This window comes from Bradyrhizobium sp. BRP20 (assembly GCF_020194215.1).
Lineage (GTDB): Bacteria > Pseudomonadota > Alphaproteobacteria > Rhizobiales > Xanthobacteraceae > Bradyrhizobium > Bradyrhizobium yuanmingense.
In genome coordinates this window covers 284,122-397,952 of the sequence record NZ_JADYVY010000003.1, presented here as the reverse complement: position 1 = coordinate 397,952, position 113,831 = coordinate 284,122, and the positions used below count along the sequence as shown (strand labels likewise).

The 113,831-nt window shown below is 65.4% G+C and carries 98 protein-coding genes, 2 tRNA genes and 1 other RNA gene (1 of these 101 running past the window's edge); 41 read left to right on the top strand and 60 right to left on the bottom strand.

Annotated features, from left to right (window positions below; genetic code table 11):
• The 5 genes from fdhF to mobB form a co-directional block, all read right to left on the bottom strand.
• A protein-coding gene (gene fdhF, locus I6F33_RS10865; protein ID WP_225142399.1) for a formate dehydrogenase subunit alpha crosses the window boundary here: on the bottom strand, positions 1 to 2,719 show its 5' portion. 50 nt of this gene lie to the left of the window's left edge; 2,719 of the gene's 2,769 nt are visible here — the first part of the coding sequence; the start codon lies at positions 2,717 to 2,719; the stop codon falls past the left edge of the window.
• The gene (locus I6F33_RS10860) at positions 2,716 to 4,422 is read right to left on the bottom strand and encodes an NADH-ubiquinone oxidoreductase-F iron-sulfur binding region domain-containing protein (protein WP_225142397.1); all 1,707 of its coding nucleotides are present in this window, start codon (positions 4,420 to 4,422) and stop codon (positions 2,716 to 2,718) included. The genes fdhF and I6F33_RS10860 overlap by 4 nt, the downstream gene beginning before the upstream one ends.
• Before the next feature lie 269 nt (positions 4,423 to 4,691).
• The gene (locus I6F33_RS10855; protein ID WP_036011410.1) at positions 4,692 to 4,925 is read right to left on the bottom strand and encodes a sulfurtransferase TusA family protein; all 234 of its coding nucleotides are present in this window, start codon (positions 4,923 to 4,925) and stop codon (positions 4,692 to 4,694) included.
• 47 nt (positions 4,926 to 4,972) lie between these two features.
• Entirely contained in the window at positions 4,973 to 6,229 is a 1,257-nt protein-coding gene (gene glp, locus I6F33_RS10850; protein ID WP_225142395.1) for a gephyrin-like molybdotransferase Glp, read from the bottom strand.
• A gap of 9 nt (positions 6,230 to 6,238) precedes the next feature.
• Positions 6,239 to 6,766, bottom strand: coding sequence for a molybdopterin-guanine dinucleotide biosynthesis protein B (gene mobB, locus I6F33_RS10845; RefSeq protein WP_225135032.1), 528 nt, complete (start codon positions 6,764 to 6,766; stop codon positions 6,239 to 6,241).
• Between the two features lie 206 nt (positions 6,767 to 6,972).
• Here mobB and fdhD point away from each other — a divergent pair, with 206 nt between their 5' ends.
• Entirely contained in the window at positions 6,973 to 7,863 is an 891-nt protein-coding gene (fdhD, locus tag I6F33_RS10840) for a formate dehydrogenase accessory sulfurtransferase FdhD (RefSeq protein WP_036011418.1), read from the top strand.
• On the top strand, positions 7,844 to 8,500 hold the full coding sequence (gene mobA / locus I6F33_RS10835) for a molybdenum cofactor guanylyltransferase MobA (protein WP_225142393.1): 657 nt from the start codon (positions 7,844 to 7,846) through the stop codon (positions 8,498 to 8,500). Before fdhD ends, mobA begins: the two co-directional genes overlap by 20 nt.
• Before the next feature lie 5 nt (positions 8,501 to 8,505).
• On the opposite strand, the gene I6F33_RS10830 is transcribed toward mobA, so the two are convergent.
• Complete coding sequence (locus tag I6F33_RS10830; protein WP_036011456.1) at positions 8,506 to 8,805, bottom strand: hypothetical protein; 300 nt, start codon at positions 8,803 to 8,805, stop codon at positions 8,506 to 8,508.
• 110 nt (positions 8,806 to 8,915) lie between these two features.
• Between I6F33_RS10830 and I6F33_RS10825 the strand changes: the two genes are divergently transcribed.
• Positions 8,916 to 9,146 carry a hypothetical protein gene (locus tag I6F33_RS10825; protein ID WP_225142391.1) on the top strand — a complete coding sequence of 77 codons (231 nt, stop codon included), beginning with the start codon at positions 8,916 to 8,918 and terminating at the stop codon, positions 9,144 to 9,146.
• A gap of 44 nt (positions 9,147 to 9,190) precedes the next feature.
• On the opposite strand, the gene I6F33_RS10820 is transcribed toward I6F33_RS10825, so the two are convergent.
• The 3 genes from I6F33_RS10820 to I6F33_RS10810 are packed head-to-tail and all read right to left on the bottom strand — an operon-like array spanning position 9,191 to position 13,148.
• The gene (locus I6F33_RS10820) at positions 9,191 to 11,140 is read right to left on the bottom strand and encodes a molybdopterin biosynthesis protein (RefSeq protein WP_225142389.1); all 1,950 of its coding nucleotides are present in this window, start codon (positions 11,138 to 11,140) and stop codon (positions 9,191 to 9,193) included.
• Positions 11,141 to 11,153: 13 nt separating this feature from the next.
• Positions 11,154 to 12,260 (bottom strand): molybdopterin-binding protein, encoded by a 1,107-nt coding sequence (locus I6F33_RS10815; RefSeq protein WP_225142387.1) that lies wholly within the window; start codon positions 12,258 to 12,260, stop codon positions 11,154 to 11,156.
• A 60-nt stretch (positions 12,261 to 12,320) separates the two neighbouring features.
• Positions 12,321 to 13,148: a substrate-binding domain-containing protein gene (locus I6F33_RS10810; RefSeq protein ID WP_036026620.1), complete on the bottom strand. Its 828-nt coding sequence runs from the start codon at positions 13,146 to 13,148 to the stop codon at positions 12,321 to 12,323.
• A 281-nt stretch (positions 13,149 to 13,429) separates the two neighbouring features.
• On the opposite strand from I6F33_RS10810, the gene I6F33_RS10805 reads away from it, so the two are divergent.
• Together I6F33_RS10805 and I6F33_RS10800 are read left to right on the top strand one after the other, a co-directional pair.
• Complete coding sequence (locus I6F33_RS10805; RefSeq protein ID WP_036011436.1) at positions 13,430 to 14,323, top strand: helix-turn-helix transcriptional regulator; 894 nt, start codon at positions 13,430 to 13,432, stop codon at positions 14,321 to 14,323.
• Positions 14,324 to 14,424: 101 nt separating this feature from the next.
• On the top strand, positions 14,425 to 15,639 hold the full coding sequence (locus I6F33_RS10800; protein WP_225128265.1) for an ABC transporter substrate-binding protein: 1,215 nt from the start codon (positions 14,425 to 14,427) through the stop codon (positions 15,637 to 15,639).
• Positions 15,640 to 15,766: 127 nt separating this feature from the next.
• Here I6F33_RS10800 and I6F33_RS10795 read toward each other — a convergent pair whose 3' ends face one another.
• Positions 15,767 to 16,741: a TAXI family TRAP transporter solute-binding subunit gene (locus I6F33_RS10795; RefSeq protein WP_225142385.1), complete on the bottom strand. Its 975-nt coding sequence runs from the start codon at positions 16,739 to 16,741 to the stop codon at positions 15,767 to 15,769.
• A gap of 107 nt (positions 16,742 to 16,848) precedes the next feature.
• On the opposite strand from I6F33_RS10795, the gene I6F33_RS10790 reads away from it, so the two are divergent.
• Positions 16,849 to 17,823 (top strand): tripartite tricarboxylate transporter substrate binding protein, encoded by a 975-nt coding sequence (locus tag I6F33_RS10790; protein WP_225142383.1) that lies wholly within the window; start codon positions 16,849 to 16,851, stop codon positions 17,821 to 17,823.
• Between the two features lie 335 nt (positions 17,824 to 18,158).
• Positions 18,159 to 18,234 (top strand) — tRNA-Ile (locus tag I6F33_RS10785).
• A gap of 17 nt (positions 18,235 to 18,251) precedes the next feature.
• On the opposite strand, the gene I6F33_RS10780 is transcribed toward I6F33_RS10785, so the two are convergent.
• The gene (locus I6F33_RS10780; protein ID WP_225142382.1) at positions 18,252 to 19,502 is read right to left on the bottom strand and encodes a site-specific integrase; all 1,251 of its coding nucleotides are present in this window, start codon (positions 19,500 to 19,502) and stop codon (positions 18,252 to 18,254) included.
• 1,203 nt (positions 19,503 to 20,705) lie between these two features.
• On the opposite strand from I6F33_RS10780, the gene I6F33_RS10775 reads away from it, so the two are divergent.
• The 4 genes from I6F33_RS10775 (at position 20,706) to I6F33_RS10760 (ending at position 25,765) form a co-directional block, all read left to right on the top strand.
• Entirely contained in the window at positions 20,706 to 22,349 is a 1,644-nt protein-coding gene (locus I6F33_RS10775; RefSeq protein WP_225142381.1) for a recombinase family protein, read from the top strand.
• A 599-nt stretch (positions 22,350 to 22,948) separates the two neighbouring features.
• A complete protein-coding gene (locus I6F33_RS10770) occupies positions 22,949 to 23,299 on the top strand; it encodes a hypothetical protein (RefSeq protein ID WP_225142380.1) in 351 nt (116 codons plus the stop codon).
• A 13-nt stretch (positions 23,300 to 23,312) separates the two neighbouring features.
• Positions 23,313 to 23,858, top strand: coding sequence for a tyrosine-type recombinase/integrase (locus I6F33_RS10765; protein WP_225142379.1), 546 nt, complete (start codon positions 23,313 to 23,315; stop codon positions 23,856 to 23,858).
• Between the two features lie 650 nt (positions 23,859 to 24,508).
• Positions 24,509 to 25,765 (top strand): tyrosine-type recombinase/integrase, encoded by a 1,257-nt coding sequence (locus tag I6F33_RS10760; protein WP_225142378.1) that lies wholly within the window; start codon positions 24,509 to 24,511, stop codon positions 25,763 to 25,765.
• Here I6F33_RS10760 and I6F33_RS10755 read toward each other — a convergent pair.
• From I6F33_RS10755 to I6F33_RS10745, 3 genes are all read right to left on the bottom strand, one after another.
• On the bottom strand, positions 25,762 to 26,334 hold the full coding sequence (locus I6F33_RS10755) for a hypothetical protein (protein WP_225142377.1): 573 nt from the start codon (positions 26,332 to 26,334) through the stop codon (positions 25,762 to 25,764). The two genes, I6F33_RS10760 and I6F33_RS10755, sit on opposite strands and share 4 nt — an antisense overlap.
• Before the next feature lie 11 nt (positions 26,335 to 26,345).
• Positions 26,346 to 27,419 carry a hypothetical protein gene (locus tag I6F33_RS10750; protein WP_225142376.1) on the bottom strand — a complete coding sequence of 358 codons (1,074 nt, stop codon included), beginning with the start codon at positions 27,417 to 27,419 and terminating at the stop codon, positions 26,346 to 26,348.
• Between the two features lie 144 nt (positions 27,420 to 27,563).
• Positions 27,564 to 27,640 (bottom strand) — tRNA-Pro (locus I6F33_RS10745).
• 50 nt (positions 27,641 to 27,690) lie between these two features.
• Here I6F33_RS10745 and I6F33_RS10740 point away from each other — a divergent pair.
• From I6F33_RS10740 to I6F33_RS10715, 6 genes are all read left to right on the top strand, one after another.
• Positions 27,691 to 28,698: an L-threonylcarbamoyladenylate synthase gene (locus I6F33_RS10740; RefSeq protein ID WP_225142375.1), complete on the top strand. Its 1,008-nt coding sequence runs from the start codon at positions 27,691 to 27,693 to the stop codon at positions 28,696 to 28,698.
• A 16-nt stretch (positions 28,699 to 28,714) separates the two neighbouring features.
• Complete coding sequence (locus I6F33_RS10735; protein WP_225112601.1) at positions 28,715 to 30,142, top strand: FAD-binding oxidoreductase; 1,428 nt, start codon at positions 28,715 to 28,717, stop codon at positions 30,140 to 30,142.
• Positions 30,139 to 30,585: a GNAT family acetyltransferase gene (locus tag I6F33_RS10730; protein ID WP_225142374.1), complete on the top strand. Its 447-nt coding sequence runs from the start codon at positions 30,139 to 30,141 to the stop codon at positions 30,583 to 30,585. Before I6F33_RS10735 ends, I6F33_RS10730 begins: the two co-directional genes overlap by 4 nt.
• A gap of 9 nt (positions 30,586 to 30,594) precedes the next feature.
• The gene (locus I6F33_RS10725; protein ID WP_225112599.1) at positions 30,595 to 31,176 is read left to right on the top strand and encodes an NUDIX domain-containing protein; all 582 of its coding nucleotides are present in this window, start codon (positions 30,595 to 30,597) and stop codon (positions 31,174 to 31,176) included.
• A gap of 276 nt (positions 31,177 to 31,452) precedes the next feature.
• Entirely contained in the window at positions 31,453 to 32,382 is a 930-nt protein-coding gene (locus I6F33_RS10720; protein ID WP_225142372.1) for a glycine/sarcosine/betaine reductase selenoprotein B family protein, read from the top strand.
• Between the two features lie 35 nt (positions 32,383 to 32,417).
• Positions 32,418 to 33,611 (top strand): CoA transferase, encoded by a 1,194-nt coding sequence (locus tag I6F33_RS10715; RefSeq protein WP_225142370.1) that lies wholly within the window; start codon positions 32,418 to 32,420, stop codon positions 33,609 to 33,611.
• Between the two features lie 23 nt (positions 33,612 to 33,634).
• Here I6F33_RS10715 and I6F33_RS10710 read toward each other — a convergent pair whose 3' ends face one another.
• On the bottom strand, positions 33,635 to 34,399 hold the full coding sequence (locus I6F33_RS10710; protein WP_109144654.1) for an SOS response-associated peptidase: 765 nt from the start codon (positions 34,397 to 34,399) through the stop codon (positions 33,635 to 33,637).
• Positions 34,400 to 34,462: 63 nt separating this feature from the next.
• Here I6F33_RS10710 and I6F33_RS10705 point away from each other — a divergent pair, with 63 nt between their 5' ends.
• From I6F33_RS10705 to I6F33_RS10690, 4 genes are all read left to right on the top strand, one after another.
• Positions 34,463 to 34,972 (top strand): hypothetical protein, encoded by a 510-nt coding sequence (locus tag I6F33_RS10705; RefSeq protein ID WP_036003651.1) that lies wholly within the window; start codon positions 34,463 to 34,465, stop codon positions 34,970 to 34,972.
• 9 nt (positions 34,973 to 34,981) lie between these two features.
• Positions 34,982 to 35,416 (top strand): NUDIX hydrolase, encoded by a 435-nt coding sequence (locus tag I6F33_RS10700; protein ID WP_036003648.1) that lies wholly within the window; start codon positions 34,982 to 34,984, stop codon positions 35,414 to 35,416.
• A 45-nt stretch (positions 35,417 to 35,461) separates the two neighbouring features.
• Entirely contained in the window at positions 35,462 to 35,839 is a 378-nt protein-coding gene (locus tag I6F33_RS10695) for a TIGR02301 family protein (RefSeq protein WP_225142368.1), read from the top strand.
• Positions 35,840 to 36,104: 265 nt separating this feature from the next.
• The gene (locus tag I6F33_RS10690; RefSeq protein WP_036003643.1) at positions 36,105 to 36,371 is read left to right on the top strand and encodes a hypothetical protein; all 267 of its coding nucleotides are present in this window, start codon (positions 36,105 to 36,107) and stop codon (positions 36,369 to 36,371) included.
• A gap of 190 nt (positions 36,372 to 36,561) precedes the next feature.
• Here I6F33_RS10690 and I6F33_RS10685 read toward each other — a convergent pair whose 3' ends face one another.
• Both I6F33_RS10685 and I6F33_RS10680 read right to left on the bottom strand, forming a co-directional pair.
• Positions 36,562 to 37,431 carry a sulfurtransferase gene (locus I6F33_RS10685; RefSeq protein ID WP_225128294.1) on the bottom strand — a complete coding sequence of 290 codons (870 nt, stop codon included), beginning with the start codon at positions 37,429 to 37,431 and terminating at the stop codon, positions 36,562 to 36,564.
• Positions 37,432 to 37,584: 153 nt separating this feature from the next.
• Positions 37,585 to 38,919: a dihydroorotase gene (locus I6F33_RS10680; RefSeq protein WP_225139069.1), complete on the bottom strand. Its 1,335-nt coding sequence runs from the start codon at positions 38,917 to 38,919 to the stop codon at positions 37,585 to 37,587.
• Positions 38,920 to 39,016: 97 nt separating this feature from the next.
• Between I6F33_RS10680 and I6F33_RS10675 the strand changes: the two genes are divergently transcribed.
• The 6 genes from I6F33_RS10675 to I6F33_RS10650 all read left to right on the top strand — a co-directional run bounded on the left by I6F33_RS10675 (position 39,017) and on the right by I6F33_RS10650 (position 45,790).
• Complete coding sequence (locus I6F33_RS10675) at positions 39,017 to 39,892, top strand: folate-binding protein YgfZ (RefSeq protein WP_225142366.1); 876 nt, start codon at positions 39,017 to 39,019, stop codon at positions 39,890 to 39,892.
• Positions 39,889 to 40,515: a DNA-3-methyladenine glycosylase I gene (locus tag I6F33_RS10670; protein WP_036003631.1), complete on the top strand. Its 627-nt coding sequence runs from the start codon at positions 39,889 to 39,891 to the stop codon at positions 40,513 to 40,515. The genes I6F33_RS10675 and I6F33_RS10670 overlap by 4 nt, the downstream gene beginning before the upstream one ends.
• Positions 40,512 to 41,126, top strand: coding sequence for a YfbR-like 5'-deoxynucleotidase (locus I6F33_RS10665; RefSeq protein WP_036028303.1), 615 nt, complete (start codon positions 40,512 to 40,514; stop codon positions 41,124 to 41,126). The genes I6F33_RS10670 and I6F33_RS10665 overlap by 4 nt, the downstream gene beginning before the upstream one ends.
• Positions 41,127 to 41,271: 145 nt before the next feature.
• The gene (locus I6F33_RS10660) at positions 41,272 to 41,778 is read left to right on the top strand and encodes a tyrosine phosphatase family protein (RefSeq protein WP_036028306.1); all 507 of its coding nucleotides are present in this window, start codon (positions 41,272 to 41,274) and stop codon (positions 41,776 to 41,778) included.
• 226 nt (positions 41,779 to 42,004) lie between these two features.
• Positions 42,005 to 42,973, top strand: coding sequence for an NAD regulator (locus I6F33_RS10655; protein ID WP_225142364.1), 969 nt, complete (start codon positions 42,005 to 42,007; stop codon positions 42,971 to 42,973).
• Between the two features lie 111 nt (positions 42,974 to 43,084).
• Positions 43,085 to 45,790 (top strand): DUF2339 domain-containing protein, encoded by a 2,706-nt coding sequence (locus tag I6F33_RS10650; RefSeq protein WP_225142362.1) that lies wholly within the window; start codon positions 43,085 to 43,087, stop codon positions 45,788 to 45,790.
• Between the two features lie 3 nt (positions 45,791 to 45,793).
• Here I6F33_RS10650 and I6F33_RS10645 read toward each other — a convergent pair whose 3' ends face one another.
• The 6 genes from I6F33_RS10645 to I6F33_RS10620 form a co-directional block, all read right to left on the bottom strand.
• Positions 45,794 to 47,482 (bottom strand): methyl-accepting chemotaxis protein, encoded by a 1,689-nt coding sequence (locus tag I6F33_RS10645; RefSeq protein ID WP_036038279.1) that lies wholly within the window; start codon positions 47,480 to 47,482, stop codon positions 45,794 to 45,796.
• Between the two features lie 256 nt (positions 47,483 to 47,738).
• Positions 47,739 to 49,475: a methyl-accepting chemotaxis protein gene (locus I6F33_RS10640; RefSeq protein ID WP_225139075.1), complete on the bottom strand. Its 1,737-nt coding sequence runs from the start codon at positions 49,473 to 49,475 to the stop codon at positions 47,739 to 47,741.
• A gap of 200 nt (positions 49,476 to 49,675) precedes the next feature.
• Positions 49,676 to 49,921 (bottom strand): hypothetical protein, encoded by a 246-nt coding sequence (locus I6F33_RS10635; RefSeq protein ID WP_225142361.1) that lies wholly within the window; start codon positions 49,919 to 49,921, stop codon positions 49,676 to 49,678.
• A gap of 162 nt (positions 49,922 to 50,083) precedes the next feature.
• Positions 50,084 to 50,671, bottom strand: coding sequence for a hypothetical protein (locus I6F33_RS10630; RefSeq protein ID WP_128263696.1), 588 nt, complete (start codon positions 50,669 to 50,671; stop codon positions 50,084 to 50,086).
• Positions 50,672 to 50,785: 114 nt separating this feature from the next.
• The gene (locus I6F33_RS10625) at positions 50,786 to 51,772 is read right to left on the bottom strand and encodes an MDR family oxidoreductase (RefSeq protein ID WP_128263697.1); all 987 of its coding nucleotides are present in this window, start codon (positions 51,770 to 51,772) and stop codon (positions 50,786 to 50,788) included.
• Between the two features lie 42 nt (positions 51,773 to 51,814).
• Positions 51,815 to 53,068 (bottom strand): MFS transporter, encoded by a 1,254-nt coding sequence (locus tag I6F33_RS10620; protein WP_036028320.1) that lies wholly within the window; start codon positions 53,066 to 53,068, stop codon positions 51,815 to 51,817.
• Between the two features lie 350 nt (positions 53,069 to 53,418).
• On the opposite strand from I6F33_RS10620, the gene nadA reads away from it, so the two are divergent.
• From nadA to nadC, 3 genes are read left to right on the top strand one after another with little or no spacing between them, the layout of a single operon-like run.
• Complete coding sequence (gene nadA, locus I6F33_RS10615) at positions 53,419 to 54,525, top strand: quinolinate synthase NadA (protein ID WP_225142359.1); 1,107 nt, start codon at positions 53,419 to 53,421, stop codon at positions 54,523 to 54,525.
• An 11-nt stretch (positions 54,526 to 54,536) separates the two neighbouring features.
• Positions 54,537 to 56,141, top strand: a complete 1,605-nt coding sequence (locus I6F33_RS10610) for an L-aspartate oxidase (RefSeq protein ID WP_225142357.1) — start codon at positions 54,537 to 54,539, stop codon at positions 56,139 to 56,141.
• A gap of 10 nt (positions 56,142 to 56,151) precedes the next feature.
• The gene (gene nadC, locus I6F33_RS10605) at positions 56,152 to 57,030 is read left to right on the top strand and encodes a carboxylating nicotinate-nucleotide diphosphorylase (RefSeq protein WP_225142355.1); all 879 of its coding nucleotides are present in this window, start codon (positions 56,152 to 56,154) and stop codon (positions 57,028 to 57,030) included.
• A gap of 107 nt (positions 57,031 to 57,137) precedes the next feature.
• On the opposite strand, the gene I6F33_RS10600 is transcribed toward nadC, so the two are convergent.
• The 21 genes from I6F33_RS10600 to rsmH all read right to left on the bottom strand — a co-directional run bounded on the left by I6F33_RS10600 (position 57,138) and on the right by rsmH (position 85,076).
• The gene (locus I6F33_RS10600; protein ID WP_036028330.1) at positions 57,138 to 58,586 is read right to left on the bottom strand and encodes a cell wall hydrolase; all 1,449 of its coding nucleotides are present in this window, start codon (positions 58,584 to 58,586) and stop codon (positions 57,138 to 57,140) included.
• 310 nt (positions 58,587 to 58,896) lie between these two features.
• On the bottom strand, positions 58,897 to 61,050 hold the full coding sequence (ligA, locus tag I6F33_RS10595; protein ID WP_225142353.1) for an NAD-dependent DNA ligase LigA: 2,154 nt from the start codon (positions 61,048 to 61,050) through the stop codon (positions 58,897 to 58,899).
• A gap of 164 nt (positions 61,051 to 61,214) precedes the next feature.
• A complete protein-coding gene (gene recN / locus I6F33_RS10590) occupies positions 61,215 to 62,888 on the bottom strand; it encodes a DNA repair protein RecN (protein WP_036003579.1) in 1,674 nt (557 codons plus the stop codon).
• A 13-nt stretch (positions 62,889 to 62,901) separates the two neighbouring features.
• Positions 62,902 to 63,792, bottom strand: coding sequence for an outer membrane protein assembly factor BamD (locus I6F33_RS10585; protein ID WP_036003576.1), 891 nt, complete (start codon positions 63,790 to 63,792; stop codon positions 62,902 to 62,904).
• A gap of 242 nt (positions 63,793 to 64,034) precedes the next feature.
• Positions 64,035 to 64,997, bottom strand: a complete 963-nt coding sequence (lpxC, locus tag I6F33_RS10580; RefSeq protein ID WP_057026919.1) for a UDP-3-O-acyl-N-acetylglucosamine deacetylase — start codon at positions 64,995 to 64,997, stop codon at positions 64,035 to 64,037.
• 363 nt (positions 64,998 to 65,360) lie between these two features.
• Complete coding sequence (gene ftsZ / locus I6F33_RS10575) at positions 65,361 to 67,148, bottom strand: cell division protein FtsZ (protein WP_225142352.1); 1,788 nt, start codon at positions 67,146 to 67,148, stop codon at positions 65,361 to 65,363.
• 87 nt (positions 67,149 to 67,235) lie between these two features.
• Positions 67,236 to 68,558 carry a cell division protein FtsA gene (gene ftsA, locus I6F33_RS10570; RefSeq protein ID WP_225142350.1) on the bottom strand — a complete coding sequence of 441 codons (1,323 nt, stop codon included), beginning with the start codon at positions 68,556 to 68,558 and terminating at the stop codon, positions 67,236 to 67,238.
• Positions 68,555 to 69,583 carry a cell division protein FtsQ/DivIB gene (locus I6F33_RS10565; protein ID WP_225142347.1) on the bottom strand — a complete coding sequence of 343 codons (1,029 nt, stop codon included), beginning with the start codon at positions 69,581 to 69,583 and terminating at the stop codon, positions 68,555 to 68,557. The genes ftsA and I6F33_RS10565 overlap by 4 nt, the downstream gene beginning before the upstream one ends.
• 350 nt (positions 69,584 to 69,933) lie before the next feature.
• Positions 69,934 to 70,920 (bottom strand): D-alanine--D-alanine ligase, encoded by a 987-nt coding sequence (locus I6F33_RS10560; RefSeq protein ID WP_225142490.1) that lies wholly within the window; start codon positions 70,918 to 70,920, stop codon positions 69,934 to 69,936.
• Between the two features lie 150 nt (positions 70,921 to 71,070).
• The gene (gene murB / locus I6F33_RS10555; RefSeq protein ID WP_225142345.1) at positions 71,071 to 71,988 is read right to left on the bottom strand and encodes a UDP-N-acetylmuramate dehydrogenase; all 918 of its coding nucleotides are present in this window, start codon (positions 71,986 to 71,988) and stop codon (positions 71,071 to 71,073) included.
• 4 nt (positions 71,989 to 71,992) lie between these two features.
• A complete protein-coding gene (gene murC / locus I6F33_RS10550) occupies positions 71,993 to 73,396 on the bottom strand; it encodes a UDP-N-acetylmuramate--L-alanine ligase (RefSeq protein ID WP_225142343.1) in 1,404 nt (467 codons plus the stop codon).
• Between the two features lie 149 nt (positions 73,397 to 73,545).
• Entirely contained in the window at positions 73,546 to 74,649 is a 1,104-nt protein-coding gene (gene murG / locus I6F33_RS10545; protein ID WP_225142488.1) for an undecaprenyldiphospho-muramoylpentapeptide beta-N-acetylglucosaminyltransferase, read from the bottom strand.
• A gap of 112 nt (positions 74,650 to 74,761) precedes the next feature.
• Complete coding sequence (gene ftsW / locus I6F33_RS10540; protein ID WP_057026925.1) at positions 74,762 to 75,913, bottom strand: putative lipid II flippase FtsW; 1,152 nt, start codon at positions 75,911 to 75,913, stop codon at positions 74,762 to 74,764.
• A 101-nt stretch (positions 75,914 to 76,014) separates the two neighbouring features.
• Entirely contained in the window at positions 76,015 to 76,308 is a 294-nt protein-coding gene (locus tag I6F33_RS10535) for a hypothetical protein (protein WP_036003531.1), read from the bottom strand.
• A gap of 30 nt (positions 76,309 to 76,338) precedes the next feature.
• Entirely contained in the window at positions 76,339 to 77,739 is a 1,401-nt protein-coding gene (gene murD, locus I6F33_RS10530) for a UDP-N-acetylmuramoyl-L-alanine--D-glutamate ligase (RefSeq protein ID WP_225142341.1), read from the bottom strand.
• A 7-nt stretch (positions 77,740 to 77,746) separates the two neighbouring features.
• The gene (gene mraY, locus I6F33_RS10525; protein WP_036003524.1) at positions 77,747 to 78,850 is read right to left on the bottom strand and encodes a phospho-N-acetylmuramoyl-pentapeptide-transferase; all 1,104 of its coding nucleotides are present in this window, start codon (positions 78,848 to 78,850) and stop codon (positions 77,747 to 77,749) included.
• A 139-nt stretch (positions 78,851 to 78,989) separates the two neighbouring features.
• Positions 78,990 to 80,372 (bottom strand): UDP-N-acetylmuramoyl-tripeptide--D-alanyl-D-alanine ligase, encoded by a 1,383-nt coding sequence (murF, locus tag I6F33_RS10520; protein WP_225142339.1) that lies wholly within the window; start codon positions 80,370 to 80,372, stop codon positions 78,990 to 78,992.
• A complete protein-coding gene (locus tag I6F33_RS10515) occupies positions 80,369 to 81,841 on the bottom strand; it encodes a UDP-N-acetylmuramoyl-L-alanyl-D-glutamate--2,6-diaminopimelate ligase (protein ID WP_225142337.1) in 1,473 nt (490 codons plus the stop codon). Before I6F33_RS10515 ends, murF begins: the two co-directional genes overlap by 4 nt.
• 86 nt (positions 81,842 to 81,927) lie before the next feature.
• Positions 81,928 to 83,694 carry a penicillin-binding protein 2 gene (locus I6F33_RS10510; RefSeq protein WP_225128327.1) on the bottom strand — a complete coding sequence of 589 codons (1,767 nt, stop codon included), beginning with the start codon at positions 83,692 to 83,694 and terminating at the stop codon, positions 81,928 to 81,930.
• Positions 83,691 to 84,083, bottom strand: a complete 393-nt coding sequence (locus I6F33_RS10505; RefSeq protein WP_036028375.1) for a hypothetical protein — start codon at positions 84,081 to 84,083, stop codon at positions 83,691 to 83,693. The genes I6F33_RS10510 and I6F33_RS10505 overlap by 4 nt, the downstream gene beginning before the upstream one ends.
• Before the next feature lie 3 nt (positions 84,084 to 84,086).
• Positions 84,087 to 85,076, bottom strand: coding sequence for a 16S rRNA (cytosine(1402)-N(4))-methyltransferase RsmH (rsmH, locus tag I6F33_RS10500; RefSeq protein ID WP_225142334.1), 990 nt, complete (start codon positions 85,074 to 85,076; stop codon positions 84,087 to 84,089).
• A gap of 441 nt (positions 85,077 to 85,517) precedes the next feature.
• Here rsmH and I6F33_RS10495 point away from each other — a divergent pair, with 441 nt between their 5' ends.
• The gene (locus tag I6F33_RS10495; RefSeq protein WP_225112578.1) at positions 85,518 to 86,378 is read left to right on the top strand and encodes an N-acetylmuramoyl-L-alanine amidase; all 861 of its coding nucleotides are present in this window, start codon (positions 85,518 to 85,520) and stop codon (positions 86,376 to 86,378) included.
• A gap of 123 nt (positions 86,379 to 86,501) precedes the next feature.
• Here I6F33_RS10495 and I6F33_RS10490 read toward each other — a convergent pair whose 3' ends face one another.
• Together I6F33_RS10490 and I6F33_RS10485 are read right to left on the bottom strand one after the other, a co-directional pair.
• On the bottom strand, positions 86,502 to 87,731 hold the full coding sequence (locus tag I6F33_RS10490; RefSeq protein ID WP_057026931.1) for an RNA polymerase sigma factor: 1,230 nt from the start codon (positions 87,729 to 87,731) through the stop codon (positions 86,502 to 86,504).
• A 137-nt stretch (positions 87,732 to 87,868) separates the two neighbouring features.
• On the bottom strand, positions 87,869 to 88,222 hold the full coding sequence (locus I6F33_RS10485; protein WP_158284423.1) for a YciI family protein: 354 nt from the start codon (positions 88,220 to 88,222) through the stop codon (positions 87,869 to 87,871).
• Between the two features lie 149 nt (positions 88,223 to 88,371).
• Between I6F33_RS10485 and rnpB the strand changes: the two genes are divergently transcribed.
• Positions 88,372 to 88,802, top strand: an RNA gene (gene rnpB, locus I6F33_RS10480) — RNase P RNA component class A.
• A 181-nt stretch (positions 88,803 to 88,983) separates the two neighbouring features.
• Here rnpB and I6F33_RS10475 read toward each other — a convergent pair.
• Together I6F33_RS10475 and I6F33_RS10470 are read right to left on the bottom strand one after the other, a co-directional pair.
• Positions 88,984 to 89,697: an alpha/beta fold hydrolase gene (locus tag I6F33_RS10475; protein ID WP_192893289.1), complete on the bottom strand. Its 714-nt coding sequence runs from the start codon at positions 89,695 to 89,697 to the stop codon at positions 88,984 to 88,986.
• Positions 89,698 to 89,765: 68 nt separating this feature from the next.
• The gene (locus I6F33_RS10470; RefSeq protein WP_225112574.1) at positions 89,766 to 90,233 is read right to left on the bottom strand and encodes a DUF983 domain-containing protein; all 468 of its coding nucleotides are present in this window, start codon (positions 90,231 to 90,233) and stop codon (positions 89,766 to 89,768) included.
• A gap of 49 nt (positions 90,234 to 90,282) precedes the next feature.
• Here I6F33_RS10470 and I6F33_RS10465 point away from each other — a divergent pair, with 49 nt between their 5' ends.
• Entirely contained in the window at positions 90,283 to 91,653 is a 1,371-nt protein-coding gene (locus I6F33_RS10465; protein WP_225142331.1) for a PLP-dependent aminotransferase family protein, read from the top strand.
• Between the two features lie 367 nt (positions 91,654 to 92,020).
• Positions 92,021 to 92,764: a sulfite exporter TauE/SafE family protein gene (locus I6F33_RS10460; RefSeq protein ID WP_036038352.1), complete on the top strand. Its 744-nt coding sequence runs from the start codon at positions 92,021 to 92,023 to the stop codon at positions 92,762 to 92,764.
• 31 nt (positions 92,765 to 92,795) lie between these two features.
• Here the strand turns inward: I6F33_RS10460 and I6F33_RS10455 are convergent, their stop codons facing one another.
• The 4 genes from I6F33_RS10455 to I6F33_RS10440 form a co-directional block, all read right to left on the bottom strand.
• A complete protein-coding gene (locus I6F33_RS10455; protein ID WP_225142329.1) occupies positions 92,796 to 94,196 on the bottom strand; it encodes an MATE family efflux transporter in 1,401 nt (466 codons plus the stop codon).
• A gap of 55 nt (positions 94,197 to 94,251) precedes the next feature.
• On the bottom strand, positions 94,252 to 96,051 hold the full coding sequence (locus I6F33_RS10450) for an ABC transporter ATP-binding protein (RefSeq protein ID WP_225142326.1): 1,800 nt from the start codon (positions 96,049 to 96,051) through the stop codon (positions 94,252 to 94,254).
• 349 nt (positions 96,052 to 96,400) lie between these two features.
• Complete coding sequence (locus tag I6F33_RS10445; protein WP_225142324.1) at positions 96,401 to 97,987, bottom strand: DHA2 family efflux MFS transporter permease subunit; 1,587 nt, start codon at positions 97,985 to 97,987, stop codon at positions 96,401 to 96,403.
• A 90-nt stretch (positions 97,988 to 98,077) separates the two neighbouring features.
• A complete protein-coding gene (locus tag I6F33_RS10440) occupies positions 98,078 to 99,391 on the bottom strand; it encodes an HlyD family secretion protein (protein WP_225142322.1) in 1,314 nt (437 codons plus the stop codon).
• A 186-nt stretch (positions 99,392 to 99,577) separates the two neighbouring features.
• On the opposite strand from I6F33_RS10440, the gene I6F33_RS10435 reads away from it, so the two are divergent.
• Both I6F33_RS10435 and I6F33_RS10430 read left to right on the top strand, forming a co-directional pair.
• Complete coding sequence (locus tag I6F33_RS10435) at positions 99,578 to 100,213, top strand: TetR/AcrR family transcriptional regulator (RefSeq protein ID WP_225142321.1); 636 nt, start codon at positions 99,578 to 99,580, stop codon at positions 100,211 to 100,213.
• A 41-nt stretch (positions 100,214 to 100,254) separates the two neighbouring features.
• Complete coding sequence (locus I6F33_RS10430) at positions 100,255 to 100,596, top strand: DUF6665 family protein (protein WP_036003457.1); 342 nt, start codon at positions 100,255 to 100,257, stop codon at positions 100,594 to 100,596.
• 18 nt (positions 100,597 to 100,614) lie between these two features.
• On the opposite strand, the gene I6F33_RS10425 is transcribed toward I6F33_RS10430, so the two are convergent.
• Complete coding sequence (locus tag I6F33_RS10425; protein WP_225142320.1) at positions 100,615 to 101,196, bottom strand: histidine phosphatase family protein; 582 nt, start codon at positions 101,194 to 101,196, stop codon at positions 100,615 to 100,617.
• A gap of 100 nt (positions 101,197 to 101,296) precedes the next feature.
• Entirely contained in the window at positions 101,297 to 102,514 is a 1,218-nt protein-coding gene (locus tag I6F33_RS10420) for an extensin family protein (protein ID WP_225139093.1), read from the bottom strand.
• Positions 102,515 to 102,600: 86 nt separating this feature from the next.
• Here I6F33_RS10420 and I6F33_RS10415 point away from each other — a divergent pair, with 86 nt between their 5' ends.
• Positions 102,601 to 102,792 (top strand): hypothetical protein, encoded by a 192-nt coding sequence (locus I6F33_RS10415; protein WP_225142319.1) that lies wholly within the window; start codon positions 102,601 to 102,603, stop codon positions 102,790 to 102,792.
• 197 nt (positions 102,793 to 102,989) lie between these two features.
• Here I6F33_RS10415 and I6F33_RS10410 read toward each other — a convergent pair whose 3' ends face one another.
• Complete coding sequence (locus I6F33_RS10410; RefSeq protein ID WP_225142318.1) at positions 102,990 to 103,889, bottom strand: DUF2147 domain-containing protein; 900 nt, start codon at positions 103,887 to 103,889, stop codon at positions 102,990 to 102,992.
• Positions 103,890 to 104,084: 195 nt separating this feature from the next.
• On the opposite strand from I6F33_RS10410, the gene I6F33_RS10405 reads away from it, so the two are divergent.
• Both I6F33_RS10405 and I6F33_RS10400 read left to right on the top strand, forming a co-directional pair.
• The gene (locus I6F33_RS10405; protein ID WP_225112563.1) at positions 104,085 to 104,861 is read left to right on the top strand and encodes a DUF2147 domain-containing protein; all 777 of its coding nucleotides are present in this window, start codon (positions 104,085 to 104,087) and stop codon (positions 104,859 to 104,861) included.
• A gap of 273 nt (positions 104,862 to 105,134) precedes the next feature.
• Complete coding sequence (locus I6F33_RS10400; RefSeq protein ID WP_225142487.1) at positions 105,135 to 106,472, top strand: FecR domain-containing protein; 1,338 nt, start codon at positions 105,135 to 105,137, stop codon at positions 106,470 to 106,472.
• 186 nt (positions 106,473 to 106,658) lie between these two features.
• Here the strand turns inward: I6F33_RS10400 and I6F33_RS10395 are convergent, their stop codons facing one another.
• Entirely contained in the window at positions 106,659 to 107,240 is a 582-nt protein-coding gene (locus I6F33_RS10395) for an NUDIX hydrolase (RefSeq protein ID WP_036028428.1), read from the bottom strand.
• Positions 107,241 to 107,308: 68 nt separating this feature from the next.
• Positions 107,309 to 108,172 carry an archaetidylserine decarboxylase gene (asd, locus tag I6F33_RS10390; protein WP_225142317.1) on the bottom strand — a complete coding sequence of 288 codons (864 nt, stop codon included), beginning with the start codon at positions 108,170 to 108,172 and terminating at the stop codon, positions 107,309 to 107,311.
• 35 nt (positions 108,173 to 108,207) lie between these two features.
• Between asd and I6F33_RS10385 the strand changes: the two genes are divergently transcribed.
• The gene (locus I6F33_RS10385) at positions 108,208 to 109,872 is read left to right on the top strand and encodes an aminotransferase class III-fold pyridoxal phosphate-dependent enzyme (protein ID WP_225142316.1); all 1,665 of its coding nucleotides are present in this window, start codon (positions 108,208 to 108,210) and stop codon (positions 109,870 to 109,872) included.
• Between the two features lie 306 nt (positions 109,873 to 110,178).
• On the opposite strand, the gene I6F33_RS10380 is transcribed toward I6F33_RS10385, so the two are convergent.
• From I6F33_RS10380 to I6F33_RS10370, 3 genes are all read right to left on the bottom strand, one after another.
• Complete coding sequence (locus tag I6F33_RS10380) at positions 110,179 to 110,838, bottom strand: membrane protein (protein ID WP_025034507.1); 660 nt, start codon at positions 110,836 to 110,838, stop codon at positions 110,179 to 110,181.
• 126 nt (positions 110,839 to 110,964) lie between these two features.
• A complete protein-coding gene (locus tag I6F33_RS10375; RefSeq protein ID WP_036003432.1) occupies positions 110,965 to 111,654 on the bottom strand; it encodes a methyltransferase domain-containing protein in 690 nt (229 codons plus the stop codon).
• Positions 111,655 to 111,687: 33 nt separating this feature from the next.
• Positions 111,688 to 112,740 (bottom strand): glycosyltransferase family 1 protein, encoded by a 1,053-nt coding sequence (locus I6F33_RS10370; RefSeq protein ID WP_057026948.1) that lies wholly within the window; start codon positions 112,738 to 112,740, stop codon positions 111,688 to 111,690.
• 273 nt (positions 112,741 to 113,013) lie between these two features.
• On the opposite strand from I6F33_RS10370, the gene I6F33_RS10365 reads away from it, so the two are divergent.
• The gene (locus I6F33_RS10365) at positions 113,014 to 113,742 is read left to right on the top strand and encodes a L,D-transpeptidase (protein WP_225142315.1); all 729 of its coding nucleotides are present in this window, start codon (positions 113,014 to 113,016) and stop codon (positions 113,740 to 113,742) included.
• Positions 113,743 to 113,831: the final 89 nt, after the last annotated feature.

Genomic DNA, 113,831 nt, shown 5'->3' with positions numbered 1-113,831 from the left:
ACTTGAACTCCGGGATCTTGCCGAACGGGTCCAACGCCGGGTTGGTGAGCAGGTTCGCCGCCGCCTCGGCGTAGCAGAACGGCATGAACACCATGTTCTCCGGCACGTCGCGGTCGGAGCGGACCTTGACCTCGACGGCGCCACGGCGGGTCTCCAGGCGAATGAAATCGCCGGGCACCAGCTTCTTCTTGCGCATGTCCTTTGGCGACATGAACGCGACCGCCTCGGGCTCGATCTGGTCGAGCACCTGGGCGCGGCGCGTCATCGAGCCGGTGTGCCAGTGCTCCAGCACGCGGCCGGTCGAGAGCACCATCGGATATTCGTCGTCGGGAATCTCGTCCGGCGGGATGACCTTGGCCGGCACGATCTTGCCGCGGCCGCTCGCGGTCGGGAAGCCCGTGGTGAAGATGATCTCGTTGCCGGGCTTGTTCGGATCGTCGACCGGATAGGTCACCGCGCCTTCGCGCACCAGCCGCTCCCAGGTGATGTTCTTCAGCGACGGCATCAGCTCTGCCATCTCGGTGAAGACGTCGCCGGGTCCGGCATAGTTCCACGGCAGGCCCATGCGCTTGCCGATCTCCTGGATGATCCAGAGATCCTGGCGCGCATCGCCGGGCGGCTTGATCACCTGACGCGCCAGCTGCACGCGGCGGTCGGTGTTGGTGAAGGAGCCGTCCTTCTCGGCGAAGGCCGAGGCCGGCAGGATCACGTCGGCGTGAAACGCAGTCTCGGTGACGAAGAGGTCCTGCACCACGAGATGATCGAGCATCGCCAGCGCATGGCGCGCGTGCTGCAGATCGGGATCGGACATCGCGGGATTCTCGCCCTCGATATACATGCCCGTGATCTCGCCGGCATGGATCGCGTTCATGATCTCGACCACGGTCAGGCCGCGGACGGGATCGAGATCCTGCTGCCAGAGCTTTTCGAAACTGCCGCGCAGATCGTCGCGGCCGACCGGCTGGTAGTCCGGCAGGAACATCGGGATCAGGCCGGCATCGGAGGCGCCCTGCACGTTGTTCTGGCCGCGCAGCGGATGCAGGCCGGTGCCGGGACGGCCGACCTGGCCGGTGATCAGCGCGAGCGCGATCAGGCAGCGCGCATTGTCGGTGCCGTGGACGTGCTGGCTGATGCCCATACCCCAGAAGATGATCGACGATTTCGCGCGCGCATAGGTGCGCGCCACCTCGCGCAAGGTCTGCGCCGGGACGCCGCAGATCGGCTCCATCTTCTCCGGCGTGAACTCCTTGATCTTCTCCTTGAGGTCCTCGAAACCCTCGGTGTAGCCAGCGATGTACTGGTCGTCGGTCAGGCCCTCAGTGATGATCGTGTTGATCATCGCGTTCAGCATGGCGACGTCGGAGCCGGGCTTGAACTGCAGATGCTTGGTCGCATGCCGCGACAGCGACTGCCGGCGCGGATCCATAACGAACAGTTTTGCGCCGTTCTGCTTGACCGCGTTCTTGATGAAGGTCGCCGCAACCGGATGGTTCACAGTCGGATTGGCGCCGATCACGATGATGACCTCGGCGTCCATGGCGGCAGAGAACGGTGCCGACACCGCGCCCGAGCTGAGGCCTTCGAACAGCGCCGCGACCGACGAAGCGTGGCAGAGGCGCGTGCAGTGATCGACGTTGTTGGAGCCGAAGCCGGTGCGCACCAGCTTCTGGAACAGATAGGCCTCTTCGTTCGAGCCCTTGGCCGAGCCGAAGCCGGCCAGCGCCTTCACGCCCTTCTCGTCGCGGATCTTGACGAGGCCCTTGGCGGCGATGTCGAGCGCTTCCTCCCAGCTCGCCTCGCGGAAATGCGTGAACGGATTGGCCGGATCGACCTGATCGTTCGCATCCTTTTTCGCGTTCGGCAACCGCACCAGCGGCTTCGTCAGGCGATGCGGATGGTGGATGTAGTCGAAGCCGAAGCGGCCCTTCACGCAGAGACGATTGTGATTGGCGGGGCCGTCGCGGCCTTCCGCATAGATCACCTTCTCGTCCTTGACCTCATAGGTGACCTGGCAGCCCACGCCGCAGAACGGGCAGAGCGAATCGACCTTCTTGTCGGCATAGGCGACGCGCGTCTGCTTATCGTCGAGCATCACGGCCGGCATCAAGGCGCCGGTCGGGCAGGCCTGCACGCATTCGCCGCAGGCAACGCAAGTGGATTCGCCCATGGGATCGTCGAAGTCGAACACGATCTTGGCGCCGGCATTGCGGTAGGCCATGCCGATGACGTCGTTGACCTGGACCTCGCGGCAGGCGCGCACGCACAGGCCGCACTGGATGCAGGCATCGAGATTGACGCGCATCGCCGGATGGCTGGCATCGGTGGCCCAGCGCTCGGCGGCGGGAAAGCGGCTCTCGGTGACGCCTGTCGTCTCGGCCCAATGCCAGAACTTCGACTCCGGGTCGTGGCTGGTTTCGCGCGCCGGCTGGTCTGCGACCAGCAGCTCCATCACCATCTTCTGCGCAGCAGTCGCGCGGGCGCTCTCGGTCTTCACCTTCATGCCGACCGACGGCGTGCGCTTGCAGGACGCAGCCAGCACGCGCTCGCCCTCGATCTCGACCATGCAGGCGCGGCAATTGCCGTCGGGGCGATAGTCCGGCGCCGGCGAATAGCAGAGGTGCGGAATGTCGCGGCCCTGGCGCTTTGCGACCTGCCAGATGGTCTCGCCGGGCTTGGCCTCGACCTGCTTGCCGTCGAGTTCGAACGTGATCTTGGTCATTCGGCGGCTTCCTTGAACTCGTCAGGGAAATATTTGATCACGGAAGACAGCGGATTCGATGCCGCCTGTCCGAGCCCGCAGATCGAGGCATCGCGCATCGCCTGGCTCAATTCTTCCAGCAAGGCACGGTTCCAGACCGGCCTTTGCATCAGCAGCGCCGCCTTCTGGGTACCGACGCGGCACGGCGTGCACTGGCCGCAGCTCTCGTCCTCGAAGAACTTCATCAGGTTCAGTGCGGCCGACCGCACGCTGTCCTTGTGCGACAGGATCACGATCGCAGCCGAGCCGATGAAGCAGCCGTATTTCTCCAGCGTGCCGAAATCGAGCGGGATGTCGTCCATCGCTGCAGGCAAAATGCCGCCGGACGCACCGCCCGGCAGATAGGCGTAGAACTGGTGGCCGTCGGCCATGCCGCCGCAATATTCCTCGATCAGCTCGCGCACGGTGATGCCCGCGGGCGCGAGCTTCATGCCGGGATTCTTGACGCGGCCCGAGACCGAGAAGCTGCGCAGGCCGTGACGCTCGTGGCGGCCATGGCCCTTCCACCAATCGGCGCCCTTCTCGACGATGTCGCGCACCCACCACAGCGTCTCGATATTGTTGATCAGCGTCGGCAGGCCGAACAGGCCCACCTGGAACGGGTAAGGCGGCTTGTGCCGGGGCAGGCCGCGCTTGCCCTCGATGCTCTCCAGCAGCGAGGATTCCTCGCCGCAGATGTAGGCGCCGGCGCCGCGCCGCAGATGCAGCGTCGGGCCGCTCGACGGAAGCTTTGCGATCTCGCGCTGGAGGATCTCGCGCGAGGCCGGATATTCGTCGCGCAGATAGATGTAGACGTCGCTCGCCTGCACCACGTGAGCGCCGATCAACATGCCCTCGATGAAGCGATGCGGATCGGTTTCGAGATAATAGCGGTCCTTGAACGTGCCGGGCTCGCCCTCGTCGCCGTTGATCGCCATCAGCCGCGGCCCGGGCTCGCCGAGCACCGCGCGCCATTTGCGCCCGGTCGGGAAGCCGGCGCCGCCAAGGCCGCGCAGCGAAGCGTCGTCGAGCGCCTTCAGGAGATCGTCCTTCGACAACTCGCCGGAGCGCAGACGATTGAGCAGCTTGTAGCCGCCACCCGCGACGTAGGCATCGTACTCGGTATATTTGGGCAGATGCGTATGAGTATCGCCGGCCTTTGCCGCCGCCATCACATCGGCGACGGTCGCGTGGTCGACGAAATTGTGCCCGACCTCGGCGGCCGGCGCTGTGTCGCAGCGTCCAACGCAGGGCGCGCGCACGACGCGGATGCCGGGACCTGACGCGCTCTGCAGATCTTCGAGCAGGTTCTCGCCGCCAAGCATCGCGCAGGTGAGCGAATCGCATACCCGGATCGTCAGCGGGGGAATGTCGGGCTCGCCTTCCTTCACCACGTCGAAATGCGCGTAGAAGGTCGCAGTCTCGAACACCTCGGCGAAGGCGAGCTTCATCTCGTCGGCGAGCGCGGCCAGATGCGCCGCCGAGATCTGGTGATACTTGTCCTGGATCAGGTGCAGATATTCGATCAACAGATCGCGCCGTCGCGGCCTGTCGCCGAGCAACAGCTCGATCTCGTGCGCGGCCGTGGGATCGACCTGCCGCCCCTTGGGGGTCGCCTTGGCGCGTCGGCGTCCCTCACCGGGATGCTCGAAGGAGCGGACCTTGTGCACGTCCTCGTGGCTCATCGCTTCGTCTCGATCTCGTCCTTATCAGGACTCCACTTCTATCCTCTGGCATGCCAGATGCCAAGAAAATTATCACGCTCGCGGAAGTGGTTACGCTGCACGGCTCAACAGAGCCCAGCACCGGCCCTGCGTTCTTGAGCAAGGCCGAGCCAAGCCCGAATTGGCCGGGAGATCAATAAAGGCGTCTCATGCTGCGATAGCGAAGTCCTATCGACGTCGCTTGAGGCGCGGCGGGAGCGCAAGGGCCGCCGCCGTGAACATTTCCCTTTCTACGGGGCGTCGCTCTTTTCGACCAGGAACACGATGCGCGCCTCGTTGCGCTCGGTGATCTCGACCTTGTCGCCGGTCTCGCGGATCAGATTGGGAATATCGATCACCGAGAGCGGATCTGTGCAGTGAACTTCGAGCTGGTCCCCTGCCTTGAGCGGCTTGAGCGCCTTCCGCGTCTTGAGGGCCGGCAACGGGCATTTCAACCCGGTGAGATCAAGTGTCGTCCTGGTCATGGCCGCACCATGGCGAGGCGCAGCGGCTGCGTCAACGTTAGGCGGCATCAGATCAGGCTGGCGTAGGGCAGGAAGCCGACATCCTGCCCCGGCTCGACATTCGTGATGTCCTCGCCGAGTTCGACGAGGCCATCGGTCTCGACCAGCGAGGACAGGAGCCCGGCGCCTTCGCGCGGGAACTTGATCGCCTCGAGCCCGCCGTCCTGCGCGCGCCGCAGCGAGGCGCGCACATATTCACGCCGGCCGGACTTCTTCTTGTAGGTGAACGCCGCGCGCAGCGGGATGGGCAAGAGCGGCTCCGGCAACGCGCCCGACAGCGCCAACACCGTCGGTCGCACCACGTGGACGAATGTCACGAAGCTCGCGACGGGATTGCCGGGCAGTCCGATCAGCGGCGTGCCGTCGATGATGCCCATCGCGACAGGACGACCGGGCTTGATCGCCATCCGCCACAGCACCAGCGAGCCGATGCTCTCCACCGCCGCCTTGACGTGATCCTCCTCCCCGGTCGAGACGCCGCCGGTGGTGAGGATCAGGTCATGGTCGCCCGCAACCTGCTTCAGGCCGCTCGCCAGCGACGTTCGCTCGTCGCGCAGAATGCCGAGATCGCTGACCTCGCAGCCGAGCCGCCGCAGCATCGCCATCAGCATGAAGCGATTGGAATCGAACAATTGCGAGGCGGCGCGCGGCTCGCCGGGCGAGGCGAGCTCGTCGCCGGTCGAGAACACGGCGACACGGATGCGCCTGACGACGTCGAGCCTCGTCAGGCCGAACGCGGCGGCAAGGGCGACGTGCTGCGGCCGCAGGCGCTGGCCGGCGCGCAGCGCGACCTGACCTTGGGGAATGTCCTCGCCTGCAGGCCGCACATTTGCGCCGGGCTTCAGCCCCGGCGGCAGCACGATCCTGCCTGAAGCATCGATGCGGACGTCCTCCTGCATGAAGACCGTCTCCGCATCCGGCGGCATCGGGGCGCCGGTGAAGATGCGCGCGGTGTGGCCGGGCTTGATCGGCGCTTGCGCAAGGCCGCCGGCCTGGATGCGGCCGTCAAGCGGGAAGGCCTGCTCTGCGCTTGCCGGAAGGTCGGCGTTGCGCACGGCGTAACCGTCGACGGCGGAGTTGGTGAACGGCGGCAGCGGCAAAGGCGCGGCCAGATCGCGCGCGAGCACGCGCCCGTCGGCATCGACCAGCGCCACCGTCTCGAGATCGACGATGGCGTTGACGCGCGTCGTGATGAGGCCGACGGCTTCGTCGACCGACATCATCGGGCCGCCGAAGGCAAAGCAATCGTCCGACAGTTGCGCCATGGTGCCTCGTCAGCGTGTCGCTGCGCTTCTTGCTACCGCTTCCTCGACCGGCATCGCCGCCCGTAGCATCAATGCCGCCGCGCCTTCGATATCGTCGAGATGGACAGTCGGGAGCCTCGTGTCAATCGCGACGTCGGTCGCAATCCCGGCAATTCCGGGATCGTCCGGAAACAGCAGCGGCTTGCCGTTGGCGGCACGATGCACCTCGATCTTGCGGTGCGGCTCGCGCTTGAATCCCTCGACCACGACGAGATCGACCGCGGAGAGCTTGTCGAGCAGCTCCGGCAGCCGCGGCTCCGCCGCCCCGCGCAGCTCATGCATCAGCGCCCAGCGTTTCGACGAGGCCACCAGAACCTCCGCCGCGCCGGCCTCGCGATGGCGCCAGGAATCCTTGCCGGGCACGTCGACGTCGAACTGGTGATGCGCATGCTTGATCACGGAGACGCGCAGGCCCTGCGCGTCGAAATGCGGGATCAGCCGCGTCAACAGCGTGGTCTTGCCCGCACCGCTCCAGCCTGCAAGGCCGATGACTTTCATTCCAGCTCCGTGTCCGTGACGATCAGGTCCCTTGTGGAACCGCGGCCCCTCCGCGTCATTGCGAGCGCAGCGAAGCAATCCAGACTGCCGCCGCGGAAAGACTCTGGATTGCTTCGCTGCGCTCGCAATGACGAGCCGAGGCATTTCGCTCTCTCCCCGCCATGCTTATATCGGCTTGACCCGAATGTCATGCTAACCTCGCCGCCATGATGAAGATCGACAAAGCCCCGGTGCCCCTGATCGTCCCCAATCCGGACGACCCGCGCCTGACCCAGAGCGTGACCGGCACCGACCAGACCGGCGCCAGGGTCGAAATCAAGGTGCCGATGGAGCGGCCGCTGACGCTCTATTTGAACGCGCAGGAGATCGTCACCATGATGACGATCGGCGACTACCCGGAATATCTGGCGCTCGGCTATCTGCTGAACCAGAACATGCTGAAATATAACGACGTGGTCACCGAGGTCGAGTACGACGATGACCTCCAGGTGGTCGTCGTGCGCACCTCACACCACACCAATTTCGAAGCCAAGCTGAAGAAGCGCACGCAGACCTCCGGCTGCGCGCAGGGCACCGCCTTCGGCGACCTCTTGGAGGCGGTCGAGAGCGTCGCGCTGCCTAAGGCAGAGCTGCGCACCTCCTGGCTCTACCAGATGACGCAGACCATCAACACCATGCCCTCGCTTTATCTGGAGGCCGGCGCGATCCACGGCTGTGTGCTGTGCAAGGAAGGGACCCCGCTCTGCTACACCGAGGATGTCGGCCGCCACAACGCCGTCGACAAGATCGCGGGCTGGATGTACCGCCACGGCGTCGACGCGTCCGACAAGATCCTCTACACCACGGGGCGCCTCACCTCCGAGATGGTGATCAAGACGGTGCGCATGGGCATTCCGATCCTGGTGTCGCGCTCCGGCTTCACCGCCTGGGGTGTCGATCTGGCAAGGCAGGTCGGCCTGACGCTGGTCGGGCGCACCCGCGGCAAACGCTTCATCGCGCTCGCAGGCGAAGAGCGTATCGTCTACGACCAGAACCTCGCTTATGTCGAAGAGGAATCGGCCAAGCACAAGCGCAAGGGTGAAGGCGGTGACGACTGACATTTCCGCGGCGCGTGTTCCGCCGACTCTCGGCGTGCTGCTCGCCGGTGGGCTCGCGCGGCGCATGGGCGGCGGCGACAAGCCGATGCGCACCATCGGCGGCCGCACCATTCTGGAACGCGTGATCGCGCGCCTTGCGTCCCAGTGCAGCGGACTGATTCTCAATGCCAACGGCGATCCCGCCCGCTTTGCCGCGTACGGCTTGCAGGTCGTCGCCGACGACGTGCCCGGCTTCCCGGGTCCCCTCGCCGGCATCCTCGCGGCGCTCGACTGGACCGCGGCGAACCGGCCGGAAATCGAATGGGTGCTCAGCGCCGCCGGCGATTGCCCGTTCCTGCCGCGCGACCTCGTCGCGCAGCTGCATGAGGCGCGCGCGCGTGAGAATGCGCAGCTTGCGGTCGCAGCCTCAGGCGAGCAGTCGCATCCGGTGATCGGCCTGTGGCGCGTCGCCTTGCGCGAGGAGCTGCGCCACGCGCTCGTGGTCGAAGACCTCCGCAAGATCGACCGCTGGACCGCGCGCTATCCGCTTGCGACGGTGACGTGGCCGATCGAGCCGCTCGATCCGTTCTTCAATGCCAACACGGTCGAGGACATCGCCGAGGCCGAGCGGCTGGCGGCGCTGGATGACGCGTCTTAGCGACTCTATGATTTCGGAAACTCGTTGAGGAGCTGCGCCCAGATGATCGCGAAGGCGATCAGGCCGCAAATGCCGACGGCAGTGGTGAAGCGCGGCAAACGGCCGATCGCAACCAGCAGCCAAGCCGGCAGGAAGAACGCCCCGAAAACCATGCCCAGCGGAAACACCGCGAGCCATTGAAAGCCGCTGCCGTCCCCGGGCGGAACATTCGCGATGTAATGGAAGGTGTAGAGCCAGAACAGCGTGCCGGCCGCCGCGACGAGAGCAGCGATCTTGCGGAAATTGAGGGGCGTCGATGCGGTCATGACCTGGCTCATGTTCGTTGGTCGCTGCGGCGCCCCGCCAAGTTCATGGCGTCTTGAACCGGACCTGGAACGGGAGCGACCACAGGTCTGGACATTCCCCGGACGAAGCCATGGCCGCCCCTCTCTTGAATACGATCTTCGAATTCGTCGATTTCGTCTTCGATCTCTCCGAGACGATCGATCGCACGAGGCAGCTGAGCAAGCCTGACATCGTCGAGGTGCCGCCGGATCCAAAGCTGCTGCCGCCCGCCGCGCGGCGCGCGCTTGCCGAGGCCGAGGATCGTGAGCGCAAGCGAGAGCAGGCCGCTCAGGCCGCCAGCCGTACCGACCAGGCATCATAGCAGTAGGCCTCTCATGGCCCGAACGCCGCGTCGTGGTCCCTCGTCTATGCGGGCCGGAAGCCCGCTCGCGCGAGCGACGCGCGTACCTCGTTCGAGCCGAGTGCGTCGAGAAACGCCTGCACTGCCGGCCGTTGCTTTCGCGCACTCACCACCGCGAAGTCATAATGCTCTTCGGCGAGCGGAATGAAATCGAGGCCGGCCGCATGGGCGACCGGCGCAATGGTCATGCCCCAGTCGGCGCGGTGCTGCGCCACGGCCGCCGCTACCGCATTGTGCGAACGCGGCTGGTTCCAGTAGCCTTCCGGACGCGCGCCGCCGAGCAGCCGGTCGATCAGGATGCGCGTGCCGGCGCCCTGGTTGCGGTTGACCATGATGCAGGCGGGATCAGCGAGCGCCGCCGCAACGGCGTCCTTTGCACCAAGACCTTGGAAACGTTTGTCGTCCTTTCGGAAGACGATGCCCTGCATCCGCCCCCAGCCTGGCACGAGCTCGAGACCTTCGACGAGATAGGGCGTGTTGTAGGTCTCGCTTCTGTCGTCGAACAGGTGGATCGGCGCGAGATCGCATTCGCCACGTTTGGCTGCTGCAAGCCCGCCGAGGCTGCCGACCGCGATCGAGCGCACGGTGAGACCAGCATGCGCGAGCTGTGCGGTGACGAGATCGAGGCCGGTGCAATGGCTGCCGACGATGACGAGATCCGGCACGCGCACATGCGGCGTGAACAGCGTCACCTCGGTCTCGGTGCCGGCCGGCATCTGGTCGGCAAGTGCGTCGATGCGCAGAAAGCCGTCCGCCTGAGCAAAGGACGTGATCGCACCAGACCCCTTGCCGGAGGGATAGGCGATGAGGCCCTCCCTGCCCTCAACCAGCGAGACCATGACGAATTCGGTACGGCCGAGCTCGGAAGCGATGCGTACCGGCACGGTCGCGTTCACCTTGGCATCGGAGCGCGGCGGCAGTCCGGCCATCCTGCGCAGCACCGGCACGATCATGTCGTGGAAGGTGAACATCGCCGAAGTCGGAAAACCCGGCAGGATCACGACAGGCTTGCCGTCGCACACCGCAAGACACAACGGCTTGCCGGGCTTGAGCGCGACGCCATGGGCGATGATGCCGGGTGCGCCGAGCCGGCTGATGATGCGATGAGAGAGGTCGCCCGCGCCTTTCGACGTGCCGCCCGAGAGCACCAGCATGTCGGCTTCCGCAAGCGCGTTGCGCATGGCGGCTTCGAGCCTGGCTTCGTCGTCCGGAACAGCGCCGAGGAAGAGGGCCTCGCCACCGTTTTCGTCGACCGCGGCCGCGACGATGGCGCCATTGGTATCGTAGATCTCGGCGGGCCCGAGCACCTCGCCGGGCTGAACCAGCTCATCGCCGGTGGAGATCACGGCAACCCGCGGCCTGCGCGCGACACCCACCTCGGCGATGCCGCAAGCCGCCAGCATGCCGATCTCGCGCGAGCCGATGATGGTGCCGGCGCGCAGCAGCGCCTCGCCGCGCGCAATGTCGGACCCGGCATACGAGACGAATTGCCCCGGCGACACGGCGCGACGGACATCGATCGCATCCTGGCCGGCCGGCTGGGTGTGCTCGACCATGACCACGGCATCGGCGCCGCGCGGCAACGGACCGCCGGTGGCGATCGCCGTTGCGGTTCCGGCCGCCACCTGCAGCGTCGGCGCGGTCCCGCAATGAACGGTCTCGCCATTCAGCGCGAGGCGCACGGGCGCGCCCTCGCCGGCCGCCGCAAGGTCGGCGGAGCGCACGGCAAAGCCGTCGACATTGGAGCGGTCGAACGGCGGCACGTCGATCGTTGCCGTGATATCTTCGGCGAGGGCAGCGCCCAGCGCGGCTGCGAGCTTGCGCGTTTCAGTTCGAAGCGCGCGCGGGAACAAGGCCGCCTCGAAGCGCGCCAAGGCCTCTTCGCGCGACAGGATCCTGAGGAACTGCTCCTGCTCGAGCGCGCTGCGGTCCGGTGATTTCGGGATCATCGTCATGCCAGAACCCTTATCACGCCCGCATCAGATACGCATCGATCGACGTACCTGCCGCAAATCCCTCGTCGCTGACGGAAATGAGCAGCCATGCGTCCGCACGGGCGATGGCCTGAAGCGGCCATTCGCCCACGGCAAGCGGCATCCAGGCACGATGTTCCTCAGCCAGCAGAGCGATCTCCGTGATGCCGACGCTGGAGGCGATTTTTCGCGCAAGCGGCAGCGACACTTTTCGACGCGGCCGACGCGCCGACAAACGGTCCGCGAGCGGCAGCACGAGTGCAAGCCAAGCTGCAAGCGCGGAATCGGGCGAGCCGGGCAAGGCGACGACGGGAACCCGTCCCAGCCGTCCGACCGCAGCGGTGCGTCCCGGCTGCAGAGCAAGGCCGTGCGCCATCACCTCGCCGCGCTGGGCCAGGGCCGTGACGGCGGCGTCCTGGCGGCCGACGCCGCTACCGCCGATGGTCAGCAGAACGTCGCAGGAGGACGCATCGAGCGCATCGGCAATCGACGCTGCATCGCGCGCACGCGCTGGACGCGTTTCCACATCCAGTCCCGCTGTGTGCGCGATCCCGGCAATCGTCTGCGCCGCGACCGTCCCACCCGGCACATTGACGATGCGCAGCCGCGGCCGCCTCACGGCGAGTTTGTCCCCGCCCGCCACGCGTGCCAGCAATAGGTCCGCCGCGGCGATGGGATGGCCGGCGTCCCCCACGGCCCTGCGCGCGGCGATGTCGCTGCCTGCGCGCCTGACACCCTGCCCCGGCGCGCCCTCTGCGAGCACCTGGGCAAGCGGCCCCGACGTCTCCACGGCGTCGGCATCGAGCACGCAGTCGCATCCCGCCGGCAGCGCCTCGCCCGCCTCGACCCATGCAGGAGCCATTGCCAGCGGCACAGGCGAGTAAGCGGACGCCCCGACGAGATCGTTGGCAGATAGCGCCCAACCATCTACGGCCGCAACATCCCGGGAAGGATAGGCGGCAAGCAGCGGCGCACCCGCCGCGATGCAGCCGATTGCGTCCGCCAGCGGCACCTCCATCGGCGCGACGGGATCAACGCCCCGCAGCAGCGCGGCGAGCGCAGTGTCGAGCGGCGTGAGCGAAGGCGGCAGGCGCTGGGTCATGCGCCATGAGGACCATGCATCGTCCGGTTTGGCAACCGCCGGCGGTCCCGGCCTCAACCCTCAGCCGCCCGACCTGTCCGAATTGGGGAAGAACAATTGCTGCCCGTCCACCTTGTAGCCGGCAATCGCCGTCTGCCCCTCCGGCGATGTCAGCCAATCGACGAAGGTCTGCGCGAGGTCCTTCTTCACGTTCGGGAACTTCGCAGGGTTCACCAGCATCACACCATATTGGTTGAGGAGCCGCCGGTCGCCTTCGACGACGATGTCGAGATCGCCGCGATCGCTGAACGCGATCCAGCTGCCGCGATCCGCAAGCACATAGGCATTGGCCGCGCGCGCGGCCCCGAGCGATGCGGCCATGCCGGGCCCGGCCTCGCGATACCAGGCGCCCTTGGCGCTCGCGATGTCGATGCCGGCAACGATCCAAAGCGCGAGCTCCGCGGCATGAGTGCCCGACCGATCGCCACGCGTCACGAACGGCGCGCCTTTGGCTTCGATCGCCTTCAGCGCCGTCGCGATGTCCTTGCCCTTTACGCCCGCGGGATCGCTCTTCGGCCCGATCAGCACATAGTCGCTGTACATCACGTCGTAGCGCTTCACGCCAAAGCCGTCGGCGACGAACTTCTCCTCCTGAGGCCGCGCGTGCATCAGCACGACGTCGACCTCACCCCGCCGCGCCCCATCGAGCACTTCGTCGGCGCGCCGCGCGATCACGGTGACGTCGATGCCGGTCTTGTCGCGGAAGATCGGCAGCAGATAGTCGAGCAGCCCGGATTCCTGCGTCGCCGTCGTCGAAGCGAGGACAATGCTGCGGTCCTCCGCGGCCGAAGCCGCAACGCCTGCGGCAAGTCCGCAGAGAAGCGCAAGTGCAACGGACAGGCGGCCCATGATCGGGTTCCCTCAGGTTTGACGCCGTCATGATGATGATCGATTGCGCCGCACTCGTGACGCGTTTTGCGCTGCCGGCCGGGAAATTTCGGCAAGTTCATCGCGGCGCACCGGGCGCGCGATCTCTTTAGGATCGTTCACCAAAGCAGAGATCGCGCGTGCGGATGTGTTGCAAAGCAGCGAGATGATCGGGCATGGTTCCCTGCGACAAATATCTGAAATGCAGAATTCCACCTGCGTCGGACGTCAAAAAGAAGCAAGAATTTGCATAGGAATGCAGGATGGAATTCCTGACCACCAGCGAAGCCGCCGATTACCTTCGGCTCGGCGAACGCAAGCTTTACGAGCTCGTCACCACCGGTGCGATCCCCTGCAGCAAGGTGACGGGGAAATGGCTGTTCCCGCGGCACGAGCTCGACCTCTGGGTCCTGTCGGGCCTCGCGCGCCCGGCCGGCATGTTGATCGCCGAGCCGCCGCCGGTCGTCGGCGGCAGCCACGACGAACTGCTCGATTGGAGCCTGCGCGAGTCCGGCTCGGGGCTCGGATCGATGAGCGAGGGCAGCGCGCGCGGGCTCGAGCGCTTGCAGCGCAATGAGGTGATGGCTGCGGCGGTGCACTTCCACGCGCTCGACGCCGGCGACAATTTCTCTAGCGATGCCAGCATCGAAGCGCTGCGGACCACGCCGGACCTGCATGATGCGGTGCTGATCGCGTTCGTGCGCCGCGAAGAGGGTCTCCTGCTGCCGCACGGCAATCCCAAGCACCTGCACAGCCTGACCGACGTGCTCGCAGCCGGGGCCCGGATGGCGATGCGGCAACAGGGCACGGGCGCGCAGATGCTGCTCGACGTGCTGCTCAAGCGCGCCGGCGCCTCGATGCGGGACTTGCGCCGGATCGAGACGCCGGCGCTGACCGGCCCGGATCTGGCCGAGCTGGTTCGCGCCGGCCAGGCCGATTGCGGCATCGCGACGCGCGCCGCGGCGCGCTCGGCCGGTCTCGATTTCGTGCCGCTGGTCTGGGAGAATTTCGACCTCGCGATGCGGCAGCGCAGCTATTTCCGCCCCGCCATGCAGGCCTTGCTTCGCTTCCTGAACGAGCGGCGGCTGCGCCAGCGCGCGGAGGAGCTGACCGGCTACGATCCCTCCCCCGCAGGACAGATCCGCTTCGCAGCCTGACATTGACGCCAGCCCCCCAATAGTTGCAAAAGAAACCAATTCGACCGGGCCATACCCGGACAAGCAACACCGGCCAATGAGCCGGATCAGGGAGGACGAGCGTGAACCCAATCAGATTTGGAGTGCCGGTCGCGGCCGCCTTGCTGGCGACCCTGCTGTCCGGCGCGGCGTCGGCGCAGGTTTCCGACGACGTCGTCAAGATCGGCGTGCTCACCGACATGAACGGCCCGGCCTCGGCGCCGACCGGCCAGGGCTCGGTGACCGCGGCGCAAATGGCGATCGACGATTTCGGCGGCAAGGTGCTCGGCAAGCCGATCAGCGTCGTGATCGGCGACCACCAACTCAAGGCCGACATCGGCGCTTCGCTGGCGCGGCGCTGGTTCGACGTCGAGCAGGTCGATCTGATCGTGGACGTGCCCGTCTCGGCGGTCGGGCTCGCGGTGCAGACCATCGCCAACGAGAAGAAGCGGCTGTTCATCACCCACTCCACCGGCACCGCCGATTTCCACGGCAAGTTCTGCTCGGCTTATGCCATCCAATGGGTGTTCGACACCCGCGCGCTCGCGGTCGGCACCGCGGACGCGGTGGTCAAGCGCGGCGGCGACAGCTGGTTCTTCATCACCGACGATTACGCCTTCGGCCATTCGCTGGAGCGCGACGCTTCCGCCGTCGTCACCGCCAATGGCGGCAAGGTGCTGGGCTCGGTGCGGCCGCCGCTGGCAACACCTGATCTCTCCTCCTTCGTGCTGCAGGCGCAGGCCTCCAAGGCCAAGATCATCGGCATTGCCGCCGGTCCCCCCAACAACATGAACGAGATCAAGACCGGCGCCGAGTTCGGCGTGTTCAAGGGCGGCCAGCAGATGGCGGCGCTGCTCGCGCTGATCACCGACATCCACGGCATCGGCCTGCAGGCGGCGCAAGGCCTGCTGCTGACCACCTCGTTCTACTGGGACATGGACGACAAGACGCGCGAATGGTCGAAGCGCTATTTCGCCAAGATGAACCGGATGCCGTCGATGTGGCAGGCCGGCGTCTATTCCAGCGTGATGCACTATCTCAACGCCATCCAGGAGACCGGCAGCGACGATCCGCTGAAAGTGGCGGCCAAGATGCGCGAGAAGCCGATCGAGGATTTCTTCGCCCGCAACGGCAAGCTGCGCGAGGACAATCTGATGGTGCACGACCTCTGGCTGGTGCAGGTGAAGACGCCGGAGGAGAGTAAATATCCGTGGGACTATTACAAGATCCTCACGACCATTTCCGGCGACAAGGCGTTCGGCCCGCCGGACCCGGCCTGTCCGCTGGTGAAGAAGTGACGTAGCGAGACACGCGCAATTCGTCGTGCCCGGGCTTGACCCGGGCATCCACGTCTTTCCTCAATCGCGGTGACGCGTGGATGGCCGGGTCAAGCCCGGCCATGACGGCTGGGGGTGCAGGGGCGCCCTATTTCACCACCCCGATCTCGCGGAAGTACTTTGTCACGCCCGGATGAATCAGCTCCACCTTCGGCGCGGCCGCGACCGTGTTCGCGGCGGTGGTCTCGCAGGCCTGCGCGAGCTTCTTGCAGAACGTCGCCTCGACGCCGTGCAGCGTCTTGGCGAGGCGGTAGGCGACGTCGTCGGGCAGATCCTCGCGCGTGAGGATGAAGCTCCAGGAGCCGAGCGAGGCGATCGGCTCGGTCTGCTTCGGGTAGGAGCCGGCCGGCACGGTCAGCGGCTTCAGGAACGCATGCTTGGCGCGGATGCGGGCGATCTCGTCCGCGCTCGGCGCGATGAAGCGCGCGCCCGACGCGCTCGCGGCGACCGCGGCAAAGCCGGGCCAGCCGATGCCGGCGCCCCAGAGCGCTACGACGCGGCCGTCCTCGACCATCGCGGGGCCGTCGCCGGCGCGGTCGAGATAGATTGCCTTGAAGTCCTCGTCCTGCTTCAGGCCGAGACCATCGAGCACATAGCGCGCCAGGATCGGCAGGCCGGAGCCTCTGGCGCCGAACGCGACGGGCTGGCCGACGAGGTCGGGGATCGTCGTGTAGGGGCTGTCGGCGCGCACCACGAACATGCCGGGATTGGAATAGATCGCGGTGAGGATCTTGAGCCGCACAGGCGCACGGCCGATGCCGGCGAAGGCCTCATAGGCTGGCTCGCCTGCGACGAGCGCGAGATCGAGCTCGCCCTTCTCCAGGAGCGGGATGTTCTCGCTGCTGCCCTTGGTGTTGCGGGGCGCGATGGTGAGATGCGGATCGGCCGCATTCATCACCTCCGCGAAGCCGTTGCCATAGAGCGGGAAGCCGCCGCCGGGCGTCGCGGTTCCCAGGCTGATCGTCGAGCTGATCGTCGCGGTCGGAATGGCCGTGCCTCCGGTCTGGGCGTCGGCGGGGCTGGCGAGCAGCGCCGCACTGATGAGGATCGTGGCGAATCTCATGGTCGTCCCTGGCGGGCCTGCGTCAACACCGACTTGCGGCGATGTAGGCAGCCGCCGGTTTTTATGAAAGCATGCCGCGCAACGACAATAGAACAATGGGAGGTGTCATGTTGCGAATTTTGCGTCACGGTGTTTTCGGACTCGCAGTCCTGTTGGGTCTTTTCAGCGCTGCCCCTCCCGCCGCCGCAGCCTATCCCGATCGTCCCGTACACTGGCTGATCGGCTTTTCCCCCGGCGGCCCGGTCGACATCGTGGCGCGGATCATGGCGCAGTGGCTGTCGGAGCGGCTCGGCCAGCAATTCATCGTCGAGAACCGCACCGGCTCCGGCGGCAACATCGCCGCGGCCGCGGCGATCAACGCCCCGCCGGACGGCTACACGCTGCTGTTCGTCGCGCCCAACAACGCAATCTCGACCTCGCTCTACAAGAAGCTGCCGTTCGACTTTTTGCGCGACACCACCCCGGTTGCGAGCATCATGCAGCTCACCAACATGCTGGTCGTCTCCAACGCGTTCCCGCCGAAGTCGGTCAAGGAGTTCATCGACTACTGCAACGCCAATCCCGGCAAGATCTCTTATGCCTCCTCCGGCAACGGCACCTCGGTGCACATGTCGGCGGAGCTTTTCAAGGTGATGACGAAGTGCGACATGGTGCACGTGCCCTATCGCGGCTCGGCCATCGCCTTCCCCGACATCATCTCCAACAAGGTGCAGCTGATCTTCGACAACCTGCCCTCGGCGATGGAGCAGGTGAAGGGCGGCAACGTCCGCGCGCTCGGGGTGACCTCGCCGCAGCGCTGGCCGAGCGTGCCCGACGTGCCCGCGATCGCCGAGACCGTGCCCGGCTTCGAATCGGTCGGCTTCTACGGCATCTCCGCGCCGAAGGGCACTCCGCCCGAGGTGATCGAGATCCTCAACAAGGCCGTCGGCGAAGCGCTGAAGGACCCGAAGCTGGTGGCAAAGCTCGCCGAGACCGGCGGCATCCCCAAGCCGATGACGCCGGCCGAGTTCGGCAAGCTGGTCGCGGACGAGACCGCGAAGTGGCGCAAGGTGGTCGAGTTCGCCGGGGTCTCGGTGGACTAGGCAGCGGCCGTGCCGCCGAGCGCAGCCGCACGATGCTCGAGGGGGCCAACAGGCCCTCTCAAACAAAGTTGCGAAAACAACCCCATGCACAGTAGACGAGGCCAGTGGTTTCAATGGGTTACCCCCCACGTCGAAAAAACCTGCGAAAACGCGGTTTGCTTCGTCGGGCAAAACAGGGTTATACAGGCATCATCGCCAATTTCGGTTATTCGAAATTTATCAATGATGCCGTGCCGGCGTTCCCATCCACCAGCGCCAGCATTGCACCCCTGCCTCAGGCCCTGTAAACGAACCGCGCACCGTTGCCGGCCGCGCCTCGCGGCCGCCTCGCGGCGGGGCCTGTAGCTCAATGGTTAGAGCCGGCCGCTCATAACGGTCTGGTTGCAGGTTCGAGTCCTGCCGGGCCCACCAATAGAATCAGCCACTTATCAGGCCCCGTTTCGTCTGATCGGAATCACCGCACCAGAAACCGCACCAGATACGACCGCTTTTGGTTCGCCGGCGGGATCGCGCTTGGCGATTTTCTCGACGGCGTCGGACAAATAGTCGGGATGGTGATGGCCATACGTGTTGAGCAGAACCTCAAGCGACATTCCGAGATAGCCTGCCGCCTGCCAAGGATCTGCCCCTCTCTGCATCAGCCAAGTAGCCGCGGTGTGTCGCAGAGTGTGAGGCGAGATGCCCGGACCAAGCCCTGCAAGCCTCACAGCACTCTTGAACGCCGTTTTGACCGAGGTGATGGGCCTTCCGTTGTACTCGACGAAATGCTTCGCTTCTGGATCAATCCGGTGCCAGCGCCGTAGATGAGCAAGCAAGCGGACGGGGATCGGTACTGTCGGTTGCCGCTTGTTGGTTTTGGAGCTGCCCTGTTTCAGACGGTAGTAGCGGCCGCGCTCCAGGTCGACATAGGAGCGACCGATCGCCGGAATGGGAGACGCGGCTGCAATGGCTCCCGCACGGGTTCCGCTGTAGATGCCCAACAAAATGAACCGAGCAAGATGGCGAAGGGGACGCTTGCTTGTCGGGACCTTCACGTCGTCCATCGGACGGCGCGAGCCTTTTTGCATTTCGTTATAGCGCCAGCAGGTCCAAACCAATTTGGCCGCATCGCTGCGCGTCAGCCACTTGTCTCGCGGTTGGCCCTTCTCCGGCAGGGACACCTTCACGATTTCCCGATGATATCCTTCTGCTGTATGGTGACCAATGGCAGCGCGGAGGTCTTCAAGGTCTCGGCGCGCGCCTCCCCTCTTGCCGCGCTTCTTGGCGTACGAGCGACATGCCTCCCCATTTACCTCGCCCAGCATTTTTGCTCCCCACCACTCGTTCAACCGTTCGATCCGCTTCTTCAACTTGCGGATATCGGGAATCGTATCTTCGCTCTCGCTATCGACCTTGAAACGACCGCGAAGCTTGTCCAGCTGCGCGTCCATATAAATCGAGAGGACATCCGCGATAGGGATATCGTCTATGTGGCGAATTCGTCGCTTCGGGGTATGTTTAGAGCTTATGTAGTCTCTTAGCTTTTCCTCCGCGGCCGCAATCTCATCTGCAGCGCAGCCTGTGCTGACATCCCGGCCGTTGTCTCTGATGATCCAGGTTGCCTGGTGAGTGATCTTTCCGCTCTTGTTTCGGCGGGCAGCCTTGAGCTGAAGTCGGGCGCCCTTGCTTCTTCGCGGCATAGCTCTCTCATCCGTTCTATATGAGCCAGCGTTGTAAATCTTTGCCGGCAATCTTCTCAATAATCAATTGACTCCGATCGCGCTCGCGACGCAAACCCGCGACCGTCATTCCCCTAAATGAAATGCGATCTTCACGGCATCAGCAAGGCGAACAGAAGTACCAGGTGTAATTTCAGGTTGCGCTCGATCCTTTCGGACCTGTAACCGTGTGCGGTGTGGCGAGCCTTGCAAACGACTGCCTCGAAATGAAGCCATCACTTCGCTCATCGAACGATCGGGCATGCTAATCGTGCAATCGCGCAAGTACCTGGACGGGATCAGCGAGAGTCGCGTTGGATGGTAAGCGCTCCAAGCATCGATTACCTGCTCCGGTGGGAATGGGTCTTTCCCATTCGGCCACTCATGGTAGGAGGCTGCAGGCTGCTCGAAAGGCCAGGTTCCGCACTCGAATTCAGCGCGTTAAAACATGGGAGGCTCTGCCGAAAAGAAGAGTCGTTTGCCTGACGACACCATCGGCATTTGGTTGAGCAGACGGCCCGCCTCTATCGCGATGACGCGACGGAATGTCTGGTTTCGGCCTTCTCACCGCTAAGAAACCAATGCCATGGTTTGTCGTCCAGGCGCGCCCTCAATCTCAGTCTCAATGTAGTGAGGCGTGAGTCGAAATGCTTGCCTTACTTGGTCGCGCCCTCGATGATCCACGCTTGGACCCGAGCTAGCGCGACCGAATAATACCAACACTCGCACCTGCAACGCGCGGTGTGAGGCGTCTATCTCGTAAGCGCCATCCAGAATAGACGAGGCTGATCAGAGGAGCCGCCGGTGATCTGCTAGCAGAGCTGGAAGAAAGCAGGCATTGGCACCAGCTTTTTCAAACCCTATCCGAGCAGTGATCGAGACATGCACTTCCCATCTATTCCGGATTACAGAGAAGGATTGATACAGCCATAGTATAAGACCGCCAATGCGCTAACTATACGGCGCACCGAAGACATACTTTTCCCGGATCGCGCCCTCCGCCGCTGGGCGTTGTAGATGCTCCTTGAACGAGCTCCTTAGCACGCGAGCTGCGAAGAGAGGTGGTCGCCCAACTGCGTCGATACCGGCGGCGATGGCGGGACTATTTTCTTCAATTGATGTAATTATTGCTGCAAGCGTCGCATAGATGTTTGATTTGCTCCGGTGTAACTTTCGGGAGCGAGAATGATGGCCAACGCGCTCGAGATCTATAAGGCTCATCCGGTACGATCGCAGCTCGGCATGAGAGCGGCACAATATGTCCGCATGTCGACACAACGGCAGCAATACTCGATTCAGAATCAGGCTGCTGTGATTGCAGCATACGCGCACGCCCATAGCCTGACCATTGTACGAACCTATCGCGATGAGGGAGAGAGCGGCCTGCTCATCAAGAACAGGGCCGGTCTTATACAGCTCATCAAGGATGTCCAAACAGGAGCAGCCGATTTCGGTCATATTCTGGTCTATGACGTAAGCCGGTGGGGCCGCTTTCAGGACGTCGATGAGAGCGCGTATTACGAATTCGTGTGCAAACAGGCAGGCATCAACATCGTGTATTGTGCTGAGCAGTTTGATAATGACGGCAGCGTGCTCTCCAGCATCATCAAAAACATCAAGCGCGTAATGGCGGCCGAGTACAGTCGTGAGCTTTCGGCGAAGGTTCACGCTGCGCAGTGCCGGTTCGCCCGACTTGGCTTCAAGCTTGGAGGTCGCCCTGGTTATGCTCTCTTGCGAGAACTTGTCGATCAGAGTCAGCGGTCGCGAGGCGTGCTGAAGAACGGTGACCAAAAATACCTCATGACTGATCACGTCCGAGTGCGCCCCGGCATTCCCGAGGAAGTAGCCGTGGTGAAGTGGATCTTCGAGCGCTTTCTGCAGATAAAGTCGGAAGCGATTATCGCCCGGGAGCTAAACCGGAGGGCCATACTCACGAGCACGGGAGTTCGGTGGACGCGCGCAGCGGTTAACATGGTGCTTAGAAACGAGAACTACATTGGAAACCTGACCTTCAACCGCCGATCACGCAAGCTGCGGCGGACCTGCACCTGCAATCCTCCCGAGCTTTGGATCACCAGCGAGAGATGTATCGAGCCGATCATCGAACGCGAAGTCTTCCTGAAAGTAAACAAGATCATTGAGGAACGGCGTGTCGATATCACTGAAGAGGAGATGCTTGCCCGTCTACGCAAAACGCTGCTCAAGGAAGGGCGCCTGAGCTCTGCTATCATAGCCAGCACGGTCGGCCTTCCCTGCGCTTCCACCTATCAAACTCACTTCGGCAGCATGATGAACGTGTATCGCTTAATCGGCTACACTCCCAAGCGAAACTATGCATTTCTCGAGTCGCGCCCGCGCTGGGCAGAGCAAGAGGCCAAGCTCGGCTCTCACATCGCCATGGCCATCAGGAAAGCTGGTGGTCGCATCATCTCTAGCAACCGGACCGATTACTTGCGCGTGCGTGGATCGGTCAACATCTCAATTCGATCAGCCCTCTGCTGCGGAAGGCAAAATCGAGCGCCGTATTGGTCGATCAAGCGCAGGGCACGCCTGCCTCAGGGCTGGATCGCCGCCATCAGGCTGTCTGAGCATAACGAGTCAGTGCTCGATTACGTGCTGCTGTCGGCCGACGGGAAAGCGAAACAAACCATAAACTTTTCTGAGAGGGCTCGCGTTCGCCGTGGAATCGCTCGCTTCGATACCCCTGACGCTTTGGCTCGAGCGATCGCCAAGCTAGTAACACTTAAAGACCGTTGTGCGCCAGCACCACAGGACAAGCGATCGAGACCAAAGCAGCTCAACACCAAGAACGCCCGCACGCGGCGCTGATCAGACGCAGGCACAAAACTCCGCAAAGCAGTGCTTCTTAATCTTTAGAAGCTTGTCCAGATTTCGAGCGCCTTCGCTCTTGCCGCGTGCCGCATCATGTTCCACTCCAAGTCCGTGATCATGCCCTGACCGATTTCCACGCCAGGCTGGCTGAACATACGACAGCCGATCCGACGCTCTTTGTTCAGCCGTATTTTCGGGTTTGCTCGCAATCCGGCGCCATTCACAGCAGTGGAGCACAGGGTGACCGAGCCGCGTGGCATCTCTAAAAAAACAAGCTGCGGCTTACGCTGGCTGCGAGTCGCTTTCGGCGTTCACCGAATGGGTTCGACGCGGAATCATGCCTAGACCGATTCCCGGAACCACGCAAATGGGATAGAAAAGCTATTGACGCGGCCCTTGACCGGCTATCTGGTTTACAGCCTAAGATTGAAGCTCAACTAACACCATACGACGCATGGAAGGCTTCCCAGAATGCGAGTGCGGCTGAAAGGGATCAACTGGTCCATAAAAAGCTCGCTGACGGTACATCGAAGACCTACTGGTACGCTTGGAAAGGAGGCCCGCGCATTGACGCGGAACCCGGCACACCGGAGTTTATGCGGCTCTACAACGAAGCAGTGTCGTCGTACACAACGAAGACTGCCGAGACGTTCAGCTCGCTCATTGACTACTTCAAGGACTGTAGCGAGTACAAAGATCTCGGCGACAAGAGTAAGCGCGCTTACGACGGATATCTCAAGCTCATCGAGGCCAAGTTTGGATCGATGCCAATCGGCGCTCTCGAAGACAAGCGCGCGAGGGGTGACTTCAAAGAGTTTCGTGATTCATTCTCCGATACGCCGCGCAAGGCGGACTACGTTTGGACAACGATCGCGCGTGTTCTGTCGGTTGCGAAGGATCGCGGCAAGATCGCAGTGAACGTTTGCGGCGCGGCTTTACGACTCTGATCGATCGGAGATCGTGTGGAGCGCCGAGGACATCCGGGCCTTCTGCAGCGTTGCGTCCGTTGAGCTGCAGGCGGCTCTACTGCTTGCACTGTGGACGGGCCAGCGCCAAGGGGACCTGCTGCGCCTAACTTGGAAGGACTACGATGGCACGTACATCCGGATGCGTCAGTCTAAGGGACGCGGCAGCAAGGGCAGGCGCCGTGTAACCATACCGGTGGGGCCGACGCTAAAGGCGGCGCTTGATGCTGCGCTCAAGGAAAGGCGCTCTGCAGTGACCATTTTGGTCAATTCGTTCGGACGGCCGTGGACGGAGGACGGCTTCAGGACAAGCTGGGACAAGGCCTTTAAGAAAACGTCCTTGAAGGACCTGCACTTTCATGATTTGCGCGGCACTGCTGTTACGCGCCTCGCGCTATCCAACTGCTCGGTGCCGGAGATCGCCTCGATCACCGGCCACTCGATGAAGATCGTGCAGGAGATTCTGGACGCGCACTACCTGGGTGGCCGGCTCGAACTCGCGGAGTCAGCGATCAAAAAGCTGAGCGAAGTGTACGGGTAGGAACCACGGATTGGGATGTGGAACGATTCCAGGTGAAAGCGTCCTCGGTCGCCAAGGCTTCTGCGTGAGAGAGTGCTCCACGCCGCCGCGGAAACGAGCTAGCCGCTGCGGTAACGCGCAGCCATCCCGCCATCGGCGTACGGACAATGAACAGATTTCTCAAACCGGACGTCAAACCGAATGGTCCGTTCTGACGTGCACTGCTGTAAGTGCTTGATTTGCTTGGTGGGCGCACCAGGGCTCGAACCTGGGACCCGCTGATTAAGAGTCTCGAATTGTCCGTTTTGCACTCGGGAACCGCCAATTGCCGCATGTAATGAGAGGCGCGCTTCTCGAAGAGCAGATTTCGCATACACCTTGGACGGGTGGCCGATCCGAAGGGCCTCGCGCACTCACAAGTACCGCGTTCAAGATATGCCGAAGCGTAAGATCGATAGACTCGCTCGCGCCAAAGCCCGGCCCGATCCTGCACAGTGGGGGGAGGACGAAGTGATGACGCTGATCGAGGCCGTTACCGTATTTTTTCCGCACGGTCCATTGACCTTATCATCGTTGCGCAGGGCCGCAGCGACTGGGACTCTTGAAATTGCCAAAGTGGCAGGCAAAGATTTGACCACACCTCGCGCCATCCGCAAACTGGTCAAGCCGTCATGCCGGGCCGCAAAGCCAAGCCACCACGACTCTGGTTCCGAGACGACGATGAGACCTGGATCATCCTCGACCGCGGCCGGCAGATCCGCACAGGCTTCGGCCGCGACGACATTGATGGCGCTGCGAAGGCACTCGAAACCTACATCGGCGGGCGACATACTAGTACAATCGGCGCCACTGACCCGGGCGCCCTCGCCATAGCTGATGTTCTCACTGCTTACGAGATTGCAAAGCGCCCCAAGGATAAGAGCGACCAACGCGCGTGGGCACAACACGATCTGCTGCTCATTCGCTTGCTCGACCTCAACACCTTCTTTGGCGACAAGACGGTCAGCGAGCTCAAAGCCCAACTCTGTCGTGATTTCGTAGACTGGTCTACTGGCACGCCGAACGAGAACAACAGAAAGGCAGGCATCAAGCCCCGCAACAGCTCGGTCTCAGATCAGACCGCGCGACGCCGACTTGAGGATTTGCGGGCTGCGGTCAACGTCTATCACGCAGAACACACACTTAGCGTGGTCCCAAAGATCACCCTGCCTCCAAAGGCGGAGGGGCGTCACCGGTGGCTAACACGCAATGAAGCCGCTCGCTTACTCGCAGCAGCGATTGGTTACGTGTGGGACAATGAGCGAGAGACCTGGAAGCGTGGTGAAGATGGCAAGCTTTTGAGACGTGAGCGGTGGATCATCCGCCGTCGCTATCCGGCGGCGCGTTTCATGTTGGTCGGCATTTACAGCGCGCGCCGCGAAGAGACGATCCGCCGCACACAGTGGCTATCGACAACGACTCATCCTTGGATGAATCTGGACGCGATGGTGTACCAAGGCAAGGGAGCCTTGGAGCGGTCCACCAAGAAGCGACGCCCGCCCGCGAAGATCGCCAGCCGGCTGCGCCCTCACCTAGTCCGCTGGCGTAAGATCGACGAGAAGCGTTCCTCCGAACTCAGAGCAGCGGGCATCATGAGGAACGGCGAGCAGATACGATTCATCGTCAACCGCATCCACGATGGCCAGCCGCTTGCCGGCAAGATCAGGTCGGCTTGGGAAGGAATTCTGGAGGATGCGGGACTGGGCGATGATGTGGTTCGCCACTCCTTGCGCCACACCGCCGCGACTTGGCTCATGCAAGCTGGCGTCGATATGTGGGAAGCCGCTGGCTGGCTTGGGATGACCGTGGAGCAGCTGGAAGCCAACTATGGCCATCACCATCCAGATTTCCAGGAAGAGGCGGCCGAAGCGTTTGGGGGACGACGCTAATTCCCCTTGCGGTTAGCAACGTCTGTCAGAAAATAGAGCGACCAAAATACAGTCACCGACAAGAACGACAAAAGCATAGACAGGATCAAGCTACCGATTGCCCAGACCGCTGTTCGAGCCAACGGAGCACTTGCTGTCCAGCTGATAACCGCGTCCCTCATCAAGCCAGCGCCCACGACAGCGAATAGCGTCACAAGGCCCAAGAAGCTCAGATAACCTAGCAGAAAGCAAAGGGATTGGCGCATAGTCAGGGCGTCATTGTCCAGCCAAAGCTCAGCTCCCATTGGCCTTCGATCAATGTTGTTACCTGGCGCGCCCATCGATACTGCCGCCAGCGCCCCCACCATAAACGGTACAGCCATGATCAATAGGTCTCTGGCAAACCGCAATAACCCAGCATCGCCGAACAGTGGGGCGCGTGGTTGGACGCCTACGTAAACGATCCATGCCACCAGTGCGACGGATAATGGAACGATCACGTCATACCGGCGCTTCTCTGGATGACGGATAGAAAGGTAGCGGATAGGAGCAAGCAGGCGCAGTCGCGAATGCGTCCCGCCCTGTTCCACGTCCAGATACTCTATCCGTGACCTTTCCATAGCGAGTCTTTGTCCAGCAAGGCTTCCATCTGCTTCACGACATCGCGGTTGACTGTCGTGTACCACTCTCTGGCTGCCTGGAGAGATATTACATCTTTTGTGCAGATCATCAGATCCGAAGCGCCGGCAAGTGCATCCGGCAACGACCCGGTGATCATCGCACCGTTTACGTGCCGGAATGACACCTTAATCTTGTACCCGCGCTGTGTGTAGTAGGTTCGCAGGGCGTTCATCCATTCGAAACGTGCTTTAGGGTCGTTTGGTCCCTGCTTGGCGGACACCTTCAATTGAACTTGGGCGTCAAATTCCTCATTGATCACATGGGTTTTACCGGCAATCGATTGTTTTTCTTTGCTCTTGGTAAAGATTAGATAGGAAATTTCAGCACCTGGACCAGTGGCAGACCCGACGTTCCGTCCAACATCGGCGTGGAGTTCCAGGCGGGGATTGAATCGGTAGGGCTTGAGCACATTTCCTCGTTTCGGATCTGGCACCGGTACGTCAAATGAGAGTTCGTCCTGCGTTGCCCATCGGCGAAGCTGCCGACACAGGAAATCCTCAATCATTTTTCGGTTTATTGAGTGTGCAACTTCGATCACACATCGGTAGTCGCCGCTATCAACGGCCACGACCGGGGTGCGAACGACCACATGGGCTGACACGCACCCGCGTTCATTTTCGTGGCCGGAGATATCCCGTCCGTTCAAGTTTGCTGTGTCGACGACGGAGAATGTTGTCTTTTGCTGATCAACGTATTCCAGCAGAAGCTGATAGTATCGAAAACCGTCGCGTGTATGACACTTGAGATCTCGGAGCCAGATGAAGTTCAATCCGGCGCACCGGATTTTCCGCTCATCGTCCGTCTCTTCGGACTCTCTCTCGGTCTCTGACTTTCCGAAAAACTCAATAGCCCACGCTGCTTTTCGTCGCTCCTCGAGAGCGTCGAACATGCTCTTGCCGGAGACGATCGGAACTTTGGCGTGGCTCGGAGCCTTTGAAATCGACCGAGCAACCAATCCATTTAAAAGAACAATCCTCTGAAATGGACTCGACACTCAGCCCTCCCTGCGGAAGCTGATAATGTCACAACCCACGCTTGAGGAAGAGGTCGTGAGCGCGTTATCCCCGGAGGCAAGAGGCTTTTCATTGCGCATTTCATTGCGGAACGACGCCCCGGAAACTATAAGTAGTTGAAATCTTGGTCGGAGTGGCAGGATTCGAACCTGCGACCCCTGCGTCCCGAACGCAGTGCTCTACCGGGCTGAGCCACACTCCGACAAGAAGGCGGCTTATAGCGTCGGGCTTGACGCACTGCAAGCGGCCGAGATGAGGAATTTTATCCCTGTGAAGACGGGTGTCGAAACGCTGATATTGCCGGCCGGCGAAGCCGGCGCGGAAGCCGCCGCCCGGCGACTTGCGGCCGGCGGGCTGGTCGCGTTTCCGACCGAGACGGTCTACGGGCTCGGGGCGGATGCCGCCAATGCCGCCGCGATCGCCCATCTCTACGCCGCCAAGGGCCGGCCGGCGTTCAATCCGCTGATCGCGCATGTCGCGGACCTCAAGGCCGCGCGGCGGATCGGGCGGTTCGATGCGCGGGCGCTGGCGCTCGCGGAGGCGTTCTGGCCGGGGCCGCTGACGCTGGTGGTGCCCAAGACCGAGGACTGTCCGGTGGCGGATCTCGCCACGGCTGGCCTCGACACGGTGGCGATCCGCATCCCCGCCCATCCCGTCGCGCAGGCGATCCTGCGCGCCTTCGGCGGCGCCGTGGTGGCCCCCTCGGCCAACATCTCCGGCCACGTCTCGCCGACGCTGGCCGCGCATGTCGAGAGCGACCTTGCCGGGCGGATCGACCTGATCATCGACGGCGGGCCTGTTACGGTCGGCGTTGAATCCACGATTGTCGGCTGCTTCGACGCGCCGATGCTGCTTCGTCCCGGTGGGCTCTCGCGCGAGCGGATCGAGGCGGTGCTGGGCGCGAAGCTGACGCGGCCGCCGGCGGAGGCTGGCAGCGACGACAGCCAGCCGCTGGCCCCGGGCATGCTGGCCTCGCACTACGCACCGCGCGCCCATGTGCGGCTCAATGCACGTGAGGTCGCGCCGGGCGACGCGCTGCTGGCGTTCGGCCCGGAGCGCCTGCCCGGCCTTGACGCCGCCTCGGCCGTCATGAATTTGTCGCCCACCGCCGATCTCGATGAAGCCGCGGCCAATCTGTTCGGCTATCTTCGCAGCCTCGATGCGAAAGCGCCGCGGGCGATTGCGGTGATGCCGATTCCCGAAGATGGTCTGGGCGAGGCGATCAACGACCGGCTGCGCCGCGCCGCGGTGGCGCGTTGAAGCAAGAGACGAGGACATGAACATCAACAAGCCTGCCACCCCGCCGCTTGCGCCCGAATTGATCGAGCAATTCCGCAAGATCGTCGGCGACCGCCACGCCATCACCGACCCGACTGACATCGAGCCTTACGTCACCGAGGAGCGCAATCTGTTCCACGGCCGCTCGCCGCTGGTGCTGCGCCCGGGCTCGACGGCGGAGGTTTCCGCGATCTGCAAGCTCGCCTCCGCGCACAACATCGCGCTGGTGCCGCAGGGCGGCAACACCGGGCTCGTCGGCGGCCAGACGCCGCACAATGGCGAGGTGGTGGTGTCGCTGCGCCGGCTCGACAAGATCCGCGAGGTCGACACCGCGTCCAACACCATGACAGTGGAAGCCGGTGTGGTGCTGCAGATCGCGCAAGCCAAGGCCTCCGAGGTCGACCGGCTGTTTCCGCTGTCGCTCGGCGCGGAAGGCAGCTGCACCATCGGCGGCAACCTCTCGACCAATGCCGGCGGCACCGCGGCGCTCGCCTATGGCGTCGCGCGCGAGATGGCGCTGGGCCTCGAAGTGGTGCTCGCCGATGGGCGCGTGCTCAATTCGCTGTCAAAGCTGAAGAAGGACAACACCGGCTACAATCTACACAACCTCTTCATCGGCGCCGAAGGCACGCTCGGCATCATCACCGCGGCGACGCTGAAACTGTTTCCGAAGCCGCGGGCGATCGAGACCGCCTTCGTCGGGCTGAAATCGCCGGCGGCGGCGCTGAAGCTGCTCACCATCGCGCGAGGCGAAGCCGCCAATGCGCTGACGAGCTTCGAGCTGCTGTCGGAGCTGGCGGTGGATTTCTCGGTCCGCCACGGCATCGACGTGCGCGACCCGCTTGAGGCAAAGCATCCCTGGTACGTGCTGATGGAATTGTCATCGCCGAGCGAGGATGCCCGCACGCCGCTGGAGACGATCCTGGGCCGTGCCATGGAGGAGGAGATCGTCGACGACGCCGTGATCGCGGCGAGCCTCGCCCAGCGCGGCGCGTTCTGGAAGCTGCGCGACGAGATGTCGGCGGCGCAGAAGCCGGAAGGCGGCTCGATCAAGCACGACATCTCCGTCCCGGTTGCGGCCGTGCCCGAATTCATCGCGGAAGCCGATGCGGCCGTGGTGAAGCTGATCCCAGGCGCCCGGCCGGTGCCGTTCGGCCATCTCGGCGACGGCAATCTGCATTACAACGTCAGCCAGCCGATCGGCGCCGACACCGCCGATTTCCTCGCGCGCTGGCATGATGTGAACGCGGTGGTGTTCGAGATCGTGCTGCGCATGGGCGGCTCGATCTCGGCCGAGCACGGCATCGGCGTGCTCAAGCGCGACGAGCTCCCCGAGGTGAAGGACAAAACCGCGATCGAGCTGATGCGCTCCATCAAGACGATGCTCGATCCGCTCGGCATCATGAATCCGGGGAAGGTGCTGTGAGCGCTTCCCTTGCGATCGATGCGATCACCGAGGCCGACGTCGAGGGCGTGGTCGCGCTGTGGCAGCGCTGCGGCCTGACGCGCCCCTGGAACGACCCGCATGCCGACATCGCGCTGGCGCGGCGGCGCGACAATTCCACCGTGCTGGTCGGCCGCGACAATGGCGCGATCGTCGCCACCGTGATGGTCGGCCATGACGGCCATCGCGGCTGGGTCTATTACGTCGCCGTCGATCCCAGCTGTCAGAAGCACGGCTTCGGCCGCATCATCATGGCGGCGGCCGAGGACTGGCTGCGAAGCGCCGGGATTTTGAAGCTGCAGCTCCTGGTCCGTCGCGAGAACGCGCAGGCCAACGCGTTCTATGGCTCGCTCGGCTTCGAGCTCTCGACATCCGTGATGTTCCAGAAGTGGCTCGACGGCCGTGCGACCACGCCAAACAACTGAGATCCAGCCATGACCATTTCCGACCGCGTCCGCATCAAGGACGTCCGCGTGCTCTCGGACGGCTGGACCACGCTGAAGACCACGACCTTCGAATATCGGCGCGCGAGTGGCGAGTGGCAGACCCAGCATCGCGAGACCTATGAGCGCGACAACGCCGCCGCCGTGCTGCCATATAATCTCGCGCGACGGACCGTGATCCTGGTGCGCCAGTTCCGCCTTCCGGCCTTCATCCGCGGTTACGACGACCTCTTGATCGAGGCCGCCGCCGGCGTGCTCGACAACGCCGAGCCCGAGGAGCGCATCCGCGCCGAGGCGGAGGAAGAGACCGGCTATCGCCTGCACCATGTCCACAAGGTGTTCGAGGCCTTCATGAGCCCCGGCGCCATCACCGAGAAGCTGCATTTCTTCGTCGCCGAATACGAGCCCGAGATGCGGGTGAGCGACGGCGGCGGCCTGGAGCACGAGGGCGAGGACATCGAGGTGCTGGAGCTGTCCATCGACGAGGCGCTGGCGATGATCGCCGACGGCCGCATCATCGACGCCAAGGCGATCATGCTGCTGCAGTATGTGGCGCTGCATGTGTTCAGGTGACCTTGCGGCTGTCCTTCGTTCTCCCCTTGTGGGAGAAGGTGGCGCGAAGCGCCGGATGAGGGGTTCTCTCCACTTGTGAGATCGTTCGTGAGGATGGATACCCCTCACCCGTCTCGCCGCTATGCGGCGATCCACCCTCTCCCACAAGGGGAGAGGGGAGGAGCGCAGCTCGCTCTATCAAGCCTGCAATTCAGACCTGCGCCGCCGCTCCCCCCCGGTTGAGCAACCGCAAAACTATCTCTAGTCTGTCGTCAACCAACAACCAGGAGACGCGCCATGTCCGCTCCGCGCGACGATGAATTCGGCTTTGCGCCCGACTACGATTCCCCCGTCCCCTACATGCAGCGCACCCGGGATTATTACGCGGCGATCGGCTACACCACGCCGTACCGCTGGGCGCATTACACCGAGGCGCCGTTCCAGCCGCTGAAGAAGCCGTTGTCGCAATCGCGCGTCACCATCATCACCACCGCGGCGCCCTACGATCCGGCCAAGGGCGACCAGGGGCCGGGCGCGGCGTATAATGGCAACGCGAAGTTTTATCAGGTCTATGACGGCGACACGTCGAAACAGCACGATCTGCGCATCTCGCACATCGGCTACGACCGCAAGCACACCTCGGCCACCGACAGCGGCACCTGGTTTCCGCTGCCGCAGCTGTTGAAGGCGAGCGCCGCCGGCCGCATCGGCGAAGTGAGCCAGCGCTTCTTCGGCGCGCCGACCAACCGCAGCCATCGCGTGACGCTCGACACCGACGCGCCGGAGATCCTGGCGCGCTGCCTCGCGGACAAGGTCGACGTCGCGGTGCTGGTGCCAAACTGCCCGGTCTGCCACCAGACCACGGCGCTGGTGGCGCGGCACCTGGAGCGCAACGGCATTGCCACCGTGGTCATGGGCTGCGCCAAGGACATCGTCGAGCACGCGGCCGTGCCGCGCTTCCTGTTCTCCGACTTCCCGCTCGGCAATTCCGCCGGCAAGCCGCACGACATCGCGTCGCAGGCCCAGACGCTCGAGCTCGCGCTCCGGCTGCTGGAGAGCGCGAGCGGTCCGCAGACCACGATGCAATCGCCGCTGCGCTGGAGCGAGGACGCCTCCTGGAAGCTCGACTACAACAACGTTGCGCAGCTCTCGCCCGAAGAGCTGGCTCGCCGCCGCGCCGAGTTCGACAAGCAGAAGGAGATCGCGCGCGGCAACCGCGCCGCCTGACGTCCTCCAACAACAATAAGCCGAGGGAGAGCGAGGTGACGCGACCGTTCGAGGGCGTGAAGATCCTGGATTTTACGCAAGTGCTGGCCGGCCCCTATGCGAGCTACCAGCTCGCGCTGCTCGGCGCCGACGTCATCAAGATCGAGCGGCGCGAGGGCGAGGACATGCGCCGCACGCCGCTCAGCCGCGAATGGGCCGAGCGCGGGTTGGCGCCGGCGTTTCAGGCCGTCAACGGCAACAAGCGCAGCCTGACGCTCGATCTGCAGAAGCCGGAGGCGATCGCGATCGTGAAGAAGCTCGCAAGCCGTGTCGACGTGGTCATGGAGAATTTTCGGCCCGGCGTGATGGACAAGCTCGGCATCGGCTACGAGGCGCTGTCGGCCGTCAACCCGAAGCTGATCTATTGCGCGGTCTCCGGCTTCGGCCAGACCGGCCCCGATCGTTTGCGGCCCGGCTATGACGGCAAGATGCAGGCGCTGTCGGGCATCATGGCGATCACCGGCCACCCCGAGACGGGGCCGACGCGCGCGGGCTTTGCCGTGTGCGATGTGCTCTCGGGCGCCACCGCTGCCTTCGGCGTCTCGAGCGCGCTCTATCAGCGCGACCGCACCGGCAAGGGGCAGCTGATCGACGTCTCCATGCTGGAGGCGACGCTGGCGTTTCTCTCGGGCCAGATCGCCGACTGGTCGGTCGCCGGACATCGACAGCAGCTATCGGGCAATCAGGCGGTGAGCCGCCGGACCACGGCGAATTTGTTCAAGTGCGGCGACGGCCATATCCTGCTCGCCGTCAACAACGAGAAGCAGTACCGCGCGCTGATGGCTGCGCTCGGGCGCGAGGATACGCTGTCAGATCCGCGCTTTGCCGACTGGTTCTCGCGCAACGAGAACGAGGGCGCGCTGCGCGCCATCATCGAGCAGACGCTGGCAAAACGGCCGGCACGCGAATGGGAGACAATTCTTGAGGACGCCGGCGCGCCCTGCGCCAGCATCTGGAAGGTCGAGGAGGTCATCGACCATCCCCAAATCAAGGCGCGCGGCGCGATCCAGGAGCTGGACACGGAATACGGCCGCCTGCGCTTTGCCGGCAGCGGCTTCAAGCTGGCCCATGGCGGCGGCAGGCTGGATCGCATGGCGCCGGAGCTGGGCGCGGATACGGACGCGGTGCTGGGCGAGCTGGGATTCGATGCGGCGGAGATCGCGGGCTTGAGGGCGCGGGAGATTGTGTAGCGCGACACACGTTCCGCCGCGGCCTAGAACAACGACCCCTGCCCGTCATCCGCCGGACTAGCGGCAACCTTCCGTACCGCCTTCTTCGGCTTCGCCGCCTCGGCCTCAGCCTCGATCTCATCCGCGCTGATCGGCAGCACGAGCTGCTCGTCATCATTGGCGACGCGGTTGACGCGGGTGGAGACCGGGTGCCAGGCGAATTCGCCGGCGCGCGGGGGCCTCATCAAGGGCAGGATCGCGTCGATCTCGTCGCCCTTGCTGTCGAGCCAGCGCTCGAAGTCGTGCGGGCTGATGGTGACGGGCACGCGGTCATGCAGCGCGGCGAGATCCTCGCCCGCCGCGGCGGTGACGATCGCGACCGTGTCGAGTTCCTCGCCGTTCGGACCGACCCAGGTCTCGAACACAGCGGCAAAGCCGAGCGGCTCACCGTCGGCACGGTGGATGAAAAAGGGCTGCTTGCGGCCGGTTTGCGTCTTCCACTCGTAATAACCATCGGCCGGAATCAGGCCGCGCCGGCGGCGAATCGCGTTCTTGAACGCAGGCTTCTCCAGCACCGTCTCGGAACGGGCGTTGATCAGGAGCGTGAACCCGCGGGGGTCCTTGACCCAGCCGGGCAGAAGACCCCAGCGCATCAGGCGGAAATGGCGCGCGCCGTTCTCGAGCAGCACCACCGGAATCGGTTGCGTCGGGGCGACATTGTACCGGGGCGGGAAATTCGGCTGCTCGACATAGCCGAACAGTTGCCGCAAAGCCGCGGGGGCCGAAGTTATGACGAAGCGTCCACACATCCTTGGAGGCCTATATAGGGTCCGTTCAGGTCCTTTTAACCCCGAACGTTAACACTGCGGCAGATGAGCTCAACGGCCTCCCAACCCGCGCGGACGCATGTACAGACGGGCCCTGAGGCGACCGCCTGGGCCGAACGGCTGCGCGTGGCCAACATCAATCCGCGGACCGGGCTTGCCACCGACTATCTCAACCATTTCAATGAAGCCGTGATGCTGCTCGAAATGGTGCCGGATATGCCGGAATGCGCCGAAGACTTCCTGACCTGGACGCCGCTGTCTTATGCCGAGCATTTCACGGCGTCGAATTTCAAGGCGCGGGATTTGGCGATCGAAGCCTATGAGAAAGCCGATCCCAACGTGCGTGCCCAGTTCGACCACTTGACGGATACCATGACCTCGATCCTGACCGCGGTCGGCTCGGCCATGCGCGAGGTCGAGAAGGACACGACGCGCGTCCGCCTCGCCGAGCAGGCCACGCTTTGGGTCAAGCCCCTGATCGCAGCCTGCGGCGGCATCATCAATGGCGGCGCGGAAGCCGACGTCGACACCATCATGGCGAACTCATCCGGATAGGTGACGCGATTGGCCGCAATCGTCCATCCTGCCCATCCCCAGCTTGCGGTCAGCGCGGCGATCTTCCGCGACGGCAAGGTGCTACTGGTCCGCCGCGCCCGCTCGCCGGCCAAGGGCTTCTATTCGCTGCCGGGTGGCCGGGTCGAGTTCGGCGAATCGCTGCATCAGGCCCTGAGCCGCGAGGTCGACGAGGAAACCGGCCTTTGCATCGAGATCATTGGCCTCGCCGGCTGGCGCGAGGTGCTGCCGGCCGCGGCCGGCGCCGGCCATTACCTGATCATGTCCTTTGCCGCGCGCTGGACGGCCCGGGAGCCGGCGCTGAACGACGAGCTCGACGATCACCGCTGGATCGCCCCTGGCGCCCTGGCAAGCCTCGGCGACCTCAAGCTGACCGGGGGGCTGGAGGAGGTCATCCTGTCCGCTCACCGGCTGCTTGGAGCCTGACCGCCCGCCTTGCGCCAGCCGTCCCGAGGGGGCATACAGCCGCCGATGTCGTCGCGATTTCTGGCCATTTTTGTCCTGACTCTCGCCTGCGCCTCCGTGCCTGCGAGGGCCCAGGACGTGGCGGCGCCGTTTGACGGCGAACTGCAGCGGCTGGCCGAGATCCTCGGCGGCCTGCACTATCTGCGCGGCATCTGCGGGGCCAACGAGGGTAACAAATGGCGCAATGAGATGCAGGCGCTGATCGATGCCGAGACCCCCTCCGGCGAGCGCCGCACCCGCATGATCGCCGGCTTCAACCGCGGCTATAACGGTTTTCAGCAGACCTATCGCAGCTGCACGCCGGCCGCGATGGTGGCGATCCGCCGCTACATCGAGGAAGGCTCGAAGATCTCGCGCGATCTCACGGCGCGCTACGCGAACTAGCTACCCCGTCATTCCGGGGCTCGCGCGCGAGAGCCCGGAATCCATTCATCCACCGTCTCTGATGCCCGATGGATTCCGGGCTCGCGCGAGGCGCGCCCCGGAATGACGGCGCGGTCGACGCATGTGCGGGCCTGGAACCCTGTCATCGACTTTGTTCACAGCCGTTAACCGTTCTTAAAGATGTGGCCTAGCGGTCGTTAACGCCCGTGCTACACCTCTCGCACAGCGCATCGCCGTGGATCGCGCCCCAGCCTGACCGAGTTTCATGAGCCAGCCGATTTCCTACGCCCCCGCCCGCGCGCCGCTGCCCGATCACGAGCAGAAACAGGCCGCACTGAGCTATCTCAACGAGGCCTGGGCCGAGGCGCGTCATGACGGCGTCGACGGCGACTGCCTGGCGCAGGCGAGCCTGTTCGCGGCCCTCGCCGAGCTCGTCGGCACCTATGGCGAGGACGCAGTGGCAAAGTTCGTCGAGGGCTTTCCCGGCCGCATTCGCAACGGCGAATTCTCGGTCGGCATCTGCAGGCAGTAAGCCGTCCTGAAGCAGTAAGCCGTCCTGAAAATGACCCCGCCACGCGGGCGGGGCCAGTTGACGGATGAATGACTTGGCGAAAGGCGTCGCGAAGTCTGCCGCTCTTATCGCACGGAAGCCGTTGCCGGCGGACAAGCATTAGTCTCGCGATGACCGGGAGATGTTCCCGACAGACCCGGGAACGCGCGCCTCAGTCCGTCTCGATCGGCAGCGCCGGATCCCTCGCCCATTCGCCCATCGAAGCGTCGTAGAGCGTCAGCTTGTCGTAGCCGAGCTGCGTCAGCAGCAGGAGGTCGATCGTCGCCGAGATGCCGCCGCCGCAATAAAGAATCACATTCTTGTCGCGTGTGACGCCCTGGGAGGCGAACTTCGCTTGCGCATCCGCAAGATCCGCCAGCGTCTTGTCGGCATTCACGAGTGTGGCTGCGGGAACGTTGACGCTGCCGGGAACGCGGCCCGGCCGGCCATAGCGGCTCGGCTCGAGGCCGCGGTGAAACTGCGGCCCGAGCGCGTTGACGATGATGGTTGCGGGATCGCCGATCTTCGCCAGCACGGCTTCCTTGTCGACGAAGCAGCCTGGGCGCGGCGCCGCCTTGAAGGCCGTCACCGGATAGCCTTTCGGTGCGCCCGTCTCGGTCGGCCGTCCCTCCTGCTGCCATTTGTCGAAGCCGCCGTCGAGCACGTGGGCATCGACGCCGAGCGCGCGCAACATCCACCAGAACCGCGTTGCCCACATTATCGTCCCTATGCTGTAGAGCACGATGGTCTTGCCCGCATCGAGGCCGTGGCGGCCGAAGGCGGCCTCCAGCTGGGCGAGATCGGGCATCATGAAGAAGTGTTGCGACGAGGCGTCGGAGAACTCGCCTTGCAGGTTGAGGAAATCGGCGCCGGGGATGTGGCCGGCCGCGAACGTCTTGTCGCCGGGCACCGCGCGATACGGCACGTCGCTGCCTTCCGGCGCGGGCTCAAGATAGGTCGTGCAGTCGTAGAGGCGAAGGTTGGGATCGCCGAGCATGGCGGCGAGCTGCTCGGTGGTGATGAGGGCGGCGGGTTGGGACATCAGGCTGCACTCCCGTTCGAGAGGAAGTGTAGACCGCTCCTCTCGTCATTGCGAGCGCAGCGAAGCAATCCAGAGTCTTTCCGCGGCGACAGACTGGATTGCTTCGCTGCGCTCGCAATGACGGTGGAAGCTCCGTGCGTCCCCCACATCACTCTACTGCTTCAGCGTCTCCAGGAACCGCACCGGCTCGCCCTGCGCGGCCGTCACCAGCTCGCCCTGCCACATCACGCGACGGCCGCGGATAAAGGTGCCGACCGGCCAGCCGGTGACGCGAACGCCATCATAGGGCGTCCAGCCGGCCTTGGACGCCACCCATTTGTTGGTGATGGTCTCGCTGCGCTTCAAATCCACGATGGTGAAGTCGGCATCGTAGCCGGCGGCGATCCGGCCCTTGCAGGCCATGTTGTAGAGGCGCGCGGGACCGGCACTAGTGAGGTCGACGAAACGTGCCAGCGAGAGCCGGCCCGCATTGACGTGATCGAGCATCACAGGCACCAGCGTCTGCACGCCGGTCATGCCGGAAGGCGAAGCGGGATAGGTCTTCTGCTTCTCCTCCAGCGTATGCGGGGCGTGGTCGGAGCCGAGCACGTCGATGATGCCCTGTTCGATGCCGCGCCAAATGCCGGCACGATGATCGGCGCCGCGCACCGGCGGGTTCATCTGCGCCAGCGTGCCGAGCCGCTCGTAGCATTCCGGCGCGACCAGGGTGAGATGGTGCGGCGTCGCCTCGCAGGAGGCGACATCCTTGTGGTCGCGCAGGAACTCGATCTCCTCCTTGGTCGAGATGTGCAGCACGTGAATACGCTTGCCGGTCTCGTGCGCGAGCTTGACGAGGCGCTGCGTCGCCATCAGCGCCGCGGTCTCGTCGCGCCAGACCGGATGCGAGCGCGCATCGCCCTCGATGCGCAGCGATTTGCGCTCGTTGAGGCGGTATTCGTCCTCGGCGTGGAAGGCGGCGCGGCGGCGGATCACCTGGAAAATGCGGCGCAGGCTCTCGTCGTCCTCCACCAAAAGCGCGCCGGTGGACGAGCCGATAAACACCTTGACGCCGGCGCAGCCGGGTGCGCGCTCCAGCACAGGCAGGTCCTGCACGTTCTCGCGGGTGCCGCCGATGAAGAAGGCGAAATCGCAATGCATGCGGTGATGGGCGCGCTTCACCTTGTCGGTGAATTCGGCCTCCGTCACGGTCAGCGGCGAGGTGTTCGGCATCTCGAACACGGCGGTGACGCCGCCCATCACGGCGCTGCGCGAGCCGGTCTCGAGGTCTTCCTTGTGCGTCAGCCCGGGCTCGCGGAAATGCACCTGCGTGTCCATCACGCCGGGCAGGATGTGCAGGCCCTTGCAGTCGATCACCTCGGCGGCCGAGCCTTGCGACAGCGGACCGAGCTCGGCGATGCGGCCGCCCGTGATGCCGATATCCCGCACGCCCTCGCCGTCCTGGTTGAAGACGGTGCCACCCTTCAGGATCACATCGAAACGCTGGGTCATTGGGCCTCTCTCATCCTCAGGGCGCAGGGCTCGAGGTCTTGTCGTTTATGCGTTGCGGGCTTACGTTCCGGAGCAACATGTCGCAAGAGATTTTCGCATGAAATCGGCGTTTCTTCCCGACCGGGGCGTGATCAAAGTCGCGGGTGAGGATGCGCGCAACTTCCTCAATGGCCTCGTCACCACCGACCTGGACAGGCTGAAACCTGGTCTGGGGCGATTCGGCGCATTGCTGACGCCGCAGGGCAAGATCATCGTGGATTTCCTGATCACGGAAGCGTCCGCGGGCCACGGCGGCGGGTTCCTGATCGACTGCCCCAAGGCGCTGGCGGACACCCTCGCCACCAAGCTGAAATTCTACAAGCTGCGCGCCAAGGTCACCGTGGACAAGCTCGACCTCGGCGTGCTCGCGGCCTGGGACGGCGAGCCGACGGCGCAGCCCGACCTTGCCTTTGCCGATCCGCGGGCTGAGGGGCTCGGCTACCGCATCCTGGTCCAGGAAGATCTCAAGCAGAAACTGTCCGATCTCATCGGCGCCGAGCTGGTCGATGCAGCCGAGTACGAGGCGCACCGCATTGCGCTCGGCGTGCCGCGCGGCGGGCTCGATTTCATGTACAGCGATGCGTTCCCGCATGAGACCAACATGGATCGCCTCGCCGGCGTCGATTTCGACAAGGGCTGCTATGTCGGCCAGGAGGTCGTCTCGCGCATGCAGCATCGCGGCACCGCGCGCACGCGCAGCGTGAAGGTGCTGCTCGAGGACGCCTCGCCCGAGCCGGGCACGACCATTCTTGCCGGCGACAAGCCGGTCGGCACCATCGGCTCGACGGCTGGCGGCAAGGGAATCGCGCTGGTGCGCATCGACCGTGTCGCAGACGCGCTCGATGCGGGCCAGCCGCTCACCGCTGGGGGGCTGGCTTTGACACTCGCTGAACCAGACGTCGTTCGCATTCCAGCCAAGCAGCCGACCGCATGAGCCGCGCTGCCCGCTTGCATCCCGATGGTCTGACCCGCTGCCCCTGGCCGGGCGAAGATCCGCTTTATGTCGCCTATCACGACACCGAATGGGGCGTGCCGGAATACGACGACCGCGCGCTGTACGAGAAGCTGATGCTGGACGGCTTCCAGGCCGGCCTGTCCTGGATCACGATCCTGCGCAAGCGCGACAATTTCCGCAAAGCCTTCGACGATTTCCAGCCGGAGAAGATCGCGCGTTACACGCCCAAGAAGGTTCACGCGCTGATGAACGATGCGGGTATCGTGCGCAACAAGGCCAAGATCGAAGGCGCGATCCTGAGTGCAAAGTCCTATCTCGACATCATGGAGAAGGGCCCGGGCTTCTCGAAGCTGCTGTGGGACTTCATGGACGGACGGCCCAAGGTCAACCAGTTCAAGACCACGGCAAGCGTGCCGGCCTCGACGCCGCTGTCGGTACAGATCTCCAAGGAGCTGTCCTCGCGCGGCTTCAAATTCGTCGGCCCGACGATCGTCTACGCCTTCATGCAGGCGACCGGCATGGTCAACGACCACCTGGTCGACTGCCACTGTCATGCGACTTGCAGTAAGACCCAGCGCAAGCTGCGCCTCAAGGCCAAATGACGGCGAAGAAGGCAGCGCGCAACGAAGAGGTCCGCGCCTGGCAGCGCATGCTGTCGGGCCGGCGGCTCGACCTGCTCGATCCTTCCCCGCTCGACATCGAAATCGGCGACATCGCGCACGGGCTGGCGCGGGTGGCGCGCTGGAACGGGCAGACCCTCGGCGCGCACATCTTTTCGGTCGCACAGCATACGCTGCTGGTAGAGACCGTGCTGCGCCATGAGATACCCCGCGTCGACCAGCGCGTCCGGCTCGCGGCCCTGCTGCATGATGCGCCGGAATATGTGATCGGCGACATGATCTCGCCGTTCAAGGCGGTGCTCGACGGTCACTACAAGGCCGTCGAGAAGCGGCTGCTCGGCGCCATCCATATCCGCTTCGGTTTGCCGCCGGTATTGCCTGATGACATCACGCAGGCCATCAAGGCCGCCGATCGCGGCGCGGCCTATCTCGAGGCAACCGAGCTCGCCGGCTTCAGCGCGAGCGAAGCGCGGCGCCTGTTCGGCAAGGATCCGGGTCTCTCCGACAGCGTCCGACGCGACTATCTGACGCCTTGGACCGCAGCGCGGGCCGAGAAGCAGTTTCTGGAGCGGTTTGGCGCCGTGTTTGCGTAGCATTATTCCTTCGTAGGGTGGGCAAAGCGAAGCGTGCCCACCGAACCAAGCGACATGCGCGCAATTGCGAAATGGTGGGCACGGCGCGATGCGCCTTTGCCCACCCTACGAGCGCTCGCTATAATCGGGCGCAAAAAGGTTCGCCATGATCCACGTCTGTTCCCTCGCCGCGCTTCCCGAAACCGTCCGCCTCACCAAGGCCAGCCACGTGCTGACCGTGATGGCCAATGTCGAGCAGGTCGCGCGTCCCGTGTCGGTGCTCCCGGCCAACCATCTCAAGGTGTCGATGGACGACATCACCGAGGAAATGGACGGCTTCGTCGCGCCGTCGGAGACGCATATCGAGCAGGTGCTCAACTTCGTGCGCGGCTGGGACCGCAGCGCCCCGCTGGTGGTGCATTGCTACGCCGGGATCAGCCGCTCCACCGCCAGCGCGTTCGCGGCCGTTTGCGCGCTTAATCCAAATCGCGACGAGATCGAGATCGCCAGGAAGATTCGCGCGGCCTCGCCGATCGCCTCGCCCAATCGGCGCATCGTCGGCCTCGCCGATCGTGCACTCGGACGCAACGGCCGCATGCTGCGCGCGCTCGACGAAATGGGCCCCGGCGCGATGATGGTGGAAGGCCGCCCCTTCGCGATCGAGCTCGAATGACAGCTGGTTGTCACGATGGAGGTGCGCCCCCTCTCCCGCCTGCGGGAGAGGGTTGGGGAGAGGGTATCTCGGCGACGAAGACTCCCCCAGAGGATAGAGCCCTCTCCCGCCTCGCATCTGTCGATGCGACGCGACCTCTCCCGCAAGCGGGAGAGGTGCACCGAGTCCGCGGATGGGCCGTCTTAACCAAGCGGCATTCTGTTCAATTCAACGACACGGCAGCCGCATGAGCGAGACGCTGCTGACGCCAATCGAAATCGGCCTCACCGCGGCCATCGTCGCGATCGAGAACCACGAGCCGCTGATCCTGACCGCACCCGGTGCTGACCGGCTTGCCGGGCTGCCGTTCGGTCCGTTCGACGCGGTGAGCCATCGCACGTTCGAGATGGGCCTGCGCGCCTGGGTCGAGCAACAGGCGGGGCTGCGGCTCGGCTATGTCGAGCAGCTCTACACGTTCGGCGACCGTGGCCGTCATGCCGAGGCCGGCGACACCGGAGCCCACATCGTGTCGATCGGCTATCTCGCGCTGACGCGCCCCGCGGGCGGCGAGCTCGCCGCAAACGCGGCGAGCTTCGCGCCCTGGTATCGCTTCTTCCCCTGGGAAGACTGGCGCGACCAGCCGCCGGCGATCATCGCCCGCGACATCATCCCTGCGCTGACCGAATGGGCCGAGGAGGAGACGGCGGAGACGATTCGCGCACTGCCGCGGAAGGATCGCGTGCGGTTCTATTTCGGTCTCGACGGCGCACCCTGGGACGAGGAGCGCGTGCTCGACCGCTACGAGTTGCTCTACGAGGCCGGGCTGATCGAGGAGGCCCGCCGCGATGGCCGTCCTGCGGCATTGGCGCGCAAGACGCTTCCCCCGCTCGGGACCTCGATGCGGTTCGACCACCGCCGGATTCTCGCCACGGCAATCGCGCGGCTGCGCGCAAAGCTGAAGTATCGTCCTGTGGTCTTTGAACTTTTGCCGACCGAATTCACACTCACTGAACTGCAGCACACGGTGGAGGCGATCTCCGGCCGGCACCTGCACAAGCAGAATTTCCGCCGCCTGGTCGAGATGGAAGCCCTGGTCGAACCGACCGGGGTGATGTCGACACAGACGGGCGGACGGCCGGCAGCGCTCTACCGCTTCCGCCGCGAGGTGCTCCAGGAGCGGCCCGCGCCGGGCTTGCGCGTTCGCTCCCGGCGCTAGAGCATGATCCGGAAAAGTTGCGTTGCGGTTTTCCGGTAAGATCATGCTCAAGAAATTAAGTTCCTGATATCAGTGGTATCGGCCCCTGCCCGCCGATTGCCTGGAGGCTTCATGCTCGACGGCCCGTTTGACGTCTTTGCGCTGATCATTGCGATCATCTCCTTCCTGATCGCGATCAAGGCGTCCAGCCAGGCGACCGAGTTGCGCCGCCGGATCAGGTCGCTCGAAGAGACGCTTTACGCGCAGCGGCCGGTGCAGCCGCCCCCGCTGATGCCGGCGCAAGCCGAAGCCCCCGCGACGACTGCAGCCGCAGAGCCGCCGCCGCTGGCCCCGGAAGCCGAAACGACGCCGCCTCCGCTCGTCACCGAAGAGATTTCGCCGCCCCCGCTCGAGCCGAGCACGGGCGCCGCTGCGCCCCCTCCGGTGCCGGAGGCAGCACCCGGCTTCGAGGAGCGGCTCGGCACCCGCTGGGTGGTGTGGATCGGCGGGCTTGCGCTCGCGCTCGGCGGCTTCTTCATGGTGCGCTATTCGATCGAGGCCGGTCTGCTCGGCCCCGGCGTGCGCGTGTTCCTCGGCGGCCTGTTCGCCGCTGCGCTGCTTGGCGCCGGCGAATGGACGCGGCGCAAGGAGAGCATCTCGAGCATCGCGGCGCTGCCTATCGCCAACATTCCCGCGATCCTCACCGCGGCCGGCACGGCGGTGGCGTTCGCGACCATCTACGCGGCGTACGCACTCTACGACTTCCTCGTGCCTGCGACGGCCTTCGTGCTGCTCGGCATCGTTGCGATGGGCACGCTGGCCGCAGCGCTCCTGCACGGCCCTGCGCTCGCCGGGCTCGGCGTCGTCGGCGCCTTCGTGACGCCGATCCTCGTCTCCTCCGGCAAGCCGGATTATTGGGCGCTCTACATCTATCTTGCGGTCGTGACGGCCGCGAGTTTCGGGCTCGCCCGCATCAGGCTATGGCGCTGGCTTGCGGTCACGACCATTGCCTTCGCGGTGCTCTGGATCTTCCCGGGTCTCGATACCGAACAGGTGCAGGTCGCGCCGCACGCCTTCCATGCCATCGCCGGCTTCGTGCTCGCCGCACTGCTCGTCGTCTGCGGCTTCATGTTCGGGCCCAGCATGGAAGACGGCGAGATCGAGCCGGTCTCATCGGGCGCGCTTGGCGCCTATTTGTTCGGCGCGATGCTGGTCGTGCTGTCGAGCGCGCATGCGGATCTCGCGCTGATCGCCTTCACGCTCCTCGTCGGCGGCACGCTGTTCGTCGCCTGGCGCGCACCGGCGGCGACCGGCGCGCTGGGCGCGGCCGCGGCGGCCGTGTTCATCGTGTTCGCCGAATGGGCGGTGCGCGCCAACCCCGATATGCTGGTGCTGCCGGGCGGCCCGATGCCCGGCGTCGGCCCGGTCGCGATTGATAGCGCGGTGACGCTGCATCTGGTGACGGCCGCGATCTTCGCCGCCGGTTTCGGCGTCACGGGCTTTTTCGCGCAAGGCCGCTCGAACTCGGTGATCATTCCCGTGGTGTGGTCGGCGGCGGGCGTCGCGACGCCGATCGGCATCCTGGTTGCGCTCTATGCGCGCATTGCCCATCTCGACCGCTCGATCCCGTTTGCGATCCTCGCCGTGCTGCTCGCTGCGGCCTTTGGCGCTGCGACCGAAGCGCTGATGCGCCGCGAAGAACGGCCCGGCGTTGCAACCTCGGTCGCGCTGTTCGCGACCGGTACGCTCGGCGCGCTGGCGCTGGCGCTGACCTTCGCCCTGGAGAAGGGCTGGCTCACCATCGCGCTCGCGCTGATGTCACTCGGCACCGCCTGGATCTCGTTGCAGCGGCCGATTCCGGTGCTGCGCCGGCTGGCTGCGGTCTTCGCTGCGATCGTCACCGCGCGCATCGTCTATGATCCGAGCATCGTCGGCGATGCCGTCGGGACCACGCCGATCTTCAACTGGCTGTTGTGGGGCTATGGCCTGCCGGCCGCCTCGTTCTGGGGCGCGAGCATCTTCCTGCGCCGCCGCGCCGACGATCCGCCGCTGCGCGTGGTCGAGACGGCGGCGATCCTGTTCACCGCGCTGCTCGCCTTCATGGAGATCCGGCACTTTGCGACCGGCGGCCGCATGACCTCGCCGCCCTCGCTGCTCGAGTTCGCGCTGCAAGTCTGTGTCACGCTTGCCATGGCAATCGGCCTGGAGCGCCTGCGGCTGCGCAGCCGCAGCATCGTGCACAATGTCGGCGCGGTCGTGCTGACGGCGATCGCCGGCTTTATCAGCGTGTTCGGCCTCCTGATCCTGGAGAACCCGATGCTGCTCTCCAGCGTCAATGTCGGCAGCCTCGTGTTCAATCTGCTGCTGCTCGGCTATGCGTTGCCGGCCGTGCTGATGCTGCTGCTCTCCTACGCGGTGGCAGGACACCGCAGTGTCGCATATGCAAACACGATTGCGGGTGGTGCCCTGGTGTTCGCGCTCACCTATGTGACGCTGGAGATCCGCCGCTTCTATCACGGCCCGGTCCTGCTCTACGGTGGCACCACGAGCGCCGAGCAATATACCTATTCGATCGGCTGGCTCGCTTTTGGCGTGGCGCTGCTCGGCGTCGGCATCCTGGTCAATTCGGAGCGTGCGCGGCTGGCGTCCGCCGCCGTCATCGCGTTGACGATCTTCAAGGCCTTCGCCGTCGACGTGTGGACGCTGACCGGCGTCTATCGGGCGCTCTCGTTCATGTGCCTCGGCGTCGTGCTGGTCGCGATCGGCTGGCTCTACCAGCGTATCCTGTTCCGGCGGCAGATCGCACCGCCGCCGGCCGCGCCGCAGACGGGCAGCTAAACGTCAGGCCGCGCGGACCGATTCCAGGAACTGCGCGACCTCGACCTTCAGGCGGGTGCTGTCGGTCGCCAGCGACTTCGCCGCCGACAGCACTTCACTCGAGGCCGAGCCGGTCTCGATCGCACCGCGCTGCACGTTGGTGATGTTGGACGACACTTCCTGCGTGCCGAGCGAGGCCTGCTGAACGTTGCGCGAAATCTCCTGCGTGGCCGCGCCCTGCTCCTCGACGGCGGCGGCGATCGCCGCGGACACCTCCGACAGCCGCTCGATGGTGCCGCCGATCTCCTGGATGGCGTTGACGGATTCTTGCGTCGCCGCCTGGATGCCCGAGACCTGCGCCCCGATTTCGCCGGTCGCTTTCGCGGTCTGCTCGGCCAGTGCCTTGACTTCGGAGGCGACGACGGCAAAGCCGCGGCCGGCTTCGCCCGCGCGCGCCGCCTCGATGGTCGCGTTCAGCGCGAGCAGGTTGGTCTGGCCCGCGATGGTGTTGATGAGCTCGACGACGTCGCCGATGCGGGCGGCCGCCTGCGACAGCGCGTTGACGCGCTCGTTGGTCCGCGCCGCCTGCTCGACCGCTTCCGCTGCCATCCGCGCCGAATCCTGCACGCGGCGGCTGATCTCGGTGATGGAGGACGACAGCTCCTCGGAAGCAGAGGCCACGGCCTGGACGTTGGTGGAAGCTTCTTCCGACGCAGCCGCAACGACGGTTGCGAGCTCCTGGCCGCGCTGCGCTGTGCCGCTCAGCGTTGCCGCGGACGCCTCGAGCTCGGTCGAAGCCGACGATACGGTCTCGACGACCTCGCCGATCATGACCTCGAAATTGCGGGTGATGGCATCGACACGTCGGCCGCGTTCGATCTTGGCCTCGGCGTCGCGCGCCGCCGCAGCGTCGGCCGCCTTCTTGGCGATCAGCGCCTCCTTGAAGATCTGGAGCGCATCCGCCATCGAGCCGATCTCGGTCTTCTCGCCGCGATGCGGCACCTCCACCGCAAGGTCGCCCTCGCCGAGCGACTGCATCGGGCGGATGATCGAAGCGATGCCACGCGAGACGTCGCGCACGAGATAGTAGGCGGCGCCGATCGCGATCACGACGGAGGCCACGATGATCCCGACCAGCACACGGAAGATCGTAGCGTAGCTGTCGGCGGCCTGCTTCGTCTCCAGCTCGGCGCCCTGATTGTTCATTTCGATGCCCTTCTGGAGCAGCGGATCGGCGGCCTGAGCCATCTTCGCGACCTTGGTCTGCAACATCTCGTTGGCATCGGTCGGGAAGCGGCCGACACTCTTGCGCGACAGCGCCATTACATCCTGCACGCCGTTCAGGTACTCGGCCCAGGCCTTGGTCCATTGCTCGTAGAGCGAACGCTCCTCTGCGCGCGTGATCAGCGGCTCGTAGATCTTGCGGGTCTTCTCGATCCGTTCGCGCAAACCTGCCAGGCGCTTCTCGGCAGCCTCCTTGCCTTCGGCAGTATCCTGCATCAGGTGCAGACGCAGCGCGACGCGGAGCTCGTTGATGTCAGCACGCATCGAGCCGAGCGCACGCACGCTCGGCAACCAGCCCTGCGCGATCTCGACCGTATGGGCGTTGATGTTCTGCATCGTGCCGATCGCCATCACGCCGACGCCGGCGAGCGAGAGCACGAGGACCGACAGCACGGTCAGCAGCTTGAAGACGATCGACAATTTCGACATCACGACAATCCCGATGATTACCCGGCAACGCGCACATCATCTGCGCCGCAGACGTCACGACGGACGACCCGGGCGAAGGTCAGTTCAACAATGCTGGCTGGTTCTTTTCCCGAAGGATTGCGCGCATAATCGCAAACAGGCGTTAACAGGAGGCTACGTAAAAATACGGCTCGTGCGCAGCGATCGTGGTTCGCTGCAACTCTCTGTTGCAGCCGCACCGGCATCTCCCGTTACGATGCGGACGCAAAGGCACGTGTCAGGCCGCGCGGACGGTATCGAGGAACTTTCCGACTTCGAGCTTCAGCCGGTTGCTGTCGCCTGACAGCGATTGCGCGGCGCCCAACACCTGCGAGGATGCCGAACCGGTCTCACTCGCGCCGCGCTGCACGTCGGTGATGTTGGACGACACCTGATGGGTGCCCGTCGCCGCCTGCTGCACGTTGCGGGAGATCTCCTGCGTTGCGGCCCCCTGCTCTTCCACCGCGGCTGCGATGGTCGAGGAGATCTCCGACAGCTTCTCGATGGTGTGGCTGATGTCCTTGATCGCGCCGACCGAATGCTCGGTGGCGGTCTGGATGCCGGCGATCTGCTGGCCGATCTCGCCGGTCGCCTTCGCCGTCTGCTCGGCAAGCGCCTTGACCTCCGAAGCGACGACGGCAAAGCCGCGGCCTGCCTCGCCGGCGCGCGCGGCCTCGATGGTTGCATTGAGCGCCAGGAGATTGGTCTGGCCGGCGATGGTGTTGATCAGCTCGACCACGTCGCCGATCCGCGCCGCAGCAGCGGAGAGCTCCCCGACGCGATCGGTCGTGGTGCGAGCCTGGTTCACCGCATCGCCGGCGACGCGGGCGGATTCCTGCACCTGCCGGCTGATCTCGGTGATCGACGACGACAGCTCTTCGGTCGCCGACGCGACCGACTGCACGTTGGTGGACGCTTCCTCGGAAGCGGCAGCAACCATGGTCGTGAGCTCCTGGCCGCGCGCCGCGGTCGCGGTCAGCGTCGAGGCGGAAGCTTCCAGCTCGGTCGCGGCCGAGGACACGGTATCGACGATCTCACCGATCGCGGCTTCGAAGCTGTCAGCCAGCTTGTGCATCTCGGCCTTGCGCTGCGCGGACGCAATCTGGTCCTGCCTGATCTTGGCTTCGGCGTCCTCGCGCGCCTTCTGCTCCGACACGACCTTGAACTTTTCAACGGCCGCCGCGACGCCGCCGACCTCGTCCTTGCGGCCGAGACCGGGCAGAACCACGGAGAAATCGCCGCCGGCGAGCTTGTCCATGGCGACCGTGAGCGCACGGATCGGCCGCGCGATGGTCAGGAACGACATCAGCCAGGAGCCGACGAGGACGAGCATGGCGAGTGCGCCGACCAGGATCGCAAGCTGCTCGCTCGATCTCATTTGTGCCGCGGCCGCGGCATTCTTCTCCTCGGATTTGTGCCTTGCGTAGTCGGCGATCTGGCTGATCAGCACGTCGAGCTCGCCGGCAATCGGCAGGGTCACCTCGCGTGCGATGCGAACGACGTCTTCATTGAGCTTCGCAGCGCGGGCCGCTCCGTCTGCACCGCTGGCGGCCAGGGCTTCGCCGCGCACGCCGGCGATCTGCTGCGCGGCCTTTTCGTAATTCGCAGCCAGCGATCTCAGTTTCTCCATCCGAGCGCGGTTCTCCGCCTCGTGAGAAAGCTTCAGCATTTCATCGACCAGCGCATTCGTCGATTTTTGCCGCTCGCCCAGATTCTGGACGGCCTTCTGAATGTCAGCCGGGCTATTGGCAAGACGAAGGTCTCGTACCGCGAGCTGCATGCCGCGAACCGCAGCCTCGGCCTTGACTGCGTCGCGCGCGATCTGCTGCTGCGCAAGCGCGCTCTGGCTGCTCTCGCGAATTCCCGCATTGCCGAGCATCTGGCTTGCAATCATGGCCCCAACCAGGAGCACACCGAGCGCCGACGCAATCGCCAGCTTGGTCCCGATCCTCAGATTCTGAACTAGGCTCAACATGGGCATGCTTCCCCCGAAGGAACGCGCAGCCGAGTCATTGTCGGCTTCCCCTGACTGCGCCATTGCCCAAAAAATGAGCTTCTCACATTCCGATTTGGTTAACGAAATCCCTCGCAGAAATACTGACTTTGCACGCTAAATGATTGAGCGCGAAAGGAAACGATCCCGTCATAGTTGTAAATTGCAGCTTCAAGTCGGAGCTAGGACGCTTTACATCCGATGGCCTCGCCGACGAGGCTGATTCGAAAGACCGGCTGCTTGTCCTCATCGAGCAGCTCCATGCACCATTCGGCGTTCGGATTCAGGCCGCGCGCGATGCCGCTGAGCAGATTGGCGCACACCTCGGTCATCTCGGTCCAGGCGGCTGCGCGATCCTCGAACTCGTACGGCAGGTCGGCGGCGCCGGAATAACGGCCGGTGCTGATGCGGAAGAAATAGAGCGACATGATTGAACCCTTGCGTGGGACCGCCCCCCGGCGCGGGCAAACTGCGGCCCGAACAGCTACCAAGGCATGAAAGCCGCCGTCCGTATGACTACGGCGCAGGCGGCTTGATGTTCGATGATGCCTTCGACGATCAATGGCGCGGGTTGTCTCGCGCAGGCGAGCTCACTGCGTGGAGCGGCGCAGCTCCAGCGGTCCCTCGTTCTTCGCCGGCTCGGACTTCACCGGCTCGAGCCGGCTGCCCTCGACACGCGGCGTCTCGACGCGCGCGGCAACCTCGGTGTTCGACGCGGCGACCGTACCGGTGTGCTCCGGTCGGTGCAGCGAGCGCGGCCGCGCTGCAGCGCGCGCCATCAGCATTTGGTTGCCGCCCTGGTGACGGAAGTCGCAATAGGCGAAGCCCATGCCCGACACCGAGCCGCGGAAGCTGCGATCGTCGGTCTTTTCGAGGTTGAAACAGGGCTCGAACGGAATGCCCTTGATCGAGGCGCAAACATTCTGGCCGCGGATCTGGAGCGTATTGCCGGGAAGTCGGAGGTGCTTGACCGGGCCCGAGCCCGAGAATTGCACCGCACCGGCGGCGCCGAGATCGTCGAGGATGCGGCCTGCACCGCGGGTGCCGTCGAAACAGGTGAAGGCGAACACCTTGCCGGCCACGAAGCGGCGCGCCTCGTCGGCGTTCATGCTTCCAGCGATGGCCGGCGCAAACGTCGCTGCCGCCGTGACAGCCCCCAACACAATACGCGCAAGCATGCTCAACTCCGAACCAACCCCCGCAGCGGGCGATGCCTTTATCTCTTTACCCGCTGCTTACCATACGAACCATGGCGAGATTGAAGCAGCTTGGTTGGTAAAGTCTGAACGCCGTCAGACAATTTTTACCACGACGCGGCCGCGAACCTGGCCGGCGAGGATTTTCGCGCCCCAGCCCTGAACCTCGTCGAGCGAAATTTCCTCAGTAATTTCAGAGAGTTTTGTTCGGTCCAGGTCGGAGGCCAAGCGCTGCCAGGCGGCCTTCCGGGGCTCGATTGGGCACATCACCGAATCGATGCCGAGAAGGCACACTCCGCGCAAAATAAACGGCGCCACCGAGGACGGCAGGTCCATGCCGGCGGCCAGGCCGCAGGCCGCGATCGCGCCGCCATATTTCGTCATCGAAAGCAGGTTGGCGAGGGTGGTCGAGCCGACGCTGTCGACGCCGCCGGCCCAGCGCTCCTTGGCGAGGGGTTTTGCCGGGGCCGACAATTCATTGCGATCGATGATCTCGGCAGCCCCCAGCTGCTTCAGGTAGTCGGCCTCGGAGGCCCGGCCGGTCGAAGCGATGACGTGGTAGCCGAGCTTCGAGAGCACGGCGATCGCGACCGAGCCGACGCCGCCGGCAGCGCCCGTCACCACGACCGGGCCGCTCTTCGGCGAGATGCCGTGCTTCTCCAGCGCCAGCACCGAGAGCATCGCGGTGAAGCCGGCGGTGCCGATCGCCATGGCATCGCGCGCCGATAGCCCTTGCGGAAGAGCGACCAGCCAGTCGCCCTTCACCCGCGCCTTCTCGGCATAGGCGCCGAGATGGGTCTCGCCCATGCCCCAGCCGGTGCAAACGACCTTGTCGCCCGCCTTCCACTGTGGATGCGAGGAGGCTTCGACCGTGCCGGCGAAATCGATGCCGGCGATCATCGGGAAGCGGCGCACCACCGGCGCCTTGCCGGTGAGCGCAAGGCCGTCCTTGTAGTTCAGCGTCGACCATTCGACGCGGACGGTGACGTCGCCCTCCATCAGCTCGGTTTCGTCGAACTGCGCGAGCTGCGCGGTGGTGCCCTTGTCCGCCTTGTCGATCCTGACAGCCTTGAATGTGGCCACGACTGAACTCCCTGACTTTGTTTGTCGGGGATGTTTAGCCGATCAGGCGGGCTGCGCAACCGCCCGCTGAACGGGTTTTTCCACGATCGGAAGATTGATCAGCGCCGAGAGCACGCCGAACAGGATCGAGAGCCACCAGATCGGCGTGTAGGATCCGAACTTCTCGAACACGATGCCGCCGAGCCAGACGCCCAGGAAGCCACCTACCTGATGGCTGACGAAGGCAAAGCCGTAGAGCGTCGCGAGCCAGCGCGTTCCGAACATCAGCGCCACCAGCGCCGAGGTCGGCGGCACCGTCGACAGCCAGGTCAGGCCGGAGATTGCACCGAACGCGATCGCCGAGAACGGCGTGATCGGGAACGAGATGAAAGCGAGGATCGCCAGCGCGCGCGTGAAGTAGATGGCCGAGAGGATGTAGCGCTTAGGAAGGTAGTTCTGGAGATACCCCACGCTGAGCGATCCGATGATGTTGAACAGGCCGATCGCCGCGATCACCCAGCCGCCGGTTTGTGCGGTGATACCGCGATCGACCAGGAACGCCGGCAGATGCACGGTGATGAAGGCGAGCTGAAAGCCGCAGGTGAAGAAGCCCAGCACCAGGAGCACGTAGGAGCGATGACCGAAAGCTTCGGCAAGCGCCTTGGTGATGGTCTGGTCATCCGCGGGCGTTGCGCTGTTCACGCTTGTCACCGGCGGCGTCGAGAGCGCCAGCGAGAGCGGGATGATCAGCAGCATCAGGAAGCCGAACACGGAGAGCGCCTGCTGCCAGCCGAAATTGTCGATCAAGGCAACGCCGATCGGTGCGAACAGGAACTGCCCGAATGAGCCCGCGGCCGTGCCGGCGCCGAGCGCGATGCCGCGCTTCTCCGCGGGCAAGAGCTTGGTGAAGGCCGACAGCACCAGGTTGAACGAGCAGCCAGCCAGACCAAAGCCGATCATCACCCCGGCGCCGATGTTGAGCGACAGCGGCGTCGAGGAATAGCGCATCAAGAGCAGGCCGCCGGCATAGAGCAGCGCGCCGACGCACATCACCCGGAACAGGCCGAAGCGATCCGCGACCGCACCGGCGAACGGCTGGCCCAGTCCCCACAACAGATTCTGCACGGCGATGGCGAGGCCGAACACGTCACGGCCCCAGCTGAATTCGTGACTCATCGGCTGCACGAAGAAGCCGAGCGCCGAGCGCGGACCGAAACCGAGCATGCCGATGGCACAACCACAGAGGATGATGACGGCCGGGGTACGCCAGTTGGAGGAACGCGAGGCCGGAGCGAGCTCGCCGATCTGTGTCGACATGGTTGTCCTCGTCTTGTCCTTGGCGGAGCCGCAAATCAGCAGCCGCGGGACAGCCCGTTTAATGCATATGCATGAAAATCCCAAGGCCAAAACGATTGCATTCCACGAAGAGCTGACGCGGGAGCATTGCGTTTCAATCTGACCTCGCCTGGCAGGCGCGCAGTGACGGGAATGTGTGCGGGCAGGCCCTAGCGGCGAGCAGCGACGCGTGCTATGTTCGATCTACTCAGGTTGAGCATATACCGACCGCAGCGACGTTCGCCCGGCCTCCTAGGCCGGATTTCTCGGGCCCCATATATTCTCAAACTGAGCATAATTCCACGCATAATGGCCACACTTGGGAGGCTTCAATGCCGATCACTGCAATTTACGGTCCCGACGACTTTGCCAACCGGCCGCAAGGCCAACCCACCGCCTCCCCGCGCGCCGCGCCGGTGCGTCCGGGACCGACCTGGCTGATGCCCTCCCTGGAATGGACGCCGGCGGTCGAACGCGCCACTGCGCCGCTCTATGACCGCGTCAAGCACGTGATCCCGTCGATCGAATGGCCGCTGATGGCGCCGACGATTCACGCGATCAACGAGCTCAAGCGCGCGCGGGGCGCGGTCATTCTCGCTCACAACTACCAGGCCCCGGAGATCTTCCACTGCGTCGCCGATATCGGCGGCGACTCGCTCCAGCTCGCGGTCGAAGCCACCAAGGTGAAGGCCGACATCATCGTCCAATGCGGCGTGCACTTCATGGCGGAGACCTCGAAGCTGCTCAATCCGGACAAGACCGTCTTGATCCCGGATTCGCGCGCGGGCTGCTCGCTCGCCGCCAGCGTCACCGGTGCGGACGTGCGGCTGCTGCGGGAGAAATTCCCCGGCGTGCCTGTTGTTGCCTATGTCAACACCTCGGCGGAGGTGAAGGCCGAGGTCGACATCTGCTGCACGTCCTCGAACGCGGTGCAGGTGGTCGAGAGCCTGAACGCCCCGACCGTGATCTTCCTGCCCGACCGATACCTCGCCACTTACGTGGCGTCGAAGACCGACGTGAAGATCATCGCCTGGAAAGGCGCCTGTGAGGTGCATGAGCGCTTCACGGGCGAAGAGCTGCGGAGCTTTCGCGAGGCCGATCCGTCCGTGCAGATCATCGCGCATCCGGAATGCCCGCCGGACGTGCTGGCGGAAGCCGACTTCACCGGTTCGACCGCGCACATGATCAACTGGGTGCGGGCAAAGCGGCCGCGGCGGCTCGTCATGATCACGGAATGCTCGATGGCCGATAATGTCCGGGCCGAGCTGCCCGACGTGGAGATGCTTCGCCCCTGCAATCTCTGCCCGCACATGAAGCGCATCACGCTCGCCAACATCCTGGAAAGCCTGCTGACGCTTCGCGAGGAGGTGACGATCGACCCCGCGCTCGCGGAACGCGCGCGGCACTCGGTCGAGCGCATGATCAATCTGAGAAATTGAGGGCGAGTAACATGCAACACGGCATCCACGACCGCGCCCGCACCGACGACGTCGTCATCGTCGGCGGCGGCCTTGCCGGACTGTTCTGCGCGCTGAAGCTCGCGCCGCGGCCGGTGACCTTGATCTCGGCGGCACCGCTCGGGCGCGGCGCGTCCTCGGCATGGGCGCAAGGCGGCATCGCGGCGGCCGTCGCCGAAGGCGATACGCCGGAGGCACACGCTGCCGACACCGTCGCGGTCGGCGGCGGCCTCGTCGACGAAGCCGTTGCGCTCGGCATTGCGCGGGAGGCTGCGCCGCGCATCCACGATCTTCTCGCCTATGGCGTGCCGTTCGACCGCGATCTCGACGGCAAGCTCGCCGTCGGACGGGAAGCTGCGCATTCCGCGCGTCGCATCGTGCATGTGCGCGGCGATGGCGCCGGCGCCGCGATCATCGCGGCCTTGAGCGAGGCCGTGCGCCGCACGCCCTCGATCCGCCTGATGGAAGGCTTCGTCGCCGAAGCACTGCTGACCGAGGACGGCGCGGTCACCGGGCTTCAATTGCGCGATGCCGGCAATCCCGCGGCACGGCCGCTCGTGCTCGCCTCACGCGCGGTCGTGCTTGCGACCGGTGGGCTCGGCCATCTCTACGCCGTCACCACCAACCCGTCGGAAGCGAGCGGCTCGGGCCTTGCGATCGCCGCCCGCGCCGGCGCCGTGATTGCCGATCCTGAATTCGTGCAGTTCCACCCGACTGCCATCATGGTCGGCCGCGACCCGGCACCGCTCGCCACCGAAGCGCTGCGCGGCGAAGGGGCAACGCTGATCAATGGCAACGGCGAGCGCTTCATGAGCGCCCGCCACCCGCTCGCGGAGCTCGCGCCCCGCGACATCGTGGCCCGCGGCGTGTTCGCCGAGATCGCGGCCGGAAGCGGCGCCTTCCTCGATGCGAGTCAGGCGCTGGGCGCGCGTTTCGCGACGAGGTTTCCGACCGTGCATGCGAGCTGCATCGCCGCCGGCATCGATCCCGCGACGCAACCGATTCCGATCGCGCCAGCCGCGCATTACCACATGGGCGGCATCGCGGTTGACGCGCGCGGCCGCAGCTCGATCGACGGCCTCTGGGCCGCCGGCGAAGTCTCCTCCACGGGCGCGCATGGCGCCAACCGGCTTGCCTCGAATTCCCTGCTCGAAGCCGTCGTCTATGCCGCCCGCATTGCCGATGACATCGCCGGCCGCACCGTGTCCCCGCCGGCACGCCTTCCCGACTCTTTGGTGACACCACGCGCCGGCACGCCGGATGCTGCGGAGGTGAAGCGGCTGCGCGCAATGATGAGCGCGCATGTCGGCGTGATCCGCGACGGTGATGGGCTTGCGCAAGCCGTGCGCCATTTCGTCAGACTCGAGCGCGAGGCCGGACACGGCGTCCTCGGCAACATGGCGATTTCGGCCCTGCTCGTCGCCGTTGCGGCCTGGACGCGGCACGAAAGCCGCGGTGCGCATTACCGTTCCGATCACTCGGCCGAGAACCCAGCGCTGGCGCAGAGAACGATGACCACGCTCGCCGCGGCGCGCGAGGTCGCGGAGAGCCTCGACGAGCGCCCGCGGCCACGCCTTGTGCAATCCATGATCGCCTGAAGGAGGCCCCATGATCACCCCGACCTCACTGCTCTATCCCGATGCCTTCCTTTCGCCGCTGGCCATCGAGACCGCCGTTGAGCGCGCGCTCGACGAGGATCTCGGCCGCGCCGGCGACATCACCTCGCTGGCGACGATCCCGGAGGCGACGCGCGCGCAAGCCATCCTGGTCGCGCGCCAGTCCGGCGTGATCGCCGGATTGCCGCTGGCGCTCGCGACCTTGCAGAAGCTTTCGCCCGAGATCGAGGTGCGCGCACATGTCCGCGATGCCGCGCGGGTTGCGCGCGGCCAGCACGTGCTGACGATCTCGGGCCCGGCGCGCGCCATTCTCACGGCGGAGCGCACCGCGCTGAACTTCGTCGGCCGGCTGTCGGGCATCGCCACGCTCGCCGCGGACTATGTCGCCCGCACCGAAGGCACCAGGATGCGCATCTGCTGCACGCGCAAGACCACGCCGGGATTGCGGGCGCTGGAGAAATACGCGGTGCGCTGCGGCGGCGGCTTCAACCACCGCTTCGGGCTCGACGATGCGATCCTGATCAAGGACAACCACATTGCGGTGGCCGGCGGCATCCGCCCGGTGCTGGAGCGCGCCCGCGCCCATGCCGGCCATCTCGTCAAGATCGAGATCGAGGTCGACACGCTGGCGCAGCTGCGCGAGGTGCTCGAGAGCGGGATGGCCGATGCGGTGCTGCTCGATAATATGGACCTTGCGACGCTGCGCGAGGCGGTGAGGCTCAACGCGGGCCGCGTCGCGCTGGAGGCGTCCGGCGGCGTCACGCTGGACACGATCGCCGGCATCGCGGCCACCGGCGTCGACTATGCGTCGGCCGGCGCCCTGACGCATTCTGCGCCGAATTTCGATTGTGCGCTGGACATCGAGGCGTGATGGCACCTCTCGCGTCATGGCCGGGCTTGTCCCGGCCATCAACGTCATGCGTTACGAAGAACGTGGATGCCCGGGACAAGCCCGGGCATGACGATCACTTGTAGGCGCTACCGCCGCTCGCCCAACTCCGCGGAGCTCTTGGCTTCCTGCGCGAGCGCGGCGGAGAGCGCGGCGGTTTGCGCCGGCGTGCCCCAGCTCGGCAACTCGCTGCCGTCGCCCCAATTGCGCGGCCGATAGAAGGTGTGCACGCCGGTCTTGTACAGCTTCTTCATCTCGGCGACCCAGGACGGGCGGACCCAATAGGCATGGTAATGCGTGGACTTGCCGACCTCGGGCAGCCAGATCTGTCCGTCGAGCATCGCCTTGGAGATCTTCTTGGCGCGCTCCCACATTTCGGGTTCGCGGATCACGTCGGCATTGTTGTCGCAGGCGAAGGTGAACTGACAGGCCAGGTGACGGTGCTTGTTCTGATAGACCGCGCCGCATACGGTGTCAGGATATTTGCCGGAGAAGACGCGGTTCATCACCACTTGCGCCACCGCAATCTGGCCGCGCACGGCTTCGCCGCGGGCCTCGAAATAGACGGCTTCGGCAAGACACTTCTCGGACTTGGCGCGCGACTTGTCGTCGAGCGCGAGTCGCTCCGCCGGCGACTTGCCGCGCTGGTTGTCGGCGTTGACCTCGCCCTTCGGCGCGACGCTCTCGCCGCTCTCGATGTCCTTGGCGATCTCCGCCGTCGGCGGGGTCAGCGAGGCCGTCACCTTCATGTCGGGGTCGGGCATCACGATCAGCGGCTCGGCGCCGGGCTGCCAGCTCTCGATGGTCTCGAGATTGCCGCCCAGCGAGGAGCTGCCGAAGAACAGGCTCGATGTCTTGACGCTGAAAGGATCGCGCGCGGGAACAGCCGGCGCCGTGGCGCGCTTCAGCGCTTCTAGCGGCTGCACCGCGAACGCGCGCGCAGCCTCGCTCGCCTGCGGCGGATTGGAATATTGCGGCAGCGGCGGCGCGCGCATCGCCTCCTGCAGCTCGGGATCGAGCGGGGCCGCGGATTCCGGCGACATCGCCGGCGGCAATGCGGCGGTCTTGGCGCCGAACACCGAGCTGTTCGAGGTCGCGGGATCTTCCTTGGCCGGTGCTGCAGCCGGCGCGGCCGTCTCAGGCGACTGAGTCGGCGGGACGATTGCGAGGCGATCGCCCTTCAGGGCGCGATCGACCTTGGGAAAGTCGGATGCGTGGTAGCGCGGCGGTGCCTGAAGCGCCGGATTGCGGCGGATCGCGCCGGTGACGTCGCCGCCGTCGAGGCTCGCGAGCCGAACCATCGCGCTCTGCGGAACCGAGGTGCCGATGGGGCGGGAAAAACTGTAGGTGGCAAGCTGGATCGAGGACGCAGCGGAGAACACCTGCTTCTGCCACCGCTCGGCGACGCCGGGTTGGCGCGCCAGCAACGAGGCAATGTCCTGATAGCCGGTCTCTCTCGGCATCAATGCGAAGATGCAGAGACCGATGCCGAAGGACGCGAACCGCGCGCCCTTCGGATGGTTACGCAACACAGACATCGATACGCTCACGCTACGCTTACGCTGGTTCGATCGAACTCAGTACATCCGTGCAATTCGATCTTTATTGTGAGTATCTAATTTAGGTTGCCGGGGCGTTAATCGGCGTTGCGCAGGCGGCACACTCAAGCGAATGCAGGTGTTTTCACGGGGCGACGTCGCGCATTGGTAAATGCGGCCTCACGTGAAGCGGTAAACATCGGGTCAACGCGAATGGTGAAGGAACTCTTGCGCCCCCGCGTACCATCACGGGAAGCTGTTGGGGGAGCGCCTGTGCGATGACGACGGTTGCGAGGGGCCAACGCGCCCCTCACTCGGCGATCAGCTTCAACCACTCGTCTTCGGTCAGCACCTTGACGCCGTGCTTGTTGGCGTCCGCGAGCTTCGAGCCGGCGCCGGGGCCCGCGACGACGAGATCGGTCTTTTTCGAAACCGAGCCCGACACCTTGGCCCCGAGCCGCTCGGCCGTCGCCTTGGCTTCATCCCGTGTCATCTTCTCCAGCGAGCCCGTGAACACCACGGTCTTGCCGGTCACCGCCGAATTGCTCTTCGGCTTCTCGGCATCGACGATCTCGACCTCCCTGGTCAGCCGCTCGACGATGCCGCGGTTGTGGCTCTCGCCGAAATAGTCGGCGATGCTCTTGATCACGGTGTCGCCGATCTGGTCGAGCGCGTCCATGTCCGCGATCGCCTCCTCGTCGCCCTTGGCAACCTTGAGGCAGGCATCGTGGAAGGCGTCCCACGAGCCGTAGCCGCGCGCCAGCGCCAGCGCCGTGGTCTCGCCGACATGGCGCATGCCGAGCGCGAAGATGAAGCGCTCCAGCGCGATTCTGCGCCGGCTCTCGATGGCGCCGAACAGGTTGCGCACGGAGGTCGCGCCGTAGCCTTCGATCTCCTCGAGCTTGAGTTTTGCGTTGCGCTTCTCCAGCGTGAAGATGTCGGCGGGCTCCTTCACCCAGCCCTCGTCGAAGAAGTACTGGAGCTGCTTCTCGCCGAGGCCGTCGATGTCGAAGGCCCGCCGCGACACGAACAGCTTCAGATGCTCGATCTTCTGGTAGGGACAGGCGAACTCGCCGGTGCAGCGGGCGCGCGAGCCCTCCTCGCCCGTCGCCGTCTCCTCGCGCACGACGTCGGTGTGCAGCGGACACGGGCACTTCTTCGGGAAGTGGAATTCCCTGGCGCTCTTCGGCCGCTTGTCGAAGACGACGTCGACCACCTGCGGGATGACGTCGCCGGCGCGCTGAATCACCACGGTGTCACCGATCCTGATGTCGCGCCCCTCGCGCAGCACCTCGCCCTTGTTGCCGATGCCCCTGATGTAGTCCTCGTTGTGCAGCGTGACGTTCTGCACGATGACGCCGCCAACGCCGACCGGCTCGAGCTTGCCGACCGGCGTGAACGAGCCGGTGCGGCCGACCTGGATCTCGATGTCCCGCAGCACCGTCATGGCGCGCTCGGCCGGGAATTTGTGCGCGATACCCCAGCGCGGCGTGCGCGAGACGAAGCCGAGCCGCTCCTGCCAGTCGATGCGGTCGATCTTGTAGACGACGCCGTCGATGTCGTAGTCGAGCCGCGCGCGCTGCTCCTCGATCGCATGATGAAAGGCGAGCAGTTCCTCGACCGAGTGACAGAGCTTGGTGAGCGGATTGGTCTTGAAACCGCAGCGCTCGAACCAGCCGATCATGCCGCTCTGCGTGTCTTCCGGCATCGCGCTCATCTGCCCCCAGGCATAGGCGAAGAACCCGAGCGGACGGGAGGCGGTGATGGTCGGGTCCTTCTGGCGGAGCGAGCCGGCGGCCGAATTGCGCGGATTGGCGAAGATGGTGTCGCCTGCCGCCTTCTGCCGCTCGTTGAGCGCCAGGAACGCCTTCTTGGTCATGTAGACTTCGCCGCGCACCTCGCAGATGTCGGGGATGTTGCGGCCCTTCAGCTTCTGCGGCACGTCTTCGAGCGTGCGGATGTTGGCGGTGACGTCCTCGCCAACCGCACCGTCGCCGCGCGTCGCGGCGGTGACGAGCTCGCCACCCTCGTAGCGCAGCGACATCGAAAGGCCGTCGATCTTCGGCTCGGCGGAGAAGTCGATCTTGTCGTCGTCGAGCTTCAGGAAGCGCACGATGCGGCCGACGAAGTCGCGCACGTCCTCCTCCGCAAAGGCGTTGTCGAGCGACAGCATGGGCACGGCATGCGGGACTTTCTTGAAGCGCCCTGACGGCGCGGCGCCGACCTTCTGCGAGGGCGAGTCCGCGGTGACGAACTCGGGAAAACGCGCCTCGATCGCGTTGAGGCGCTGGCGCAGCGCGTCGTATTCGGCGTCGGTGACGGTGGGCGCGTCCTCCTGATAGTAGCGCTCGTTGTGCCCCTCGATCTCGAGGGCGAGCCGCTTATGCTCGACCTTGGCCTGCGCCTTGGTGAGCTCGGCGACGTCGCGTAGCGGTGTTGCTTTGGATTTTGCTGCTCTGGCCATGGTGCTTGGATACGACGGAGCGGGCGGGAGGGTAAAGGCTTGTGGAAATCTCGTGCCCCGGGCGCAGCGCAGCGCTCCTTCAGCGGTGCGCTGCAGAGCCGGGGCCCATGTCGCGGCAGGCATTCTGGGTCCCGGCTCGCGCTACGCGCGTCCGGGACACAAGCCTAAGCCGTCGCCGCCTTGAGCAGCCGTTCCGCCGCAGCCCTCGCCTCGGCCGTGATCTCGGCGCCGGCGAGCATGCGGGCGATCTCCTCGCGGCGGTGGTCGGCGGCGAGCGCATTGACGCGGGTGGCGACGCGCTTGCCCTTGTCGAGGGCGTCCTTGGAGATGAGCAGGTGCTGGTCGGCGCGGGCGGCGACCTGCGGGGCGTGGGTCACGGCCATGACCTGGACCTTGCCGGCAAGCCGCGCCAGGCGCCCGCCGATGGCGTCCGCGACCGCGCCGCCGACGCCGGTGTCGATCTCGTCGAAGACGAGCGTCGGCGCCGAGCCGCGGTCGGACAGCACGACCTTGAGCGCGAGCAGGAAGCGCGACAGCTCGCCGCCGGAAGCGACCTTCATCAAGGGCCCCGGTCTGGTGCCCGGATTGGTCTGCACCCAGAACTCGACGCGATCGAAACCTTGCGGCCCGGGCGCAGCCTCGTCGGTCTCGACCTGGGTCATGAACCTCGCGCGTTCGAGCTTGAGCGGGGCAAGCTCGGCATTGACCGCCTTGTTGAGCTTCTCGGCCGACTTCTGCCGCGCCAGCGACAGCTTCTTGGCGGCCGCCGCATAGCGGCTGTCCGCCTCGATCGCGGCCTGCTCCAGCTTCTTCAAGCGCGAGGCGCCGGCATCGATCAGGACGACGTCGGCGGCGTATTTGGCGGCCAGCGCGGCGAGGCCGTCAACCGGGGTCGAATATTTGCGAGACGCCGCACGCAAAGCAAAAAGCCGTTCCTCGATGCGCTCGAGCTCGGCCGGATCGAAATCAGTTGCGGCCAGCGCCGCCTGGAGATGCTGATCGGCCTCCTCCAGCGCGTTGATCGCCGCGTCGATTGCCTTTACCGCGGGCTCGACCAGCGCCGGCGAGTTGACGCCGCGGCGCTCCAGCCGGCGCACCGCCGCCGAGAGCGCGGCAACCGGCGAATGATTGCCGCCGACCGCCTCCTGCGCCTCGCGCAGGTCGGAGGCGATCTTCTCGCCCTGCATCATGGTGGTGCGGCGGGAAGCCAATGCGGTTTCCTCGCCGTCCTTGGGCGCGAGCTGCTTCAGCTCGTCGGAGGCGTGGCGCAGATAATCGGCCTCGCGCGCCGCGCGCTCCATGGCGGCGCGATGCTCCTCCAGCGCGGTGTTGGCGGTGCGGCGCGCATCCCAGAGCGCTTCGACGGCCGCGACGTCCTTCTCGAGGCCGGCAAAAGCGTCGAGCAGGCGGCGGTGGGTGGCGGCATCGACCAGCGCGCGCTCGTCGTGCTGGCCGTGGATCTCGACCAGGGCGGTGCCGACCGCCTTCAGCGTCTGCACGCTGATCGATTGGTCGTTGATGAAGGCGCGGGTGCGCCCGTCGGCGAGCTGCACGCGCCGGAGAATCATCTCGCCGGTGTCGTCGAGGCCATTCTCGGCCAGTATCTTCGTCGCAGGGTGATTCTTCGGGACATCGAACACGGCCGTGACCTGCCCCTGCTCCGCGCCGTGACGCACGAGGCCGGCGTCGCCGCGGCCGCCGAGCGCCAGCGCAAAGGCATCGAGCAGGATGGATTTGCCCGCACCGGTCTCGCCGGTCAAAACCGCGAGGCCGGAGGCGAATTCGATATCGAGCCGTTCGATCAGGACGATGTCACGGATCGACAGACGCGCCAGCATGGAACCAAATTTCCTAGCCGAGACCCATCTTCTTGAAGGTCCGGCTGATCCAGGACCCCTGATTCTCGCTCGGCTCGAGACCGCCGGATTTTACAAGATTATAGGCGTCCTTGTACCAGCGGCTGTCAGGAAAATTGTGCCCAAGCACCGCCGCCGCGGTCTGCGCTTCGCCAACGATGCCGATCGCCATATAGGCCTCGGTGAGCCGGAACAGCGCCTCCTCGACATGGCGAGTGGTCTGGTACTGCGTCACGACGGTCTTGTAACGATTGATGGCGGCCGTGTAGTCGCGCTTCTGGGCGTAGTAGCGGCCGACATTCATTTCCTTGCCGGCGAGCTGGTCGCGCGCGCCCTCGATCTTGGCCTTGGCCGAGGTCGCATATTCCGAGTTCGGATATTTGCGCACCACCTCTTCCAGTGCGGCGATCGCCTTTTCGGTGCGGGTCTGGTCGCGGCTGATGTCCGGGATCTGGTCGTAATGGGAGGCGGCGATCAGGTATTGCGCATAGGCCGCATCCGGGCTGCCGGGATGCAGCGTGACGTAGCGGGTGGCGGCACCGATGCAGCCGTCATAATCGCCGCCCTGATAGGACGCATAGGCCGACATCAGCAGCGATTTGCGGGCCCAGTCGGAATAAGGATGCTGACGGTCGACTTCTTCGAACTTCTTGTTCGCCGCCTTCATGTCCTTCTTCTCGTTCATGAGGTACAGGCCCTCATTGTAGATCTTGTCGGCGGGCTCCTCGACGAAGGTGTCATCCTTGGCGGTGAACTTGTCCCAGAGCGCGCCCGTGCCGCATCCGGCGAGCGGCAGCGCAAGAACGATGAAGGTGACGGCCTGAATCAGCCCGCGGGCTCGCGACGAGACCGAGAAAAATCCGCGCGTCATACGCTGTGCCGACATGAGTTTTAAGCCCTGACGCCCTGTGATGCGGTGTCCGCCAGCCCACGAACCCTCATGGGCGCGAAATGTAACCGTGGTGCCTGCCACGCGACCACGCCGATGTATCCGAAAACGATCGTTAACGAACCGGATAGGGAGGCATTTCGCCCGGATTAAGGCGAACCTGCCGCAATGCTAGCCGATCATGGTTACCAGGAGTTTCCCGGGGGCCGCCAGCCACGTTCCGAAGGCGGCAGGCCGCGTCAGGACACATCCGGTCCGAAGGCCGCAGCGACCCGGCCGCCGACGATGCCACGACCGACCTCGCCCACGGCACGCGTGGTGCGGCGGGCAGCCTCGCCCTCGACCACCCGCCAGGCGGTCCGGTCGGCGAGCAGCGCCGTCAAGACGGCGTGGTTGAGCTTATGACCGCCACGCACCGAGCGGTAGGCGCCAAGCAGCGGCAGGCCGGCCAGCGAGAGGTCGCCGATCACGTCCAGCACCTTGTGACGGGCGCATTCATCGGCGTAGCGCAGGCCCTCGGTGTTGAGCAGCCGCTCGTCGTCGAACACAACGGTGTTGTCGAACGAGGCGCCGAGGGCATAGCCGGCGCTCCAGAGCCGCGCGACATCGCACATCAGGCCGAAGGTCCGGGCCCGGCCGACTTCACGGCGGAAACCTTCCGGATTGAGGTCGAAGGCGTAAGCCTGCTGGCCGATGACGGGATTGGTGAAATCGATCTCGACCTCGACGCGGAACCCGTTGGTGTGGGGCCTGATCTCGCCGAAGGAGTCGCCGATCTTGACCGAGATCGGCTTCAGAACCTGGATGAAACGGCGCTGCGCCGGCTGGGTGACGATGCCGGCCTGATCGATTGCCGCGATGAAGGCGGCGGCGCTGCCGTCCATGATCGGGACTTCGGGACCGTCGATCTCGATGGTGGCGTTGTCGACACCCATTCCCCGCAGTGCAGCAAGCACATGCTCGGCAGTGGACACCAGCGGACCGTTGCGGTCGCCGAGGACGGTGGCAAAGTCAGTCGCAATCACCTGCTCGGCGGTGGCCTGAACTTCGCGGTCACTTCCCTCAAGTCCGGTCCGGACAAAAATAAAACCCGCGTCGACAGGCGCAGGCCCAAGCGTGAGAGTGACGGGAAGACCGGAATGAACGCCCACGCCTGCCACAGAGGCTTGCGCACGAAGCGTTGTTTGCCGGCTAAACTTCATCAGGAACCGCCCCACTAAGACCCACTGCGACTTATACGAGACCCGCCCGGCCGGCCAGAGCCGACGCTACCGAATCTCCGCATCCCCAAGTCACGGCAAACCATAGTTGCAGCCTCAAACAGCGCCAACTCACGCTTTTTTACCGATTGTTACCCCAAACCTGCCGTATTCGCGCCAAGGCTTAACCAAATTGCGCCGGGTTTCGGGACCGCTATCGGCAGTTTTACTGAACCACCGAAGTCGTAATTAATGATTTAAAATCAGTTGTTTGGCTGCGCAATCCGAACACGCCCGGGACAAAAGGAAAGGTCCCGGCAAGCTTCTCGCCGGGACCATTTTTCGTCTGCCTTATTGTAACAATCCTCAGGTCGCCTGCCGCCGCAGGAAGGCCGGGATATCAAGATGGTCGTCACCCTGTGGCGCCGGCGCAACAGGCGCGGGGCGGCCATGGACATCCAGACCCTGCGGCGCGGGACGGCGGGCATACTCCGATACTGGCTCATTGGACGCGATCTGCTGCGCCACGGTCTTCTGCGGCCGGCGCTCGGGCAGCGGCGGCATGGCGGGACCGGCGGTGCGGGCCGCGACCGGCGGCTCGCTTTCCTCGTCGCGACGGCCGAGGCCGACATTGGCGAGGCGCTGCAGCAGCGACAGGCGGGTCTTCTGCGGGGTCTCCTCCTCAGCCTCGCCGCGGGCCTGCCGAATCTCGGCTTGCGCCGGCATCGGCAGCTCCTCGATTCGCGGCATGCGCTGCGCGCGGGCCGGACGCTCGGCCTGCGGCGGGATGAAGGTATCAGGCGTCATCGGCTCCTGCACCGGGACCGGGGCCATGTCGGCCTCCGGGAACAGGGTCGGCTTCTGCGCGATCGGGCGCACGGTGACGTCGCCATAAGTCTGTGGCGCGGGCGGCTGCGGCACCTCGGAAACGGCAGCGGCGATCGCGGCGAGCGCAGCACGCTCGACGTTCGGACGGGGCGCGGCGGCAGCCGGAGCCGGCGCGGCGGCCGGGGTCTGGGCTTCCAGCTTCTGAGCGCGCTCGGCCAGACGCTGATTGTCGGCACGCAGCCGGGCGGTCAGGTCGGCGAGACGGCTCTCGGCGACGGCGGCCGGGGCGGCAGCCTGCTGCATCTGCGGTGCCGGGTTGGCGACGGGCGCAGAGGTGGCCTGGCTGTTGCGGGCGATCGCGGCCTGCTCGATGCCGGTGGCGACCACCGAGACGCGGATCAGACCGTCGAGCGCTTCGTCGAAGGTGGCGCCGACGATGATGTTGGCGTCCTGGTCGACTTCCTCGCGGATGCGGGTCGCGGCTTCGTCGACCTCGAACAAAGTGAGGTCCTTGCCGCCGGTGATGGAGATGAGGAGGCCCTTGGCGCCCTTCATCGACGAGTCGTCGATCAGCGGGTTGGCGATCGCGGCTTCCGCGGCGGTCAGCGCGCGCTTGTCGCCGGAGGCTTCGCCGGTGCCCATCATCGCCTTGCCCATCTCGCGCATGACGGCGCGGACGTCGGCGAAGTCGAGGTTGATCAGGCCTTCCTTGACCATCAGGTCGGTGATGCAGGCGACGCCCGAATAGAGCACCTGGTCGGCCATCGCGAAGGCGTCGGCGAAGGTGGTCTTCTCGTTGGCGACCCGGAACAGGTTCTGGTTCGGGATGATCAGGAGAGTATCCACGACCTTGTGCAGCTCGGAGATGCCGGCTTCGGCCGTGCGCATGCGGCGCTGGCCCTCGAAGTGGAACGGCTTGGTCACCACGCCGACGGTGAGGATGCCCATGTCGCGCGCGGTCTTGGCGATGACGGGAGCTGCACCCGTGCCGGTGCCGCCGCCCATGCCGGCGGTGACGAACACCATGTTGGCGCCCGAGAGATGGTCGCGCAACTCGTCGATCACCTCTTCCGCGGCCGCGGCGCCGACGTTCGGCTGTGAGCCGGCGCCGAGGCCTTGCGTGACGGCCGTGCCCATCTGCACGATGCGCTGCGCCTTCGACATCGTCAGCGCCTGCGCGTCGGTGTTGGCGACCACGAAGTCGACGCCCTGCAGGCCCGCCGTGATCATGTTGTTGACGGCGTTGCCGCCGGCGCCGCCGACGCCGAACACGGTGATCCGGGGCTTCAGTTCGTGAATATCAGGAACATTGATGCTGATGGTCATGGTTGCCTCTCGATCACGCGCGCGTGGGTTCGCCCCGGCCGGTGGCCGCGGGAGTTGGTGAAAATCGAAGATTGCGGAAAGCGGTCATCAGAAGCCCTCGCGTAGCCATCGTCCGACCTTTCCGAAATATCCGCCGGTCCCTGTCTTGATCTGCTGCCGCGTATGCCGCGGTTCGACATGTTCGAGGTGAACATATTGCGGGTAGACCAGAAGTCCGGCCGGCACCGCGAACGCGGCGTTCTTCGCCTCGTTGGGAAGCCGGCCGAAACCGAGCGGACGACCGACCCGCACGGGCCGGCCGAGAATCCGGGTGCCAAGATCGACGAGGCCGGTCAGCTGGGAGGCCCCGCCCGAGAGCACGACGCGGCCGTTCGGCTCTGCGGCGAAGGGCGAATCCTTCAGCTTGTCCCGAACCATTTCGAAGACTTCCTCGGCACGGTGCTTGACGATGTTCGCGATGGTGGCGCGGGAGACGATCTGCGGCAGATCCTGCTCGTCACCGGCTGTCGGCACAGACATCAGCTCACGCGAGTCCGATCCGCCGGTGATGACGGTGCCGTATAAGGTCTTGATTCGCTCGGCATCGGCAATGGTCGCCGAGAGTCCGCGCGCAAGATCCATCGTGATGTGTTGCCCGCCGACCGCAAAACCTGCCGCGTGCACGAAGCGGCCGCCCGAATAAACGGCAATCGTGGTGGTGCCGGCGCCCATCTCGACGACAGCGGCGCCGAGATCGGCCTCGTCGTCGGTCAGCACCGAGAGTCCGGCCACATAGGGGCTGGCTGCCATGGCTTCGACATTGATGTGGCAGCGCTCCACCGCCAGCATCAGGTTCCGCGCCACGGTGGCGTCGCAGGTGACGACGTTCATGTCGACGCCGAACTGGTGCGCGACCATGCCGCGGGGATCGCGGATTCCTTTGACACCATCGAGCGTGTAGCCGACCGGCAGGGCGTGGAGCACGGTGCGGCCTTCGCCGGTGGCGTGGCGCATGCCGGTGGAGGTGACGCGACTGACGTCGGCCGGCGTCACGGCGCCGCCACGAATGTCGGCGGCAGCCTCGACCAGCTGGCCGGCGAGCCGGCCGCCGGAGACCGACAACAGCACGGACTCGACCCGCACCTTGGCCATCTTCTCCGCGAGCCCGACGGCCTGGCGCACCGCCTGCTCGCATTCGCCGAGATCGATCACCGCGCCGGCCTTCATGCCGCGCGCCTGGATCTGGCTGTAGCCGATCAATTCCACCGCATGTGTGCGGCCGCGCAGCGCATCGCTCGGCGACGACGGCTTCAGCCGCGCGATCATGCAGGCGATCTTGCTGGTGCCGATGTCGAGGCAGGCGACGATGCCGCCGCGCTTGTGCGGCATCGGGCGCGTCTTCGGCGTCTGGGTGCGATCGAGACCGGTCATGCGGAATCCCCGGCCTTCTTTTTCTTCTTGTCCTTGAACAGCTCCTCGCGCGCCTTGGCGGCGTCCTCGGAGAGCTGCACCACCAGCCGGTCCGGCAGGCGCATGTCGACGGCGACGATATCGCGCGAGAACAGCCTGTCCTCCTTGTCGAGCTTCGACAGCATCGCAAGCGCGTTGCCGACGTCCTGCTCGGGCAGGCGAATGTCGAGACCGTCCTTGAGCCGCAGGTTCCAGCGCCGCTCGCCGACGTAGATCGCGGCCTTGGTCACCGAATGGACCTGCGGGTAGCGCGCCAGCAGCGCCAGGAAATCGCGGGCCTGGGTCTCGGCGCCCTTGCCGACCACGAGCGGCAGCGACAGGAAGCGGCGCGAGACATAGGGCTCGAGCACGGCGCCGTCGTCGGCGATGACGGAGAGCCGGCCGGCCTCCTGCCACAGCGCGAACGCCTTGCGCTCGGTGAGCTCGATCATGAGCTGGCCCGGATAGAGCTTCAGCACGGTCGCATCCGCGATCCAGGGATTGGCCTTGAGCTTGTCGCGCACCGCCTCGGCATCGAGGAACAGCAGCGAGGAGCGGCCGCTGACGCCGCCGATCGCGAGGATCTCGTCCTGGGTCAGCTGCTTGCGGCCGTTGATGACGACGGAGGTGATGCGGAAGCCGGCGGAATTGGCCAGCGCATTGCGGGCATCGCTGACCGCGGTGACGAAATCCTGGAGGTGGCCGCCCTTGACGATGCCGAAGCCGCAGCTGCCGATCAAGAGCAGCACGGTCATGCTGAGGCCGACCCGGCGCGGCAGATAGCGCTCGACCAGCGCGACCAGGCGCGGCGGCGGCTCGCGCTCGACGGCGGCCTTGACCTTGGCTTTGGCTTTGGCCTTGTCCCTGGCGGCAGCGCGCGCCTCTTCGCGCTTGACCTGCACCCACTCGCGCAGAAGCACGACCGCTCCGATAGCGGCCGCCTTCAGGTCAGCTTGGGGCCTCAGCGATCTCAAAAGCGATCGGGTGAGGCGTCCTGCACCATCCATTGCACGAGCTCGTCAACAGTTTGCCCGCGACATCGCGCGGATCCTGGCGAACATGACGTCTCGGACCTGCCGGGCCGGGTGCTGGTCTTCAGCAGAAGAAAACCTCTCCCCTTCAAAGCGTTCGCTGGGGGTAACATCACCCGCGACAGCTCACGCGCCGGCAGCCAAAGCGCCATATGCGCCGCCAGCGTTAACCTTCGGACGTCCTGGTAAACAAAAGGTAAAGTTCGTTAACGACTCGCGCATTTTGCCTCGCGATGTCTGGCATTTGCGCCGCGATGTCCGGCATTTTACCGGTTTTGGCCACCAAACCGCCCCGTTTCGCCCGTCTGGCCGTTAACCAGTCCTGACTATTTCCGCACGCGCTGGCAGGCGAGCTCGACCAGGCCGCGCAGGAAGTCGACGAACTCGATGCCTTCGGCTTTCAGCGCCTTGGGGTAGAGCGAGGACTTGGTCAGCCCGGGCAACGTGTTGGTTTCGAGATAGACGAGGCCCTTGTCCGAGACGATGAAGTCAGAGCGGGAATAGCCGGTGCAGGACATTGCGCGGTGGGCCAGCATCGCCTGCTCCTTAAGCGCGGCGGTGATCTCGGGTGCGAAGCGGCCGGGGCAGATCTCCTGGGTCGACTTCAGAAGATATTTCGCCGCGTAGTCGAAATTGCCCTCGCCCGGAATGATCTCGATCGGCGGCAGCGAGATGATCGAGCCGTCGGTGCGCTCCAGCACGCCGCAGGTCGCCTCCACGCCGGCGATGTAGGGCTCGATGACGTACTCTTCATGCTTCGCTGCGTTGCGGACAGCGACGAGGTCCTGCTTGGCATTGACGAAGATCAGGCCGTAGCTCGACCCGTCGCGCGCGGGCTTTGCGATCAGCCTTCCATACTCGGCGAAAGCCTCGTCGATATCATCGAGCGCAAGATTTTCCGGCGGCGTCACGCCGCCGAGCGCGGCGAAGCGCTTGGCTGCGATCTTGTCGAAGGCCAGATGCGACGACGCCGAGCCCGAGCCGGTGAAGGGCACGCCGCGCGCCTCGCACATCACCTGCAATTCGCCGTTCTCGGCACGCCCGCCGTGCAGGCCGAGCACCAGCACGCGATCCTCAGCCTTGGCCCGGTCGAGCGCCTGCGCGAGCGGGACGCCGCGCGTGCCCGGCTTGAATTCGTCCTCGAACGGGCGGGCATGCTCGAGCAACTGCTTCGACTGCACGACGTGCACCTTGTCCTCGACGTCCCACCACCAGAGGTCAGCCTCGGGCAGCGCCTGATGCAGCGCCTGGGCTGTGGCAACCGAGACGAGACGCTCGCGGTTGGAGCCGCCGAAGAGGATGGTGATGCGCATGTTCATAGTCTCTCTCGTTCCGTCATTCCGGGGCGCGACGTAGTCGCGAACTACGGTGCGCAATTGCGCACCTGAGAATCCATTCATCCACGAACTCCGCCGCCCTATGGATTCCGGGCTCTCGCTTCGCGAGCCCCGGAATGACGGAAATCATGAAACCCCGATCCGCTTGATTTCCCAGTGTAGCTCGATTCCGGAATTCGCCTTCACGCGTGCACGTACCGTCTCGCCCAGCGTCTCGATGTCGTGCGCGGTGGCCTCGCCGGTGTTGATCAGGAAGTTGCAATGCATCTCCGAGACCTGCGCGCCGCCGACGCGCAGGCCGCGGCAGCCGGCGGCGTCGATCAGCTTCCAGGCGGAATGGCCGGGCGGATTCTTGAAGGTCGAGCCGCCGGTTTTCTCGCGGATCGGCTGCGCGGTCTCGCGATGGCTCTGCACCTCCGCCATGCGCGCGCGGATCGCCTCCGCGTCCCTGATCTCGCCGCGAAAGCGCGCGGAGGTGAAGATGATGGAGGGATCGACGCCGCTGCTGCGGTAGACGAACTTCATCTCGACGTTGGAGAAGACGTGCTTGGTGCCGTCGCGCCCGATGCCCCTCGCCTCGATCAGCACGTCCTTGGTCTCGTCGCCATTGGCGCCGGCATTCATGCGCAACGCACCACCGATCGTGCCGGGAATGCCGAAATAGAATTCGAGCCCACTGATATTGGCGGAGGCCGCAACTTCGGCCACGCGCTTGTCGAGCGCAGCTGTGCCGGCGGTGACGATGTCGCCGCTCGCAGTCGCCTCGCCGAAGGCGCGCGGCGCGAGACGAATGACGACGCCGGCAATGCCGCCGTCGCGCACGATCAGATTGGAGCCGACCCCGATGACGTAGACGGGAATGGCGGAGGCGAGATGCGCCAGGAAGTAAGCGAGATCGTCCTCGTCCGCCGGCGTGAACAGCACCTGCGCGGGACCGCCGACGCGAAACCAGGTGAGCTCGGCCAGCGACTGGTTCGCCAGCAGCCGCCCGCGAAGCTCGGGCATCGCGGCTTTGAGTGAAGGGGTGATGTCGGGAAATCCCACCGCGCTACCCCAGCGCCTTCAACTGGTCCGGCAGCGCATACGCCCATTGCGTGATGTTGCCGGCGCCGAGACACACAACGAGATCGCCGCTCTTGGCGATGCCATGAACGATTTTGGCTAGTTCGCCGGCATTGGGCAGCGGGATCACCTCGCGATGGCCGTGGGCGCGCAGGCCGGCGACGAAATGGTCGCGGTCGATGCCTTCGATCGGCGCCTCGCCGGCAGCATAGACGTCGGCGACGACGACCGCATCGGCATCGTTGAAGCAGGTGCAGAACTCCTCGAACAGCGATTGCAGGCGGGTGTAGCGATGCGGCTGCACCACCGCGATCACCTTGCCGGTGTAAGAATCGCGCGCGGCCTTCAGCACGGCTGCGATCTCCACGGGGTGATGGCCGTAATCATCGATCACGGTGACGCCGTTCCACTCGCCGGTCTTGGTGAAGCGGCGCTTGACGCCGCCGAAGCCGGCCAGCGCCTTGCGGATCGCCTCGTCCGACACGCCGAACTCGTGCGCGACCGCGATCGCCGCCGTCGCATTCGAGGCATTGTGCCGGCCCGGCATCGGCAGCGCGAGATCGGCGATCTCATGCGTGGTGCCGGTCTTGCGGTCGCGGATCACGACCTTGAACTTCGAGCCGCCACCGCCGGCGGTGAGATCGACCAGCCGCGCATCGGCCTGCGGATTCTCGCCATAGGTGATGATGCGGCGGTCCTCGATCTTGCCGACGAGGCTCTGCACGACGGGATGATCGATGCACATCACGGCAAAGCCGTAGAACGGCAGGTTCTCGACGAAGTGACGAAACGCGTCCTGCACCGCCTCGAAGGTCTTGAAGTGATCGAGATGCTCGGGGTCGACATTGGTGACGATCGCGACATCGGTCGGCAGCTTCAGGAACGTGCCGTCGCTCTCGTCGGCCTCGACCACCATCCAGTCGCCGGCGCCAAGCCGCGCGTTGGAGCCGTAGGCGTTGATGATGCCGCCGTTGATCACGGTCGGATCGAGCCCGCCGGCGTCGAGCAGCGTGGCGATCATCGTCGTCGTGGTGGTCTTGCCGTGGGTGCCGGCGATGGCGACGCAGCTCTTCAACCGCATCAGCTCGGCCAGCATCTCGGCGCGGCGCACCACGGGAATGCGCCTCTCGCGCGCCGCCATCAGTTCCGGATTGTCGCGCTTGATCGCGGAAGACACGACCACGACCTCGGCGCCGTCGATATTCTCGGCCTTGTGGCCGACCGAGACTTTCGCGCCCTTCTTGCGCAGACGGTCGAGATTGTAATTGTCGGCGGCGTCCGAGCCCTGCACGGCATAGCCGAGATTGGCCAGCACCTCGGCGATGCCGCTCATGCCGATCCCGCCGATCCCGACGAAGTGGATGGGTCCGATCTCGCGCGGCAGTCTCATGTGGTTTCCTTGGGGTCATCGTCCGCGAAGGCGGACGATCCAGTACTCCGCGACGCCAGAGATTCAAATCAACTGCGTCGGATACTGGATGCCCCGCTTTCGCGGGGCATGACAAGTGGCTTTTTTGGCCATTCGGGCCGGAACAGGCGTCAGATTCCCGCGACCTTGACCACGAGATCCGCCAGCCGCTCGGCCGCATCGAGCCGCCCCGCCCCCTTCGCCGCCGCCGCCATGGCGGCAAGCCGTGCCGGCTCGGCGGCGAAGCCGGAAATTTCGGACGCCAGCCGGTCGGAGCTGAACTCGGTCTGCGGGATGCGGATGGCACCGTCGACCTTGGCCAGCACGCCGGCATTGGCGAACTGGTCCTGGTCGATCGAGCCGGGCAACGGCACCAGGATGGAGGGCCGGCCGATCGCGGCGAGCTCGGCCACGGTCCCCGCACCGGAGCGCGATACCACGAGATGATTGGAGGCGAGCCGCGCCGGCAGATCCGTGAAGAACGGCGCGAGCTCGGCCTTGATCTTGAGCTTGTCGTAGACGGCGCGCACGCGGCTCATGTCCTCTTCGCGCACCTGCTGGGTGAGGACGAGACGGCTCCACAGCGCAGGCTCGAGCCTTTCGATCGCGCCCGGCACGATGTCGGCCATGATGCGCGCGCCCTGGCTGCCGCCGACGACGAGCAGACGCAGCGGACCGTTCGGCTCGGGCACGGCATATTTCACCGCGGCGGCCGCGAGGATCGCCGGACGCATCGGCGTGCCGACGGTCGTGGTCTTGCCTGCCAGCGCCGGATCGCGATCGAGCACGCCGGGCAAGGACGTCGCGATGGCGCGCACGCGGCGCGACAGGAACCGGTTGGCGCGGCCGAGCACGGCGTTGGCGTCGTGGATGATGCCGGGCACGCCGGCGAATTTCGCCGCGACCAGCGGCGGCAGCGTCGGATAGCCGCCGAAGCCGACGACGGCGACGGGCTTCAACCGCTTGATCAGCGCGTAGGCCGACAGCGTGCCGGCGGCAAGCGTGAGGCCGGCATAGGCCAGCTGAAGCGGATTGCGGCCGCGCGCGGTCTCACTTCTGACCACGTCGATCATGTCCTTGCTGAACAGCCCGCTATAGCGCAGCGCGCGCTCGTCGGTGACGAGGCGGACGCGATAGCCGCGCCGGATCAATTCGACGCCGAGGGCCTCGGCCGGGAACAGATGGCCGCCGGTGCCGCCCGCGGCGAGAAGAATCAGGGGGGACGTGTCCATAATGAGGGAGTTTTACAGGGTCTTTCTCGTCATTGCGAGCGAAGCGAAGTAATCCAGACCACCTCCGCGGAGACAGCCTGGATTGCTTCGCCGCTTCGCTCCTCGCAATGACGGCTCACGCGTAACTGCGCATCGCCTCGGCGTGGCCGCTCGCCTCGACCTCGGTGCGCGGGCGCAGCCGCGTCAGCGCCAGCATCATGCCGACGCCATAGGCGAGCGAGACCATCGAGGAGCCGCCATAGGAGATGAAGGGCAGCGTCATGCCCTTGGCGGGGATGAGCTGCAGGTTCACCGACATGTTGATCGCCGCCTGCACGCCGAACAGGATCGCGAGCCCGGAGGCCGCAAAGCGCGAGAACATGTCCTCGTTGGCATAGGCGCGCGACAGCGTGCGCATGACCACGAAGGCGAACAGCGCCAGCATCGCAAGGCACAGGATGATGCCGAACTCTTCGCCCGCGACCGCGAAGACGAAATCGGTGTGGCTGTCCGGCAGGCTGCGCTTGGCGATGCCCTCGCCCGGTCCGAGCCCGAACCAGCCGCCGTTGTAGAAAGCCTCCATGGCGGTATCGACCTGGAAGGTGTCGCCGGAGGCCGGGTTCATGAAGCGCTTGATGCGCCCCGCGACGTGCGGAACGAACAGATAGGCGCTGAACAGGCCGGCCGCGCCGAGACCTGCGAGGCCGAACACCCAGATCATCCGCATGCCCGCGATGAAGAACAGCGAGCCCCACACCATCAGGACCAGCATGGTCTGGCCGAAATCCGGCTCCATCACCAATAGCGCGACCAGCATCAGCAGCAGCACCACCGCCATCGAGGTCGCCGGCATCTCCGGGCGCCTCGTCGATTCCGCGAACAGCCAGGCCGCGATCACGACGAAGGACGGCTTTGCGATCTCGGAGGCCTGGATGTTGACGCCGAGCAGCGTGATCCAGCGGCGCGAGCCCTTCACCTCCGGGCCGAAGGCGAGCGTGAGCACGATCAGGACGATGCTCGCCGCGAAGATGATCAGCGCGGAGCGGCGGATCGCGCGCGGCGACAGGAAGGACACCCCGAGCAGCACGATGCAGGACGGCACCAGGAACAGCACGTGGCGGCTGAAGAAATGGAAGGCATCGAGCCCGATGCGGGTCGCAACCGGCGGGCTCGCCGCCAGCGACAGGATCACCCCGGTCAGCATCAGCCCCAGGATGGCGCCCATCAGCGGCTTGTCGACGGTCCACCACCACTCGGAAAAGGGGGTGCGTTCTTCACGGGAGAGCATGGGCGGCCGCTTTCGGACAGAGGTCCGTTCATTGGTCGCCGAGGTTGGTTACCGGGAGGTTAAAGGGACGGGTAACTTTTGAGCGAAGCGTTGGTGCCGGGCTACGAACCGGGAGCCCTGACGAATCGATAGGGTATGCCGCCAAACGCCAGAGTGAGAACGCCATCCTCGGCGAATGAGAACTGGGTTCGTTCAACTTGTGGAGCTGAGGGCTGGTCGGTGACAATCGTCGAGCCCTCCACCCGATATCGAAGATTGATGATTTGTCGCTTGTCGTGCTCACGAATTGTGTAGCGCAGCCCACCGCTCTCATCGAACTCGAGCAGGACATTTCCCAGGCGGGCTAGCGCCAGTTCATCGGTCTCGTCTACAAGCCAGGCGCCTACCAGAGTCATTATGTCATTCAATCGTTGGTGTCGGTGTCCTCACACCACCGGCTGCACACCCGGCAGCGCTTGCACCAGCTCGCGGAACTTGGTGCCGCGGATCTCGAAGTTGCGGTACTGGTCGAAGGAGGCGCAGGCGGGCGACAGCAGCACGACGGCATCGGTGAGGCCAGAGGCTTCCGCATCGCGGGCCGCGTGTTCGACCGCAACGTCCAGGGTCTGGCTGATCTCGTGCCCGACCTGTGTGCCCAGCGTGCCCGAAAACTCCTGCGCAGCCTCGCCGATCAGATAGGCCTTGCGGATGCGCGGGAAGAAGCCGGTCAGGCCAGTAATGCCGCCGGCCTTCGGCTTGCCGCCGGCAATCCAGAAGATGTCGGCGAAGGACGACAGCGCATGGGCGGTGGCGTCCGCGTTGGTGCCCTTGGAATCGTTGACGAACAACACGTTGCCGCGACGCCCGACCTGCTCCATGCGATGCGCCAGGCCCGGAAAGCTGCGCAGGCCGTTCTGCAGCACGTCCTGGCTGATGCCCATGGCGAGCGCGGCGGCGGCCGCGCAGGCCGCGTTCTGCGCGTTGTGCTGGCCGCGCAGCGAGCCGATGCCGCCGAGCGCGGCGATCTCGCTGCGGGCGCCGCCCGCGGCGCGCACGATGGTGCCGTGCTCGACGTAAATGCCCGACGCGAGCGGGTTCTTGACCGAGATGCGCACCACGTTCTTGCCAGCGCGGTCGAGCCGGTCGGCGATCTCGCGGCAAAAGCCGTCATCGACGCCGACGATCGAGGTGCCGCCGCCTTGCACGCCGGCCACGAGGCGCTCCTTCACCGCGGCGTAATGCTCGATCGTGCCGTGGCGATCGATATGGTCTTCACTGACGTTGAGCAGGATGCCGACGGAGGGATCGAGCGAGGGCGTAAGGTCGATCTGGTAGGACGACATCTCGATGACGTGGACGCGGCCCATGCGCGGCGGCTCCAGCGACAGGATCGCGGTGCCGATATTGCCGCCCATCTGGGTGTCGTAGCCGGCGACCTTGGTCAGATGCGCGATCAGCGCCGTCGTGGTCGACTTGCCGTTGGTGCCGGTGATGGCGACGAACGGCGCGTCCGGCGCATGGCGGCGCCGCTCGCGGCAGAACAGCTCGATGTCGCCGATCACCTCCACCCCTGCCTCGCGCGCCTTCAAGACGCTCCAGTGCGGCACCGGATGGGTGAGCGGCACGCCGGGCGCGAGCACGAGGGCTGCGAAATTCGCCCAGGAAACGTTGCGCAAGTCCGCGGTGATGAAGCCGGCCTGCGTGGCCTTGGCGACGTTCTCGGCATTGTCGTCGGCCGCGATCACTTCGGCCCCGCCGGCCTTCAACGCATGGCAGGAGGCGAGCCCCGAGCCGCCGAGGCCGAACACCGCGACCGTCTTGCCGGCGAACGAGGTGACGGGGATCATCGATCGGTCACCGCAGCTTCAGCGTCGAGAGGCCGGCGAGCGCCAGCATCACCGAGATGATCCAGAATCGGATCACGATCTGCGGCTCGGTCCAGCCCTTCTGCTCGAAGTGATGGTGGATCGGCGCCATCGCGAACACGCGCTTGCCCGTGAGCTTGAAGGACACGACCTGCACGATGACCGAAACCGCCTCGAGCACGAACAATCCGCCGATCACCGCGAGCACGATCTCGTGCTTCACCGCGACCGCAATCGCGCCGAGCATGCCGCCGAGCGCGAGCGAGCCGGTGTCGCCCATGAAGATCGAGGCCGGCGGCGCGTTGAACCAGAGGAAGCCGAGGCCAGCGCCGAGCAACGCGCCGCAGAGCACCGCGAGCTCGCCGGTGCCGGCGACATATTTGATCTGGAGGTAATCGGCGAACACCAAGTTGCCGGTGAGATAGGCGATCATCGCGAAGCTCGCGGTGGCGATCATCACCGGCACGATGGCGAGGCCGTCGAGGCCGTCGGTGAGGTTCACCGCATTGCCGGCGCCGACGATGACGAAGGCGCCGAAGACGACGAAGAACCAGCCGAAATGCAGCACGGTATCCTTCAGGAAGGGAATCGTCAGCGCGGTCGAGGCGGGATCGCGGTTGAGCCGCACCAGCGCATAGCAGGCGACCAGCGCGATCACGGCTTCGATCAAGAGGCGCAGCTTGCCGCCGAACCCGGTCGTGGTCTGCTTGGTCACCTTGAGGTAATCGTCATAGAAGCCGACGAAGCCGAAGCCGAGCGTCACCGCCAGCACGATCCAGACATAGGGGTTGAGCGGATTGGCCCACAGCACGGTGCCGACCGTGAGCCCGGACAGGATCATCAGCCCGCCCATGGTGGGCGTGCCCTTCTTGGAAAGATGCGATTGCGGACCGTCGGTGCGGATCGGCTGGCCCTTGCCCTGACGGATGCGCAAGTGATCGATGATCCAGGGGCCGAACAGGAACACGAACAGCGCGCCGGTCACGATGGCGCCACCGGTGCGGAAGGTGATGTAGCGGAAGACGTTCAGGAAGGTGCGAAAGGCACCGAAGCCCGGAAATGTGTTGGAAAGCTCGATCAGCCAGTAAAACATTCAGACGGTCCTATGGCGCCTTTGCACGTCCAGGTGCTTCACGCGCATTCGCTGGTCTTCGTCATGGGCCGCGCGTTTCGGGAAACGGACGGCTTCCGCCGCAAAGGGTGGGATTCGGGAACGGCGTCTTCCAAGCAGTTTACGCCTTTGCCTGCAAGGCGGCCACCAGCCCCGGCACAAACTTGTTGACCCAGAACATCTTCTTGCTGCCCTTGACAACCACGACGTCGCCTGCCTTCAGCAGATTTGCGACCTCGTCCGGCTTCAGCGTGGCGGGATCGTCGTGCCAGCCAAGACCCTTGCCCGAGGGCAATGCGTCGAACAGGTGGCGCATCAGCGGCCCGACGCAATAGACGCCGTCGATGCCGTCGAGGTGGCTGGCAAGGCCGGTGTGATAGCTCGTTGCGTCCGCGCCGAGCTCGAGCATGTCGCCGAGAATCGCGATGCGGCGGCCGCCGCTCATGTTGCGCGCCTGCAGACTTTGCAGCGCCGCGGCCACGCTGGCCGGATTGCCGTTGAAGCTGTCGTCGATCACGGTGATGTCGCCGACCGCCTGCTCGACGCCGCGGCCGGTCATGATGCCGACGCGGTCGAGCTTGACCGCGAGCGTCGCGACGTCGAGATGCGCGGCATGAACCGAGGCGAGCGCTGCCAGCGCATTGTGCACCCGGTGCGGCGCGCCAGGGGTGAGGCTGAAGGCGATCTCCTTCCTGCCGATCGCGGCCACGACCTGCCAGCTCTCGCCGTGCGGCGCGTGCGCGACCTCGTGCACCTCGGCATGCTCGCCGCCGAAGCGCACGACCTTGCCCTTCCACTCGGAAGCCTTGATTCCGGCGGGCAGCACCAGCACGCCGTTCTCGGGCAGTCCGAGCGCGATCGATACCTTCTCGCGCCGGATGGCTTCGAGCGAGCCGAGCTTTTCCAGATGCACCGGCTGAACGTTGACGACGAGCGCGACGGTCGGCTGTGTGAGCTCGCTGAGACGGGCGATCTCGCCCTTCTGGTTCATGCCCATCTCGACGACCCAGAGGCTGGCGTCCCGCCTGGCATTGCACAGCGTCAGCGGCACGCCCCAGAAATTGTTGAAGCTCGAGGGGCTCGCATAAGCGTTCGGATAGGCGGCGAGAAATTCCTTGGTGCTGGTCTTGCCGGCGCTGCCGGTGAGCCCGATCACCGGGCCGTTGAAGCGCGCGCGTGCGGCGCGCGCGAGGCCCCAGAGGCCGTCGATCAGCGTGTCCTTGACCACGATCTGGGGGATGCGGATCCCCGCGATCTCGTGCGGCACGATCATCGCCACTGCGCCTGCGGCTTCCGCCTTGTCGGCGAACTCCCAGCCGTCGCGCGCGCTGGCGAAAGCCGAGACGAAGCCGCCGCTCGGCGTGCCGCTCAGCGCCACGAACAGGCTGCCCGGCTTCACCTGGCGGCTGTCCTGGGTGACGAAATCGATTGCCGTCTCCGGGAACGATCCGGCCACGCCAAGCGCGCGCGCGACCTCGGCAACCGTCCATAATGGCCCGCTCATGCAACCCTCGACGCTAATGCGGCGGCGACCGCCTCGTGATCACTGAAAGGCAGCACCTCGCCGCCGACGATCTGCCCGGTCTCGTGGCCCTTGCCGGCGATGAGCAGCGCATCGCCCTCCTGCAAGCCCTCGATCGCTGCACGGATCGCCTCGGCGCGGTCGCCGATCTCGCGGGCGCCTTTGGCGCTGGCGAGGATCGCGGCGCGGATCGCTTCCGGCTTCTCGCTGCGCGGATTGTCGTCGGTGACGATGACGGCGTCGGCATTCTCCGCCGCGATCTCGCCCATGATCGGACGCTTGCCGGCATCGCGGTCGCCGCCGGCGCCGAACACGACGACCAGCTTGCGCTTCGCATAAGGCCGCAGCGCCTGCAGCGCCTTCGCGAGCGCATCGGGCTTGTGCGCATAATCGACGAAGATCGGCGCGCCGTTGCGCTCGCCGACGCGCTCGAGCCGGCCCTTGGCGCCTTCGAGATGTTCGAGGCTCGCAAACACGTTTTCAGCATCGCTGCCCGTGCCGATGGCGAGGCCGGCCGACACCAGCGCATTCTCGATCTGGAATTCGCCGACCAGCGGCAGCCGGATCGCGTAAGCCCTGCCGCGATGTTCGACCGTAAGCTTTTGCGAGAAGCCTTCGACTACGGCCTCCGTGAGGCGAATGCCCTCGCCGGCGCCATCGCCGTTGCGGCCGACCGCCATGACGCGCAGGCCGCGAGATCTCGCCGCATCGATCGCCTCCGCCGAGCAATCATGATCGGCCGAGATCACCGCAGCGCCATCAGGCGGGACCAACTCGCGGAACAGGCGGAGCTTGGCCGCGAGATAATGCGCAACGGTCGGATGGTAATCCATGTGGTCGCGCGAGAGATTGGTGAAGCCGCCGGCCGAGACGCGCACGCCGTCGAGGCGATATTGGTCGAGCCCGTGCGAAGACGCCTCGAAGGCGAGATGCGTGACGCCCTCGCGCGCGATCTCGTCGAGCTGCCGGTGCAGCGCGATCGGATCCGGCGTGGTCAGCGAGCCATAGACGGTGCGCTTCTGCGACACGAGACCGATGGTGCCGATGCTGGCGGAGGCGTGCCCGAGCCGCTCCCAGATCTGGCGTGTAAACGCGGCGACCGAGGTCTTGCCGCTGGTTCCGGTCACCGCGGCGATCGTCGCGGGCTGCGTCGGGAAAAATCTGGCTGCGGCCAGTGCCAACGCGCGGCGCGGATTGGCGCTCGTGATGAACGGCACCTTGCAGGCGTCCGGTGCATGGTCGCCGACGACGGCCACCGCGCCCGCCGCAATCGCGGCATCGACGAAGCGGGCGCCGTCGGTCTTGCTGCCTGCGAGCGCGAAGAAGAGATCGCCCGGCATGACCACGCGGCTGTCGAGCGCAAGGCCGCTCACCTCGAGCGCCGCAGCGGCGGGCTCGATCGCGGCATCATTGCCCTTGACATCCTGACCCAAGAGGTCGCGCAGCTTCATGGTGTTCCAGTCGACATGCCGTGCCGGAAAGCCGAATCCTCCGGGGAAAATCCCGACTCAGCAGCGGCGATGGCCCACCCGGTTGATTACTGGGTTGTCCTGGATGCTGCAAGAATAAGGCGCTCCGCAGGCGGCAGCTCGAACCGAGGCTCGACCCCCAGAAGCGGCGCGATCCGCTCGATCACCTTGCCGCCGGTCGGCACCGCGTTCCAGCCCGAGGTGATGAAACCATGCGTTTCCGGCAGTGCCTGCGGCTCGTCCAGCATGATCAGGACGTGATATTTGGGATCATCGCAGGGCAGGATGGCGGTGAAGGAGTTGAGCACGCGCTTCTTGGCGTAGCGGCCGTTGACGACCTTCTCGGACGTGCCGGTCTTGCCGCCGACGTAATAGCCCTTGACGTCCGCCTTTCTCGCCGAGCCGACTTCGGCATTGAGCCGCATCAGGAACCGCATCTTGTCGCTGGTCTCCGGCTTGATGACGCGCTTGGCCATTGCCTGGGCTTCGGATTCGCTGCGCTTCAGGAATGTCGGCGGAATCAGATAGCCGCCGTTCACCAGCGCGTTGATGCCCATCACCGCCTGCAGCGGCGCCACCGACAGGCCCTGGCCGAACGCGGCGGTGACCGTGTTCAGCTCGCTCCAGCGCCGCGGCAGCAGCGGCGCCGCACTCTCCGGCAATTCGGTGCGCAGCCGCGTCGTCTGGCCCAGCTTGGCGAGGAACGCCTTGTGCGCCTCGACACCCTGGTTGAGCGCAATCCGTGCCGCCCCGATGTTGGACGAGTAGGTGAACACTTCCTTGGTGTTGATGAAGCGCCCGACCGGATGGCTGTCGTGGATCGTGAACTTGCCGTAATGCAGGTTTCCGCGCGCGTCCCACATCGAGTTCAGATTGATCTTGCCGGAATCGAGCCCCATCGCCAGCGTAAACGCCTTGAAGGTCGAGCCCATCTCGTAGACGCCGGTGGTGAGGCGGTTGATGCGGTCGGGGTCGTGCGCTTCCTTCGGATTGTTGGGATCGAAGTCCGGCAGCGAGACCATCGCCACGATCTCGCCGGTCTTGACGTTTGAGACGATGCCTGACGCGGCCTTGGCGCGGAACTTGTCCTTGGCCTTCAACAGCTCGTCGCGCAGCGCATGCTCGACGCGCAGATCGACCGCGAGCTCGATCGGCTTCTGCAACCGGTCGGTGGCAAAGCCGGCGCGGTGGAGGTCGGCGAGCCCTTGATTGTCGAGCCACTTCTCGAGGCCGGCGATGCCCTGGTTGTCGATATTGACGAGACCGATGAGGTGAGCGACCTCGTTGCCGGTCGGATAGACGCGCTTGTTCTCGCGCAGGAATCCGATACCAGGAATGCCGAGCTTGTGGACGGCCTGCTGCTGCGCCGGCGTGACCTCGCGCTTGAGCCAGACGAAGCCCTTGCGTGTCCTTAGGCGCTCGCGCACCTCGGCCTCGTCGAGGTCGGGAATGGTCGCGGTGAGGAGCTCGATCGCCTCGTCCTTGTCGATGATGCGGCGCGGCTCGCCGAACAGGCTCGCCGCCTTGACGTCGGTCGCAAGGATGGCGCCGTTGCGATCGACGATGTCGGGCCGCGCGGTCGCAACCACCTCTTGCGCTGCGGCGCGGCGCGCGCTGTGGGCGTCGGCGCCGATCGCGAACATCACGAGCCGCCCGCCGATCAGGGCATAGACCGAAGCGAAGGCGAGCATGGCGAGGCCGACACGCGCGCGCGCCTTCGCGGCGCGATCGACGTTGCGCCCGTAGAGCAGGCTTCGGATCAGCCGCCGCCGCCACGGCTCAGTCGGCTTTTCGGCCAGCTTTTGGGCGGGTTTTGCAGGCGTTGCCGGGCTCATTGCTTGTCCTCGCGCTGAGGCACGGAGCCCGTCACCGCATCAGGGTCGCTCGCGGCTTCGATGGTCTTGAGCATGGCCCCGATCGGATCGGGCTCGCCCGGCCTGAACATCCGGGGCGGACGCTCCGGCAGGCTCTTCAGCGAATCATATTGCGTGCCGTTGACCGGCTTGAGGTGCAGATGCCGGTCGGACAGGCCCTGCAGCCGATGCGGCGCATCGAGCTTGGCCCATTCGGCCCGCAGCCCTGCGATCGCATCGCGCTGCTCGCGGATTTCCGCACGCAGCCGCAGCACCTTCTCGGTACGCGCCGTGGAGTCCATCTTGATCCGGTAGACATGAGCGGCTGCGAAGATCAGCGCACCGATGACGAGGAGGTGAATGATGCGCATGCGCTAGCCGCCCCTCATCACGTCGGCGAGCTTCGGCCAGGACGATGCCTCATTGGTCTCATGCGCCGGCGCCGAGCTGCGCTCGGCCGCGCGCAGCTTTGCCGAGCGCGCGCGCGGATTGTGCGCAACTTCGTCCTCGCCGGCGACGACCGGTCGCCGCGTCAGCAGCTGGAAGCTCGGCGCAATCTGCGCGACCTCCGGCAGATGCCGCGAGCCGCCGCCGGTCTTGGAGCGCTCGGCGAGGAAATTCTTGACGATGCGGTCTTCCAGCGAATGGAACGAGACGACGACGAGGCGGCCGCCGGCCTTGAGCACGCGCTCGGCCGCAGCGAGCGCGGTCTGGAGCTCCTCGAGCTCTTCGTTGACGAAGATGCGCAGCGCCTGGAACGTCCGTGTCGCCGGGTGAATGTCGCCGGGCTTGGATCGCACCACCCTGCCGACGAGATCGGCGAGCGCGCGGGTGGTCGTGAACGGGGTTTCCTGCCGGTCCGCGACGATGGCGCGGGCGATGCGGCGCGAATGCCGCTCCTCGCCAAAGAGATAGATGATGTCGGCGAGATCGCCTTCCGAGGCGCGCGCGACGATTTCGGCCGCGGTCGGACCTGTCTGGCCCATCCGCATGTCGAGCGGACCGTCGAGGCGGAAGGAGAAGCCACGGCCGGCCTGGTCGAGCTGCATCGAGGATACCCCGACATCCATCACGACGCCGTCGACGCCATCGACGCCCTGCGCGTCGCAAACTTCGGCGAGGTTGGAGAAGCGGTCCTCGACCAGCGTCAGCCGGCCCGCGGCGCGTTCGACCAGTTCGGCACCGCCGGCAATCGCGGTGCGGTCGCGATCGATGGCAATCACTCGGGTTCCCGGCACGTCCAGGATCGCGCGGCTATAGCCGCCGGCGCCAAACGTGGCATCGACATAGACGCCGCCCTCGCGCGGGGCGAGATGCGCGATGGCCTCACGGCCAAGAACGGGGATGTGCGGAACCGAACTCATGCGCGACGCCTGCCGGCCGCCGGCCGAAATACCCGAGTGGAATCGAGGCCGAACAAGCCCATAACGCCTCGAATCATTGCGCGTCGCGGCGGTTCCACGACAAAGCCCCCGTCCAGCATGGTTACCAAGCCCGATCGTCCCGGGCCACAAACCCAGTGTTCCCAGCGGAATTTGTCGGGCAGCCATGGGATTTCGAGCCAAAATACGCTTTGGCCGCCTCCGGACGCGGGTCGGCTCTTCATCCCTCAGTAACGGCCCTTAGCGTTAAGAAAGCGTTGCTCGGTTCGAGACAAGTGGAAAAGGTGATGAGGGGAGTGATGCGTCATCCACACACATCGCCAAAATGAATCCGTTAACCGCGTCGCGCGATTGCGCGCGATGGAGGGTAAAGGAATAGTAAAGAGAAGGGCTTGCCCCACTCTCCGTCCGTTTGAGCTGCTCATGCCCTCGGGTTCGTCCACGGCTGGATCTGATTCGAAGCGTCAACGCGTTCTCCCGGTTCCCAAGACCGTGGCGGGCCTGCGCACCTTCGAGCCCGATTCCTCGATCGTCTCCGACATCATCCCCTCCCCGAACCATGGCGAGCGCAACAAGGGACGGCAGCCGGACATGATCGTGCTGCACTACACCGGCATGCCCGACGTCGAGGGCGCGCTGGCGCGCCTGTGCACCGCCGGCACCGAAGTGTCGGCGCATTATGTCGTGCTGGAGGACGGCCGCATCGTGCAATGCGTGCCTGAGGCCAAGCGTGCCTGGCACGCCGGCGTCTCCTCTTGGGCCGGCGAGGACGACGTCAACTCCTGCTCGATCGGAATCGAGATCATCAATCGCGGCCATGACTGGGGCTATCCGGAGTATCCGCTGCGCCAGATTGCCGCCGTGATCGCGCTGTGCCGCGGCATCATGCTCCGCCGCAAGGTGCCGGCGCACCGGGTGCTCGGCCATTCCGACGTCGCGCCCGCCCGCAAGAAGGATCCCGGCGAGAAATTTCCGTGGCATTCGCTGGCCAATTCCGGCGTCGGCCACTGGGTGACGCCCGCGCCGATCGTCCGCGGCGAGACTCTCATGCTCGGCACCATCAGCGACGCGGTGCTGAGCATGCAGCAGGCGCTGGCAAGATACGGCTATGGCGTGCCCCTGAACGGCAAGTACGACGCTGCGACGATGGAAGTCGTCACCGCCTTCCAGCGCCATTTCCGCCCGGCGCGGCTGGACGGCGTCGCCGATCACTCGACGCTGTCGACCTTACAGGCGCTGCTGGCGAGCCTGCCGGCGGAAGGAACGCCGGTGGCGTCGACATAGCAGACGTCTTCCGAGAATGTGACCTCTTGCTCCGTCATGCCCGGACTTGTCCCGGGCATCCACGTCTTGCCTCCGCGCATGACGAACGTGGATGGCCGGGACAAGCCCGGCCATGACGGAAACTCAATCCATCTCCCTCATCCTTCGCGCATAGAGCCTTCGCAACGGCTCGAGCTGCGTCGCCACCGTCGCCGCACGATAGGCCTCGCGCGCCTCCTCCGTCCTGCCGAGCCGCCGCAACAGATCCGCGCGCACGGCGGGCAACAGCTCATAGCCGCGAAGCCCGCCGCGCGCGGCGATCGCATCGACGAGATCGAGCGCTCGTGCCGGCCCATCGACCATCGACAGCGCCGCGGCGTGATTGAGCTCGATCACGGGCGACGGATTGATGCGCAGCAGCACCTCGTACAGCCCCGCAATCTGCGGCCAGTCGGTCTCCTCGAAGCTCGGCGCACGCGCATGCAGCGCCGCGATCGCGGCCTGCACCGCATAGGGTTGTGGCCGGCCCGGCACGCGCAGCGCGTGCTCCACCAGCCGCAGCCCCTCGTCGATCTGCGCGCGGTGCCACAGCGAGCGGTCCTGCTCTTCGAGCAGGACGATGTCGCCGGCCGGCGTCTGTCGCCCGGCGCGGCGCGCGTCGTGCAGCAGCATCAGGGCCAGCAGGCCCTTGATGCCGGCGCGGTCGGGCATCAGCCGGTTCAGCAGGCGGCCAAGCCGGATAGCTTCGCTCGCCAGATCAGGCCGCATCAAGTCCGCGCCCTCGGTTGCGACATAGCCTTCGGTGAAGACGAGATAGATCACGGCGAGCACGCCATCGAGCCGCGGCGCCAGCATCTCGCGTTCCGGCACCTCATAGGGGATTCCGGCAAGCCTGATCTTCTGCTTGGCGCGGACGAGCCGTTGCGCCATCGCCTCCTCGCCGACGAGGAAGGCGCGCGCCACCTGCATTGTCGACAGTCCGCACACGGTGCGCAGCGTCAGCGCGACCTGCACCTCGGGCGCGAACGCGGGATGGCAGCAGGTGAAGATCAGCCGCAGCATGTCATCGTCGAGCGTTGCTGTCGGCTCGTCCGGGCCCAGCGCGTTGAGCTCGAGCTCGTGCACCAGCGCCTGCTGCTTGCCGCGGAAGACAGCCTGACGGCGGATGCGATCGATCGCCTTGTGCTTGGCGACGTTGACGAGCCAGGCGCGCGGATTGTCGGGGACCTCACACGCCCAGCGTTCCAGCGCGACCGCGAACGCATCCTGCAGCGCGTCCTCGGCGAGATCGAAATCGCCGACGAGACGGATCAGCGTGGCTAGCGCCCGCCCCGCCTCGTCGCGGAAGATTTTGTCGATCTCGCCAGGGGTCATGTCACGCGATCACCCCCTCTCGTCATTCCGGGGCGCGGCAAAGCCGCGAGCCCGGAATCCATAACCACGATTCGGGGATATGGATTCCGGGCCTGCGCCTTGCGGCGCATCCCGGAATGACGAAGGTGAGAGAGCCGTCACTTCTCATAGACCCAGATCGGCCGCACCTCGATCGAGCCGATGCGTGCGCTCGGAATCCGCGCCGCGATCTCGATGGCGGCGTTGAGATCCTTGGCTTCGATCAGGTAATAGCCGCCGAGCTGCTCGCGCGTTTCCGCGAACGGACCATCGGTCGTCAGCGTCTTTCCGTCGCGCACGCGCACCGTTGTCGCGGTCGTGGTCGGCTGCAAGCGGTCGCCGGCCTTGAAATTGCCGTTCTGGATGATGTCTTGCGTGAAGGATTGATAGTCGGCCAGGATCTTCTGGCTGGTCGCCGCGTCGATCTTCGCGTACTCGACCTCGTTCTGATAGATCATCAGCAGATATTGCATTGCTTCACTCCTGTGTTCGGCTGTGTTGCCGACAACCAGTCGAACGGGCGGCGCGCCAAACGACATCTTCAGGATAAAATATTTCGGGCGGGCCGTGCGCGGCGATATCGGCTTGACGAAACCGTCACAAATGCCCCATGCGTTATCAGTCAGTCGGCCGGACGGCCGCTCCGGCAGGTGCCGAAAGGCCGCCGGGGAGGAAAGTCCGGGCTCCCTTGACATGCGGTGCCGGATAACGTCCGGCGGGGGTGACCCCAGGGAAAGTGCCACAGAGAACGAACCGCCCGCCTTCGCCCTCCGGGGCTTCGGCGCGGCAAGGGTGAAAAGGTGCGGTAAGAGCGCACCGCGGGTCCGGCAACGGAGCCGGCATGGCAAACCCCACCGGGAGCAAAACCGAATAGGGACGGCTTAAGCGGGCTGTTCGCGAAAGCGATAACGCCGCGGGGCGATGTCAGGCCCGCCGTCCGGGTAGGTTGCTCGAGGCCGTGTGCAAACATGGTCCCAGAGGAATGGCCGTCACGTATCGTTCGCGCAAGCGGACGGTGCCCTACAGAACCCGGCTTACAGGCCGGCTGATGTGCGACGAGGGGTTCGGTGCCAACGCATCGGACCCCTCACCATTTTGGCCGATCACCTCGCCAGCCAACCGCCGTCATTCCGGGGCTCGCGAAGCGAGAGCCCGGAATCCATCAGGCGGCCGGCGCGGAGGAGAAATGGATTCCGGGCTCGTGCTGCGCACGCCCCGGAATGACGGCTGCGACCTACGCGACGATCTCGTCCAACACCGCCATCAACGCCTCCGGCGCCGTAACATTCGGCGCGTGGCTAGCGTCGAGCTCGACATAGCGCCAGCCCTCCTCGCTCTTCGTGCGCTGGGCAAACTGCCCAAACACATCGCCGGGCGGAAGGCGCGTGCAGTAGATGTAGCTGCGCGGCATCGCCGGCTCGCCATGTTCGAGCCTCAGGCGCGTCTCGAAGCACTTGATCGGCATCGGAACGCGGCGCGCATTGAGCCAGTCGAGATCGGCCGGCGAGGTGTCCGGCGGCGGCGGGTTCGGCGGGATGCGATAGCCGTCGCCCGAGCTGACTGCCTTGCGCATCGGCTCGCGCCCGCCCTCGTTGAGGTCGAACAGCGACTGGCCGTCACGCGGCACGAAGGCGTCGAGATAGATCAGTTGCGTTACGCGCTCGCGCGCGCGGTCGGCGACGCCGGTCGCAACCATGCCGCCATAGCTGTGCCCGAGCAGGACGATGTCGCTGAGGTCCTCGAAAGCGATGACGTTGAGGATGTCCTGGATATGGGTGCCGAGATCGACCGACGGATTGGCAAGATGCGCGCGCTCGCCGAGCCCGGTGTAGGTCGGCGCCACCAGGCGGTGGCCGGCCTGCACCATCAGCGGGTGCATCTTCTTCCAGGCCCATCCGCCGGACCATGCGCCGTGACAGAGCAGGAAGGTCTTCGCGCGCGGGGCCATCGGCGTTTCCATCGTTCTTGCTTGATACGATGGAGTGTAGCGGCATGCCGCGCGATGTAAACGCCGCCTCAGGCGGCGCGCGTGTCCTTCACCAGCACCGGCGCAAGCTCGCCGGCCTCGCGCCGCAGCTTGCCCGCCTCGAAACCGTGCATGCCGAGCTGCCATTGCAGGCCGACGATGGCGCCCTTGGTCGGTTGCAGCAGCGCGAGGGAGGCGAACAGCGTCACCGGCAGCCACACCGCGAGCTGCAGCCATTCCGGCGGCGCGTAGGCGGTCTCGACCGCGAGGATTGCCGGCACCACGAGATGGCCGACCACCACCATCACGAGATAGGCGGGAAAATCGTCGGCGCGCTGGTGGAACAGCTCCTCGCCGCAATGGTCGCAAGCCTGCGTCACTTTCAGGAAGCGGCCGAACATGTGCCCTTCCCCGCAATTCGGACATCTGCCGCCGAAGCCGCGCCACATCGCCTTGGCCAGAGAGACCGTCGCCAGAGAGACAGACATGACCACACCTCTTCCTTTTCGATGATCCATGCAATAATATCTTGCATCCATACATTCAAAGGTTATGGGCCTGGATTGCATGGAATGGATCCCTACAATCTCGGAGCTTTCGGGCCCGCGCTACCAGCGCATCGTCGACGCCATGGAGGCCGACATTGCCGCCGGCAGGCTGGTGCGTGGTCAGCAGCTGCCGACGCAGCGCGCCCTGGCAAAGGCCCTCGGCATCGACCTCACCACGGTGACGCGCGCCTACACCGAGGCGCGGCGCCGCGGCATCATGGAAGCCAGGGTCGGACAGGGCTCGTTCGTCTCGGAGACCAGCGCGCGGCGCGCGGTTGACCTGCCGCACCCGGTCGCGATCGACCTGTCGATGAACGTGCCGCCGCACCCGCTGGAGGCGCAGCTCGACGAGCGCATCATCGCCGGGCTCGAAGCCCTCCGCGCGCAATCGGGCCTGACGGCGTATCTCAACTACCAGCCGCCCGGCGGCAGCGCGCATGAGCGCGAGGTCGCGACGCGCTGGATGCGCGCCCGCGTTCCGCATGCACAGGCCGACCGGCTGGTGATCTTTCCCGGCGCTCAGACGATCCTCTTCAACCTGCTCGCCCATCTTGCGCGACCCGGCGACACCGTACTGACCGAAGCGCTCACCTTCCCCGGCATCAAGGCCGCCGCGGCACTGCTCGGTGTCAAGCTCGTCGGTGTCCCCATGGATGAGGACGGCATCCTGCCGGATGCGCTGGCAAAGGCGTGCCGCGTGCATACGCCGAAAGCCGTCTATCTCATTCCGACGCTGCACAATCCGACCACGGCGACGCTTTCCGCCGAGCGGCGCGGCACTATTGCGAAGATCATCCGCGATGCCGGCACCATCCTGATCGAGGACGATGCCTACGGGCTGCTCGACCGCTCGGCCTCGCCGATCGCCAACCTCATTCCGGAGCGGACTTATCTTGCAACGACGCTGTCAAAATGCATCGCGCCGGCGCTGCGTGTTGCCTATCTGGTGACGCCCGACAGCGGCGCCCAGCGGGACATGCGCACCTCCTTGCAGGCGACCGTGCAAATGCCGGCGCCCTTGATGGTCGCGCTGGTGACGCATTGGATCGAAAACGGCATCGCCGATCGCATCATCAGCGCCATCCGCAACGAAGCGGTCGGGCGCCAGCAGCTCGCGCAACGCGCGCTGAAAGGCTTTCAGTTCCTCGCCAGGCCCGCGGCGCATCATCTCTGGCTGCGGCTGCCGGAAGGACGCCCCGACGTCGCGGCACATCTGCTGCGGAACGGGCTTGCGGTCGTCGCCGGCGATGCCTTCACCGTCGACGGGGCACCGCCGCATGCGGCACGCGTCTCGCTCGGCGCGGCCCGGAACAGATCGGAATTGACGGAGGCGCTGCGTATCCTGGTCGGCGCGCTGCACAAGCCTGCCGATACGAGGCAGATCGTCTAAAGCGGAAATGGTTTCCTTCACCTCTCCCGCTTGCGGGAGAGCATAGGCCGCCTTCGGCGGCCGTCCTCCAAGAACGCCAAGGCGAAGCCTCGGCTTTGCCGAAGGCGCGGGTTAGGGCTTTCTCCTCTTGGGGATTGTCCCGTTGTGGAGACACCCTCTCCCCAACCCTCTCCCGCAAGCGGGAGAGGGAGCGCACCTCCCTCGTAGCAATCGAGCTATATATTCATCGCACTTTAGATCACCGACGGTGAAGCGCCCGCAGAGCACGCTTGCATGCGGCATGGATTGACCTCGATGGCGGCAGGCATGTTTATGCGAGCCGTGCGATCAACCGTTCGGGGTCGCCGCGTGCGACAAGGACAATCCGTTGGAAACGCTCACCTACGTCCTGCTGCTGCTCGGCGCGCTCGCCGGCGGCTTCGTCTCGGGACTGGCCGGCTTCGGCACGGCGCTGATGGCACTCGGCATCTGGCTCTACGTGCTGCCGCCCTCGCTCGCGGTGCCCCTGGTGCTGATCTGCTCGGTCATCGCGCAGACCTCGACGCTGCCCTCGATGTGGAAGAATTTCGATCTCTCGCTGGTCTGGCCGTTCCTGATCGGTGGACTGATTGGCGTGCCGCTCGGGACCATGATGGTCGCCTCCGCGGACCCGGAGGTGTTCAGGCTGAGCGTCGGCGTGCTGATCCTGATCTTTTCGAGCGCACTGTATCTGAACAAGAGGCCGCTCGCGATCAAGATCGGCGGCCGGATCGCAGACGGTGCGATCGGCTTTGCTGGCGGCATTCTGGGCGGACTTGCCGGATTGTCCGGCCCGCTGCCGATCCTGTGGGCCAACATCCGCGGCTGGAACAAGCACGAGCGGCGCGGCATCTTCCAACTCTTTAACTTCACGGTGCTCGCCACCGCGCTGGTGTTGCAGACGGCATCAGGTCTCGTCGCCCTCAAGGTGGTCTGGCTCGCGGCCGTCGCGTTTCCGGGCACGCTGATCGGCGCATGGGCGGGCGCGCGCGTCTACCATGCGCTGAACGACAAGCATTTCGGCGATGTCGTGCTCGGCCTCTTGTTTCTGTCGGGCCTGACGCTCGTCTGGAACAGCCTTGGCGCGCATTAAAGCGCCGCGAACTCGCGGGAGGTCACTTTCGCTACGCGGGAGCACGGGCGGAAGGCGCGACCGGCTTGGCTTCCATCGTCTCCGCGGCCTGGTCCCGCGGCGCGAAGCGCTTGCCGAACTCGCGGCGCAGCAGCCACAGGCTCAAGCCGGCCTGCAGCGTCGTCGCCGCGATCGAAAGATACCAGACGTGCTCGATGCGGAATCCGGGTCGCGTCGACAGCCAGAGCACCGGCAGCGAATAGGTGAGCACGCGCGTCATCGAGCTCAGCAGCACAGGCTTGGTGTTGCCGAGGCCCTGGAACATGCTCGAGCAGGTGAAGATGAGCCCCTGCGCCACCATGTTGAGCGAGATGATCCGCAGGAACAGGTAGGCGACCTCCATCGTCTCCCGGTCGTTGGAGAATCCGGCCAGCAGCAGCTCCGGCTTCAGCTGCGCGAGGATCATGAAGCCGACCGCCACGACCGTGGCGATCAGCGCCGATTTGACGAAAGTCTCTCGCACCCGCGCGGCGTTGCCGGCGCCGAAATTCTGGCCGGCGATCGGCCCCGCCGCCAGTGCAACCGCGAGCGCCGGCATCTGGATGAGGGCGAGGACGCGCTGACCGATACCGAATCCTGCCTGTGCCGCCGCGCCGAAGTCGCGCAGCACGTAGTAGACTACCGCCATGAAGATAAACATCATTGCGAACTCGCCGCCGGCCGGCAGACCGACATTGAGGATGCGCTTGAAGTGGCGTGGTTGCGGACGCCACTGCACCGGATTGAATGCAACGTAGCGCTCGACCTTGCGAAAATACGCCAGCAGCATCAGGAGGCCGGCGCCCACCGCGATCGTGCTCGCCAGTCCGGCGCCGGCGACACCGAGCGGATAACCGGTGCCCCAGCCCGAGATCAGGACCGGCGCCAGTGCAATGTTGATGATGACGGCAAGGACCCGCACCAACATGGCGGGGCGCACGATGCCGGTCGCGCTGAGCGCGGAGGCAATGACTTGCATGACGAATTCCAGCGCGAGCGCCGGCATGAACCACAACAGATAAGTGGTCCCCGCCTCGATCGTGGCCTGGTCAGCGGCAATCGAACGCATGTAAGGACGCGACAGCACCGCTCCCATGACCAGGATCAGCAGGCCGAACAGCACCGAGAGCGCGACCGCCTGATTGAAGATCAGATTGGCGTCCCGCCGGTCCTTGCGTCCCACCGCATGCGCAATCAGCGCCACCGTCCCAACGCCGAGCACCTGTATCAGGCCGTTGACGAGAAAGCCGGCATTGCCCGCCGCGGCCACGCCTGCCACTGCGGCATCGCCCAGCCCCGACACAAAGTAGAGATCGACCAGCTGGCAGATCATGATCGAGATCATGCCGGCCATGATCGGCGGCGCCATGCTCAGGATGTGGCTAGCGATGGAGCCGCGCGTCAGGTCTTTCATCTCATTCCATCCCTCGACGCCGTGACGGCGGGACTTCGCCCCGCCGCCGCGCGCCTCACTCCGCTGCTGCGATCTGTCCGAGCTCCACCACCTGACGCTCGAACAGGCCGCGATAGATGCCCCCTTGCTTGGCTGCGAGCACCGTATGCGTGCCCTGCTCGACGATCTCGCCGCGGTCGAACACCAGGATGCGATCGAGGCTCCTCACCGTCGACAGCCGGTGCGCGATCACGATCGAGGTGCGCCCCTTCATCAGTCGCTCCATCGCCTCCTGGATCAGCGCCTCCGATTCCGAATCGAGGCTCGAGGTCGCCTCGTCCAGGATCAGCACCGGCGCATCCGCCAGGAAGGCGCGCGCCAGCGCGACGCGCTGCCGCTCGCCGCCCGACAGCTTGACGCCGCGCTCGCCGACCAGCGTGCCGTAGCCCTTCGGCAGGCGCAGGATGAAGTCATGCGCGTTGGCGAGGCGGGCCGCCTGCTCGATCGCGTCAAGGCTGGCACCGGGCCGGCCATAGGCGATGTTCTCGGCGAGCGTGCGGTGAAACAGGATCGGCTCCTGCTGCACGATCGCGATCTGGCTGCGCAGCGATTGCTGCGTGGCGAGCGCGATATCCTGCCCGTCGATCAGCACGCGGCCGCCGGTGACGTCGTAGAGCCGCTGCACCAGCTTGACGAAGGTGGTCTTGCCGGAGCCGGAGCGGCCGACCAGGCCGACCCGCTCGCCGGCGCGGATCCTGACCGACAAGCCGTCGTACAGCGGCACGCGATGGCCGCCATAGCGGAACGTGACGTCGTCGAACACGATCTCGCCGCCCTCGATCGCGATCGGCCGCGCGTCGGCCGCATCGGCAATGCCGATCGGCTCGTCATGGATCGCCACCAGCTCGTCCATGTCGTTGACCGAGCGCTGGAGGTTGTTGATGTGCATGCCGACGTCGCGCAAATAGGCGTGGATGATGTAGTAGCTGGTCAGCACATAAGTGACGTCGCCGGGCGAGGCGTGACCTGACATCCACAGCAGCACCGATCCGCCGATCACGGACGCGCGCAGGCACAGCAGCAGCGAGAGCTGCGACATCGCCGTGTAATTATAGCGGTACCAGGTCCGCCGCACGCGCACGCGCCAGCGGTTGATGACACCGGCGAGCCGCGTGTCCTCGCGCGACTCCGCGCCGAAGGATTTCACCACGGCATTGCAGGTCAGCGCATCCGCCAACGTGCCGCCGACCTTGGTGTCCCAGGCATTGGAGACGCGGGCCGCCGGCGCGATGTAGCGGGTCGAGAGCACCACCGTGATCGTGACGTAGAAGATCGCCCCGATCGCGATCACCACGCCGAGCGAGGCCCAGTGCATCCCGATCAGGATCATCGAGCCCACCAGCACCAGCAGCGAGGGCGCCAGCGCCATCAGGATGGTGTCGTTGAGCAGGTCGAGCGCCCACATGCCGCGAGTGATCTTCCGCACCGTGGAGCCGGCAAAGGAGTTCGCATGCCAGTCGGTCGAGAAGCGCTGCACGCGGGTGAATGCCTCTTGTGCGACGTCCGACATGGTTTTGAGCGTGAACGGCACGATCGCCTGCAACCCTGCGAGCCGCAGCACCACCGAGGCCGCGCCCAGCGCCACGATGGCGCCGAACGCGACCAGCGCGGCATGGCGCGCATCGGGATCGGACGGTCCGCGGGTCAACGCATCGACCAGATGTCCGGAGAAGACCGGCATGAACAGGTCGGCGACGGTTGCGCCCAACAGGCCGCCGGCCACGACGAGGCCGCGCACCGGCTGCTTCAGCCAGTGCCGGAAGACGAAGGGCAGCACCACGCGAATGGCGGCGGGCTTCTTTGACAGAGCGGTCATGGCATCATCCGGCCGCTTCGCGCGGGCCGGCTCCATCGATGGACGCGAGTCGGCCCGAAGGCCGCGACGGCGTCACGTAAGACTGACTTTGACTTGGGAAACGAAGCGATCGGGACGCTTGGCCAAAACCTTGGCCCAATCGAAGCTGGCGGAAGAGGCCTCTAACAGGCCGCGTACATACCGAGCCAGAACGTGATCGAGGTCATCATCGAGCGCGGGCGTACGATCTGCGATTGCGACGACATCATGCAAATCTCTCCCCGGTTCGAATGAATGAGGTGCGCTTTATAGATGTGTCGCCAGCCGATTGCAACGGGGCTCGCGCGAGATCACGCACGAGTGTTGCAAATTAGTGCGCGTCGCCGGCCGCGCCGAACGGGGAAGCCGGCTTGTTCAGCAGCGCGACCAGCAGGCTGAGACCGAGATAGAACAGCGCCAGCATGAGGAAGACATCGCCGAAGCTCATCACCACGGCCTGACGATGCACGATCTGGCTGAGCTGCTTCATCGCCATCAGCGCGGAATCGCCGAGCCCCTGGAACTTCTGCATCAACATGGTCAGGGTTTCAGTCGCGGTCGCGTTGCCCCAGGTCACCCGCTCCTGCAGGCGGACGATGTGCAGGTCGGTGCGTTCGTTGAGCACGGTGTTGATGACGGCGAGGCCGACCGCGCCGCCGAGATTGCGCATCAGGTTGAACAGGCCGCTCGCGTTCTTCACCTTCTCGGGCGCGAGCGTGCCGAGCGCGATGTTGTTGGTCGGCACCATCGCGAACATCATGCCGATGCCGCGCAGGATCTGCGGCACCAGCAGCTCGTAGAAATCGTATTCGCGCGTGATAAAGGTCATCTGGTAGGAGCCGATCGCGAACACGATGAGGCCGAATGCGATCATGTAGCGCATGTCGACCTTCGCCATGAGCCGGCCGACCAGCGGCGCGACCAGGAACATGGTGATGCCGGAGACGAACATGGTCTCGCCGATCATCAGCGCGCTGTAGCCGCGCACTTCGGCGAGATAGCGCGGGTAGATGTAGGTCAGGCCGTAGAGGCCGATGCCGATGCAGAATTGCAGCGTGCATCCGACGGCGAAATTGCGGTCGGAGAAGGTGCGCAGATTGACGATCGGCTCGGCCGCCGTGAACACGCGCCAGAAGAAGGCGATGGCCGAGAGACCGCTGATCCAGGCGCAGATCGCGACCGACGTGTCCTGCATCCATTGATGTTGCGATCCTTCCTCCAGCACGTATTCCAGCGTGCCGAGGAAGCTCGCCATGAACAGCAGGCCCCACCAGTCGAAGCGGTCGAGCAATTCGAAATGCGGCTCGTCGAAATCGACCAGCGCCAGCACACCTAATGTAATGCCGATGCCGGGCACGACGTTGATGAAGAACAGCCAGTTCCACGACATCAGATCGGTGATGTAGCCGCCGACCGTCGGCCCGATGGTCGGGGCCAGCGTCGCGACGAGGCCGATGATGGGTCCGACGATGTGGAATTTGGTGCGCGGGAAAACCGTGTAGGCCGAGGCGAACACGGTCGGGATCATGCCGGCGCCGAGAAAGCCCTGCAGCGCACGCCAGAGGATCATCTCCTCGATCGTCGTGGCGAAGCCGCAAAGCAGGCTTGCGGCTGTGAAGCCCGCCGCCGAGATCGCGAACAGCAGCCGCGTGCCGAAGGCGCGCGACAGGAAGCCCGACAGCGGGATCGCGATCACCTCGGCGATCAGATAGGCGGTCTGAACCCAGGACACCTCGCTGGAGCTCGCCGACAGCCCGGCCTGGATTTCGCTCAAGGAGGCCGAGACGATCTGGATGTCCAGGATCGACATGAACATCCCGAACACCATGATGATGAACGCGAACAGCCGCTTCGGCGCAATGCGCTCCGAAGCGGGATCCGCCATCAGGGCAGGTGAAGCGGTGGTGGCGGTGGCCATGTGTCAGCTCGGACTCATCTCACCTCTCCCGCTTGCGGGAGAGGGAGCGCACCTGCATTCGGGGCAGCGGCGCGGCTCATGTCATCGTCCCTACTGCGGATGGACCGCGGTGGGATGGTCGAGGTCGACCTCGCTGTCGGCGTCGGCGGCGCCCTTGTTGGTGTCGACGGTGGCGTAGACCGACATGCCGGCGCGGAGCAGGTTCTGCTTCGCCACCGATTTGGGCACGCGAATGCGGACCGGCACGCGCTGCACGATCTTGGTGAAATTGCCGGTGGCGTTGTCAGGCGGCAGCAGCGTGAACACCGAGCCCGCGCCGGCCGCGATGCTGTCGACCACGCCGGAAAACTTGCGCATGCCATAGGCATCGACCTTGATCGTCACCGGCTGTCCCGGGCGGATGCGCTTGAGCTGCGTCTCCTTGAAATTCGCGTCGATATAGACCTCGTCCAGCGGCACGATGTTGCCGAGGCGCTGGCCGACCGCGACGAAGTCGCCGGTGTTGACCAGGCGGTTCGAGAACGTGCCGTTGACCGGCGCGCGCACCGCGGTGAAGCCGAGGTCGCGCTCGGCCTTGGCCAGCGTGGTCTTGAGCTCGGCAAGCTGGGCCTGCGCTTCGGCCTGCTGCGCCCTGGCGACGTCGACATTGCTGACGGCAACCTCAAAGGCGGCCTTTGCAGCCTTGACCGCGGCGGCGCCCTGGTCGCGTCCGGCCTCCGAGCTTTCGAAGGTGGCGCGCGAGGCAAAGCCCTTGCTGCTCAGCGCCTGCTGGCGCTCGTAATCGAGGTCGGCGCGCTTGAGGCCCGCTTCCGCGGAGACGAGCTGCGCCTTGGCCTGGGCGACCTGGCTATCGAGTGCGGCGACCTGGCGGCCGATGCGATCGATGGTGGTCTGCTGGGTCGCGATCTTGGTCGCGGCGGCTTGGACCGCGATCCTGTAATCGCCGTCGTCGATGCGGAAGATGATGTCGCCGGCCTGGACAGGCGTGTTGTCGCCGGCGAGGATCGCGGAGATGTGGCCGGCAACGCGCGCGCCGAGCATGGTGTTGTTGGCGCGGACATAGGCATCGTCGGTCGAGATGTAGAAGCGGCCGACCAGCGTGTAATAGCCGGCATAGCCCGCAACGGCGAGCGCGAGCGCGAGGCCGACGCCGGTCAGCACGAATTTGCGCTTGCCGGATTTGGGCGCAGCGGCGGCGGGCGTTTCTGCCGCGGGTGCCGGCGGCTTGTCGGTCACCGGGTTCTCCGGCGCCTCGCGGGTCGGACGCTTCGCCTCCTCGGCGACATGAGGGCGCAGTTGCTCGGCAGGGAGTGCGGATGCCTCGGAGCCAGGATCGCCGCCCGCCTGGCCCTCCACCGCTTCCTGGCGAAGGACGCGAGCCGTCTGGTCTCTCGATGCGGCCATCCAGGCCTCCCCACAAACGCAACCGAGGGCGCCCGCTGTTGCGGGCGGTCTCCTCGCTACAAATACCATTGACCGAACGGTTCGGTCAATATAGAGATTATGTCCTGCAGACCTTAATGCCGCGAATCCTTCGTTGGCGTTTCATGGCCCTGATCCGAACCAAAAAGCTTCCGAGACCCTAAACCAATGGTTGTAGCTGCCGGCGAACAATTGCACGTGGTCCCGGACGAGGACAATTCCAAGCGCCGCCAGATTCTGGACGGCGCCCGCAAGGTGTTCATGGATCTTGGCTTCGACGGCGCCAGCATGGGCGAGATCGCCCGCGCCGCGCAGGTCTCCAAGGGCACGCTCTACGTCTATTTCGCCGACAAATTCGCGCTGTTCGAAGCCATCGTCGAACAGGAGGCGCTCCAGCATGGCCAGGTCGTGTTCAGTTTCGATCCCGAGCGCGAGGCCGAGACCACGCTGAAGGAGTTCGGCCTCGCCTATCTTCACCTGGTCTGCCGCCCCGGTGGCGGATCGGCGATCCGCACCGTGATGGCGATCGCCGAGCGCATGCCGGATGTCGGCCGCCGTTACTATGCGCGCGTGCTGGACAAGAGCATCAAAAGCCTCTCCGACTATCTCAAGGCCCGTGTCGCCTCGGGCGATCTCGCGATCGACGATTGCGATCTCGCCGCCTCGCAGTTCATGGAGCTCAGCAAGGCCTCGCTGTTCCTGCCCTTCGTGTTCCAGGCGGCGCCCGCGCCGTCGGAACAGCGCATGAGTGCGGTGGTCGAGAGCGCAACGCGGATGTTCCTGGCGGCGTATAAGGCGAAGTAGCCGCGCGTTGCGCCTGTGGGCCGGGCGGCTATATTGCGGCCATGTCTCGTGATCTTCGCCCGCCGGTCGACATCCTCCACTACGAGATCGTCCAGGAACAGGCTTCGGCGCTTGGACGGATGGGCCGCGCCCTCGAACAGAGCCTGTCGCGCTTGCGCGAGTTCGACGCCGCCCACGCAGCGACCGATGTGCCGGAAGCGATGCAACCGGCCAGGCGCAAGCTGGTGCTGGAAGCCGGCCAGGCGCTTTGGATGTTCGTGGTGCAACGCGAGGCGTCCGGCTTGCGCGACAGCCGCCACATCATGCGCACCTACAACGTCCCGGGTGAGGTGCAGCGCTGCATGGGATTGGCACCCGCGCCGCGGAAGCCGGCCGCCGGATGAACTCCGGCTCCGCTGAGCTCAAGTCCCGACTTCTTCCATTGCGCGCCACCCGTGCAGGACGCGCCGCCCCTCCCGCGCGAACGCAAAGCAGTTGCCGCCGCCGGCGGGCTGATCGTGGATGCGGGCGATGGGATGGCCCGCAATGTGGCAGAACAGCAGCGTGCCGACTGCGCCGTGGCCGACGAACAGGACGTCGCCGGGACGATGTCGCGCCAGCACCGCCTCAGCCTCGCGCACGATCCGCGCCTGTGCATCCGCGGCACGCTCCCAGCCGCGCACGCTGAGATGAGGCGCGGCGAAGAACTGGTCGGCGACGGCTTCGAACTCGGCCGGCTTCAGGAAGCCGGTCGCCGAACGGTCGTTCTCGTGCATGGCCTCGCGGATCTCGATCATCAGTCCGAGACGAGCGGCAATGATGTCGGCGGTCTCGATCGCCTTCCGCTCGCCGCTGGAGACGATCTGCATCGTGCTTGCGAGCCAGCCTGCATTCGCCAAAGCTTCGGTGCGCGCGCGACCCACCGCGCTCAGGCCCCATTGCGGCACCGGCACATCGGGATCGATTTGCACCTGCGGGTGGGTGAGATAGCGGACGATAGACATTGCCTTTGACGCGATCGTAGCCCGCATGGAGCGAAGCGGAATGCGGGGACAGTTTTTCCCGGATTGCGCTTCGCTCCATCCGGGCTACTGGCAAATCGGGCTATTCGTCGATGTAGTCGTCGTCTTCCCGCTTGTGCATCGTGCTCTTGCGAGCACCGAGCGAACCGGTCACCGACGGCTCGCGCCCGCTCGCATAGGGTCTGCGCGATTGCGCGCGCGAGGCGACCTCTTCGCCCGACACCGCGGCCGGCTGGCAGATCAGGCGGCGGCTGGCGCGGCGCATCAGATCGACATGGATGTGATCGTAGTGAAAGACGTTGGAGCCCGGCGCCAGCACGGTCGTGAAGTGCGCGCAGGCCCCAGCCTGCACGTCGCGCAGGAAGCCCTGCTCTTCCGGCATGCCGCGCCAGCCGTCCTTGATGGTGATGCGGCGGCCGTCGGCGAGCACGAAGGCGGAAATGTCGAGGGCGTTGCCGAAGGCGTGCTCCGAAATATGGGCCCGCGAATTGCCGTTCATCCCGCGGCAGGAATAGGCGGAGATCTGCTTGATCTCGGCGACGCGCACGCCGAACCAGCGCATCGCCGACGGCTGCACCGTGTCGGCGAGCCAGCGGTCGAGCTCGGACACGATCGGACAGGCGAGCGTCGCGGTCGGCTTGATCGCGACGGGACCGACGCTCGTGACGGGATTACCCTGCGCAGGACCAAGACGCGGCAGCGGCTGCTGCGCCGGCGCCTGCGAGTAAGGCGCCGGACGAGCCGGATAGCTCGGTGTGTTCATGTAGCGCGCCGCCCCCGCGGCATCGGTGCCCTCCGGCGGCAGATCGATCTCGTCCTCCTGCGCGGCCACGCCGGGTGCGTTGAGCGACATCGGCCCGGACGACGTGCCGTAGCCAGCGGGCTGGCGCACCGCGCTCTCGGGATAGTTCGAGCGCTGCGGATAGGACGATGCCGGATAGGACGATGTTGGATAGCCTTGGCTCTGCGGATAATTCGACTGCGGCTGCACCGGCCAACGCGGCTGGTTGCCGATGCTGCCGGGCGGGCGCAGCGCCTCGTCGGCAAAGCCATAGGTGCCGGAGGCTTCGCCGAGGGCTGCGACCTTGAGCGGAAACTCGGCGCCGCAGCTGCCAGGCCCGGAGATCGGGTCGATGCGGACGATGTCCGCACTTTCCTTGACTGCGCCCGATTTCAGGCATGCGGCTTCTGCCTCGGCCCGCCAGGGTTCGCGTTCGGCCTGGAAGAAGCCGCGACCGCAACCCGCTAGCGAAACAAGGACGATGGAGCCGACGAGATACAAACGAACTCCGCGCGTCATGCACGCACGTTCGATGAATTTACTTAAAGACTCTTCAACGTGTTGATTTCAGTGTTCTTTAACCATACCGGGCGCGGCGGCACCGGTTGCTGCTGCCGATGACGAGCGACAGCGAGCCTGACTTTTTCGAAAAGAGACTTTCTGTTAACCATAAGAGCTGCGCGCCAAGCGACGCGCACGGAGGGAGCGACCTCATGACGTTCGCCGGCAGATTGAGCGTGATCACCGCCTACCTCGCCATGGCCTTCGTCGGCGCCATCGTGCTCGGGATGATTTAGACTCAAAGCACACAGTGACTCTCTTCCCTTCTCCCCTTGTGGGAGAAGGTGGCGCGCGAAAGCGCGACGGATGAGGGGTTCTATCCTCGCGGCACAGTGCTTGTGGAGACAACCCCTCACCCAAGTGAATTCGTGTCGACCAGCGGGCTGCCCTCTCCCACAAGGGGCGAGGGCACAACAATGCGCATCGCCGCGAGCTACGACCGCGCGCTCCATTGAGGTGACGTCGTGATCAGCTCCTCCCGCGGCGCTTCGACCCGCGTCCAGTCGTTGCCGGAGCACCAGAAGCGGCCGAGCGCGCAGGCTTCGACGTGCAGCTTGCCGGAGCTCTTCAGCGTCATCGTGGCGTAGTAGGTGTTGCCGCTGGAGCGGCTGTAGATGCTGCCGGTCCAGACATTGTGCTTCTTCGGCTTCATGTGGACGAGCACGCTCTCGCCGCGGCTCGACGCTTCACTGAGCGCGTAACCGCACAACGCAGCTCCACAGCGCTCGATGCGGACCGTGCCCTTGGCGCCGGCGCTCTCCCATTCGCCGAGCAGCGCGTGGCCCGGGTCAGTGCTGATCTGCGCCACCGCTGCAGTCTGATTGATCTCGGTGCTCGGAACGATGACCGGCGGCTCGATGCGCGGCGGTTCGAGCGCGGCGGTCTTCGGCTGATCGGTGCGCTCCAGATCAACCCGCGGCGGACCGGGGCTCAACGTCTCCAGTCTCGAAATCTCCAAGCTTGGCGCCGGCGGCGGTGCAACGGGCTGCGACGACGCCGCGGCAAGAACGGGAGGCGCCGGTGGCGGCACCACCACAGCCGCTTGTGGCGGCTTGACCGCTGCCGCCGGACAAGCCGGCTGCGGCGCCTGGACCATCGGCGCGGGCGCCGGCTGCACAGTTCGTGCCGTGCCGACATCGTCCGTCGGCCTGAAGCTGCGCTTGGAGGCCACCGTGATACAGGACGCGGATCGGCAATTGCGCGGCGCCTCGACATGAAACCGGCTGCCGCCGATCGAGAACGTGTAGGAGCCGGCCTGCGCCGTCGGCGCGACCGCCAGCAGCACGATCGATGTGGCAAGACAGGTGGCAAGCCAGGTTGCAAGCCGCTGCATCTGCGTTTCCCTCGGTGTCGCGACGACGTTACGCAGCGCAGGCGCGGCTGAATGTGCGCTGCATCACCCAGGCGTTGTTCGCTCGTTGTGACGCCCATCACAGAACGCCCGACCGCCGCGGCGTAGGGTCGAACCACGCTTCATTCACCAGCGACACCAGTCCATATCGGGACCGCGCTATTTTCGGAGGTTGTCATGAACAAGCTCTCCATCGCCGCCACCGCCCTCTTCCTGGCTTCGACCGCCGCCGCGCATGCCGGCAATTCGATCTCGTTCCAGATCGAGGGCCAGCACATCCGCATCGAGACGCCGCGCAACTGCGCTTCGCTCAATTGCGTGACCATCGTCGCGCCGGGCCTGTCGGACAAGCCGATCAAGCTGAACAACATCAACCTCAAGGGTCTTGGCGGCTCCAAGGACGATGACGACGACACCACGCCGGCTCCGGCGCCCACGACGGCGCAACCCACGCCGGCTCCCGTGCAGCAGCAGCCCGTGCCGCAAGCGACTGCGCCGGCAGCGCCAGCCGCGCCCGCTGCCCCAGCCGCGACCGCTGCCGCCGCTCCTTCTGTCGGCTACGACAGCTCGCAGCCTGCTCCTGTTGCTGCGCCTGCCCCTGTTGCCGCCCCCGCTCCGGTCGCCGCGGCTCCCGCGCCGGCTCCGGTGGCTGCCGCGCCCGTGGCCGCAGCGAACTCGCCGATCGGCATCTGGGCGACCGAAGAGAACAAGGGCAATGTCCGCGTCGAGCAGTGTGGCGCCAATCTCTGCGGCTTTGCCGAGAAGACAAATGAGCGCATCCTGATCAACATGAAGCCCGAAGGATCGAAGTGGAGCGGCCGCATTCGCGATCCCAACTCCGGCCGCAATTACGACTCCACGATCTCGATGAAAGGTCCGAACGTAATGCGCGTGCAGGGCTGCGCCTTCGGCGGCATGTTCTGCGGCGGCCAGACCTGGAAGCGCGTGAGCTGACCCGCGGAGCGCATCGCGAAAAGTAGACAACTCTTCGTCATGCCCGGGCTTGTCCCGGGCATCCACGTTCTTCGTACCGCAATCAAGACGTGGATGGCCGTGCCTTCGCCGCGCCGTAGCGGCTTCGTCCGTGCAGGCGGGACAAGCCCGGCCATGACGGAAGGATAGCTAGCCCCTGCCCCGACGACAGACGTTCATCCACCATTCAGCCACACCCCGTTGAAATCGCCCGATCTCGCCTCACGCTCTCACCGGGACTCCTTCGTGACATCAATGCTGGCTTGGCGCCGCCTCGTATTCGCGCTCGCCCTGCTGGCCTTGCCGCTGGCAGGCGCTGGTGTAGCGTGCGCATCCGAGACGATCGAGTTCGCACAGGCGCAACCGCAAGCCCAGCCAACGCCCGCGCCTTCGCCGACGCCGACGCCGACGCCGGCACCGTCTGCAGACGCACAGCCCCCCGCCGTCGAGCCGATCGGCAACGTCGCGACCGTGACGGGGATCGCGACCGTGATCCGCGACAAGAATTCCTATCCGCTGCGCGTGCGCGACGACATCTATCTCAACGACATCGTGCAGACCTCGTCGAACTCCTCGCTCGGCATCACCTTCAACGACGCCACCACGTTCAACCTCTCGGCCAGCGCGAAGATCACCATCGACAACTACGTCTATGACGACGGCGGCAAGCAGAATTCGGCGATCTTCGACGTCGGCAAGGGCACGGTTGCCTTCGTGGCGGCCGCGGTGGCGAAGACGGGCGACATGAAGATCACGACGCCGACGGCAACGCTCGGCATCCGCGGCACCACCGGGGTCGTCGACGTGCCCGAAGGGGCGGCGGCGAACCGGGCGCGCAACGTCAACATCAAGCTCTATCCCGACGCCGACGGCCGGGTCGGCCACATCGATGTCGAGGAACGCGCGAGCGGCGCGCGGCTCGGCGCGCTGACGCAAGCCGCGAGCGGCTTTGCGATCCGAGCGGGCGCAGCCACGGCCGGCGGCATGCGCTTTGCTGCCGTGCCGATCATAATTCCCGCGCAGCAGATCGCGCGCGACCGCGGCTTCGTCGGCCAGGTGCATCTGGCGCAGACTGCGGGCCGGCAGATCGTCATCGAGCAGCGCGACTTCCGTCGCGCCAATCCGGCTGCGCTCAGCCGCATTCCGCGGCCGGCACAACCGCCGCAGCAGCAACAATTGCGGCCGACGACAACCCCAGGCCGGCAGCCGCAACGACCGAACGTCCAGCCGCGACAGGACAATCGTCCGGGTCAGCAGCAGCCGGGCACGCCGAGCCGGCAGGGACTACAGCAAGGCATGCAGCCGCAGCCCGGCCAGCCGCAAGGTGCCGGCCGTCCACGCGTACCGCAGACCCTGCCGCAGCGTGGTGGACAGATTCAGCCCGGAGGAATCGTGCCGCCGCAACCGGGCGGGACAAAGCAAGCAGGTCCGCAGCAGCCATTGCCGCGCACAGGATTGCAACCGGGCCAGCCTCCGGCTCAACAACCAGGTATGCAGCGCCCCGGCGGCTTCCAGCCACGCCTCCCCGCCGCGCAACGTCCCGCAGCGCCGCACAGACCCGCGCCCGCTCCGAAGGAGAAGGAGCGGCGGTAGTCTTCCTTCTCCCCTTGTGGGAGAAGGTGGCGCGAAGCGCCGGATGAGGGGTTCTATCCACTCGCCGGACCCGCTCGTGAGGATAGAGACCCCTCACCCGTCTCGCCGCTATTGCGGCGAGCCACCCTCTCCCACAAGGGGAGAGGGTGCACCTTCAATGCCGCACTGAAATTGCGCGTAAATAACTCACGCTTCGCCGCGCAGCCAAGCCTTCACCTTCCGCAACAGGCCGTGCCGCAATTCATCGACGGAAGCTGCTTCCGCTTGTGTCAGCGTCTGCAAAGATGCATGGATGTCGTCTTTCGCCAACGGCGACACCGGCTCGGAAACCTGCTCCGGGGCGAACAGAGGCGCCAGCCCTGCCGCCGCGAGCGCGATCGGTCCGATCTGAGTCAGGAAGACGCGTTCGTATTCGCGCGACAGACGGGCGATCGCGTCGTCCAGCGTCAGCCAGTCGACCGCCTTGATGTCGTTCATCAGCTTGCGGACCGGCCCGCCGTCGGCCTCCATCCGCCAGTAATGCACGACCTTGGAGCGCCCGCCGGACTGATAGACCAGCGTGCCCAGAAATTCGTGCACGGCCACGTCGTGGCCGGTCTCCTCCAACACCTCGCGGTGCGCGGCTTCCCTCGGCGTCTCGCCGTCGTCGAGCTTGCCCTTGGGCAGGACCCATTCGTTGCGCTTGCGCTGGCGCACGACTGCAACCAGCGGCACCGGCGCGCGCCGCAACACAATACCACCCGCCGCCATGACCGGCGCCCGCGCCATCGTCACATCCGTATCGATCGAATCGTCCCCGCCCGACGATATAGGCGGCGGGGGCGGCGGATTGAAGGCTACTTTCTCCTGAGCAGCGTTTGACCGGCGCGAATGCGCGTGCCCTCGGCAATGCCGTCGCAGAACGAGAAATCGCCGGGCGCGAGGATGATGATGGTCGAGCCGTGCTCGAACCAGCCGAGCTCCTCGCCTTTGCTCACGTTGACGTCGCAGGGAAAATTGACCGGGCCGCGCGTCTGCGCGTTCAGCACCATGTCGAGGAAGTGCAGGCGGATGCTCGCGACCAGAATCGCCGCCACCGGCACCAGCGTCACGGCTTCGCCGGTCGACAAATGCGTGCGGATCACCGCGCGCTCGTTCTTGCAGAACAGACGCTCGACGCGCTTGAGCGCGATCGGGTTGACGTTCCAGACGTCACCGTGGATCAGCGTGACCCGCTCGATGTGCGCGTCATAAGGCGCATGGAAGCGGTGATACATGCTCGACGTCAACCGCAGCGTAACGAAAGAGCCGTTGCGGTGCTGCTCGACCAGCGCGGAATCGCCGACGAGATCGAGCAGCGAATAGGGCGCGCCCTTGACCTGGAACAGCTCGGTGTCCGCGATTTTCCCGTGAGCGCCGACGATGCCGTCCGAGGGGCTCGCCACCACTGCAGGATCAGGATCGAACGGCCGCAGGCCCGGCTTCAGCTCCCGGGTGAAGCAGTCGTGCAGACTGCTGAACTGCGTCTTGCGCGCCTCCGACAGATCGAGGTCGGAGAACAGCTTCCACAGCGCGATCGAGAAGTCCCGCACCAGGGGATTCTCGATCTTGGAGAACCAGCCCATGAAGCGGGTCAGGGCCGCGCGCGGGATGCGGTTGGTCAACAGGAAGTTGAGGTCTTCCTGCTGGGTGAAAGAGGCGATGAGGGCTTTGACTGTCATGAATCTGTCAGCTCGCAGGTTTAGCGCTTGTTGTCATGGAAACGACACTCCCGATTCTCTCGATGTCCGTGGCCGCCGCAGCGTCCGCTGCCGCCGTCCTCCCGAAGATCAAGGCGCGGGTCGAACTCTCCCGCGCCAAGCACCGCTCGCTGGCCGGGCACTCGAAGATGTCGCGCCGGGTGGCGCGGCTGCTGCCGTTCTACGAGTTCGAGGGTGATCAATACTTCGCCTGCGACGGCGCGCCGGCGAACATCGCAGCGCAACGCAAGGACGCCTTTTTCCGTCTCGCCAGGCTTTACGCCGAGCGCTACCCCCGGGGTCGCGCGATGACGAAGGAAGCGGCGGAGACGATCTCCGACCTGAACTTCACCGAAAGCTACCGCGTGCCGTTCCAGTTCTCGCGTCTCGTCCGCGAGCATCTGGGCACGTCGACCTTCATGGAATCCTCGCGCGGCGTCACCGTCACCGACGTCGACGGCAACACCGCTTACGACCTCACGGGCTCCTACGGCGTCAACATCTTCGGCAACGACTTCTACAAGGAGTGCATCGAGGGCGCCGAGAAGCGCGCGCATGCGCTCGGCCCCGTGCTCGGCCCCTACCATCCCGTCATCCTCGAGAATGTGCAGCGGCTCTGCCAAATCTCCGGCCTCGACGAAGTCTCGTTCCACATGTCCGGCACCGAAGCCGTGATGCAGGCGGTGCGGCTGGCGCGCTACCACACCAAGCGCACGCATCTGGTTCGTTTCGCCGGCGCCTATCACGGCTGGTGGGGCGACGTGCAGCCGGGCGTCGGCAATCCCATTCCTGCGCATGAGACCTACACCCTCGCCGAGATGTCGGAGAAGACGCTGCATGTCCTGCGCACGCGCAAGGACATCGCCTGCGTGCTGGTCAACCCGCTGCAGGGGCTGCATCCCAACGCCAACGCGCCCGGCGATTCCTCGCTGGTCGATTCCTCGCGCGGCGGCAACTTCGATCGCGCGGCTTACACCGAATGGCTGAAGAAGTTGCGCGAGGTCTGCGACCAGCGCGGCATCGTCCTGATCTTCGACGAGGTCTTCGTCGGCTTCCGCCTCGCTGCCGGCGGTGCCCAGGAGTATTTCGGCGTGCGCGCCGACATGGTGACCTACGGCAAGAGCCTCGCCGGCGGCCTGCCGGTCGGCGTGGTCTGCGGCAAGCGCGAATTGATGCGGCGCTTCCGCGACGACCGCCCCGCCGACATCTGCTTCGCCCGCGGCACCTTCAACTCGCACCCCTACGTCATGACGGCGATGGACGAGTTCCTGAGCCGCCTCGCCAGCCCGAACTTCCGCGCCGTTTATGATGGGCTGGAGGAGACCTGGAACGGGCGCGTGAAGAAGCTCAACCAGATGATGCAGGATGCCGGCCTGCCGGTGCGCTTCGCCAACTTCTCCTCGATCTGGACGGTGAAATACACCACGCCGTCCCGCTACAATTGGATGCTGCAATATTACCTGCGCGCCGAGGGCCTGGCGTTGAGCTGGGTCGGCACCGGACGGCTGATCTTCAGCCTCAACTACACCGACGCCGACTTCACCGAAGTCGCCGAGCGCTTCGTCCGCGCCGCGCAGAAGATGAAGGCCGACGGCTTCTGGTGGCACGACGGCGTGCTCACCAATAAACAGATCAAACGGCAGATCCTGAAAGAGATGCTGGCCAAGCGCTTCGGGCGCTGAGGCTTTCTGACACTTGGCCCCGATCACCGCTCGCCCTTCTCCCTCGCCCCGCTTGCGGGGAGAGGGTCGGGGTGAGGAGGACTCTCCGCGCGTGCGGTGAGCATTGACGCACGACCATCTGGCAGCATCCCCGCGGAGAGTCCCCCTCACCCGAATTTGCGCTCCGCGCAAATTCGACCTCTCCCCGCACGCGGGGAGAGGTGAAGGAAGCACCGCGTTCGCAGTCCCGAACACGTGGATGCCCGGCACAAGGCCGGGCATGACGTAGCCATCAGACATCGGAGCGTGTCGCGTGCGCCGCGCGCTTCAAGCGTGCTGCTCTTCGAGCACGGGCTCGTCGATGAAGCCCAGCGTGTGCTCGGGATTGAGGTGCAGGCCGGGATCCATCAGCTCGCCGCGCATCAGGGCGAGCGGAGCACCGCGATAGAGCATCAAATCGTGGAACGGATCGGTCAGGATCTTGGTCATCCAGACGAGGCCGGTCTCGACGTCGCGGATGAAGAACAGGTGCACGGTGCGGAACAACAGGCCGCCGCCGCCGACCACGAGCCAGATCTTCGCCACCTGCCGCATGAAGTCGGTCGCGCTCTGCCAGGGCGTGAAGATGCCGAACAGGGTGGGATCGACGACCAGTACCAGCGGCGACAGCGCCCAGATCGCCATCAGCACCACCTTGCGCTGCAGATTGTAGCCGACCTTGATCTCTTCCTTGTACTCGTGCGTCGCCTGATTGATGTGGTCGTAGGTGTGCGGCTCGAAGAAGAAATGGCCGGCCTGGCGCGAGGTCATCGACACCAGCCAGCCGACCAGCGCGGAGACGACGGGATCGATGAACAGCCAGACATAGGCGAAGAGGAAGCTCAGCGCGCTGACGAAGTGCAGGCTCTGATTGATGCGGCTGTGGTGATAGTAGCGATGGTCGTCCCAGCGCTGGATCCGCAGCTGCTCGAGATAGTTCTTGATCATGCTCATCCCCAAAATGCTTTCGGGTTCAGGATTTACAGAGATTCGATGTAGGCCGTGTGACATCATCATTTTGTCATGTGACGATGTGCAGCGGCGCGATGACGCACGCGACGCGTGAGCTTCAGATCAAGCCGCCTTGGCGACGTCGACCTTGCGGAAGCGCACCAGCGAGAAGTGTCCCAGCGGCGGAATCAAGCGGCGCTCGGCAAGCTCGATGCCGTGCGCGCCGGCGAGCCATTTGGCGTAGCGCGACCAGGCGAACTCGGCGGTGCGGAAGCCGAGCGGACGCACCACCGGCTGCAGCTTCTGCTCGATGAAGCGGCGCATGCCGGTGTCGGCGCTGACGCGGGTGAGGATGATCAATTCGCCGCCCGGACGCAGCACGCGGGCGAATTCGTCGAGCGCCTTCTCCGGGTTCGGCACGGCGGTGACGACGTATTGCGCCATCACGACGTCGAAGGAATTATCGGGGAATTCGAGCTTCTCGGCGTCCATCACCGCGAGGCCCTCGACGTTCTTCAGCTTCTGCTCCGTCACGCGGCGGCGCGCCTTGTCCAGCATCGCTTCCGAAATGTCGGTGCCGAAGATGCGCAGGTTCGGCGCGTAGAGCGGCAGCGAGATGCCGGTGCCGACGCCGACCTCGAGCACGCGGCCGCCGATCTTGTTGGTAGCCGCGATCGCCGCCTGCCGGCCCTTGGCGAACACGCCGCCGAACACGAGATCGTAGACCGGCGCCCAGCGGTCATAGGCCTGCTCGACCGTGCCGCGCGTGAGGTCGAGCTGCTGGGTGCCGTCAAGGTTCATGATCTTAGCCATCGATGAGGTTCTCGCTGTGGTTCGAATAAACGGTCAGCCGCGCACCGGCCGCCGCGCCATGCGAGGCGAGGCGCGCAAGGAGCGGCTGGGCTGCAGTGAGGTGAGGTTGCCGACGAACTGGCGCGCGCTGTTCTCCCAGGAGCGCTCCAGCGCGAAGTTGCGGCAGGTCTCGCGTGACATCGTGAGCGCGCGCAGGCAGGCGGTGCGCAGATCGTGGTCGATCGCGCCGATCGGGTGATCGGCAATGACGTCCTTCGGGCCCGTGACCGGAAACGCCGCAACCGGCGTGCCGCAGGCGAGCGCCTCGAGCTGCACCACGCCGAAGGTGTCGGTCAGGCTCGGAAACACGAATACGTCGGCCGCGGCGAGATGCGCGGTGAGATCCGCCCCCTTCTTCTCGCCGAGGAAGACTGCGTCCGGATATTTCTTCTCCAGCGCCGCCTTCTGCGGGCCGTCGCCGACCACGACCTTGGTGCCGGGCAGGTCGAGCGAGAGGAACGCTTCGAGATTCTTCTCCACCGCCACGCGCCCCATCGTCATGAAGATCGGGCGCGGCAGGTCGAGCTGTGCCGGAGCGTCGGGATGAAACAGCCCGGTGTCGACGCCGCGCGTCCAGAAGCCGAGCCGCTTGAAGCCGCGCTCGGACAGCTCCTGCCGCAGCGAGGGCGTCGCAACCATGGTCATGGCGGCGGCATCGTGGAAGTGGCGCAGCACCGCATAGCCGACGCCCGCCGGGATGCCGGTCCGCACCGAGACGTATTCCGGAAAGCGCGTCGTGTAGGAGGTGGTGAAGGCGAGCCGGTTGCGGCGGCAATAGGCGCGCGCCGCCCAGCCGATCGGGCCTTCGGTCGCGATATGCAGCGCCTCCGGCGCGGCCTTCTCGATCCGCCGCGCGATCTCCTTCGCCGAAGGCAGCGCAAAGCGCAGGCCCGGATAGGTCGGCAGCGGCCAGGACGGAAAGCCGTCGGGGGTGAGGAAGTCGATCTCGACGTCGAGGGTCTTGGCCGCATTCGCCAGGGAGGTCAGGGTGCGGACCACACCGTTGACCTGGGGATGCCAGGCGTCCGTCGCGATTAATACCCGCATGGGAAAATCCCGAGAGTTTGATGATTCTCAGGCATCGACCATCAACGAAGGATATTTCAGGCGTGTGACGTCACAGAAGTGTCGGCGCGCTGTTTTGTTCGTTAACGAGCCGGCGGGGCCACGAAACTGTCATGAAACAATTCTTGCCGCCGTGAAACCGTTTTCGGTTTTCCGCGCAAATGTCCCGAAACGTTTTGCCGTTAGGAATTCAGGCAACGGAGCACCGCAACGGTGCCGCGGTGAGCAAAACACCGAGCAAACAGGGGCGATCACATGTTCAATCTGGACACGTTCAAGACGTTTTCGCGCGCCGTTGCACTCAGTGCCGTCGCGGTCTCCGCAATCGCGTTCGCTGGCGCAGCCAAGGCCGCGCCGGTGCAGATCTTCCCGTTCTTCCAGCCGCTGCCGCCGATGACCGCGCCGCAGCCGCTGCAGCCGTATCAGCCGTCGTATCAGCCCTATCAGGCGCCGACCTACCAGACCGAGCCGTCCGAGGATCAGGACGCGGTCGAGCTGCCGGCCCGCTTCCGCCGCCAGACCGTCTCTTACGCGACGCGCGAAGCGCCGGGCACGATCATCATCGATACGCCCAACACCTATCTCTATTACGTGCTCGGCAATGGCCAGGCATTGCGCTACGGCATCGGCGTCGGCCGCGACGGCTTCACCTGGTCCGGAATCCAGTCGGTGAGCCGCAAGGCCGAGTGGCCGGCCTGGACGCCGCCGCCGGAAATGATCGCCCGCCAGCCCTATCTGCCGCGCCACATGGCCGGCGGCCCCGGCAATCCGCTTGGCGCGCGCGCCATGTATCTCGGCGGCACCATCTACCGTATCCACGGCACCAACGCCCCCGAAACGATCGGCAAGCGCGTGTCCTCCGGCTGCATCCGCATGACCAACGAGGACGTCACCGACCTCTATTCCCGCGTCAACGTCGGCACCAAGGTGATCGTGCTGCCGATGAGCGAGCGCCGTGCGGACCTCGGCGCCGCGAGCCGCTGAAGCGACAGGACAACGTAACGCGAACGGCCCCGGAACCCACCGGGGCCGTTTTCGTTTGCCCTGACATCCCGTTGCGCCTGTTGCGGCGC

What these genes read in the sequence shown, in the direction of transcription:
- I6F33_RS10860 (WP_225142397.1), bottom strand. Translation starts at nt 4,422, where the DNA reads ATGAGCCACGAGGACGTGCACAAGGTCCGCTCCTTCGAGCATCCCGGT.
- I6F33_RS10855 (WP_036011410.1), bottom strand. Translation starts at nt 4,925, where the DNA reads ATGACCAGGACGACACTTGATCTCACCGGGTTGAAATGCCCGTTGCCG.
- glp (WP_225142395.1), bottom strand. Translation starts at nt 6,229, where the DNA reads ATGGCGCAACTGTCGGACGATTGCTTTGCCTTCGGCGGCCCGATGATG.
- mobB (WP_225135032.1), bottom strand. Translation starts at nt 6,766, where the DNA reads ATGAAAGTCATCGGCCTTGCAGGCTGGAGCGGTGCGGGCAAGACCACG.
- fdhD (WP_036011418.1), top strand. Translation starts at nt 6,973, where the DNA reads ATGATGAAGATCGACAAAGCCCCGGTGCCCCTGATCGTCCCCAATCCG.
- I6F33_RS10830 (WP_036011456.1), bottom strand. Translation starts at nt 8,805, where the DNA reads ATGACCGCATCGACGCCCCTCAATTTCCGCAAGATCGCTGCTCTCGTC.
- I6F33_RS10825 (WP_225142391.1), top strand. Translation starts at nt 8,916, where the DNA reads ATGGCCGCCCCTCTCTTGAATACGATCTTCGAATTCGTCGATTTCGTC.
- I6F33_RS10820 (WP_225142389.1), bottom strand. Translation starts at nt 11,140, where the DNA reads ATGACGATGATCCCGAAATCACCGGACCGCAGCGCGCTCGAGCAGGAG.
- I6F33_RS10815 (WP_225142387.1), bottom strand. Translation starts at nt 12,260, where the DNA reads ATGACCCAGCGCCTGCCGCCTTCGCTCACGCCGCTCGACACTGCGCTC.
- I6F33_RS10810 (WP_036026620.1), bottom strand. Translation starts at nt 13,148, where the DNA reads ATGGGCCGCCTGTCCGTTGCACTTGCGCTTCTCTGCGGACTTGCCGCA.
- I6F33_RS10805 (WP_036011436.1), top strand. Translation starts at nt 13,430, where the DNA reads ATGGAATTCCTGACCACCAGCGAAGCCGCCGATTACCTTCGGCTCGGC.
- I6F33_RS10795 (WP_225142385.1), bottom strand. Translation starts at nt 16,741, where the DNA reads ATGAGATTCGCCACGATCCTCATCAGTGCGGCGCTGCTCGCCAGCCCC.
- I6F33_RS10790 (WP_225142383.1), top strand. Translation starts at nt 16,849, where the DNA reads ATGTTGCGAATTTTGCGTCACGGTGTTTTCGGACTCGCAGTCCTGTTG.
- I6F33_RS10780 (WP_225142382.1), bottom strand. Translation starts at nt 19,502, where the DNA reads ATGCCGCGAAGAAGCAAGGGCGCCCGACTTCAGCTCAAGGCTGCCCGC.
- I6F33_RS10775 (WP_225142381.1), top strand. Translation starts at nt 20,706, where the DNA reads ATGATGGCCAACGCGCTCGAGATCTATAAGGCTCATCCGGTACGATCG.
- I6F33_RS10770 (WP_225142380.1), top strand. Translation starts at nt 22,949, where the DNA reads ATGCGGCTCTACAACGAAGCAGTGTCGTCGTACACAACGAAGACTGCC.
- I6F33_RS10760 (WP_225142378.1), top strand. Translation starts at nt 24,509, where the DNA reads ATGCCGGGCCGCAAAGCCAAGCCACCACGACTCTGGTTCCGAGACGAC.
- I6F33_RS10740 (WP_225142375.1), top strand. Translation starts at nt 27,691, where the DNA reads ATGAGGAATTTTATCCCTGTGAAGACGGGTGTCGAAACGCTGATATTG.
- I6F33_RS10735 (WP_225112601.1), top strand. Translation starts at nt 28,715, where the DNA reads ATGAACATCAACAAGCCTGCCACCCCGCCGCTTGCGCCCGAATTGATC.
- I6F33_RS10725 (WP_225112599.1), top strand. Translation starts at nt 30,595, where the DNA reads ATGACCATTTCCGACCGCGTCCGCATCAAGGACGTCCGCGTGCTCTCG.
- I6F33_RS10720 (WP_225142372.1), top strand. Translation starts at nt 31,453, where the DNA reads ATGTCCGCTCCGCGCGACGATGAATTCGGCTTTGCGCCCGACTACGAT.
- I6F33_RS10710 (WP_109144654.1), bottom strand. Translation starts at nt 34,399, where the DNA reads ATGTGTGGACGCTTCGTCATAACTTCGGCCCCCGCGGCTTTGCGGCAA.
- I6F33_RS10705 (WP_036003651.1), top strand. Translation starts at nt 34,463, where the DNA reads ATGAGCTCAACGGCCTCCCAACCCGCGCGGACGCATGTACAGACGGGC.
- I6F33_RS10695 (WP_225142368.1), top strand. Translation starts at nt 35,462, where the DNA reads ATGTCGTCGCGATTTCTGGCCATTTTTGTCCTGACTCTCGCCTGCGCC.
- I6F33_RS10690 (WP_036003643.1), top strand. Translation starts at nt 36,105, where the DNA reads ATGAGCCAGCCGATTTCCTACGCCCCCGCCCGCGCGCCGCTGCCCGAT.
- I6F33_RS10685 (WP_225128294.1), bottom strand. Translation starts at nt 37,431, where the DNA reads ATGTCCCAACCCGCCGCCCTCATCACCACCGAGCAGCTCGCCGCCATG.
- I6F33_RS10680 (WP_225139069.1), bottom strand. Translation starts at nt 38,919, where the DNA reads ATGACCCAGCGTTTCGATGTGATCCTGAAGGGTGGCACCGTCTTCAAC.
- I6F33_RS10675 (WP_225142366.1), top strand. Translation starts at nt 39,017, where the DNA reads ATGAAATCGGCGTTTCTTCCCGACCGGGGCGTGATCAAAGTCGCGGGT.
- I6F33_RS10670 (WP_036003631.1), top strand. Translation starts at nt 39,889, where the DNA reads ATGAGCCGCGCTGCCCGCTTGCATCCCGATGGTCTGACCCGCTGCCCC.
- I6F33_RS10665 (WP_036028303.1), top strand. Translation starts at nt 40,512, where the DNA reads ATGACGGCGAAGAAGGCAGCGCGCAACGAAGAGGTCCGCGCCTGGCAG.
- I6F33_RS10660 (WP_036028306.1), top strand. Translation starts at nt 41,272, where the DNA reads ATGATCCACGTCTGTTCCCTCGCCGCGCTTCCCGAAACCGTCCGCCTC.
- I6F33_RS10655 (WP_225142364.1), top strand. Translation starts at nt 42,005, where the DNA reads ATGAGCGAGACGCTGCTGACGCCAATCGAAATCGGCCTCACCGCGGCC.
- I6F33_RS10650 (WP_225142362.1), top strand. Translation starts at nt 43,085, where the DNA reads ATGCTCGACGGCCCGTTTGACGTCTTTGCGCTGATCATTGCGATCATC.
- I6F33_RS10645 (WP_036038279.1), bottom strand. Translation starts at nt 47,482, where the DNA reads ATGTCGAAATTGTCGATCGTCTTCAAGCTGCTGACCGTGCTGTCGGTC.
- I6F33_RS10640 (WP_225139075.1), bottom strand. Translation starts at nt 49,475, where the DNA reads ATGTTGAGCCTAGTTCAGAATCTGAGGATCGGGACCAAGCTGGCGATT.
- I6F33_RS10635 (WP_225142361.1), bottom strand. Translation starts at nt 49,921, where the DNA reads ATGTCGCTCTATTTCTTCCGCATCAGCACCGGCCGTTATTCCGGCGCC.
- I6F33_RS10630 (WP_128263696.1), bottom strand. Translation starts at nt 50,671, where the DNA reads ATGCTTGCGCGTATTGTGTTGGGGGCTGTCACGGCGGCAGCGACGTTT.
- I6F33_RS10620 (WP_036028320.1), bottom strand. Translation starts at nt 53,068, where the DNA reads ATGTCGACACAGATCGGCGAGCTCGCTCCGGCCTCGCGTTCCTCCAAC.
- nadA (WP_225142359.1), top strand. Translation starts at nt 53,419, where the DNA reads ATGCCGATCACTGCAATTTACGGTCCCGACGACTTTGCCAACCGGCCG.
- I6F33_RS10610 (WP_225142357.1), top strand. Translation starts at nt 54,537, where the DNA reads ATGCAACACGGCATCCACGACCGCGCCCGCACCGACGACGTCGTCATC.
- nadC (WP_225142355.1), top strand. Translation starts at nt 56,152, where the DNA reads ATGATCACCCCGACCTCACTGCTCTATCCCGATGCCTTCCTTTCGCCG.
- I6F33_RS10600 (WP_036028330.1), bottom strand. Translation starts at nt 58,586, where the DNA reads ATGTCTGTGTTGCGTAACCATCCGAAGGGCGCGCGGTTCGCGTCCTTC.
- ligA (WP_225142353.1), bottom strand. Translation starts at nt 61,050, where the DNA reads ATGGCCAGAGCAGCAAAATCCAAAGCAACACCGCTACGCGACGTCGCC.
- recN (WP_036003579.1), bottom strand. Translation starts at nt 62,888, where the DNA reads ATGCTGGCGCGTCTGTCGATCCGTGACATCGTCCTGATCGAACGGCTC.
- I6F33_RS10585 (WP_036003576.1), bottom strand. Translation starts at nt 63,792, where the DNA reads ATGTCGGCACAGCGTATGACGCGCGGATTTTTCTCGGTCTCGTCGCGA.
- lpxC (WP_057026919.1), bottom strand. Translation starts at nt 64,997, where the DNA reads ATGAAGTTTAGCCGGCAAACAACGCTTCGTGCGCAAGCCTCTGTGGCA.
- ftsZ (WP_225142352.1), bottom strand. Translation starts at nt 67,148, where the DNA reads ATGACCATCAGCATCAATGTTCCTGATATTCACGAACTGAAGCCCCGG.
- ftsA (WP_225142350.1), bottom strand. Translation starts at nt 68,558, where the DNA reads ATGACCGGTCTCGATCGCACCCAGACGCCGAAGACGCGCCCGATGCCG.
- I6F33_RS10565 (WP_225142347.1), bottom strand. Translation starts at nt 69,583, where the DNA reads ATGGATGGTGCAGGACGCCTCACCCGATCGCTTTTGAGATCGCTGAGG.
- I6F33_RS10560 (WP_225142490.1), bottom strand. Translation starts at nt 70,920, where the DNA reads ATGCGCATCACCATCCTCTTCGGCGGCTCCAACCGCGAGCGTCTCGTC.
- murC (WP_225142343.1), bottom strand. Translation starts at nt 73,396, where the DNA reads ATGAGACTGCCGCGCGAGATCGGACCCATCCACTTCGTCGGGATCGGC.
- ftsW (WP_057026925.1), bottom strand. Translation starts at nt 75,913, where the DNA reads ATGCTCTCCCGTGAAGAACGCACCCCCTTTTCCGAGTGGTGGTGGACC.
- I6F33_RS10535 (WP_036003531.1), bottom strand. Translation starts at nt 76,308, where the DNA reads ATGACTCTGGTAGGCGCCTGGCTTGTAGACGAGACCGATGAACTGGCG.
- murD (WP_225142341.1), bottom strand. Translation starts at nt 77,739, where the DNA reads ATGATCCCCGTCACCTCGTTCGCCGGCAAGACGGTCGCGGTGTTCGGC.
- mraY (WP_036003524.1), bottom strand. Translation starts at nt 78,850, where the DNA reads ATGTTTTACTGGCTGATCGAGCTTTCCAACACATTTCCGGGCTTCGGT.
- murF (WP_225142339.1), bottom strand. Translation starts at nt 80,372, where the DNA reads ATGAGCGGGCCATTATGGACGGTTGCCGAGGTCGCGCGCGCGCTTGGC.
- I6F33_RS10515 (WP_225142337.1), bottom strand. Translation starts at nt 81,841, where the DNA reads ATGAAGCTGCGCGACCTCTTGGGTCAGGATGTCAAGGGCAATGATGCC.
- I6F33_RS10510 (WP_225128327.1), bottom strand. Translation starts at nt 83,694, where the DNA reads ATGAGCCCGGCAACGCCTGCAAAACCCGCCCAAAAGCTGGCCGAAAAG.
- I6F33_RS10505 (WP_036028375.1), bottom strand. Translation starts at nt 84,083, where the DNA reads ATGCGCATCATTCACCTCCTCGTCATCGGTGCGCTGATCTTCGCAGCC.
- rsmH (WP_225142334.1), bottom strand. Translation starts at nt 85,076, where the DNA reads ATGAGTTCGGTTCCGCACATCCCCGTTCTTGGCCGTGAGGCCATCGCG.
- I6F33_RS10495 (WP_225112578.1), top strand. Translation starts at nt 85,518, where the DNA reads ATGCCCTCGGGTTCGTCCACGGCTGGATCTGATTCGAAGCGTCAACGC.
- I6F33_RS10490 (WP_057026931.1), bottom strand. Translation starts at nt 87,731, where the DNA reads ATGACCCCTGGCGAGATCGACAAAATCTTCCGCGACGAGGCGGGGCGG.
- I6F33_RS10485 (WP_158284423.1), bottom strand. Translation starts at nt 88,222, where the DNA reads ATGCAATATCTGCTGATGATCTATCAGAACGAGGTCGAGTACGCGAAG.
- I6F33_RS10475 (WP_192893289.1), bottom strand. Translation starts at nt 89,697, where the DNA reads ATGGCCCCGCGCGCGAAGACCTTCCTGCTCTGTCACGGCGCATGGTCC.
- I6F33_RS10470 (WP_225112574.1), bottom strand. Translation starts at nt 90,233, where the DNA reads ATGGATCATCGAAAAGGAAGAGGTGTGGTCATGTCTGTCTCTCTGGCG.
- I6F33_RS10465 (WP_225142331.1), top strand. Translation starts at nt 90,283, where the DNA reads ATGGAATGGATCCCTACAATCTCGGAGCTTTCGGGCCCGCGCTACCAG.
- I6F33_RS10455 (WP_225142329.1), bottom strand. Translation starts at nt 94,196, where the DNA reads ATGAAAGACCTGACGCGCGGCTCCATCGCTAGCCACATCCTGAGCATG.
- I6F33_RS10450 (WP_225142326.1), bottom strand. Translation starts at nt 96,051, where the DNA reads ATGACCGCTCTGTCAAAGAAGCCCGCCGCCATTCGCGTGGTGCTGCCC.
- I6F33_RS10445 (WP_225142324.1), bottom strand. Translation starts at nt 97,987, where the DNA reads ATGGCCACCGCCACCACCGCTTCACCTGCCCTGATGGCGGATCCCGCT.
- I6F33_RS10440 (WP_225142322.1), bottom strand. Translation starts at nt 99,391, where the DNA reads ATGGCCGCATCGAGAGACCAGACGGCTCGCGTCCTTCGCCAGGAAGCG.
- I6F33_RS10435 (WP_225142321.1), top strand. Translation starts at nt 99,578, where the DNA reads ATGGTTGTAGCTGCCGGCGAACAATTGCACGTGGTCCCGGACGAGGAC.
- I6F33_RS10430 (WP_036003457.1), top strand. Translation starts at nt 100,255, where the DNA reads ATGTCTCGTGATCTTCGCCCGCCGGTCGACATCCTCCACTACGAGATC.
- I6F33_RS10425 (WP_225142320.1), bottom strand. Translation starts at nt 101,196, where the DNA reads ATGTCTATCGTCCGCTATCTCACCCACCCGCAGGTGCAAATCGATCCC.
- I6F33_RS10420 (WP_225139093.1), bottom strand. Translation starts at nt 102,514, where the DNA reads ATGACGCGCGGAGTTCGTTTGTATCTCGTCGGCTCCATCGTCCTTGTT.
- I6F33_RS10410 (WP_225142318.1), bottom strand. Translation starts at nt 103,889, where the DNA reads ATGCAGCGGCTTGCAACCTGGCTTGCCACCTGTCTTGCCACATCGATC.
- I6F33_RS10405 (WP_225112563.1), top strand. Translation starts at nt 104,085, where the DNA reads ATGAACAAGCTCTCCATCGCCGCCACCGCCCTCTTCCTGGCTTCGACC.
- I6F33_RS10400 (WP_225142487.1), top strand. Translation starts at nt 105,135, where the DNA reads ATGCTGGCTTGGCGCCGCCTCGTATTCGCGCTCGCCCTGCTGGCCTTG.
- I6F33_RS10395 (WP_036028428.1), bottom strand. Translation starts at nt 107,240, where the DNA reads ATGGCGCGGGCGCCGGTCATGGCGGCGGGTGGTATTGTGTTGCGGCGC.
- asd (WP_225142317.1), bottom strand. Translation starts at nt 108,172, where the DNA reads ATGACAGTCAAAGCCCTCATCGCCTCTTTCACCCAGCAGGAAGACCTC.
- I6F33_RS10385 (WP_225142316.1), top strand. Translation starts at nt 108,208, where the DNA reads ATGGAAACGACACTCCCGATTCTCTCGATGTCCGTGGCCGCCGCAGCG.
- I6F33_RS10380 (WP_025034507.1), bottom strand. Translation starts at nt 110,838, where the DNA reads ATGATCAAGAACTATCTCGAGCAGCTGCGGATCCAGCGCTGGGACGAC.
- I6F33_RS10375 (WP_036003432.1), bottom strand. Translation starts at nt 111,654, where the DNA reads ATGGCTAAGATCATGAACCTTGACGGCACCCAGCAGCTCGACCTCACG.
- I6F33_RS10370 (WP_057026948.1), bottom strand. Translation starts at nt 112,740, where the DNA reads ATGCGGGTATTAATCGCGACGGACGCCTGGCATCCCCAGGTCAACGGT.
- I6F33_RS10365 (WP_225142315.1), top strand. Translation starts at nt 113,014, where the DNA reads ATGTTCAATCTGGACACGTTCAAGACGTTTTCGCGCGCCGTTGCACTC.